The sequence below is a fragment of the Acinetobacter sp. genome, assembly GCF_036666595.1.
Classification (GTDB): domain Bacteria; phylum Pseudomonadota; class Gammaproteobacteria; order Pseudomonadales; family Moraxellaceae; genus Acinetobacter.
Window position 1 is genome coordinate 1 of record NZ_JAVWVO010000003.1, and the last position, 115343, is coordinate 115343.

General features: G+C 40.6%; 107 protein-coding genes and 1 other RNA gene (1 of these 108 running past the window's edge). 43 read left to right on the forward strand and 65 right to left on the reverse strand.

Annotation, left to right across the window (positions count from 1 at the left end):
• The first annotated feature begins 313 nt into the window (after positions 1-313).
• From RR876_RS05230 to RR876_RS05240, 3 genes are all read left to right on the forward strand, one after another.
• Positions 314-964, forward strand: coding sequence for a TetR/AcrR family transcriptional regulator (locus RR876_RS05230; RefSeq protein WP_005401081.1), 651 nt, complete (start codon positions 314-316; stop codon positions 962-964).
• A 121-nt stretch (positions 965-1085) separates the two neighbouring features.
• Complete coding sequence (gene argF / locus RR876_RS05235; protein WP_332478444.1) at positions 1086-2006, forward strand: ornithine carbamoyltransferase; 921 nt, start codon at positions 1086-1088, stop codon at positions 2004-2006.
• A 90-nt stretch (positions 2007-2096) separates the two neighbouring features.
• Positions 2097-2570, forward strand: a complete 474-nt coding sequence (locus RR876_RS05240; RefSeq protein ID WP_332478443.1) for a hypothetical protein — start codon at positions 2097-2099, stop codon at positions 2568-2570.
• 27 nt (positions 2571-2597) lie between these two features.
• On the opposite strand, the gene RR876_RS05245 is transcribed toward RR876_RS05240, so the two are convergent.
• From RR876_RS05245 to rpiA, 8 genes are all read right to left on the reverse strand, one after another.
• Positions 2598-2951, reverse strand: a complete 354-nt coding sequence (locus tag RR876_RS05245; protein WP_332478442.1) for a YnfA family protein — start codon at positions 2949-2951, stop codon at positions 2598-2600.
• 88 nt (positions 2952-3039) lie between these two features.
• Positions 3040-5316, reverse strand: coding sequence for an ATP-dependent Clp protease ATP-binding subunit ClpA (clpA, locus tag RR876_RS05250; RefSeq protein WP_005401078.1), 2277 nt, complete (start codon positions 5314-5316; stop codon positions 3040-3042).
• A gap of 9 nt (positions 5317-5325) precedes the next feature.
• Positions 5326-5742: an ATP-dependent Clp protease adapter ClpS gene (gene clpS, locus RR876_RS05255; protein WP_004981811.1), complete on the reverse strand. Its 417-nt coding sequence runs from the start codon at positions 5740-5742 to the stop codon at positions 5326-5328.
• Positions 5743-5759: 17 nt separating this feature from the next.
• Entirely contained in the window at positions 5760-6506 is a 747-nt protein-coding gene (locus RR876_RS05260) for a DUF6776 family protein (RefSeq protein ID WP_201706583.1), read from the reverse strand.
• A gap of 79 nt (positions 6507-6585) precedes the next feature.
• The gene (argC, locus tag RR876_RS05265; RefSeq protein WP_178927735.1) at positions 6586-7641 is read right to left on the reverse strand and encodes an N-acetyl-gamma-glutamyl-phosphate reductase; all 1056 of its coding nucleotides are present in this window, start codon (positions 7639-7641) and stop codon (positions 6586-6588) included.
• 107 nt (positions 7642-7748) lie between these two features.
• Complete coding sequence (locus tag RR876_RS05270) at positions 7749-8783, reverse strand: GGDEF domain-containing protein (protein ID WP_332478441.1); 1035 nt, start codon at positions 8781-8783, stop codon at positions 7749-7751.
• Positions 8784-9042: 259 nt separating this feature from the next.
• Positions 9043-9726 (reverse strand): SprT family zinc-dependent metalloprotease, encoded by a 684-nt coding sequence (locus RR876_RS05275; RefSeq protein WP_332478440.1) that lies wholly within the window; start codon positions 9724-9726, stop codon positions 9043-9045.
• Positions 9727-9854: 128 nt separating this feature from the next.
• A complete protein-coding gene (rpiA, locus tag RR876_RS05280; RefSeq protein WP_004696685.1) occupies positions 9855-10526 on the reverse strand; it encodes a ribose-5-phosphate isomerase RpiA in 672 nt (223 codons plus the stop codon).
• 107 nt (positions 10527-10633) lie between these two features.
• Between rpiA and ilvA the strand changes: the two genes are divergently transcribed.
• Entirely contained in the window at positions 10634-12172 is a 1539-nt protein-coding gene (gene ilvA, locus RR876_RS05285; protein ID WP_332478439.1) for a threonine ammonia-lyase, biosynthetic, read from the forward strand.
• A gap of 40 nt (positions 12173-12212) precedes the next feature.
• On the opposite strand, the gene RR876_RS05290 is transcribed toward ilvA, so the two are convergent.
• Positions 12213-12707, reverse strand: a complete 495-nt coding sequence (locus RR876_RS05290; protein ID WP_332478438.1) for a hypothetical protein — start codon at positions 12705-12707, stop codon at positions 12213-12215.
• Positions 12708-12857: 150 nt separating this feature from the next.
• On the opposite strand from RR876_RS05290, the gene RR876_RS05295 reads away from it, so the two are divergent.
• Both RR876_RS05295 and RR876_RS05300 read left to right on the forward strand, forming a co-directional pair.
• Positions 12858-13511, forward strand: a complete 654-nt coding sequence (locus RR876_RS05295) for a TrkA family potassium uptake protein (protein WP_058951801.1) — start codon at positions 12858-12860, stop codon at positions 13509-13511.
• Complete coding sequence (locus RR876_RS05300) at positions 13508-14857, forward strand: TrkH family potassium uptake protein (protein WP_332476724.1); 1350 nt, start codon at positions 13508-13510, stop codon at positions 14855-14857. Before RR876_RS05295 ends, RR876_RS05300 begins: the two co-directional genes overlap by 4 nt.
• Positions 14858-14918: 61 nt before the next feature.
• Here the strand turns inward: RR876_RS05300 and RR876_RS05305 are convergent, their stop codons facing one another.
• From RR876_RS05305 to RR876_RS05315, 3 genes are all read right to left on the reverse strand, one after another.
• Positions 14919-16058, reverse strand: a complete 1140-nt coding sequence (locus tag RR876_RS05305) for a phospholipase A (protein ID WP_332476726.1) — start codon at positions 16056-16058, stop codon at positions 14919-14921.
• Positions 16059-16075: 17 nt separating this feature from the next.
• Positions 16076-19015, reverse strand: coding sequence for an insulinase family protein (locus tag RR876_RS05310; RefSeq protein ID WP_332476727.1), 2940 nt, complete (start codon positions 19013-19015; stop codon positions 16076-16078).
• A 159-nt stretch (positions 19016-19174) separates the two neighbouring features.
• On the reverse strand, positions 19175-19624 hold the full coding sequence (locus tag RR876_RS05315; RefSeq protein WP_004696669.1) for a GNAT family N-acetyltransferase: 450 nt from the start codon (positions 19622-19624) through the stop codon (positions 19175-19177).
• A gap of 139 nt (positions 19625-19763) precedes the next feature.
• On the opposite strand from RR876_RS05315, the gene RR876_RS05320 reads away from it, so the two are divergent.
• From RR876_RS05320 to RR876_RS05355, 8 genes are all read left to right on the forward strand, one after another.
• Complete coding sequence (locus RR876_RS05320; RefSeq protein ID WP_332476933.1) at positions 19764-20768, forward strand: adenosine kinase; 1005 nt, start codon at positions 19764-19766, stop codon at positions 20766-20768.
• 14 nt (positions 20769-20782) lie between these two features.
• Entirely contained in the window at positions 20783-21094 is a 312-nt protein-coding gene (locus RR876_RS05325; protein ID WP_332476934.1) for a Rieske (2Fe-2S) protein, read from the forward strand.
• 18 nt (positions 21095-21112) lie between these two features.
• Positions 21113-21730 carry an OB-fold-containig protein gene (locus tag RR876_RS05330; RefSeq protein WP_010326962.1) on the forward strand — a complete coding sequence of 206 codons (618 nt, stop codon included), beginning with the start codon at positions 21113-21115 and terminating at the stop codon, positions 21728-21730.
• A gap of 702 nt (positions 21731-22432) precedes the next feature.
• Positions 22433-22624, forward strand: a complete 192-nt coding sequence (cydP, locus tag RR876_RS05335) for a cytochrome oxidase putative small subunit CydP (RefSeq protein ID WP_004696660.1) — start codon at positions 22433-22435, stop codon at positions 22622-22624.
• A complete protein-coding gene (locus tag RR876_RS05340) occupies positions 22624-24204 on the forward strand; it encodes a cytochrome ubiquinol oxidase subunit I (RefSeq protein WP_332481892.1) in 1581 nt (526 codons plus the stop codon). Before cydP ends, RR876_RS05340 begins: the two co-directional genes overlap by 1 nt.
• Positions 24201-25346: a cytochrome d ubiquinol oxidase subunit II gene (gene cydB, locus RR876_RS05345; RefSeq protein ID WP_062033169.1), complete on the forward strand. Its 1146-nt coding sequence runs from the start codon at positions 24201-24203 to the stop codon at positions 25344-25346. The genes RR876_RS05340 and cydB overlap by 4 nt, the downstream gene beginning before the upstream one ends.
• A gap of 24 nt (positions 25347-25370) precedes the next feature.
• Positions 25371-25472: a cytochrome bd-I oxidase subunit CydX gene (cydX, locus tag RR876_RS05350; protein WP_002120988.1), complete on the forward strand. Its 102-nt coding sequence runs from the start codon at positions 25371-25373 to the stop codon at positions 25470-25472.
• A 3-nt stretch (positions 25473-25475) separates the two neighbouring features.
• A complete protein-coding gene (locus RR876_RS05355; protein WP_004696655.1) occupies positions 25476-25778 on the forward strand; it encodes a cyd operon YbgE family protein in 303 nt (100 codons plus the stop codon).
• A 54-nt stretch (positions 25779-25832) separates the two neighbouring features.
• Here RR876_RS05355 and RR876_RS05360 read toward each other — a convergent pair whose 3' ends face one another.
• The gene (locus tag RR876_RS05360; protein WP_332476730.1) at positions 25833-26447 is read right to left on the reverse strand and encodes a MarC family protein; all 615 of its coding nucleotides are present in this window, start codon (positions 26445-26447) and stop codon (positions 25833-25835) included.
• Positions 26448-26459: 12 nt separating this feature from the next.
• Positions 26460-28520: a choline transporter gene (locus tag RR876_RS05365; protein ID WP_332476731.1), complete on the reverse strand. Its 2061-nt coding sequence runs from the start codon at positions 28518-28520 to the stop codon at positions 26460-26462.
• Between the two features lie 546 nt (positions 28521-29066).
• On the opposite strand from RR876_RS05365, the gene betI reads away from it, so the two are divergent.
• The 6 genes from betI (at position 29067) to RR876_RS05395 (ending at position 36965) form a co-directional block, all read left to right on the forward strand.
• A complete protein-coding gene (betI, locus tag RR876_RS05370; RefSeq protein ID WP_062033162.1) occupies positions 29067-29693 on the forward strand; it encodes a transcriptional regulator BetI in 627 nt (208 codons plus the stop codon).
• Positions 29686-31158, forward strand: a complete 1473-nt coding sequence (gene betB, locus RR876_RS05375; RefSeq protein WP_332476732.1) for a betaine-aldehyde dehydrogenase — start codon at positions 29686-29688, stop codon at positions 31156-31158. Before betI ends, betB begins: the two co-directional genes overlap by 8 nt.
• A 121-nt stretch (positions 31159-31279) precedes the next feature.
• The gene (betA, locus tag RR876_RS05380; protein ID WP_332476733.1) at positions 31280-32944 is read left to right on the forward strand and encodes a choline dehydrogenase; all 1665 of its coding nucleotides are present in this window, start codon (positions 31280-31282) and stop codon (positions 32942-32944) included.
• A gap of 496 nt (positions 32945-33440) precedes the next feature.
• Positions 33441-35075, forward strand: a complete 1635-nt coding sequence (mqo, locus tag RR876_RS05385; RefSeq protein WP_332476734.1) for a malate dehydrogenase (quinone) — start codon at positions 33441-33443, stop codon at positions 35073-35075.
• 73 nt (positions 35076-35148) lie between these two features.
• Positions 35149-36423, forward strand: coding sequence for an MFS transporter (locus RR876_RS05390; protein ID WP_332476735.1), 1275 nt, complete (start codon positions 35149-35151; stop codon positions 36421-36423).
• A gap of 56 nt (positions 36424-36479) precedes the next feature.
• On the forward strand, positions 36480-36965 hold the full coding sequence (locus RR876_RS05395) for a hypothetical protein (RefSeq protein WP_332476736.1): 486 nt from the start codon (positions 36480-36482) through the stop codon (positions 36963-36965).
• 81 nt (positions 36966-37046) lie between these two features.
• Here RR876_RS05395 and rodA read toward each other — a convergent pair whose 3' ends face one another.
• The 6 genes from rodA to RR876_RS05425 all read right to left on the reverse strand — a co-directional run bounded on the left by rodA (position 37047) and on the right by RR876_RS05425 (position 43264).
• Complete coding sequence (gene rodA, locus RR876_RS05400; RefSeq protein ID WP_332476737.1) at positions 37047-38183, reverse strand: rod shape-determining protein RodA; 1137 nt, start codon at positions 38181-38183, stop codon at positions 37047-37049.
• A gap of 113 nt (positions 38184-38296) precedes the next feature.
• On the reverse strand, positions 38297-39016 hold the full coding sequence (ispD, locus tag RR876_RS05405) for a 2-C-methyl-D-erythritol 4-phosphate cytidylyltransferase (protein ID WP_332476738.1): 720 nt from the start codon (positions 39014-39016) through the stop codon (positions 38297-38299).
• On the reverse strand, positions 38976-39371 hold the full coding sequence (locus tag RR876_RS05410) for a septum formation initiator family protein (RefSeq protein WP_004696633.1): 396 nt from the start codon (positions 39369-39371) through the stop codon (positions 38976-38978). Before RR876_RS05410 ends, ispD begins: the two co-directional genes overlap by 41 nt.
• Positions 39372-39384: 13 nt before the next feature.
• Positions 39385-40674, reverse strand: coding sequence for a phosphopyruvate hydratase (eno, locus tag RR876_RS05415; protein WP_332476739.1), 1290 nt, complete (start codon positions 40672-40674; stop codon positions 39385-39387).
• Between the two features lie 60 nt (positions 40675-40734).
• Positions 40735-41592: a 3-deoxy-8-phosphooctulonate synthase gene (gene kdsA, locus RR876_RS05420; RefSeq protein WP_005401052.1), complete on the reverse strand. Its 858-nt coding sequence runs from the start codon at positions 41590-41592 to the stop codon at positions 40735-40737.
• Positions 41593-41623: 31 nt separating this feature from the next.
• On the reverse strand, positions 41624-43264 hold the full coding sequence (locus RR876_RS05425; protein WP_004696627.1) for a CTP synthase: 1641 nt from the start codon (positions 43262-43264) through the stop codon (positions 41624-41626).
• Between the two features lie 226 nt (positions 43265-43490).
• On the opposite strand from RR876_RS05425, the gene RR876_RS05430 reads away from it, so the two are divergent.
• Complete coding sequence (locus RR876_RS05430) at positions 43491-43892, forward strand: internalin (protein ID WP_332476741.1); 402 nt, start codon at positions 43491-43493, stop codon at positions 43890-43892.
• Positions 43893-43951: 59 nt separating this feature from the next.
• On the opposite strand, the gene RR876_RS05435 is transcribed toward RR876_RS05430, so the two are convergent.
• Positions 43952-44842 (reverse strand): LysR family transcriptional regulator, encoded by an 891-nt coding sequence (locus RR876_RS05435; RefSeq protein WP_332476742.1) that lies wholly within the window; start codon positions 44840-44842, stop codon positions 43952-43954.
• A 110-nt stretch (positions 44843-44952) separates the two neighbouring features.
• Between RR876_RS05435 and dkgB the strand changes: the two genes are divergently transcribed.
• Both dkgB and RR876_RS05445 read left to right on the forward strand, forming a co-directional pair.
• On the forward strand, positions 44953-45759 hold the full coding sequence (gene dkgB, locus RR876_RS05440; RefSeq protein ID WP_332476744.1) for a 2,5-didehydrogluconate reductase DkgB: 807 nt from the start codon (positions 44953-44955) through the stop codon (positions 45757-45759).
• Between the two features lie 8 nt (positions 45760-45767).
• Positions 45768-46937, forward strand: coding sequence for an MFS transporter (locus RR876_RS05445; protein ID WP_332476745.1), 1170 nt, complete (start codon positions 45768-45770; stop codon positions 46935-46937).
• A gap of 60 nt (positions 46938-46997) precedes the next feature.
• On the opposite strand, the gene RR876_RS05450 is transcribed toward RR876_RS05445, so the two are convergent.
• The 3 genes from RR876_RS05450 to RR876_RS05460 form a co-directional block, all read right to left on the reverse strand.
• A complete protein-coding gene (locus RR876_RS05450; RefSeq protein ID WP_332476746.1) occupies positions 46998-48095 on the reverse strand; it encodes an alpha/beta fold hydrolase in 1098 nt (365 codons plus the stop codon).
• An 80-nt stretch (positions 48096-48175) separates the two neighbouring features.
• Entirely contained in the window at positions 48176-48589 is a 414-nt protein-coding gene (locus tag RR876_RS05455) for a nuclear transport factor 2 family protein (RefSeq protein ID WP_332476747.1), read from the reverse strand.
• A gap of 191 nt (positions 48590-48780) precedes the next feature.
• Positions 48781-50805 (reverse strand): NADPH-dependent 2,4-dienoyl-CoA reductase, encoded by a 2025-nt coding sequence (locus RR876_RS05460; protein ID WP_332476748.1) that lies wholly within the window; start codon positions 50803-50805, stop codon positions 48781-48783.
• A 169-nt stretch (positions 50806-50974) separates the two neighbouring features.
• Here RR876_RS05460 and RR876_RS05465 point away from each other — a divergent pair, with 169 nt between their 5' ends.
• On the forward strand, positions 50975-51514 hold the full coding sequence (locus tag RR876_RS05465; protein WP_332476935.1) for a PadR family transcriptional regulator: 540 nt from the start codon (positions 50975-50977) through the stop codon (positions 51512-51514).
• Positions 51515-51536: 22 nt separating this feature from the next.
• The gene (locus RR876_RS05470; protein WP_332476750.1) at positions 51537-52448 is read left to right on the forward strand and encodes an alpha/beta hydrolase; all 912 of its coding nucleotides are present in this window, start codon (positions 51537-51539) and stop codon (positions 52446-52448) included.
• A gap of 157 nt (positions 52449-52605) precedes the next feature.
• On the opposite strand, the gene RR876_RS05475 is transcribed toward RR876_RS05470, so the two are convergent.
• Genes RR876_RS05475 through RR876_RS05485 form a run of 3 tightly spaced genes read right to left on the reverse strand, consistent with a single transcriptional unit; the run spans position 52606 to position 54621 of the window.
• Positions 52606-53385 (reverse strand): glutathione S-transferase N-terminal domain-containing protein, encoded by a 780-nt coding sequence (locus RR876_RS05475; protein WP_004696607.1) that lies wholly within the window; start codon positions 53383-53385, stop codon positions 52606-52608.
• Between the two features lie 49 nt (positions 53386-53434).
• Positions 53435-53947, reverse strand: a complete 513-nt coding sequence (gene rraA, locus RR876_RS05480; RefSeq protein WP_058951781.1) for a ribonuclease E activity regulator RraA — start codon at positions 53945-53947, stop codon at positions 53435-53437.
• 8 nt (positions 53948-53955) lie between these two features.
• Positions 53956-54621 (reverse strand): nucleoside-diphosphate sugar epimerase, encoded by a 666-nt coding sequence (locus RR876_RS05485; RefSeq protein ID WP_094148188.1) that lies wholly within the window; start codon positions 54619-54621, stop codon positions 53956-53958.
• A 213-nt stretch (positions 54622-54834) separates the two neighbouring features.
• On the opposite strand from RR876_RS05485, the gene rpsT reads away from it, so the two are divergent.
• Positions 54835-55101 carry a 30S ribosomal protein S20 gene (gene rpsT, locus RR876_RS05490; RefSeq protein ID WP_004696602.1) on the forward strand — a complete coding sequence of 89 codons (267 nt, stop codon included), beginning with the start codon at positions 54835-54837 and terminating at the stop codon, positions 55099-55101.
• Positions 55102-55333: 232 nt separating this feature from the next.
• Here rpsT and RR876_RS05495 read toward each other — a convergent pair whose 3' ends face one another.
• Complete coding sequence (locus RR876_RS05495) at positions 55334-57958, reverse strand: M66 family metalloprotease (RefSeq protein WP_332476936.1); 2625 nt, start codon at positions 57956-57958, stop codon at positions 55334-55336.
• Positions 57959-58430: 472 nt separating this feature from the next.
• Here RR876_RS05495 and RR876_RS05500 point away from each other — a divergent pair, with 472 nt between their 5' ends.
• Positions 58431-58871, forward strand: coding sequence for a hypothetical protein (locus RR876_RS05500; protein WP_332476752.1), 441 nt, complete (start codon positions 58431-58433; stop codon positions 58869-58871).
• Between the two features lie 136 nt (positions 58872-59007).
• On the opposite strand, the gene RR876_RS05505 is transcribed toward RR876_RS05500, so the two are convergent.
• The 5 genes from RR876_RS05505 to RR876_RS05525 all read right to left on the reverse strand — a co-directional run bounded on the left by RR876_RS05505 (position 59008) and on the right by RR876_RS05525 (position 62777).
• The gene (locus tag RR876_RS05505) at positions 59008-59739 is read right to left on the reverse strand and encodes a histidine phosphatase family protein (protein ID WP_004696597.1); all 732 of its coding nucleotides are present in this window, start codon (positions 59737-59739) and stop codon (positions 59008-59010) included.
• 54 nt (positions 59740-59793) lie between these two features.
• Positions 59794-60648, reverse strand: a complete 855-nt coding sequence (locus RR876_RS05510) for a 3'(2'),5'-bisphosphate nucleotidase CysQ (RefSeq protein WP_332476753.1) — start codon at positions 60646-60648, stop codon at positions 59794-59796.
• 503 nt (positions 60649-61151) lie between these two features.
• Positions 61152-61397 (reverse strand): hypothetical protein, encoded by a 246-nt coding sequence (locus tag RR876_RS05515; protein ID WP_332476754.1) that lies wholly within the window; start codon positions 61395-61397, stop codon positions 61152-61154.
• 320 nt (positions 61398-61717) lie between these two features.
• Positions 61718-61963, reverse strand: coding sequence for a hypothetical protein (locus RR876_RS05520; protein ID WP_004696593.1), 246 nt, complete (start codon positions 61961-61963; stop codon positions 61718-61720).
• Between the two features lie 220 nt (positions 61964-62183).
• Complete coding sequence (locus tag RR876_RS05525) at positions 62184-62777, reverse strand: LysE family transporter (protein WP_332476755.1); 594 nt, start codon at positions 62775-62777, stop codon at positions 62184-62186.
• 572 nt (positions 62778-63349) lie between these two features.
• Between RR876_RS05525 and RR876_RS05530 the strand changes: the two genes are divergently transcribed.
• The 4 genes from RR876_RS05530 to RR876_RS05545 all read left to right on the forward strand — a co-directional run bounded on the left by RR876_RS05530 (position 63350) and on the right by RR876_RS05545 (position 66327).
• Entirely contained in the window at positions 63350-64024 is a 675-nt protein-coding gene (locus tag RR876_RS05530) for an HAD-IA family hydrolase (RefSeq protein WP_332476756.1), read from the forward strand.
• Entirely contained in the window at positions 64017-64460 is a 444-nt protein-coding gene (locus RR876_RS05535) for a S4 domain-containing protein (protein ID WP_004696588.1), read from the forward strand. The genes RR876_RS05530 and RR876_RS05535 overlap by 8 nt, the downstream gene beginning before the upstream one ends.
• A 114-nt stretch (positions 64461-64574) precedes the next feature.
• Complete coding sequence (gene recA, locus RR876_RS05540) at positions 64575-65618, forward strand: recombinase RecA (RefSeq protein WP_005401034.1); 1044 nt, start codon at positions 64575-64577, stop codon at positions 65616-65618.
• 106 nt (positions 65619-65724) lie between these two features.
• Positions 65725-66327 (forward strand): regulatory protein RecX, encoded by a 603-nt coding sequence (locus RR876_RS05545; RefSeq protein WP_332476757.1) that lies wholly within the window; start codon positions 65725-65727, stop codon positions 66325-66327.
• A 485-nt stretch (positions 66328-66812) separates the two neighbouring features.
• Here RR876_RS05545 and ffs read toward each other — a convergent pair.
• Positions 66813-66909: signal recognition particle sRNA small type (gene ffs / locus RR876_RS05550), an RNA gene on the reverse strand.
• A gap of 274 nt (positions 66910-67183) precedes the next feature.
• Between ffs and RR876_RS05555 the strand changes: the two genes are divergently transcribed.
• A complete protein-coding gene (locus RR876_RS05555) occupies positions 67184-68035 on the forward strand; it encodes a YbgF trimerization domain-containing protein (RefSeq protein ID WP_332476758.1) in 852 nt (283 codons plus the stop codon).
• A gap of 58 nt (positions 68036-68093) precedes the next feature.
• Here RR876_RS05555 and lpxA read toward each other — a convergent pair whose 3' ends face one another.
• The 12 genes from lpxA to rimO form a co-directional block, all read right to left on the reverse strand.
• A complete protein-coding gene (gene lpxA, locus RR876_RS05560; RefSeq protein WP_332476759.1) occupies positions 68094-68882 on the reverse strand; it encodes an acyl-ACP--UDP-N-acetylglucosamine O-acyltransferase in 789 nt (262 codons plus the stop codon).
• Entirely contained in the window at positions 68879-69364 is a 486-nt protein-coding gene (fabZ, locus tag RR876_RS05565) for a 3-hydroxyacyl-ACP dehydratase FabZ (RefSeq protein ID WP_010326983.1), read from the reverse strand. Before fabZ ends, lpxA begins: the two co-directional genes overlap by 4 nt.
• A 7-nt stretch (positions 69365-69371) precedes the next feature.
• A complete protein-coding gene (lpxD, locus tag RR876_RS05570) occupies positions 69372-70439 on the reverse strand; it encodes a UDP-3-O-(3-hydroxymyristoyl)glucosamine N-acyltransferase (RefSeq protein WP_332476760.1) in 1068 nt (355 codons plus the stop codon).
• Between the two features lie 3 nt (positions 70440-70442).
• On the reverse strand, positions 70443-70937 hold the full coding sequence (locus tag RR876_RS05575; protein ID WP_332476761.1) for an OmpH family outer membrane protein: 495 nt from the start codon (positions 70935-70937) through the stop codon (positions 70443-70445).
• 33 nt (positions 70938-70970) lie between these two features.
• Positions 70971-73484 (reverse strand): outer membrane protein assembly factor BamA, encoded by a 2514-nt coding sequence (gene bamA / locus RR876_RS05580; protein ID WP_087012351.1) that lies wholly within the window; start codon positions 73482-73484, stop codon positions 70971-70973.
• A 45-nt stretch (positions 73485-73529) separates the two neighbouring features.
• Complete coding sequence (rseP, locus tag RR876_RS05585; RefSeq protein ID WP_332476762.1) at positions 73530-74885, reverse strand: RIP metalloprotease RseP; 1356 nt, start codon at positions 74883-74885, stop codon at positions 73530-73532.
• Between the two features lie 2 nt (positions 74886-74887).
• Positions 74888-76084 carry a 1-deoxy-D-xylulose-5-phosphate reductoisomerase gene (ispC, locus tag RR876_RS05590; RefSeq protein ID WP_332476763.1) on the reverse strand — a complete coding sequence of 399 codons (1197 nt, stop codon included), beginning with the start codon at positions 76082-76084 and terminating at the stop codon, positions 74888-74890.
• Positions 76085-76909 carry a CDP-archaeol synthase gene (locus tag RR876_RS05595; RefSeq protein ID WP_004981939.1) on the reverse strand — a complete coding sequence of 275 codons (825 nt, stop codon included), beginning with the start codon at positions 76907-76909 and terminating at the stop codon, positions 76085-76087.
• 3 nt (positions 76910-76912) lie between these two features.
• Positions 76913-77665 (reverse strand): polyprenyl diphosphate synthase, encoded by a 753-nt coding sequence (uppS, locus tag RR876_RS05600; RefSeq protein ID WP_004696563.1) that lies wholly within the window; start codon positions 77663-77665, stop codon positions 76913-76915.
• 8 nt (positions 77666-77673) lie between these two features.
• On the reverse strand, positions 77674-78228 hold the full coding sequence (gene frr / locus RR876_RS05605; RefSeq protein ID WP_004981941.1) for a ribosome recycling factor: 555 nt from the start codon (positions 78226-78228) through the stop codon (positions 77674-77676).
• A gap of 79 nt (positions 78229-78307) precedes the next feature.
• A complete protein-coding gene (pyrH, locus tag RR876_RS05610) occupies positions 78308-79036 on the reverse strand; it encodes a UMP kinase (protein ID WP_004696558.1) in 729 nt (242 codons plus the stop codon).
• Between the two features lie 43 nt (positions 79037-79079).
• Positions 79080-80423 carry a 30S ribosomal protein S12 methylthiotransferase RimO gene (rimO, locus tag RR876_RS05615; RefSeq protein WP_004696556.1) on the reverse strand — a complete coding sequence of 448 codons (1344 nt, stop codon included), beginning with the start codon at positions 80421-80423 and terminating at the stop codon, positions 79080-79082.
• 351 nt (positions 80424-80774) lie between these two features.
• Between rimO and glnL the strand changes: the two genes are divergently transcribed.
• Positions 80775-81884: a nitrogen regulation protein NR(II) gene (gene glnL / locus RR876_RS05620; RefSeq protein ID WP_004696555.1), complete on the forward strand. Its 1110-nt coding sequence runs from the start codon at positions 80775-80777 to the stop codon at positions 81882-81884.
• Positions 81871-83352, forward strand: coding sequence for a nitrogen regulation protein NR(I) (gene glnG, locus RR876_RS05625; protein ID WP_126037009.1), 1482 nt, complete (start codon positions 81871-81873; stop codon positions 83350-83352). The genes glnL and glnG overlap by 14 nt, the downstream gene beginning before the upstream one ends.
• Positions 83353-83411: 59 nt before the next feature.
• Here the strand turns inward: glnG and RR876_RS05630 are convergent, their stop codons facing one another.
• Positions 83412-83738: a hypothetical protein gene (locus RR876_RS05630; protein ID WP_332476764.1), complete on the reverse strand. Its 327-nt coding sequence runs from the start codon at positions 83736-83738 to the stop codon at positions 83412-83414.
• Positions 83739-83800: 62 nt separating this feature from the next.
• On the opposite strand from RR876_RS05630, the gene RR876_RS05635 reads away from it, so the two are divergent.
• Positions 83801-84247 carry a phosphohydrolase gene (locus tag RR876_RS05635; RefSeq protein ID WP_332476765.1) on the forward strand — a complete coding sequence of 149 codons (447 nt, stop codon included), beginning with the start codon at positions 83801-83803 and terminating at the stop codon, positions 84245-84247.
• Positions 84248-84344: 97 nt separating this feature from the next.
• On the forward strand, positions 84345-85253 hold the full coding sequence (locus RR876_RS05640) for a LysR family transcriptional regulator (protein ID WP_332476766.1): 909 nt from the start codon (positions 84345-84347) through the stop codon (positions 85251-85253).
• Positions 85254-85555: 302 nt separating this feature from the next.
• Here RR876_RS05640 and map read toward each other — a convergent pair whose 3' ends face one another.
• Positions 85556-86350 carry a type I methionyl aminopeptidase gene (gene map / locus RR876_RS05645; protein ID WP_114837234.1) on the reverse strand — a complete coding sequence of 265 codons (795 nt, stop codon included), beginning with the start codon at positions 86348-86350 and terminating at the stop codon, positions 85556-85558.
• A 350-nt stretch (positions 86351-86700) separates the two neighbouring features.
• On the opposite strand from map, the gene brnQ reads away from it, so the two are divergent.
• Together brnQ and RR876_RS05655 are read left to right on the forward strand one after the other, a co-directional pair.
• Positions 86701-87987, forward strand: coding sequence for a branched-chain amino acid transport system II carrier protein (brnQ, locus tag RR876_RS05650; protein ID WP_332476767.1), 1287 nt, complete (start codon positions 86701-86703; stop codon positions 87985-87987).
• A gap of 493 nt (positions 87988-88480) precedes the next feature.
• Positions 88481-88717, forward strand: coding sequence for a hypothetical protein (locus tag RR876_RS05655; RefSeq protein ID WP_004696541.1), 237 nt, complete (start codon positions 88481-88483; stop codon positions 88715-88717).
• A 68-nt stretch (positions 88718-88785) separates the two neighbouring features.
• On the opposite strand, the gene RR876_RS05660 is transcribed toward RR876_RS05655, so the two are convergent.
• The gene (locus tag RR876_RS05660; protein ID WP_332476769.1) at positions 88786-89244 is read right to left on the reverse strand and encodes a hypothetical protein; all 459 of its coding nucleotides are present in this window, start codon (positions 89242-89244) and stop codon (positions 88786-88788) included.
• A gap of 125 nt (positions 89245-89369) precedes the next feature.
• Here RR876_RS05660 and RR876_RS05665 point away from each other — a divergent pair, with 125 nt between their 5' ends.
• The 3 genes from RR876_RS05665 to RR876_RS05675 all read left to right on the forward strand — a co-directional run bounded on the left by RR876_RS05665 (position 89370) and on the right by RR876_RS05675 (position 92510).
• On the forward strand, positions 89370-90227 hold the full coding sequence (locus RR876_RS05665; RefSeq protein WP_332476937.1) for an alpha/beta fold hydrolase: 858 nt from the start codon (positions 89370-89372) through the stop codon (positions 90225-90227).
• A 216-nt stretch (positions 90228-90443) separates the two neighbouring features.
• Positions 90444-91808: an amino acid permease gene (locus RR876_RS05670; RefSeq protein WP_279043120.1), complete on the forward strand. Its 1365-nt coding sequence runs from the start codon at positions 90444-90446 to the stop codon at positions 91806-91808.
• A 216-nt stretch (positions 91809-92024) separates the two neighbouring features.
• Positions 92025-92510: an Lrp/AsnC family transcriptional regulator gene (locus tag RR876_RS05675; RefSeq protein ID WP_151836540.1), complete on the forward strand. Its 486-nt coding sequence runs from the start codon at positions 92025-92027 to the stop codon at positions 92508-92510.
• Between the two features lie 234 nt (positions 92511-92744).
• On the opposite strand, the gene gltS is transcribed toward RR876_RS05675, so the two are convergent.
• The 14 genes from gltS to RR876_RS05745 form a co-directional block, all read right to left on the reverse strand.
• Complete coding sequence (gltS, locus tag RR876_RS05680) at positions 92745-93968, reverse strand: sodium/glutamate symporter (RefSeq protein WP_332476770.1); 1224 nt, start codon at positions 93966-93968, stop codon at positions 92745-92747.
• A 202-nt stretch (positions 93969-94170) separates the two neighbouring features.
• Positions 94171-96393, reverse strand: a complete 2223-nt coding sequence (locus RR876_RS05685; protein WP_332476771.1) for a TonB-dependent siderophore receptor — start codon at positions 96391-96393, stop codon at positions 94171-94173.
• Positions 96394-96809: 416 nt separating this feature from the next.
• The gene (locus RR876_RS05690; protein WP_332476772.1) at positions 96810-97025 is read right to left on the reverse strand and encodes a hypothetical protein; all 216 of its coding nucleotides are present in this window, start codon (positions 97023-97025) and stop codon (positions 96810-96812) included.
• An 18-nt stretch (positions 97026-97043) separates the two neighbouring features.
• A complete protein-coding gene (locus RR876_RS05695; RefSeq protein ID WP_332476773.1) occupies positions 97044-97577 on the reverse strand; it encodes a hypothetical protein in 534 nt (177 codons plus the stop codon).
• Complete coding sequence (locus RR876_RS05700) at positions 97570-98406, reverse strand: hypothetical protein (RefSeq protein WP_332476774.1); 837 nt, start codon at positions 98404-98406, stop codon at positions 97570-97572. Before RR876_RS05700 ends, RR876_RS05695 begins: the two co-directional genes overlap by 8 nt.
• A 1-nt stretch (position 98407) precedes the next feature.
• The gene (locus tag RR876_RS05705; RefSeq protein ID WP_332476775.1) at positions 98408-99265 is read right to left on the reverse strand and encodes a hypothetical protein; all 858 of its coding nucleotides are present in this window, start codon (positions 99263-99265) and stop codon (positions 98408-98410) included.
• Entirely contained in the window at positions 99252-100115 is an 864-nt protein-coding gene (locus tag RR876_RS05710; protein ID WP_332476776.1) for a hypothetical protein, read from the reverse strand. The genes RR876_RS05705 and RR876_RS05710 overlap by 14 nt, the downstream gene beginning before the upstream one ends.
• Positions 100116-100246: 131 nt before the next feature.
• A complete protein-coding gene (locus RR876_RS05715) occupies positions 100247-102886 on the reverse strand; it encodes a bifunctional aconitate hydratase 2/2-methylisocitrate dehydratase (RefSeq protein ID WP_332476777.1) in 2640 nt (879 codons plus the stop codon).
• Between the two features lie 294 nt (positions 102887-103180).
• Positions 103181-103450 (reverse strand): hypothetical protein, encoded by a 270-nt coding sequence (locus RR876_RS05720; protein ID WP_004696516.1) that lies wholly within the window; start codon positions 103448-103450, stop codon positions 103181-103183.
• 121 nt (positions 103451-103571) lie between these two features.
• On the reverse strand, positions 103572-103931 hold the full coding sequence (locus tag RR876_RS05725; protein WP_201703034.1) for a hypothetical protein: 360 nt from the start codon (positions 103929-103931) through the stop codon (positions 103572-103574).
• A gap of 107 nt (positions 103932-104038) precedes the next feature.
• Entirely contained in the window at positions 104039-104473 is a 435-nt protein-coding gene (locus RR876_RS05730) for an I78 family peptidase inhibitor (RefSeq protein WP_004696513.1), read from the reverse strand.
• Between the two features lie 145 nt (positions 104474-104618).
• Complete coding sequence (locus RR876_RS05735) at positions 104619-104822, reverse strand: hypothetical protein (RefSeq protein ID WP_010327009.1); 204 nt, start codon at positions 104820-104822, stop codon at positions 104619-104621.
• 206 nt (positions 104823-105028) lie between these two features.
• Positions 105029-109546, reverse strand: coding sequence for a translocation/assembly module TamB domain-containing protein (locus RR876_RS05740; protein ID WP_332476778.1), 4518 nt, complete (start codon positions 109544-109546; stop codon positions 105029-105031).
• Positions 109547-109571: 25 nt separating this feature from the next.
• Positions 109572-112325, reverse strand: coding sequence for a BamA/TamA family outer membrane protein (locus RR876_RS05745; protein ID WP_332476779.1), 2754 nt, complete (start codon positions 112323-112325; stop codon positions 109572-109574).
• 176 nt (positions 112326-112501) lie between these two features.
• On the opposite strand from RR876_RS05745, the gene RR876_RS05750 reads away from it, so the two are divergent.
• Both RR876_RS05750 and coq7 read left to right on the forward strand, forming a co-directional pair.
• Positions 112502-113821 carry an MFS transporter gene (locus RR876_RS05750; protein WP_332476780.1) on the forward strand — a complete coding sequence of 440 codons (1320 nt, stop codon included), beginning with the start codon at positions 112502-112504 and terminating at the stop codon, positions 113819-113821.
• Positions 113822-113825: 4 nt separating this feature from the next.
• Positions 113826-114461, forward strand: a complete 636-nt coding sequence (gene coq7, locus RR876_RS05755) for a 2-polyprenyl-3-methyl-6-methoxy-1,4-benzoquinone monooxygenase (RefSeq protein WP_058951714.1) — start codon at positions 113826-113828, stop codon at positions 114459-114461.
• A gap of 68 nt (positions 114462-114529) precedes the next feature.
• Here the strand turns inward: coq7 and RR876_RS05760 are convergent, their stop codons facing one another.
• Together RR876_RS05760 and RR876_RS05765 are read right to left on the reverse strand one after the other, a co-directional pair.
• The gene (locus tag RR876_RS05760) at positions 114530-114967 is read right to left on the reverse strand and encodes a hypothetical protein (protein WP_332476938.1); all 438 of its coding nucleotides are present in this window, start codon (positions 114965-114967) and stop codon (positions 114530-114532) included.
• 169 nt (positions 114968-115136) lie between these two features.
• On the reverse strand, positions 115137-115343 hold the end of the coding sequence (locus tag RR876_RS05765; protein WP_332476781.1) for a 2-amino-4-hydroxy-6-hydroxymethyldihydropteridine diphosphokinase. The gene runs 237 nt beyond the window's last position; 207 of the gene's 444 nt are visible here — the last part of the coding sequence; its start codon lies beyond the right edge, outside the window — the gene reads right to left on this strand; the stop codon is at positions 115137-115139.

Genomic DNA, 115343 nt, shown 5'->3' on the forward strand with positions numbered 1-115343 from the left:
TTTGTAATGGTTTTTCCACTTCTAGTGCTTGTCTAAATCTTAAGCCTGCAGATTTTTGTTCTGTCATCGTCCTTTCCACGGCATTTACTTTAATTTTCGAGTTTTGAGTATAGCCATAATGACTGAATTGGCTATGACATTTTAGAATGATCACTCTAAAACTTTAGTCCCATGGTTCACGTTTTTATTGTGTAATTTTCTTCCATGCGTTGGGCTTTAGTGGTAAACAGATAAGCCCCAAAACAACAATGTGTGCATATTTTTGCTATGATAGCAACTAGAGATCCACATTTATTAGGCTGTTTTTAGTTATATGCACGACTCAGTTCAACTAGAACCCCTTACACGTGACATACCTCACACAAAACGAGGTCATGAGCGCTGTCTTGCATTTTTATTAAGTGCAAACGAGTTGTTTTTGCAACATGGCTACGATGCGGTTTCACTTGATGATATTGTCAATCATGCGGGTGGTTCAAAAGCATCGATTTACAAATATTTTGGCAATAAAGATGGTCTTTTTACAGCAATTTGTGACTATCGTCGTGAGCTGTTTTTTAAAGATATTTGTATGCCTTTTGACTTTACTAAGGACAATTTGCGCGTTTATTTAATACAAACCATTTTAAATATTCAAACGCATCTTGTGCTTCCAGAAAATGCTTCTTTTTTAAGACTCATTATGGAACAAGTACAACGTAATCCACAGTTGGCTTTTCATATTCACAAACAAGGGCCTAAACATATTGAAGATGCCGTGGCTTGTGTTTTAACCAAAGCAGATGAAATAGGCATTATTCGATGTGAACATCCGAATTATTCTGCACAGCTTTTTTTTGGTATTGTGCGTGAATTAGAGTGGCGAGTGTTGATGAACATCTATGTTGAAGAAAATGAACAAGAAAATCTAGAATATGTTCATTATTGCGTAGATCGTTTCTTAGCAGGTCATCAAAAAGTCTAGTTTTTTTGCAATTTCCTTTGCATATAGTATATTAATCGACTCTCTTTTTTCTTTCCACCAACCAACAACTAATTGTTGTTCTGTACCTATTTTGGTTTTCAGCAATTATTGTGGAGTAACAATGGCTCTACGTCACTTTCTTACCTTACGCGATTTATCTACTTTAGAACTGAACCAAGTTGTGCAACGCGGTATCGAACTAAAGCGTAAACAGCACAACAGCGAAGTATTCCAACCGTTTGTTGGTAAAGTCATGGGTATGATTTTTGAAAAATCGAGCACCCGTACCCGTGTATCGTTCGAAGCAGGCATGAGCCAATTTGGTGGCAGTGCAATTTTCCTCTCTCCACGAGACACCCAATTGGGTCGTGGTGAACCGATTGAAGATTCAGCACGCGTAATTTCAAGCATGTTGGATATTGTGATGATCCGTACTTTTGGACATGACATTGTTGAACGTTTTGCCTCTTATTCAAAAGTTCCTGTGATTAATGCTTTAACTGATGATCACCACCCTTGCCAATTGCTTGCAGATGTTCAAACTTTTGTTGAACACCGTGGTCCCATTGCAGGCAAAACTGTAGCGTGGATTGGTGATGGCAACAATATGTGTAATTCATATATTGAAGCTGCGCATATGTGGGGCTTCAAGTTAAAAATTGCTGCGCCTAAAGGTTATGAACCCAAAGCAGAATTTTTAAGTGAATTTGCACATTGTGCAGAACTGGTTAACTCAGCTGAAGATGCAGCTGTAAATGCAGACCTCATCGTGACCGATGTATGGGCAAGCATGGGCCAAGAAGAAGAGCAAAAAATTCGTGAAGCGGCTTTTGCAGACTATAAAGTAAATGAACGTCTTATGGATCTTGCTCATCCTGACTGTTTATTTATGCATTGTTTACCTGCGCATCGTGGCGAAGAAATTTCTGAAAAGATGCTCGACCATAAAAATGCCGTGGTTTGGGATGAAGCTGAAAACCGCTTACATGCACAAAAAGCATTGGTTGAGTTTTTAATCAATGAAAACACCAAGAAAGATTAATTAATTTTTCCAACGAAAAGCACCTAAGGGTGCTTTTTTTATACCGCCAAAGCTATAATCGGAACATAATTTTTATAAGCGACACTTTCCATGCATTTCAAAAAAACTGGCCTGTGCCTTGCTACAATTCTAAGCTCTACTTTTTTTCAGGTTCAAGCCTCAGAATTTGATGACTACTTACAGTCCAAACAAATTATTGATCAAAATTTTAAAATTCAACAACCAGAAACGTTGAACGAGATCTTAACGGTATTAACTGCAGAAGACTCTCGAACCCTCCCAATTGAAATTGATAACAACACCATCATTGAACAATTTAACCTATATGCAGACCGTACCGAGCTTAAGGGTTTGATTATCACCCCTGATTTCGCGCAGTTTGAACAGGATTTGGGTGCGAAAGAAGTTCAAAAAGTAATTAAAAAGAATGTTGTACAAAACTGCAATATTTTCTTCGAGCATCAATATCAACGCCATAACCCCTACATTATCAAATTACAGCTCAGCTCTGAGAAAAATAGCTACGATTTAGAACTAAAGCAAAAAGACTGTGGTATCAAATAGCACCTTTTTAGCGATTGGTTCTCTACTTTAGCGAACCAATCCTTGCGGCTGTAAGATAATCATGGCCGCACCAATCAATACCACTGCCCCGCCCATTACATCCCAACGGGATAAATAAACTTGATCAACATAACGTAACCATAGCAATGCGGTAAAAATATAAATTCCACCATAAGCGGCATAAATACGTCCTGACGCAGCCGGATGTAATGTCAACAACCACACAAAAGCACCAAGTGCTAAAGCAGTGGGAACCCATAACCAATGAGTTTTCCCCTGATTTAAAATCAAATAAGGGAAATAACAGCCTAATATTTCCATCACAGCAGTTACCAAAAACAGTACAAATGTGCTTAAAACTTTCGTCAATTGAATATCCATGCAACCTACTTTTATTACTTCTAACTGTTAAATACTTTCTTCAATAAAAAACCCGTGCGAACACGGGTTTTAAATTATGTAACGATCTTTAAGCAGGCTCAGCCGTTTGGTCTTCAAAAACTTCAAGTTTTAAACCAACCGCTTTACCATTTTCATTCTTCACAGAGACCGCAACATTGCCACCATGTTCTGCAAGCTCACCAAATAGAATCATTTCAGCCAGTGGCTTTTTCAAATGCTCTTGGATGAGTCGTTGCATTGGGCGAGCGCCCATTAAACGATCATAACCATTTTCAGCCATCCACTCACGCGCACTCTGATCCACTTCAAGAATGACTTTTTTATCATCGAGTTGTGCTTGCAATTCAGTTAAGAACTTATCCACTACATTTTCAATTACTGTCGTAGGTAAAGCTTTAAACTGAATCACGCTGTCTAAACGGTTACGGAACTCTGGAGAAAATGCTTTCTTCATTGCATCTTGGTTATCATTGCTATTGTCTTGATCCATGAAGCCAATACTCACGCGAGAAATACTTTCCGCGCCAATATTTGTGGTCAAGACCAACACCACATTACGGAAGTCTGATTTACGACCATTGTTATCAGTCAATGAACCATGATCCATGATTTGTAGCAATAAGTTGAACACGTCTGGATGCGCTTTTTCAATCTCATCTAGCAATAATACACAGTGCGGATTTTTATGAATCGCATCGGTCAACAGACCACCTTGGTCAAAGCCGACATAACCCGGAGGCGCACCGATCAAACGTGAAACCGCATGGCGCTCCATGTACTCAGACATATCGAAACGAACCAGCTCTACACCCAGTAATTTCGCAAGCTGCTTGGTGACTTCTGTTTTACCTACCCCAGTTGGGCCTGCAAAAACAAAACTACCTACAGGTTTATCTGGTGATTTTAAACCTGCACGCGACAGTTTAATTGCTGAGCCTAAAGCTTCGATGGCTTCATCTTGACCAAAGACCACACGTTTTAAATCACGTTCAAGATTTTCAAGAACGGTCTTGTCATCTTTAGATACGGTTTTTGGTGGAATACGTGCAATTTTCGACACGATATCTTCAATATTTTCCACGGTAATCAAGGTGTCATCTTGTTCAGCTTTCAGACGACGTTGTGCCCCTGCTTCATCAATCACATCAATGGCTTTATCCGGCAAGAAACGATCATTAATGAACTTCGCAGACAGCTCAACCGCAGAAATTAAAGCTTTGTCATCATATTTAACATGATGGAAATCCTCAAACTTGCTCTTCAAACCACGTAGAATATCAATCGTTTCTGAAATAGATGGCTCATTGACATCAATTTTTTGGAAACGGCGTGACAATGCATGATCTTTTTCAAAAACTTGGCGGTATTCCTGGAACGTGGTTGAACCAATGCAGCGCAATGAACCATTAGCCAAAGCGGGTTTAATCAAGTTTGATGCATCCATCGTGCTACCCATACTTGAGCCTGCACCAATAATCATGTGGATTTCGTCAATAAACAAAACTGCTTCTGGTTTCTTTTTCAACGCGTTCAAAAGCTGTTTTAAACGTTTTTCAAAGTCACCACGGTATTTGGTTCCTGCCACCAAAGCACCAATATCCAAACTATACACTTCAGCATTTGCTAATGGTTTCGGCGCTTTACCATTGACAATAAGCCAAGCTAAACCTTCAGCAATCGATGTTTTACCGACGCCAGGATCACCCACTAATAACGGATTGTTTTTACGACGACGGCACAAAATTTGTGCTGCACGCTCAATTTCTTTTTCACGACCAATTAAAGGATCTGTTTTACCCTTTTGTGCCTCAACATTTAAGTTGGTTGTATACAGCTCTAAAGGGCCTGCGTTGCTTGAACTGGTCGATTCACCATCAAGATCTTCAATTTCTTCTTCCACTTGCACTTCGTCTTTACGTGTGCCGTGGGCCAAGTATTGTGTCAGTGTTAAACGGTTAATTTGATGGCGTTTTAAGAGGTAGACTGCAAAAGAGTCACGCTCAGAGTACATCGCCACTAAAATATCTGCGCCTTCAACCGTCCGATCACCACCGCTTGATTGCACATGGAAAATTGCACGTTGTAAGATACGGTCAAAACTTTCGGTTGGATGCGGGGCTTGATCACTGTTTTCGCCCAGCTTAGGAGTGTGCTGCTCTACATATTCTTCAAGCTCTTTGCGAAGCACAATAATATCTGCACCACAGGCTTTCAATGCATTTACGGCCGAATCATTATCGAGTAAAGCCAATAATAAATGTTCAACGGTTAGGAATTCATGTCTCTTTTGTCGAGCCATACTAACAGCCAAACGTAAGGATACTTCTAATTGACGACTGAGCATGGAACCCCCTTAATCTTTCGGCTCAATCTGACAAAGTAAAGGATGACCTTGAGACCGAGCGTAATTATTGACTTGGTTTGCTTTTGTTTCCGCGATGTCTCTCGGGTAAACGCCTGCAACACCTTTTCCTTCATAATGTACAGTTAGCATTACTTGAGTGGCTTGGTCAAGATTCAAAGCAAAGTATTGTTGTAAAATTTCAATAACAAAGTCCATTGGGGTGTAGTCATCGTTCATTAAAACGACAGCATAGAGTGGAGGACGCTTAAGTTCTGGTGGCGCGGTTTGGACAGCGACATCCCCATTTTCTTCTTCATGCGGTTCATCATTGCTCAAGCGCGGGCTGATATGCCAGTCGACATAGCCAGATTCATGAAAAGACTGCTTGATTTCATTTAAACACGTTGAACGCTTAGAGATACCCATAAACTTACAATTCACAATTATTGTGCATTTGCCTCAGCCTGAGGGATTTCAGAGACAAATGCAGATTGACTTTCTACGGCCTCACCACGTGACCAACTAAAGCGTCGTGTCACTGGTGTGCTACCTGTTAAACGGACTTCGATAAACTGCGGCGTAAAGCCTTTAGGCATTGTCCAACGCCCTGTTAAACGCTCATAGTTTTCAAAGTTAAAGTTTTTGTCTTCAAGAGGCACAACTAAAACCTCTGTACCACGAATGAGTCGGAGTTCAACGGTACCTGAAGCTGCACGTTTAGATGGACTGACTTGAACCAAGTCCAGTTGATATTCAAATGCATTTTCAGGCAAAGGTTTAATCGCAATATGCTGCACAGCCAGTGGAATACCGCCGCGTTGACGTAAAACCTCACGGTAAATCACAGCAGTGGTTTCAGATTGCGCTTGTTGATCCAAAGCTTTTTGCAATGACAAATACAGCTCATTTGAATTGGTTACAGCAACGTCACGCTCCTGAATAGCAGCATTATAGTTTTTATTTAAAGCATCCAGATTGGTCTTTTGCTTTTGTACTACTTCGACCAGTTGCTCAGCATCTGCATCAAAACCTACCACCGTTAAACCCTGACGATGTCCGACGGTATAGCCCAATACCCCACTTGCAACCATCAATATTGCAGCACCAATTGCCAAGGGCTTATTGGTCTGTAAAAACGGCTTTGCAGGTTCAGGCTGTTGTGACGTCATATTTGTGTCAGTGTTCGGCATCGTCATCTCTTATTTTGATTCAATTCAAAACACACATTTAAATCGAAATCTAAATGTGTGTGAAGTTTTAAAACGTTTTTTATGGTAATAAACCAATTCCGTCTAGGCCCGCTGTTTCAGCAAATCCAAACATTAAGTTCATGTTTTGAACGGCCTGACCTGCTGCCCCTTTAACCAAATTGTCTTGTACAGAAATGACCACCAATTTTTTCGGTTGTGGTTTATACAGTGCAATACGTAGTTGATTTGCGCCCCGCACAGAACGTGTCTCTGGTGAGCTTCCCGCAGGCATCACATCAACAAAAGCTTCATTGGCATAAAACTGTTCATATAAACTTTGCAAATCAGCAGCTTCACCCGCATCGGTTAAATCCACATAAATCGTGCTCAGCATGCCACGAATCATTGGTACCAAATGCGGAACAAACAAAATGTGGTTAAACACCTCTTTTAAGCCTGAAATATTTTCCAACGCTTCCACAATTTCAGGATGATGACGGTGACCTGCAACGCCATAAGCTTTGAAATTATCTGCATTTTCAGAATAGATCATCCCAAGGCTGGCTTTACGGCCTGCACCAGACACACCCGATTTTGCATCAATAATAATGCTTTCAGGTTTAACTAATGTGTCGTTTTGCTTAAATAACGGCGCTAAACCCAGTTGTACTGTTGTTGGATAACAACCAGGGTTACCAATGACATTGGCTTGTTTAATCTGCTCACGGTTTAATTCTGACAAACCATAAACCGAGTCTTTCAGTAGTTCAGGGCACGCATGCTGCATACCATACCATTTTTCAAACTGTTCTAAGTCTTGTAAACGAAAGTCTGCGGCAAGGTCAATCACTTTAGTATTTGCAGCCACCAACTCTTCGGCATGCTTCATGGCAACGCCATGCGGTGTCGCAAAGAACACCACATCACATTTTTTCAGTTCATCAATATTCAAATCTGAATATTTAAGTTCGGTATGTCCACGTAGGCTTGGGAACATATCATCTACACGGCGACCGTCTTCTGTACGCGATGTTAATACGCTTACTTGCACATTTGGGTGTCGTAGTAAAAGACGCAACAATTCAACGCCTGTATAACCTGTACCGCCGACAATACCAACTGAAATCACGTGTATTACCTCAAACTTAAACTGTCCATTTCGTAACTGCCTAGTATGACAGGAAGTTTCTGCTTTCTAAACTGTTTTACTTGGAATTTATGCGTTTTTAGTGCTATCGACACCTAATGAGGCACATCCAATATACTCTGTACAGGCTCAAAACCAATCTGATTTCGTCCCGAATGTTTCGCCTGATATAACAATTGATCGGCAGCATGTATGGCGTATTTTAAGTTAGGCTGATGTACCGCAGCCAGTCCGAAACTTGCTGTCACGGCAATATTTTTTGAAGATAATCGTGCATCGGCAATACCTAAACGAATACGATTGGCAATGTTATAAGCCAGCGTGGGGGCATCAATTTGTAATAAGACAATGAACTCTTCCCCGCCAAAACGCCCCACTAAGTCATGGGCACGGACGTTTTGCCCAATAATTTCACCGACTTGTTGTAAAATTTGATCACCCACCAAATGCCCATAGGTATCATTAATTTTCTTAAAATGGTCAATATCACACATGAGCAAGAAATAAGGCTGTTTAGAGAGCTGATGCAACTTCCGCTTAGCAGCTTCGTTAAAGCCACGCCGATTGAATAAATGCGTTAGCGGATCTCTTAGCCGCTCATCGTTGAGTTGATGGATAATATCTCGCACCAATGTTCCGAGCAGCACAATTGCAAACCACATACTTAAGATAATGCTCGCAGCAAGCATCATCAGCCACCAGACTGAATTTGCCAGCATGTCTGCTTCGATATTTCTTAAAAAGAGAAAAATAATGATTCCGCGAACAAAGGTATACAGCACAATAAACACGTAGGAAAAGTCGACTATTTTATTGAGCAAATCAATCCCTTGATAATGTTTAAACATTGAAAACAAAACCAAAGACTCAATCAATGCAATTGAAATGTTCAAAATCAGCATTCTGATCCACAGTTGATCATCTACATAGGAATAATAACTGAGTGAAAGTAAAGCCATCACGACCAAGGCCAGACACCAATATGGACGTGCATTGGCACTCTTTCTTAAGCCCATGGCATAAGCGCTGGCCCATGCGCCAAACAAATACATACTACCTAAAATGGGTGCCGACAAAGCCAACTGCTTACTCGACATAAAACTTTGCGCGGCCACAGAAAACGAAGGCACAATATATCCAAGCCCGAGCCACAATAAATATGAAGGAGCCCTAAAAGCAAAATGACATATTAAAAGCAAGCTTCCCATTAAAATCAGGCAAGCTGGAACGATTAATATAAAATAGTGGATATCTGTAAAGTTCACATTTGAGGTCTTTGGACTGAAATTGAGGAATGTTTACCTTAGATCATGAAGTTTAGAGCATTTTTTGACTAACGCTCAATCGGTCAGAAGAAATTACTTTTAAATTTTGCACGTGAAATTAACTTTAAGTGCTTGCCCACCAATATGGCAATGCGGTTGTTTTTAAAGTTTTTCGGTGCTGTTGAAAAGCGGCATCATATTTAGCAACTTCTGCCCAAAAACGTGCACTATGATCAAAATGTTGCGTATGTGCGAGTTCATGCACACAGACATAACGGGTAATGGCTTCAGGAAACAACACTAAAGCACTGTTAAGCATGATGTCGTGTTTGGCACTACAACTCCCCCAACGTGTTTTGGGCTGACGAATTGAACATTGTGTAAATTTTAAACCAGTTTCATGACTAATCTGTTGCAAATAAATAGGCAAGTGCTGTTTGGCATATGCAATCACAAAAGATTTTAAATAACTTTCAGGCTGACGGTCACTGATCCAAAGCTGGTGATTGTGCTCATCCAAAATATACGCATTTTTTTGTGTTTTATAGCTCACCGTTAAAGCATTTTTTCGATTAAATAACCGCAACTCTGTGGGAAGGGTTCGATCTATCTGTACCAGACTGGCTTGCTGCTTCTGCCACGTTTCAACCATCCACTGTTCAGATTGATTTAAAAAATCCTGAATTTGCCGTTTACTACAAAATTTAGGCACGGTTAAACGAATTTGAGTCGGTTCAACACGAAGTCGTAACCGAGACGCACGTGCATGATGGGTGATTTGGATTTCAGGTAGGTCTGCTAAGGTCATTAATATTATTCTTTTATTAAATCATCCTCCCCAGCCCTCCTTTTGAAAGGAGGGAGAAAAACATAAGATAAAAATGTTTTTGCTTTTAGCCCCTCTTTTTCAAAGAAGAGCTTAGGGAAGATTTAAAATTAAACCGCGGTACGTTCTTCAATACCGCTGTCTGTTGCAACAACAGCCACATCTGCTTTATTGATTGCAAAAATACCATTACACACCACACCTGGAATGTCGTTAATGGTTTTTTCAAGCTCAAGCGCATTTAAGATATTCAGGTTATAAACGTCTAAAATCACGTTACCGTTATCCGTCACCACACCTTCACGGTAAGCAGGATCACCACCGAGCGCCACAATTTTACGTGCCACAGCTGAACGAGCCATTGGAATCACTTCAATCGGAAGTGGGAAGTCACGCCCCAATTGATCGACCCACTTAGAGTCATCAACGATACAAACAAATTTTCTCGCAATTGAAGCCACGATTTTCTCGCGAGTAAGTGCAGCCCCACCACCTTTGATCATATGCATATGACGGTCAATTTCGTCTGCACCATCTACATAGGCATCTAAACCGCCTACAGAGTTCATATCAACCACTTCAATGCCTAATTTCTTTAAGCGCTCAGCCGTTGCTTCTGAACTTGCCACAGCCGCTTCAAGCTGAAGTTCTGGTAAAAGTTCAATTAAGAAATTGACGGTGCTGCCTGTACCCACCCCTAAAATGCCACCTTTAGGTAAGTGCTTTAAGGCAGCTTTTGCAGCAGCTTGCTTTTTTTCATCTTGGGTAGCATACAGACTCATAATTTGGCTCAACTATTTTTTGACATTTGTTGCTGATTTTACAGCCCAAATGTACAGGGGTTTGTTACAATGATCCTCTATTTTAAACTGTTAAATGGGAAATTAACATGCTGTCTCGTTTGGTTCGACAAATATTACAAGCAACAGTCTACGATGTTGCAATCGAAACTCCACTCGAAGCGGCACCTCGAATTAGTGAGAAACTCAATAACAACATTCGTTTTAAGCGCGAAGACTTACAACCAGTCTTTTCATTTAAGCTGCGCGGTGCCTATAACCGCATTAGCCAACTCCCTAGAGCTCAACTTGAACGTGGCGTGATTACTGCATCTGCTGGCAACCATGCCCAAGGCGTAGCACTGTCAGGTAAAAAACTCGGGATTCGTGCCATTATTGTGATGCCGAAAACCACCCCAGATATTAAAGTTCAGGCAGTCAAACGCTTAGGCGGTGAAGTAGTTCTCCATGGCGACTCTTTTGATGTTGCAAACAAATATGCGATTCAACGTGCTGCAGAAGACGGTATGAGTTTTATTCCACCCTATGACGATGAACTCGTCATGGCAGGTCAAGGCACGATTGGCAATGAAATTTTGCGCCAATGGCGCGATGTCGACTACGTTTTCGTCGCTGTTGGTGGTGGCGGTTTGATTGCTGGTGTAGCAGCCTACTTAGGCGATGTCGCGCCACATGTTAAAGTCATTCCTGTTGAATATGATGAGTCTGCATGTTTGAAAGCGGCTTTTGAAGCAAATGAACGCGTTGTACTTCCTCAAGTCGGCTTATTTGCCGACGGTACGGCTGTAGCACAGATTGGTGAAAAACCATTTGAAGTGATTCAACTACAAAAGTCAGATAACTCAGGCCCGATCGTTGAGCGTGAAGTGGTTTTAGTCAATACCGATGAAATTTGTGCTGCAATTAAAGACACCTATGATGAATGTCGTAGCATCGTTGAACCATCAGGTGCAATGGCCTTGGCAGGAATCAAAAAATATGTTGAAAAACACGAGCTGATTGGGCAAAACATCGTCTCAATTGTATGTGGTGCAAACATGAACTTTGACCGTTTACGCTATATTGCAGAACGTACTGAATTGGGTGAACGTAAAGAAGCTATTTTTGCTGTGACCATTCCAGAGAAAAAAGGTTCATTCCTAAATTTCTGTCGAGCGCTACAGGGCCGTAATATCACCGAGTTTAACTACCGTGCGAGCGATGCCAGTGCAGCGCAAGTCTTTGTCGGGATTAGCTTAAAAGGCGGGGAAAAAGAGCGTCACGATATTTTTGAAGCACTCAAAACTCAATTCGATGTTGATGACTTGTCTGATGATGAAGTGGCAAAATTGCATATTCGCTACTTGATTGGTGGCCATGCAGACCTTGAAAATGAGCGTTTATTCCGTGTTGAGTTCCCTGAACGTCCAGGCGCACTGTTAATGTTCCTCGAGCGCCTTGGCCCTACGCATAACATTACCCTATTCCACTACCGTAACCACGGTGCGGCGGAAGGCCGTGTCCTTGTTGGTTTAGAAGCAAGTGATGCGAAGCAAAACCCAGATGGTTTGATTGAAACCTTAGAAAGTATTTCGTATCCATATGAAGAAATTACCAATAACCTAGGTTATCAACGTTTCTTAAAATAAAAGATTCAATACATACATAAAACCGCCCTTCGAGGCGGTTTTATTCTATGAGCTGCATCGGCTCTTCATCACCGAACGTGTGGTTATACGTAACAATAATTCTATCGATCAGCTCATCATTATGCGGTACCAACAGCCAATAGGGGTTATCCCGCTCGATAACCAGCAAACTGAGTTCATAAGGCTCAATAAAAATTTTAATGTGGTTAAAAATAACATCAAAACTAAACTCAAAGTCATAACCATGCATGTCTGAGGTTTCCTCTTCCTCACTGTCATACATTTGATAAAAAGACGCCATATCATCATTGATTTGGTTTTTCAGCTCCTCTAAGTCTATACCCAACTGTTGCAGTCGATGGCATTCATCAATACCATTTTGTCGAAAATCATCGAGTTCTATTTTTTGAATGTTTGAATAATAGCTATTCAACCAACGTACAAAGTGCTCGAACTCATCTTGTTCTTCTGGAATTACGGTATCATTCAATTCTGGAAACGCGACCCTCAGGGATTCATACAGTGTCTTCCGCATTTATATACTCCTTCGGATGAGTGATATATTGGTATAAGGCAAAGCGCGGTTGATCGAAGAAAGCGTGTCCGTATAAAGATGACATCTTGTGAAATTTGGCACAACATTCGTTAACAATCGACGTATAAAAAAATTTGAAGGAAAGATGACATGGCACAATTTGCAGTGATTGGTTTAGGAAGCTTTGGAGCCACAGTTGCAACTCAACTCATTGAACTGGGACATGATGTCATTGGTATCGATAGCGAAAAAAAATATGTTGAAAATATTTCTGAGCAGGTGACCCACGCTGTCATTGCCGATGCAACAGACGAACATGTCCTCGATGAACTAAATATTAAAAACTGCGATGCCGTAGTGGTCGCCATTGGTGAAAATATTGAAGCCAGTATTTTGTGTGTACTGCACCTCAAAAATATTGGGGTTGAAAAAATTTGGGTCAAAGCCAAATCGAAGTCGCACCATATGATTTTAAGCCATTTAGGGATTAGTAAAATTATTCACCCTGAAGAGGACATGGGCGTACGGATTGCGCAGTCTTTATGCTACCCCATGGTCAGTCGCTATATGGCACTTGAAGATAATCACTATATTGTCAAAATTGAAATTGATGAAAAACTACAAGGGACTCGCTTCCACCAACTGATGGATCAAGCACCTGATGTGAAAACATTACTCCATAAACGCGGCAAAGACGTTTTGTACAGCATTGACCCCAATTTAATTTTACAAGTGGGTGATATTCTTGTTGTTGAAGGTTTAGTTGAAACATTACGTCGTCTTTCAGCACGGTTCAAATCATGAAAAAAATCAAAGAATGGCAAGCCCCACAAAACAGCACCATTAATTTAAGCCCGCCCAGCCTGCTGGCTTTGGGTTTTTTGAGTTTTATTATTATTGGGACCCTGTTATTAAAGTTACCCATTTCACACCACGGTGAACTGAGTTGGATTCACTCTTTGTTCACCGCCAGCTCAGCAGTCACCATTACTGGACTGTCTGTGGTAAATGTCGGTGAAACTTTTACCGTAACAGGTAAAATCATCATCATGCTGCTGATTCAAATTGGTGGCTTAGGTTTTATGACTTTCGCAATTTTAGCCGCACTGAGTCTTTCGACTAAACTGGGTTTAAAGCAACAAATCATGGCGCAAGAGACCATTGGTCAAACCAGCTTATCCAAAGTATCTTTCACCATTAAAGGGGTACTGCTGTATTCCTTATTTTTTGAGGCGATCGGCACGGTTATTTTGACCATTGCATGGTTAGAGGATTACAACTTCAATCAAGCTCTATTTTATGCGGCTTTTTATAGTGTATCCGCATTTAACAATGGTGGCTTTTCACTGTTTCCCAACAGTCTAATGAGCTTCTCAGGTCAGTATCTCATTACCTTTACCATCAGTATGCTATACATCATTGGTGGGACAGGTTTTGTGGTGTTAATGGACATTAAACGCAGCAAGCGTTGGAAAGGCTTAAGTACCAATAGCAAACTGATTTTATCCACCATTGCAGGCTTGAACCTCATCGCTTTTGTTCTTTTATGGGCAATTGAATCGAACAATCCCCTCACCTTAGCGCCTATGAGCTTAGGTGACCAAGCTTTAAATGCATGGTTTCATGCCACCGTGCCTCGTTCATCGGGCTTTAACAGCCTTGATTTGGCACAAATGAAAGATGCTTCGACCCTCGTGACCATGTTACTAATGTTCATTGGGGGGGGCTCGATGAGTACCGCAGGCGGGATTAAAGTGGGTACTTTTATTATTGTTTTACTCAGCGTGATTAGCTTCCTTCGACGCGAAGATGAAATTCGTGTGTTCAATCACTCTGTTTCTCAAAAAACCTCTTTTAAAGCGATGGCTGTCGTCTCTATTACTGCAGCACTTATTTTCTTAGGCATCTTCAGTTTATCTTTAATTGAACCCAATCATCAGTTTATGGATTTGCTATTTGAAGCCATTTCCGCAGCTTGCACTGTCGGTTTGTCACGCGGCATCACCGGTGAGCTTCAACCTGCAAGTTTATTTATTCTGATGCTCTTGATGTTCGCGGGTCGTTTAGGTCCTTTAACGCTGGCCTACCTGATTGCAACCCCGAAAAAGAGCCGTCTAAAGCACCCAACTGCCGATATTCAAATTGGTTAAAACACTAAAACTTAAACATAAAAAAACCACGTATCAAACGTGGTTTTTTTATGTTTCTAAATTAGTACCAATTCATTAAGGACACGCCCAAGCCCACATAGGTCGCTCGATGGTTATAATCAATTAAGCTTTCGCCATAACCATCAAACAACTGGAAATGGCCACGCAACTTCCCTGAAATAGGAAAAGCCCAGTCAAACTGTGCAGCACCACGTGAATCATCACCACCTTTTAAACTATGACGTAGCATGAGTGAAAAATCATGTTCATTCCAACGGTAGAATGCTGTTAAGTCACCCCGTCCGACATAATCCTTAATATCAGGGTTATTATCATCACCTGCATCTTCGTCTAGACGGTACCAAGGGCGCAGCATGAGCGCAAAGTTGTCTCTTTCTAAACCCACATTCAACATGACACGGTTCCAGCTACGTGACAGCGGATCGGAACGACCATTAGACTGGTGGTTGAAAGTTAACCCCAGTAAACGACCATTTAAACCCAACAATTCATAATTGGTACGGAAAACCAAACTGGCTTCAGGCTCATAGTTGGTTTCACGGAACGGACGTGATTCATCGCTATTATAAAGCTGCCAACGAGAAGACTGGGTATAACCCAACCAAACATCGCCATTGTCCCCAAATAGGTTTTCAACCGCTTTGGTTTTTAAAGACAGTTGGAATTTCGCTTCCATTGACTTTAGGTTCTGATCTTCATCCACCGTATTGGTCGGATTTGGACTTTGTGGATATTCATTTTTATCTGTCGTCCAAAAACCAGGCATTAAATACACAGGTTGATAGGCACGAATATTCCAAGTCCCTAGTTTACTTTCTGGTGAAAGTTCCCAACGACTATCCATTAAAGATAAGTTTGGCGATATTTTAGGGCCTTCCGAAGCAAAGACGGAGCTTACACTTTGTGCAATCTTCCCTGTGATATTTTCAGGTTCAGGCGCAATTTCCATAGCTGCACGTTGCTCAGAAACAAGATGCGGCTTTGCTACTTCAGGAATTTTGAATAATGCATCATAACAAGCCAAACGGTCTGCATTCGACGCCAATGCAACACATGCCTCGGCTGTTGCAGGAGCTGCGGGTACTTCGGAAATTTGTGCATGTGTTTTAGCGACAGCCAAAGTACTGAGCACAGTCATGCTCAGTACTAAAGTTGAACGCTCAAATGATTTGAACGCCATACGACCCTCTTATTGTTTTACTGAACTTGTTGAATACTAAAACCCAACTCAATTAAAGTATCACGCTTCGCCATAGGTGCAACCACGGCTTTCGTTGGTTTTTGTTCAAGCAAATATTGTACCGCCACACGTTGCAAGTCATCTAAACCCACAGCCAAAAGGCGGCTACGCAACTGCTTACGGAAGGCTGGTGTACGTGCATGTAAAAGTGCATAACATGCCGTAATCGCTTCACCCGCTGGTGAACCTGGTTTATCCATACCAGCAATCAAACCTAAAATTGCTTCTTCAAGCTGATGTGGCTTTTGCTCAGTATTTAGCAACCATTGCACACTAGCTTCAAAGTCATTGAAGGTTTCAGCCAAACGGGGGTCACGGTAGCTATAGAAGCGGAATGAACATGCGTTGCCGTCATAGCTTGCACCACCACCATAAGCCCCACCTTTTTCACGAATTGCACTGTGTAAGAAACCATTACGCAAGTACGCTGCCAGTACCATCAGCGGTGCAGCATCTGGATGTGACACCTCAACGGCTTGATAAGCCGATGAACAGAATTGAACATTGGCTTGAATTAACCACGCTTCATCGGCATCGGTATCAACCTGCTCAGCTGTTTTCAAACTCACAGTGTGTTCAGGAATGGTTAATTTGTCCCACACATTTTGGACTTCTTCAACCAAACGGTCTGACTGATGTTCTTCACAAACCAGTAAGAACTGTTTTGGTGCTTGTAAAAGTTTCAAATGAATCGCTTTTAATTCATTGATCAAATCATCATAAGCTGCTGCATCTTTTTCAATACGGCTGACCAGATCGCCTAACCAGTTTAATGCGCCCAAGCCCGTGTTGTGATAATCACGTTTTGCTAAAGCACTGTGGTTACGTCCCGCAATTTGCATGGCATAACTGTGGCCTGAACCTGAAAGACGTGATGCCCAACGCGTTTTACGTTGTTGCAATAACTCAACAATCCGATCTTTTTCATCAAAACGTAGTTGTTCAAACGCCAATTTCAACAAAGCAATACTGTCAAAATTACTCACCAACGATTTTGTGGTCAGCGTTAACCATGCACTGATTTGATTTTTATCATTTACTTGAGAACGTAAAGAGGCGCCCATACCTAAACCACCACTCACCGCAGTTTGCAGTTGTTGTAGTTCTAGATAGTCATATTGACCTGCACCAACTTCACCCATCAAAATGGATAGCAAGTTAAAGTAAGGTGACTGCACTACATCTTGCGGAATCTGAATCAGCACTTGGTTGTAGTAAATACCATTCGTACCCGCATGATAAAGATTCAACGGATAATCGATACGATTTGAGATAATCTCACGCAACTGCCCTTGTACAATTTGCAGTTCCGCAGGCACATCTTCCAAGCCAACTTTTGGCAGAAGGTTAAGGTCATCTGGGGTATCTTGACGGACTTTGAGTGCTTCAGTTTGTGCTTCAATTTCTGCTTTTTCTGCATCTGTTAGCTGCGTACCAATTTCGGCTAAACGTGCTTTTTCTGCTGCCGCTTCCACCGCAGATTTATTAGCATCAGGCACCAAAGTCATTTGTACACGGTGCGGATTATCAATCAAATAGGTTTTGATTAAGTTTGACAACCACATTGGATCTTTCAGTTCTTCTTTTACCGCAGCAATGGCTGAGTCCACATCCCATACAGTGACTGGGTCGCTGTGGTGAATCGCACTCCCCAAACCATTTAAAATCAGGCTTAGACCATAAGGCATGCCGTCGCCATTGATTTCACGTTGGTGCAATTCAATTTGATGTAAAATCGCATCGACCATGTTCTGATCAACAGGTTTTGAAGCGACGTCTTCTAAAACCTTAAACACACCTGCTTTAAACTCAGCTGTATGTTCAGGGTTTGAACCCTGTACGCCACAGTAGAAGGTCATTTCATAATTTGAATCATCTACCCCCATAATCGGGCCAGTAGACTGTGCATAACCACAGGTCTCAAGGTAATGACGTAACGGAGAAGCTGAATCTTCTAACAGTACACCTTCTACAAGGCGCATACCTAAGCGTAGTTTTATCTCACTGGCTTTAGGCAATAACCACGAAATGATGTGATAAGTTTTGTCTTTTAAATCTTCTGCATCTACCGCATAGGTTTCAGTCACTTCTAGCGGTGCGGTTAAACGGCGTTCTTCTTTAGAAAAGAGCGTTTCACCTTTTGAAAACTTCGCCAAAGCTAATGTTTCAAACTGCTCTTGTAGATTGTAAGCAGGCTCATTACCAAAGGTCATGAAAACTGCGTTACTTGGGTGATAATGCGACTTGTAGAAATCCACCAACTCAGGGTAAGTCAAGTCTGGAATATCTTTAGGGTCGCCACCTGAGTTGTAGTGGTAAGTGGTTTCAGGGAATAAGTGATGCGCTAACTGATGATATAACTGGTCTGAAGGCGAACTCATTGCCCCTTTCATTTCGTTGAAAACCACACCTTTATAAACAGGCTCACCGTTTTCAAGCTCAATGCGGATCCCTTCTTGGGCAAAATCCAGCGGATTCAAATTGGCTGCAAAAGCCGCATCTAAATACACTTCAAGTAAATTTTGGAAATCTTTTTTATTCTGAGTCGCAAATGGATAAGCTGTCCAATCCGCCGCAGTAAAGGCGTTCATAAAAGTATTCAGTGAACGACGAATCATTAAGAAGAACGGATCACGAACAGGAAATTTTTCCGAACCACACAGTGCTGTGTGCTCTAAAATATGCGCTTCGCCTTTTGAATCCATAGGTTGGGTGCGAAATGCAACCAAGAATACATTTTCATCATGATTGGTGGCCAAGTGATAATGCACTGCCCCAGTGACTTTATGTTTATATTCAGACACTAAAATGTCTAAAGCTTCAACATGGTGTTGACGTACCAACTGAAACGCAGGATGTACAGTTTGAGAAATGGTTTCAGTGACATCTACAGTCATGTGATCTCCTAACAATAATTAATACACTGCCTGCATTATAGCTGTAGTTGTCAAAAGATTTCACGCTGAAAACCCGAGTAATTTGCTGGAAATTTGAAAAGCATCTCACTGCTTTCCAAATTTCAGTCTTTTTGAGGGAAGTGTTCTCAGAAAGTAAAACTAGATGAGATATTTAAAATAATTATAGTTCGGGTGATTTTCCACAAAAACATAGTTTTGCTTTTGATAAAAACTGGCTGCGGATAAATCTGCGGTATTTAAACACAGCGCAGAAAAGTTTGGACGCGCACATTTTTCTAGATGCGCCAACAACTGACGACCCACACCACTCTTACGGTATTTAGGGTGCACATAAAAACGACGTACACGCCCAATCCGCGCCTCGATTTCATTTTCACCCCATTGTTGATTTAAACCACCACAGGCAATCAATTGGTCTTGATCATAGGCCAATAACAACACTTCACCCTTTTGATCAAAACGATTTTTTCCACTTTGATATTCTTCGATCAAGCGGGTCAACGGTTCATATCCTTCTTTTGCCGCAAGTTGTGCTAAAGCTTGTATTTGAGGAGGTAATTGTTCTGCCGCTTGAATTAAAATTTCCATCTAAACTTCCTTGAATATGAGCAAAGCCATTTCACTACATTTGCCGCGTAAATAAAATGAATTTTCCTCAACAAACTACAGCAATCTTGAGCATTGGTGTAAAATGTCGCTTTATTTTCAATACGTGACGAAAAAAGACATGGCAACTGTTGATCTTTTTGCAATTGGTAATGCACTAATCGACCAAGAATTTAAAGTCTCTGACGAGTTCCTTATTCAACAACATTTGCAAAAAGGCACTATGCAGTTAACTGATGGTGAAACACAAGCAGATCTTTATAAAAAATTAAAAGAAACACAAAGCTATAAAGGTCAAGCTTCAGGTGGTTCAGCAGCCAACACCACCGTTGCCTTTAGTGCCTTGGGTGGTTCAGCATTTTATGCATGCCGCGTGGGTAATGATGAGCTAGGACAAACTTACCTCAGCGGTTTGCACGAAGCAGGCATTAAAAACACTGAAAAATCAATCAGTGAAGGCGTAACAGGCACGTGTATGGTTTTAGTCAGTGAAGACTCTGAACGCACTATGCATACCTATTTAGGTATTACAGCCGAGTTAACTGAACAACAGATTGACTTTGAACCCTTAGAAACAGCGAAATGGCTCTATATCGAAGGTTATCTTTCAACCAGCGATAGCGCACGTTTAGCTGTTAAGCAGGCGCGTGAAATTGCCAAAGCTCATGGTGTTAAAATTGCATTAACCCTATCTGACCCTGCGATGGTGCAATACGCGCGTCATGGTCTAGATGAAATGATTGCGGATGGTGTGGACTTATTGTTCTGTAACCAGCAAGAAGCCATGATGTACACCGAAACTGAAACAGTTGAGGCGGCTTTAGCAAAACTCAAAACACTAAGCCAGCATGTGGTGATTACCCTTTCAGCTGAAGGTGCACTTATTTCAAATGCACAGGAAACATTTAATGTCGCGGGTCGTAAAGTACACGCTATCGATGCCAATGGCGCAGGCGATGCCTTTGCTGGTGCCTTCCTTTATGCAGTGAATGCGGGCTTAGGCTTACATACAGCTGCGCAACTTGCAATTTTGATTTCAAGTGAAGTGGTGTCACAGTTTGGCCCTCGTTTGGCTGTGGCAGATTACGCTGAATTGTTCCAACAACTGCAAAAGGAATGTGCATGATGCAAAAAATTTGCATGACAGAAGACATCCCAGAACGCGAAGCGCGTTCTTTTGAAACACCTAAAGGGGATACGATTTTTATCACCCAACGTGACGGTGCCTTCTTTGCTTACCAAAACATTTGCCCGCATTTGCAAGTTGAACTTGAATTTTTGGAAAACCAGTTTTTAGACCGCGACCAAGAATTTATTGAATGTTCGACCCATGGTGCACTGTTCATGGTTGAAACAGGTGAATGCATTTCTGGCCCATGCCAAGGTGAAGCACTTGAAAAAGTAGAAATTACCGTGCATTCTGACGGTGGGATTTATCTCACAGAAGAATAATGAAACTGGACATTCACCATGTATGAGTTGCTACATCACCCTGACTTGATGCTCTTTCATTTCAGCTTATTGACTTTAGTCATACTCAGCATGGTGGAAACCTTAGGCTACTTTTTTAAATCCCGCCCAAGTCATTTCCTCAAAAGGCTCTCGCCACAAAAACTGACTGAATCTCCTCTGCTGGACGTTAAGTTTTCTAAAGTACTGATTGTAGTTTTTCTCTTACTTAATTTTAGTGTTGCAGGTTATTTCCTTCAGTTCTGCATCTACGCCAAAGAACAGGCCTTTACTTCGGCTTACTATCTGATTTTGCCTGCGCTGATTATTGCAATTTTCTTTACCGTTTTTATGATCCACTGTTTGGATCAAGTTATTAAACCCAGACCAGATAAAAAGCAAACCAACTTACTGGGTCGTCTGGCAACCATCTCCAGCGGGAATGCACGTCCTGGTTTTTCGGCTCAAGCTCGCGTTCGCGATGAATATGGTCAACTCCACTATGTGCAAGTTGAACCTGAGTTTGGTGAACTTGAATTTCAGTCACAAATTATTCTCATTCGTCTAAAAAAGTCGCATTACATAGCAAAGAAAATTTCAAAATCCAATCAACTTTTTAGCGGCGAAAGTACGCGCTAAACAAACACCCAACCTGTTCCCATTTAAACGCTGCACGTTTATATAAGCATGTTTATCCTTTTGCTATGCCCCCTACCAAGTGATCTTAATACAGGTTCAACCGCCAACAAACGCCTCACAACGCTCTGTTTAAATCGAACCCTTGCATCATCTTCTGGCTGAATCTTTTTAAAGAGTCTTTCATTCACAATCCAGCTTTCTGCATTTTAAGAAAATTTACACAGACTAAGCTCAGGATGAGAATTCTATCTCCCACCTCTGCCCTCAACCCAAGATGACACAACAGAAAAAAGTTTTAATATTAATTCGATTTTCAATTCCTAATTTCCTTGTGATGTATACAACAGATCAAATAACCAATCCTCCATATCAGTTAAAATCCATCATTTAAAAGCCCTATCACTTTTATACTCTTAAGACGAATTACCAATAAAATATCGATGAACGTTAAATATAAGCGTTTTAGTCGGATTTAAAATAAATATATACAAGTATTTTAGTCAGGTATTTAAATATAAACATAAGCAATTTGGTCAACTTTAAAATACAAAAATATTAGTTTATTTTTCATCACATCATTATTTTAAGTACATGTATTTAAATGACTTAATAATATATTTTTTATTTAAGTTTAAAGACTATTTATCTTTTGTATGTTTTTGTTTAATAATATAAAGCAAGTTAAAAAATAGGCTTTATGAAATGAGCTTAGTCCCCAAAAATCTCAATCAAAAAGTCACCAGAGAGATTGTGGCCATTTTAATCATTAAAGTGATTATTTTAATGGTCATTAAGAACATCTGGTTTGACGCCCCGACTATTCCTAAAAATTTTGACAATCAAGTTGCTGAGCGTATTGCAGGCAATCCATCCCCAATCAAGGAGACACGTTGATGATATCTGAAAGCGTGGTCGATCTTTCGCGGTTCCAGTTCGCTATGACCGCGATGTATCACTTTATTTTTGTTCCACTTACACTGGGGCTTGCCTTTATTCTTGCCATTATGGAAACCACTTATGTGATTTCAGGTAAAGAAATTTATAAAGACATGACCAAGTTTTGGGGGAAACTCTTCGGTATTAACTTCGCTTTAGGGGTCACTACTGGCTTAACCATGGAGTTCCAGTTCGGGACTAACTGGGCATATTACTCACACTATGTGGGGGATATTTTCGGTGCTCCATTAGCCATTGAAGGATTAATGGCATTCTTCTTAGAATCGACATTCATCGGTCTGTTCTTCTTTGGATGGGATCGCTTATCCAAAGTGCAGCACTTATGTGTGACATGGCTGGTTGCACTCGGTTCTAATATGTCTGCCTTATGGATTTTGGTTGCAAATGGTTGGATGCAAAACCCTGTCGGTTCTGTATTTAACTATGAAACCATGCGCATGGAACTGGTAGATTTTGGTGCTCTCATTTTTAACCCAGTTGCACAGGTAAAGTTTGTACATACCGTGTCTGCGGGTTATGTGACAGGCGCTATTTTCGTTCTGGCTATTTCAAGCTACTACTTACTGAAAAAACGCGATATTCCGTTTGCGCGTCGTTCATTTGCCATTGCCGCAATTTTTGGTTTAGCTTCAACACTTTCAGTGATTTTACTGGGCGATGAGTCAGGTTATGAGCTCGGTGATGTTCAGAAAACTAAACTCGCGGCCATTGAAGCAGAATGGGATACTCACCCTGCACCTGCACCCTTTACTTTGTTTGGTATTCCAAATAAAGAAACCATGACTACAGATTATGCAGTGAAAATTCCATATGTGATGGGTCTTATTGCAACACGTTCTTTAGACAAAGAAGTGACCGGCATTAAAGATTTGATCGTACAACACGAAGATCGTATTCGTAACGGTATGGTGGCTTACTCACAACTGGAAAAACTACGCGCGGGTGATACTTCTCCGGAGCTAAAAGCTGCCTTTGCTGAAACCCAGAAAGACTTGGGCTATGGCTTACTGCTGAAGAAATACACACCAAATGTAGTTGATGCATCTGAAGCTCAAATCAAATCTGCTGCAAAAGACACGATTCCGCACGTGCCAAGCTTATTCTGGGCATTCCGTGCCATGGTTGTATCTGGTTTCCTTATGCTGTTGTTATTTGCTCTAGCAACCTTTGCTGTGGCAAAACGCAATGCAGAAAACAAACCATGGTTACTGAAGTTCGCGCTTTTCGCTCTGCCTCTGCCATGGATTGCTGCACAAACAGGTTGGTATGTTGCAGAAGTAGGTCGTCAGCCGTGGACGATTGGTGAAGTTTTACCTACACACTTGTCAGCATCGAGCTTAAGCACAGGTGATGTGTGGGGTTCTATCGCTGCCTTAGCTGCGTTCTATACCGTTCTTTTGATTATTGAAATGTATTTAATGATCAAATTCTCACGTCTTGGTCCAAGTTCGCTTCACACTGGTAAATACCATTTTGAAAAACTTGAAGCAGCTCGTAATGAGGAGACTCAAGCATGATCGAATATGAATTACTCAAAATCATTTGGTGGGTTTTAGTCGGCGTCTTGCTGATTGGCTTTGCCCTCACCGATGGTTTCGATATGGGCTCTATGGCGATCATGCCATTTGTGGGCAAAACAGATGAAGAACGCCGTGCGGCCATCAACACTATTGCTCCGCACTGGGACGGTAACCAAGTTTGGTTCATTACTGCTGGCGGCGCATTGTTTGCCGCATGGCCAATGGTTTATGCAACAGCATTCTCAGGCATGTATTGGGCGCTACTGTTGGTACTGTTTGCTCTATTCTTAAGACCTGTAGGTTTTGACTACCGCTCTAAACTACAAAATACCAAATGGCGTACGTCATGGGACTGGGGTTTAGCCGTAGGTGGTGCTGTACCTGCACTGGTCTTCGGTGTGGCATTTGGCAACATGTTCTTAGGCGTGCCATTTAGTTTAGATGATACCGTCCGCTCAACTTATACAGGGAGCTTCTTCGCCCTGCTTAACCCATTTGCTTTAGTCTGCGGCCTAGTTAGTTTATCAATGCTGTGTGCACACGGCGGTGCATGGCTCATGCTTCGTACCGATGGTGACTTACGCAGACGCTCAGCACAAGCAACGAAACTTATGGGCATTGCTTACCTTATCTGTTTCTTAGGCGCTGGTGCTTGGTTGTACTTTGGTGGAATCGAAGGTTATACCTTAGTCACTCCATTTGATACCAACGGTGTTGCTAACCCATTGGCAAAAGAAGTGTTGACCAATGCCAACCATGGCTGGATGAACAACTACTCGACTTACCCAATTACCATGATTGCGCCTATCGCAGGTATCTTAGGTGGTTTGATTGTGGTTCTTGCAGCAAGCAAAAATAAAGCGGGCTTTAGCTTCCTAGGTTCAAGTTTAGCGGTCGTGGGTGCAATTTTAACTGCTGGTTTTGCGCTGTTCCCATTCTTAATGCCATCAAGCATTCAACCTGTTGCAAGCTTGACCATGTGGGATGCAGTTTCAAGTAAAACAACGTTAACTGTAATGACAGTTGCTGCATGTATCTTTGTCCCACTCATTTTGTGCTATACCACCTGGTGTTACTACAAAATGTGGGGTGTTATTACCAACACACACATTAAAGAGAATTCACACAGCCTTTACTAAGGCTGTGTCTAAGGAGATCAAATTATGTGGTATTTTGCATGGATTCTCGGCATTTTGATGGCTTGCTTTGCAGGTGTACTCAGTGCTTTGTATATCGAACATCATCAAGACCTTGATGAGGAATAAACCATGACAGACGTTGCTATGGAAAACCAAACTGTAGATAAAAAGCCGAACAAATTTGCGATGCTAATTTCCTGCCTATTGGCCTTTCCACTTGCAGCGGTGTTGTTAGTGCATCCTGCTGCTATGTTGGATGACAATGGTCACTATAGTCACAGTGCACTGATGTATATCATGATTGGTATCTCAGGTGGCTTTATCCACGGCGTCGGATTCGTCCCACGCCACTGGATTTGGAAATGGCTGTTTAGCCCGTTTCTATCGTGGCCACTGATGATCTGGGGGTATTACACTTGGTTCTTCAGTTAAATAAAAAAGCCCTCATTGACTGAGGGCTTTTTTATGGTCCGTTTTTCTTGGACTCTACATTTCAGCCATGACACCAATAATGCCATTAATAATCATATCTACCGCAATGGTTCCAATCAGCAAGGCCGACAGTCGCCCGACAATATCAACATAACGGTCAATATATTTGGCATGCTTATAACGCAAATGGTCATGCGCAAATTTCATTAAAATCATCAAGCCACAGGTCAACGCCAAAGTCAGGAAAATAATCATGGCTGCACCACTGATTGGCAGCGACATACCTGTCACCACAGCAGCACTGATGGTTCCTGGTCCAATCATAAAAGGCATCGCAATGGTTCCTGCCAAATGCTCAGGCGCACCACGCATTTCACCAATGGTATCTGCCCCCTGAAACACGTAGCGATAACCAATCACCAAAAAGATCAGTCCACCAAATATTTGAAAGGCTTCAAAGCGTACATTTAAATATTTACTAAAAATCGCTTCTCCACCCCATGCAAACAGCATAAATACTATAAAAGCAATGAGACAGCCCTGAATCAAGGCCTTATTAAACACTTTAGCTTCGGAGTTCCGAATCATGCCAATCATGTAAATACTCATTAAGAACGGATTCAGCAATGAGAAAAACAAAGCAAAAGCATGTAAATATGAAGTCAACATGGTTCCTCCTAATTATCCTTGAGGGTCTGGAAATAAGGGACGATTCCCCGGACTGATTCGATTGATATGTAAGAAGGTCATGTGGCGTTCATAACGATCCAGCACATCATTAATCACTTGCTCTTTGGTGTAACCGACTAAGTCGTTGCCTTGAGAACCTTCATACAAATAAGTTTCAAGACGGTAATAGAAGCGCTTACCCAGTTTGCCGCGTTCACTAAAGGTCGGCGCGATATAACGTACTGGCCAAATTTGATAGACAAAGTTTTGTTCTTCTTCCAAATGAATCATCAAATCTAAGTGATACAGATTTGGGTCTTCTTCAAGCGCACTCTCTTGAACACTTATGTCGATACCGCGTTTTTGCATTTCTTCGGCAACGGCCATCACCGCAGGTCGGCAAATGTCATCAAGCATACGCCGAGTATCAGTTGTTCCTGGATGGTGCATGACTCGGGACAAACGTTTTTTCCAGTTGAGGATGTCGACATTGCCCACCACGGGTGCGGCATTTAAACTGCTACTGGCTTGTCGGTAGTCTTCTAACCGCAGTGATTTATACAAACCTGCCATCACCAAGAACATCACAAAACTAAACGGCAACCCCATAATAATCGTGGCATTTTGTAGTGCCGTAATCCCGTTAGCCATCAACATTGCAAGGGTCAATAAACCAATCGCTACGGCCCAGAACACGCTCAACCATCGCGGTGCATCATGATCAACATTGGTAAATTGAGTGGTGAAATTACCCAACACCAGTGCACCAGAGTCCGCCGAGGTCACATAAAAAAGTAAACCTGTGATTGTGGCTACACCTGCAATAAACGGAAACCACGGATACTGAGCCAGTAAGTCATAAAAACCATGCGCTGGGTTGGCAATGACACTTTGTGCAAGGGCTAAATTACCATCAAAAATCACACTATGTAGTGCACTATTTCCAAATATTGATAACCACGTAAGTGTGAAAAACAGAGGAATAATAAGGGTCCCACTAACAAACTCACGAATGGTTCGACCTCGTGAAATCCGTGCTAAAAACAAACCTACAAATGGCGACCAAGCCACCCACCATGCCCAAAAGAACAATGTCCAACTGTTCATCCATTCTTTGGGTTGTTGAAAGGCAAAACTTTCCAAAGTCATACTTGGAAAACGGTTAATGTAGTCCCCAATATTTTGCACAAAAGCATTCAATAGAAATTCGGTATTGCCTAAAAACAAAATAAATAGCATCAACCCGACAGAGACATAAATATTGATCTCGGAGAGAACGCGCAGTCCTTTATTCACCCCTGAAGTCACTGAAATAATGGTCATTACCACCGCGACCACAATTAATGCGGTTTGCATCCAGAGGTTTTCAGGTAAATCGAACAACACATGTAAGCCGTAGTTCAGCTGTACCACCCCAATCCCGCAGGTCGTAGCAATACCAAAAATAGTCCCGATAACTGCTGCGGTATCAACACTATGACCAATCGGCCCATGAATCTTATTTCCAAAGATCGGATATAGAGCAGAGCGAATGGTCAGGGGTAGATTATAGCGATAACTGAAATACCCCAATGCCATGCCAATCAAAGCATACATACACCATCCAGTTAGTCCATAGTGAAACAGCGTCCACACCATGCCTTGACGTGCAGCTTCTAGGGTCTGCCCCTCACCCACAGGTGGATGCATATAGTGGGATAAAGGTTCCGCCACCGAGAAGAACATCAAATCGATGCCGATCCCAGCTGAGAACAACATTGCAGACCAACTTAAAAGACTAAATTCAGGTTTGGAATGTTTGGGGCCTAATTTGATGTTGCCATAGCGAGAACAGGCAATGAAAATGACAAATACCATATACAAGGTCGCTGCGAGTAAGTAATACCAACTAAAAGTTGAACTTACCCATGCCAAGACCGTATTTAAGGTCCGATTAGCAAAATCATTAAACAAAATGGTAGTAAGAGAAAAAATTAAAATAATGAGAGCTGAAATATAAAAGACCACACCATTTAAACGGTCTTTAGGCGCTAATGTTTGATCATCAACTGCTCTTGGATTATCTGTTGCCATACAATCCTCAAGAAAGTAAATAAAAAAAGACAAAAGCCAATTTTTAAACTTCTCGTGGTCGAGAGCTTAAAAATCGACTAACGAAAACGACAGTATTTTTATCAGGAATAAAAACGCTATCTTCTTTAAACCTGAAGGTTTAAGTCATTTATGAGGTGCATTTGCTACACAGTTTTAAAATGTGAGCCACCCTTATTCATCGATATTTCGATAGGAATCTTACACATATCTCCCTTCAACATGACTATAAGAGCTTTCTCAAGTCGAAAAAAGTATAAAACCGTAAGCTCATAGCTCATCAGCTCACTTTTCTGAAAGATGTCCTGAGATTAAACCCTTATGACACATCCTTTTGATAAATAAAAAGTTATATCGAATATTCAAAGCAATTTAGCAATATTTTGCTTTGAATTTAACCATAAGTGTACTTTTTATTGATTGAACGTTCAATCAATAAAAAGTATCATAAAAAAATGCTATGATGCTTTCCATGTAAGTTATTGAATCTAACGCCTTTAAATTTAAGGCAAATTGTTCTGGATTGTCATGAATAAACGTAGAGTAAAACCTGAGCATGAGCGCCGTGAAGAAATCATTAATGCTGCCTATGCAGTCATTTATGAAGTGGGCTTATCCAACACCACCATTGCTCAAATTGCGAAAAAAGCACAGCTTTCTACGGGCATTGTGAGTCATTATTTTGGTGATAAACAAGGCCTCATTCACAGTTGCATGCGTCAAATGCTCAATGTCTTAGCTGAAACCACGGCGAGCTATAAAGCAAAGGTGGCGCAGCCCAGTCCAGAACATTCGCTCAAAGCCATTATTGATGCCAACTTTGACATCAGTCAGGTCAACAACACTGCTATGCGGGTTTGGCTAGATTTTTGGTCTGCCAGTATGCACCTACCCGACTTAGGTCGACTGCAACGAATTAATGACCAACGGCTTTATTCAAATTTGAAGTTTCATTTCTTGCAGCTCATGCCAAAAGCCCAAGCAAGCCAAGCGGCTAAAGGTCTAGCAGCACTGATTGATGGCTTATGGTTACGTGGAAGTTTAAGTGGTCATCAAGCATTTGATCGTGATTTGGCACGTTCTATTGCATACGACTATGTCGATATGCAACTTCGCTTAATTCAACAGATACGGCAGGAACAACAAAATGAATGATGTACAGCTTCACTCACTTTATATTCACGGACAATATTTCAATGCTACCAGTGGTCAAAGCTTTGACAGTATCAACCCTGCTACGGGTCAGGTCATTGCCACCATTCAACAAGCATCCAAATCTGATGTCGATGCAGCCGTGCAAAGTGCTGTACAAGGGCAACGTGAATGGGCTGCTAAAACTGCGGTCGAACGTGCCCGTATTTTACGTCGTGCCGTCGATATTTTACGCACTCGTAATGACGAGTTAGCGCGCCTTGAAACACTCGATACAGGTAAAGCATTCAGCGAAACCTCTACTGTCGATATTGTCACTGGTGCAGACGTTTTAGAGTACTACGCAGGACTAGCAACTGCTATTCAAGGTGAGCAAGTGCCGCTACGTGAAAGTAGTTTTTTCTACACACGCCGTGAACCCTTAGGTGTGGTGGCAGGCATTGGTGCTTGGAATTACCCCATCCAAATAGCACTTTGGAAATCAGCTCCTGCCCTCGCTGCGGGGAATGCCATGATTTTTAAACCCAGCGAAGTGACCCCTCTTACCGCCTTAAAGTTGGCAGAGATCTATACTGAAGCAGGCGTACCCGCTGGGGTTTTCAACGTGGTACAAGGTTTTGGTGCTGACGTCGGTCAATGGTTGACTGAACACCCCGACATTCAAAAAATTTCGTTCACAGGTGGTGTGACAACAGGTAAAAAGGTCATGGCCAGTGCTGCGGCTTCTAGCCTCAAAGAAGTCACTATGGAGCTCGGTGGCAAATCACCTCTCATTATTTGTGCCGATGCCAACCTTGACCGCGCAGCCGATATTGCGGTAATGGCGAACTTCTTTAGCTCAGGTCAAGTATGTACCAATGGCACCCGTGTGTTTGTACCACAAACCCTCAAGGCTGCATTTGAACAGGCTGTGATTGCACGGGTAAAACGTATACGCATAGGTGACCCGATGCAGGCTGAAACCAACTTTGGACCTTTAGTCAGCTTTCCGCATATGGAAAAAGTCTTGTCTTATATTGAGTCAGGCAAACAACAAGGTGCGACCTTATTGATTGGTGGACAACGTGCCACTGAAGCAGCACTTGCTCAAGGTGCATATGTATTACCGACCGTGTTCACCGACTGTCATGACGACATGCACATTGTGCAAGATGAAATCTTTGGTCCAGTTATGAGCATTTTAAGCTATGACAGTATTGAAGAAGCTGTTCAACGTGCCAACTACACCAATTATGGGTTAGCTGCGGGTGTGGTCACACAAGATATTTCCCAAGCACATCGCATCATTCATCAGCTTGAGGCAGGGATTTGCTGGATCAATACTTGGGGCGAATCCCCTGCTGAAATGCCTGTAGGTGGTTATAAACAGTCAGGGGTCGGACGTGAAAATGGCATCACCACACTTGAACACTATACCCGCATCAAATCGGTTCAAGTCGAACTGGGTGAATACCAAAGTATTTTTTAAAGTCTGAATTTTAGCTATCTAAATCCTTACTTCCTTTTTTATTTATTCTTTTTTTCATCCTCAACTCAACATGTGGCCACGTTCTCATGCAACGTGGCCCTGCCATAGAAAAAGGATCATTATGCATTCTCAACACTACGATTATATTATTATTGGCGCAGGTTCAGCAGGTAATGTACTGGCTGCTCGCTTAACCGAAGACCCCGATGTTTCGGTACTGTTACTCGAAGCAGGTGGGCCGGATTATCGTCTCGACTTTCGCACCCAAATGCCTGCGGCCTTGGCTTATCCCTTACAAGGGCGTCGTTATAACTGGGCATATTTAACCGACCCAGAACCCCACATGAACAACCGTCGTATGGAATGTGGTCGCGGTAAAGGCTTAGGCGGTTCGTCCCTCATTAATGGCATGTGTTATATCCGTGGCAATGCCATGGATTTAGAACAATGGGCAACCCTTAAAGGTCTTGAAGACTGGAGCTATGCGGACTGTCTGCCTTACTACAAAAAGGCTGAAACCCGTGATATTGGTGGCAATGACTATCATGGCGATGCTGGCCCTGTTTCTGTCGCCACGCCTAAAGCAGACAATAATGTTTTATTCCACGCCATGGTTGAAGCGGGTGTGCAAGCAGGCTATCCACGCACTGATGACTTAAATGGTTATCAACAAGAAGGTTTCGGCCCAATGGATCGAACCGTGACCCCCAAAGGTCGACGCTCAAGCACTGCACGTGGCTATTTAGATATGGCCAAAGGTCGAGCGAATCTAACCATTATTACCCATGCCATGACCAATCAAATTTTGTTTCGTGGCAAACAAGCGATTGGTGTTGAATATATTCAAGGTGCTAATCAAAACAACTTGCTTCAGGTCTATGCCGATAAGGAAGTTCTACTCTGTGCAGGAGCGATTGCATCACCGCAAATTTTGCAACGTTCGGGTGTTGGTTCAAGTACTTTACTTCAGTCTCTCGATATTCCAATCGTGCATGACTTACCCGGTGTCGGTGAAAACCTGCAAGACCATTTAGAAATGTACTTACAATATAAGTGTAAGCAACCTGTTTCTCTCTACCCTGCTTTAAAATGGCAAAATCAACCTGCAATTGGTGCAGAGTGGTTGTTTAACGGAACAGGGATTGGAGCAAGCAACCAGTTTGAAGCAGGTGGCTTTATTCGATCATCCAAAGAGTTTGCTTGGCCAAATATTCAATACCACTTCTTGCCTGTTGCAATTAACTATAATGGCAGCAATGCCGTCAAAGAGCATGGCTTCCAAGCTCATGTCGGTTCGATGCGCTCGCCTTCACGCGGTCGAGTACATGTGACATCTAAAAACCCTTTCGACCATCCAAGTATTTTATTTAACTACATGTCGACAGAACAAGACTGGCAGGAATTTCGTGACGCGATTCGAATCACCCGCGAAATCATGCAACAAGCTGCGCTTGATCCTTACCGTGGCGAAGAAATCAGTCCCGGAAAAGATGTGAGTAGCGATGCTGAATTAGACGAATTTGTACGTAATCACGCTGAAACGGCTTATCATCCATCCTGTAGTTGTAAAATGGGTGAAGATGATATGGCGGTCGTCGATGGACAAGGTCGCGTGCATGGCCTGCAAAGTTTACGTGTGGTGGATGCATCGATTATGCCGCTGATTATCACGGGTAACTTAAATGCAACCACCATTATGATGGCTGAAAAAATCGCGGATCAAATCCGTGGCCGCCCAGCCCTACCTCGCTCTCATGCACCTTTTTATCAAGCTGAAACTGAATAATTTTTAATAGCTCAGCACCTGACTTTAATTATCTTTAAAATAATAAGGTCAGGTGATTATTTATTTTTTCTTAAACAATAGTGCTGCGTTTTGTATAGACAGTGCTATTTCTATTAGCATCCAATTTATACATTTTAGCTTTTAAAAAATTGAATGCCTGTATATATATTCGACATCAATATCTTAATTATCAAATCTTAACAAAAATAAATACCAACAAAAACAATGATTAATATTACACATCACTCATATTTATAGTTTAACCCAACCCATTTACAATAAAAATTACTAAGTCAATACATATTTAGTCTAAAATATTCATAAATCAGAACTGTGTGATAGGCTCAAAAGTTATATTTTTTGTGCGCTTTTCAGCTTTTAAGTATTACTTCAACTATACCAAGCTGATCATTTATAAGCAGCTCTATCATTCTTCTTATTTTTATTCTATTCGCTATAAAGCGATCCAAAACCTGCTCCCCAAGGTAATAATCGCATGAACAAATTTTTAAAATACCTTTTGGTATTGATCGTACTGCTTATTATTGCAGTCGTAATTTTCTTATTTAGACCCATCACGTCTAAAAAAATTCAAACCACCAGCAATGAGCCTGTTGTTGACGCAGTCTTAGTTGGCGGTGGAATCATGAGTGCAACTTTAGGCACATATCTAAGCGAGCTTGAGCCAAACTGGCAAATTCACATGTATGAACGCCTAGACAATGTTGCGCAAGAAAGCTCAAACGGCTTCAACAATGCCGGCACAGGCCACTCTGGCTTTATGGAAATGAACTATACCTCTGAAAAAGATGGAAAAATGGACATTTCTAAAGCTGTGAACGTTGCGGAACAATTTGAAGTTGCAAAACAGTTCTGGTCTTATCAGGTGAAAGAAGGCGTTTTGGGTCAGCCAAATAGCTTTATCAACCCTGTACCGCACATTGCCTTCGTTTGGGGCGATAACGTGAATTTCCTAGAAAAACGTTATGCTGCAATGGTTAAAAACCCAATGTTCTATGGCATGAAATTCTCTGAGAATCCTGCTGAAATTAAACAATGGGCGCCTTTAGTGATGAATGGCCGTGATGCTGCACAGAAAGTAGCTGCAACACGCATGGATGTAGGTTCAGATGTAAACTATGGTTCGATCACCACTCAATTGGTCGATCACCTTAAAAAACAATCTAACTTCAAACTACAAACATCAACTGAAGTGACTGGCATTAGCCAAAACGATGATAAAACTTGGACGGTTGCATTTAAAAACCTTACTACAGGTAAAACAGATCACGTGAAAACGCGCTTTGTCTTTATTGGTGCAGGCGGTGCAGCGGTTAAGCTTTTACAAATGACAGGCTTACCAGAAGCGAAGCAATATGCTGGCTTCCCTGTAGGTGGCGTGTTCTTAATGACCGACAACCCGAAAGTCACTGAAGGTCATACTGCAAAAGTTTATGGTCGTGCTGAATTAGGCGCGCCTCCAATGTCTGTTCCACATATTGATACACGTTATATCGACGGTAAAAAATATGTATTATTTGGCCCATTTGCGACTTATTCAAACAAGTTCTTAAAACAAGGTTCTCAGCTTGATTTATTGAAATCAACCACGAAGAACAACGTTTTACCAATGACTGCTGTGGGTATGGAAAATCTTGATTTGGTAAAATACTTAGTTAGCCAAGTAATGATGACCGATGCCGACCGCTTTAATGAATTGAAAAAATACTACCCTGATGCAAAACCAGAAGACTGGCGCATGAATCAAGGTGGTCAACGTGTTCAAATCATTAAGAAAGAACCAGGTAAACCTGCAAGCTTGCAATTTGGTACCGAGATTTTTGCGTCACAAGACGGTGCTGTGACTGCCCTATTAGGTGCTTCACCAGGTGCTTCGACCTCTCCTTATATTATGTTGAGCTTGCTTGAAAAAGCATTCCCACAACAAGTAGAAGGTAAATGGAATCCGAAATTACATGAAATTGTAAAATCGTACCAACAAGAACTCAGCACCAATCCTGTTCTTCTTGATCAAGTTCGCCAATACACCAGCACAACTTTGGGTTTGAAATATACACCTATGGCTAAGGCTGCAAATGACGAAACTGTTGCGGTAGCAAAAGCACAGTAATCTGCTTTAAACCCTAAAAAGGATGGACTTTGCGCCATCCTTTTTTTAATTCATATTTGAAACTATTCTTTTTATGTCGCTTTTCCATTCCGACGCTTTTTCCGCTTTTCGTTCACGTGATTTTTCACTTCTGAGTGTCAATCAGTTGTGCTTAATTCTAGCCATCATGATTCAAGAAGTCGTCATTGCCTATAGCGTCTACCAACTCACTCAGAATCCACTCAGCCTTGGCATGATTGCCTTAATTGAGTTACTTCCCTTTATTTGCCTCTCCCTGATTAGTGGCGACTGGGCTGACCGCTATGACCGACAAAAAATTGTGCAGTGGAGTTTTAGCTGTAGCACTCTAATTCCATTATTATTTATTGTTCTTTTTTCTCAGTACCAACAACAGCACATTCAACAAAATACTCTTTTATGCGGCATTTATAGCCTCATCTTTTGCTTAGGCATACTTAGAGGCATTTACAGCCCATCTTTTAATTCATTACGCCCTTTTCTAACCCCCGAGTCAGCCTATAGCAATGCAGCCACATGGACTGCGCTCATTTGGCAAATAGGCGGCATTTTAGCGCCTTTATGCGCAGGGCTTTTACTCGGCCAACTTGGGCTTGAAAAAACCCTCTTGATTGTTTTTTTCTTGTGTTGCATGGGTAGCATCTGCTTATTCGGATTAAGTCCTCGCGACTTCCCTAGCCCACATAAACAGCATTTAAGTAAAAGTTTGAAAGAAGCCTATTTGTTTATTTTTAAACATCCACTGATGTTTTGGAGTATGTTGTTGGATCTCAGCGCCATGCTTTTTTGTAGTGTCATTATCTTACTGCCTATTTTTGCACACGATATCCTGCATCTAGGCGTTGAAGGCCTAGGTATACTCAGAGCGGCCCCAGCCATTGGCGCCTGTATCATGATGTTGGTGCTTACCTGTTATTCTCCGATGCAAAATGCATGGAGAAACATGCTCTATAGTAGTTTTGCAATTGCTTTATGCACTTTGGCCTTTGCACTATCCCCCCATATTTGGCTCTCAGTCTTCTTTCTTGTTTTGATTGGCGCCGTTGATAGCATTAGCATGGTGATTCGACAAACTTTATTGCAGCAACTCCCCCCAAAAGCACTATTAGGACGTGTAGCAGCTTTAAATGGCATCTTAGTGACTTCAGGCAATCAACTCGGTGCCCTACACATGAGCCTGATGACGCGCTATTTTTCGGTAGTGCCAGCAGTACTTATTGGCGGGACGCTGTGTTTAATGATCTGTGGTCTAAGTTCTACTCGTACGCGACATTTATTCAAGCCATCTCCAACACTAAAAAAACATGCCACAGTGGCAAAAAGTGAATAGCATGTTAAGCTTCAAATCCTCTTTTAATATGATGTGAGTTTTCAATAGAGCAAATTATGAAACAGATTCTCCCCTTTTCACACACACTCTATGCCAAACTCTATTCTTTCGTACTATCCGTGTTATTGGCTTATTGCCTATTCAATGCAATCTATAGTGTGATTATTGGTGGAAAAAGCGCATACCTTTTCAGTGGTCTGATTTTAATATTTCAAACAATTACTGTTTTTAAAGCATCTGTAAATAAAAAGATCTATAACTATATGGGATTGATTGGACTCATTCTAATTCTGATTTATCTCAATCGTTGGACGTTTCTTTCTCAACCCGAAAGTATTGCCATTCTTCCCTCAGTCATACTCACCCTACTTAGCTTAGGCTATTTTTCACAGCAACACTTGCGTTTAAACCTATTGAAGACGGCTTTAATTTTTTGGCTTTTAGTACTAGCCTATACGCAATACCATGACTTGAACACTCTACAAAACTATTATGATAGCCTGCATACAGGCGAAACATGGCAGCAATATGGTGCTTTATAAAGATCAAAAAAACGTTAGAGTTTTCTTCTTATTTTAAGCACAAAAAAGCCAGCAATATCGCTGGCTTAATTCTTTTAGACTTTAGCGATGAGTATGAATTGACATCACAATGCCCATGCTCGCTAGCATAGTAATCACCGCGGTTCCACCATAACTCATCAGTGGCAATGGATCACCTGTTACAGGTAAAATCCCACTGACCATCCCCGAGTTTAACAATACAAAGAAGAAGAACGTTAAGCCCACAGCACCCGCGTATAAACGCCCAAAATTATGGAAGCTGTTCATACCAATAATCAAACAACGAATGATAATGGCTGCAAACAAACTAAACAGCAAGAACACCCCAATAAAGCCAAACTCTTCCGCATACGTCGACATAATGAAGTCGGTATGGTGCTCAGGCAAATACCCCAAATGTGACTGTGTGCCTTCTGTGAAACCCTTCCCCATTAAGCCACCTGAACCAATAGCAATTTTGGATTGGATAATATTCCAACCCGCGCCTAATGCATCTGACTCTGGATCAAATAAAGTGAGCACTCGCTTTTTTTGGTACTCTTGCAAAAAGAACATCCAAAGTAAGGGAGCCACAACAGCCAATGCACCACAGGCTAAAGCAATGAGCCGCCAAGAGATACCGCTGAGGAAAATGACACACACACCAGGGATCAAGAGACCTAGGTTTAAGTCAGGCTGTAAAGCTGCCAATAAAAACGGCAACATCATGATACCCAACGAAATCACAATATGCATAAACTTAGGCGGGAATGCGCGGCCTGCAAAGTACCACGCCATCATCAAAGGCATGGCAAACTTCATAAACTCAGAAGGCTGCATACTCCCAATACCCGGTAGACTAATCCAACGTCTGGCTCCCATGCGGGTTTCACCCACCACCAAGACCAGGACCATCATAATTACAGCGAAAATGAAAAAGTAAGGACTAATGGCCTGATAGACTTTGGGTGGAATTTGTGCACAGATAATCATCACAATGAAGCCAACAGCAAAGCTCGTGGCTTGGCGAAACACCATGCCCATATCTTGCGCTGAAGCACTATAAATGACCAACAATCCCAACACGGCATTTAAAATCAGAAAGCATAAAAGCCATGGATCTAAATGTAATTTAGCCCAGCGAGATGAGTCATGTTTAATGCTTCTACCGTCACGTAAAGACTGACGTAAAAAACGATACTGCTGTGATGGTATCATTTGCGTAAATTGAATGAGCTAAAGACAGGGCAAATTATAAGTTCAAAGTGTTTTAGATAACATCATTCAAACCCATATTTCTGTAGTTTTAGCTCAATAAATCCAAATAATTTTTATTGTGCCGCCAAAATCAGGCGCGCAAGCTCAAGGTCATCTGGATAGGTAATTTTAATATTATCGGAGCGCCCTTGTACAACTTGAACCTTTTCACCAACAAACTCTAAAGCACTGGCTTCATCAGTAATTAAGGCTTGTGCCTCTAGTGCATCTTCAATTGATTTTTTCAGTACCCCCAATTTAGCAATCTGTGGGGTTTGCGCCTGCCAAAGCTGTGAACGATCAACGGTTTCTTGAATATCTTGCGCCGAGGCCACACGCTTTAAAGTATCTCTAACAGGAATAGCTAAAATCGCCCCTGTATTAGATTGAATAGCAGTATCAACCAATTTTAATAAACAATCTAGCGTTACACATGGACGTGCTGCATCATGCACAAAGACCCAATCGTCAGCATCAGCGATTATGGAAAGATAATTGAGCGCATTGAGCACTGAGTTTACACGCTCAGCACCACCTTCACAAAAATGTGCTTTTTCCATGTTGGTAAAAGGCAAACTTTGAGCAACATCATCATCCGAACCAATCGCCAAAACATAGCCCTGTAAAGGCAATTGGTTAAGACGTAAAACCGTATGTTCAAGTACAGTCTTTTGTCCAATCATTTGATATTGTTTTAATTCAGTTTTAGAAAAGCGACTACCCGAGCCAGCAGCAGGAATAATAGCCCACAATTTATGGGGTGGCTGGAGGGGTTTCAGGCTCATCGTCTTCATTGGTTCGCAAATCAATTTGGGCGTTAGGATTAATATAAACAGGCTTATATTGAGTACTGATGGTACTCATTTGAATAAACGTTTCTCGGGGTTTAATTAAACCTAAGTCTAAACGCGCATGCTCTTCAATGGCTTCAATACCATTCTTCAAATCATACACTTCTGCCGCCAAGACACGATTACGTTCTTTTAAGTCGTTATTAATTTCAGTTTGTTGTTGGATTTTTTGTGTGAGTTGTAAATGGTCTTGATAACCACCCTCACCAAACCAGTATAAATACTGAAACCCTGCGATCAAAATGATCGCAAGGCCTAGTAGTACTTTACTCATCAACGAGTCGAATACATTGAACATTGACATCAGTCGCTTAGTTTAAACCTTTAAACTCAGCTTTACCGCGGTAAGCAGCATTTGTCAATTCTTCAATACGAAGCAATTGGTTGTATTTCGCTACGCGGTCAGAACGACACAGTGAACCTGTCTTGATTTGACCAGCAGCAGTACCGACAGCAAGATCCGCAATCGTTGAATCTTCAGTTTCGCCAGAACGGTGTGAAATCACTGTAGAGTAACCATTTGCTTTAGCAAGATAGATTGCATCTAGAGTTTCAGTCAGCGTGCCGATTTGGTTGTACTTGATTAAAATAGAGTTACCTACTTTCTCATTAATACCGCGTTGTAAAATCTTAGGATTAGTTACGAATAAATCGTCGCCAACCAATTGGATTTTGTCACCAAGGATAGACGTCAAGTAAGACCAACCTTCCCAATCCGACTCATCTAAACCATCTTCAATTGAGATAATTGGATATTGGTTTACAAGTCCCGCTAAATAGTCAGAGAACTGGTTGCTTGTGAATGCTTTATTGCCTTCACCTGCAAGGATGTATTGACCATTTTTGTAGAATTCTGAAGATGCACAGTCAAGCGCAAGCATAATGTCAGAACCAGCTTTGTAACCCGTTTGACCAATCGCTTCAAGAATAACAGTGATCGCTTCTTCGTTTGAACGTAAGTTCGGTGCAAAACCACCTTCATCACCTACAGCAGTATTTAAACCTTTTTTGTTTAAAACTGATTTTAGAGAATGGAAGATTTCAGCACCCGCACGTAATGCTTCAGAGAATGAAGTAAAACCTACAGGTTCAATCATAAACTCTTGAATATCAACATTGTTGTCTGCATGCGAACCACCATTGATGATATTCATCATTGGTACAGGCATAGTCAAAATAGTTTGACCACGTAAGTCTGCGATGTATTGGAAAAGAGGAATTTTCTTTTCATCAGCAGCAGCACGTGCAGCAGCGAGCGAAACAGCTAAAGTTGCATTTGCACCCAATTTTTCTTTGTTTTCAGTACCATCAAGTTCGATCATCGTGTTATCGATGTCTTTTTGTTCAAATACTGATTTGCCCACTAAAGCATCACGGATAATCGTGTTTACGTTGTTAACCGCAGTTTTAACACCTTTACCTAAATAGCGTGCTTTGTCGCCATCACGAAGTTCTAAAGCTTCACGAGAACCAGTTGAAGCACCAGATGGTGCACATGCACGACCAACTACGCCAGATGCTAAGATTACGTCTGCTTCGATGGTTGGGTTACCACGAGAGTCCAAAATTTCACGTGCACGAATGTCAACGATTTGGCTCATGAACAATTCCTCAGTTGATTAATAACGAGATGCTTTAGATGGCATCAATGAGTTTATAATTTAGTGTGTATCTAACTTTTTGAAACCTTTAACCAAGGTGTCCAATTCTTTGAGCTGTGCCAAGAAAGGCTCAAGCTGAGACATACGCAGTGCGCATGGCCCATCACACTTGGCTTTTTCTGGGTCTGGATGCGCTTCTAAGAATAAACCTGCTAGACCTGTTGCCATTCCCGCGCGAGCAAGTGTCGTGATTTGTGCACGGCGACCGCCCGCAGAATCCGCACGACCACCCGGAGTTTGAAGCGCATGGGTCACATCAAAGAACACAGGGACATTCATTTCTTTCATGATGTCGAAGCCCAACATGTCTACAACCAAATTGTTGTAACCAAATGCCGAACCACGCTCACAAATAATGAGCTTGTCATTCCCTGCCTCTAAACACTTATGCAAAATATGGCGCATTTCATGCGGTGCAAGGAATTGTGCTTTTTTGATGTTAATGATGGCATCAGTTTTTGCCATCGCTTCAACCAAATCAGTCTGACGACTTAGGAAAGCGGGAAGTTGGATAATATCCGCAACTTCCGCTACAGGTGCAGCTTGGTAAGGTTCATGTACATCAGTAATGATGGGTACATTAAAATGTTTTTTAATGTCAGCTAACCACTCAATCCCTTTTTCTAGGCCTGGCCCTCGAAACGAGTTCAAGCTTGAACGGTTGGCCTTATCAAAACTGGCTTTAAATACGTAAGGAATCTCCAAACGCTTGCAGATATCGACATAAGTCTCTGCAATTTCAAAAGCCAAATCTTTAGACTCAAGTACGTTCATGCCGCCGAATAGTACAAATGGCAAGTGGTTTGCCATTTGTATATCGCCTAAACGTACAATTTCTTGTGGTTTTAATTGTGACATTTAAACTTCCTAGTTTATTGCTTAACCCAAATTACTTCGCTTTTTTGTACTGTGCTTTCGCAGCATCAATAAAACTAGCAAATAATGGGTGTCCATCACGTGGTGAACTTGTAAATTCCGGATGGAATTGTACAGCAATAAACCAAGGATGTTGAGGAATTTCAACTGTTTCTACTAAGTGCTGTACAGGTGAATAACCCGAAATTTTCATGCCTGCTTCTTCAAGCGCCGGAATAAAACGGTTATTCATCTCATAGCGGTGACGGTGACGTTCAATAATATCTGCTGAACCATACACTTCACGTGTTTTAGTCCCTTCAACCAATTCTGATTTTTGAGCACCAAGACGCATCGTACCACCAAGATCAGAGTCAACATTACGCTGTTGAACTTCACCACGTTCATCTAACCATTCAGTGATGAGACCAATCAATGGAGACTTAGTCGAACGGTTGAATTCAGTCGAACTCGCGTCACTAATACCCACGACATTACGTGCATATTCGATCACAGCCAACTGCATACCTAAACAAATACCCAAGAATGGAACACCGTTTTCACGTGCGAATTTAATCGCTTGCATTTTCCCTTCAGTACCACGTTCACCAAAACCGCCCGGTACCAAGATTGCATCCATATCTTTCAATACTTCATTGACATCTTGGCTTTCAAGTTCTTCAGCATTGACATAGTCAATTTGAACTTTAACGCGATTCTGAATACCCGCATGTAAAAGTGCTTCATTTACAGACTTATACGCATCTGGAAGTTCAACATACTTACCAACCATTGCAACACGTACCGTGTATTCAGGGTTAAGTAACGCTTCTACAACATTGTCCCAATCTGTTAAATCAGCTTCTGGCAAGTCATTGAAACCAAAACGTTCACAGATCAAGTCATCAACATTTTGTTCATAGAACGTACGCGGAATTTGGTAAATGCTGCGTGCATCTTTACACACCACAACTGCACGTGCTTCAACGTTTGTGAACAAGGCAATTTTACGGGTCGTGTCTGCATCAACATCATATTCAGTACGACAAATTAAAATGTCTGGCTGAATACCAATCGACAACAACTCTTTTACCGAGTGCTGAGTTGGTTTAGTTTTCAACTCTGCCGCAGATTTGATATATGGAAGCAAAGTTAAGTGCATAAGCATAGTGCGCTTATGACCTAGTTCAACCATAAGTTGACGTACAGATTCCATGAATGGGAGAGATTCGATGTCACCTACTGTGCCGCCAATTTCAACAATCGCAACGTCATAACCTTCGCCTGCACGAAGTACACGTTCTTTGATGTTGTCTGTAATATGTGGAATAACTTGAACAGTTCCACCAAGGTAGTCACCACGGCGTTCTTTATTTAAAACGTCTTGGTATACGCGACCAGAAGTAAAGTTATTTAACTTGGTCATTTTCGCACGACGCAAGAAACGTTCGTAATAACCCAAGTCTAAATCGGTTTCTGCACCATCCTCTGTGACAAAAACTTCACCATGTTGGAACGGGCTCATAGTCCCTGGATCGACATTAATGTATGGATCCATTTTTACCATGGTTACTTTTAATCCACGGGCTTCTAAAAGCGCAGCAACTGAAGCAGCTGAAATACCTTTACCTAGTGATGAAACTACACCACCAGTCACGAAAATAAAATGGGTCATTGGGTTTCTCGTACAATCGAGCCTAATTCGGCCTGCAATGTTGCGCAATTTTACTTTACCTTGTACCAATAAAGCAAAGTCAATCCGCATCAATTCATAGAACAATAAACAATTGGATATTCTATCAGCATTTGGCAGATAAAATTAAGCTAAGTTCATAGGATTTTCATCTTGCATTTTGCTGTTATAATGGCGCGATCCGTCAAACACTCGATTTTATGTAATTATGAATAAAAAACTTTTAATTTGTGGTGCCATTGCAGCAGGCTTAATATTAACAGCATGTGTAAAGAAAGAAGCGCCTAAAGAAGATGAACAAGAACAAGTTGAAGTCGTCACTACAGAGCAACAACAAACTGTTGAACTTCAACCTTTAGCAGCATCTGAGCCTGAGATTCCAGCGCAAGTTGAAGTGATTCGCGAAGAAACGCCGAATACAACTACTGAAATCCGTCGTGAAACGCCAGCACCTGCTCCAGCAGCTCAGCCTGCACCTAAAGCAGAAGCACCAAAAGCTGAAGAAAAACCAACGCAAGCACGTCCAAGTAATACAAACCCAAATACGCAAACTGAAGATGATGCCGTTGCAGCAGCCATTGCAGCAGCGACACCAGCTTTAGAAAACTAATCATCGCTATTTAGGTGATTAAAAAAAACCCGATATCAATCGGGTTTTTTATTGCTGGCTTATAAATAAGCTTTTAATTTTTCGGCAAGAAAGTCAATAAATAAGCGAATACGCTTTGGCACATAGTTTTGTTGATAGTAGACCGCATGTATTTTCTGCTCTTTAATCTGAATTTGATCTTCCAACAAAGCAATAAACCGCCCATCTTGAATATCTTGCTCGACCATAAAGCGTGACAAACTGGCAATCCCTGCCCCCTGCAATGCCAACTGACGAACCGTTTCACCATTTGAACATTTAATTTTGGGCTGAATGGTTAAAGGCTCATCCTCCAACTGAATAGGCCACGTATTTAAATGTGCAGGCTGACTAAAGCCAAGCAAAGTATGTGAGTTTAATTCTGCTGCATTTTTAGGTAGACCATGTTTTTGCGCATAAATAGGACTTGCCACAACATATAAACGGCTTTTACACAGCAGCTTGGCATGTAAGCTTGAATCCGCTAACTCACCAAACCGTATCGCGACATCGGTTTTATGTTCAAGTAAGTCTATAACCTGATCGTGATTGGTAATTTCTATATCAATTTTTGGGTAGCGCTGCATAAACTCTTCAATCAACGGCACTATCACATGCAGCACAAAAGGCGTTGCTGAATCAATCCGAATTAAACCAGATGACTCAGCATCATTATTTTGCAGACTTTCTTCAGCTTCGGTCAGATCGAGTAAAATTTTACGTGCCTTTGCCAAAAACTGCTGCCCTTCATAGGTCAACTTGAGCTTCCGTGTCGTTCGCTCCAGCAAAGTCACATTCAACTTCGACTCTAAACGTTGCAAGGCACGGCTGACACCCGATGTGGTTTGATCCAACTGCTGCGCAGCTTTGACGATAGAGCCACTATCAACAATGCTCACAAAAGCCGTTAATTCTTCTATGGTTGATTTCATGCGTAATTATTGATTAATAGTCAATAATATTTTGCAAATTACCCAGTTTTTAAGCAAGTCTTTTTTCTACAAAATAGCCTCATTCCATGAAACAAGTTATCGAGTAAAAAATGAATATCGTTCCTCAATTCGGCCTAGGCACTTTCCGTTTAACAGGTGACACTGTCATTGAGTCTGTGAAAACTGCACTAGAAGTCGGTTATCGTGCGGTCGATACTGCTCAAATCTATGGTAATGAAGCTGAAGTTGGTCAAGCCATTGAACTCAGTGGTATCAATCGTCAAGATCTTTTTCTCACCACAAAAATCTGGACGGAAAATTACTCAGCAGAAAAATTGATTCCAAGCTTAAAAGAAAGTTTGCATAAACTAAAAACCGATGCAGTGAATCTAACCTTGATCCACTGGCCTGCCCCAAGTACAGGTGTAAACATTACAGAACTCATGCAGAACTTATTGGAAGCGAAACAACAAGGTTTGACCGAACACATTGGTGTTTCTAACTTCAATATTGAGCTGACTCAACAGGCGATTGAGAGTATTGGGCTAGAAAACATCGCAACCAACCAAATTGAACTCAGTCCTTACTTACAAAACCATCAACTGGTTGATTTCCTCCAAACGCAAAACATTGATGTCACTTCATATATGACACTAGCTTACGGTAAGGTTTTGAATGATCCTGTTTTAATGCACATCGCGCAGCAACATCAAGTATCGACTGCACAAATTAGCTTGGCTTGGGCATTACAACGTGGTTTTGCAGTCATACCTTCTTCAACCAAACGTGAACACTTGATGTCCAACTTACAGGCTCAAGAGATTCAACTGTCGACTGAAGAAATGATGGCAATTACGCAATTAGACCGAAATCAACGTGAAGTTAATCCTGAGGGATTAGCACCGATTTGGGATTGAGCATCGCTATGAAAATTAATTTTCCACTTTTGGCGCTTGCGGTGGGTGCTTTTGCCATTGGAACCACCGAGTTTTCACCCATGGGCTTTTTGCCTGAAATTGCCAATGATTTGTCCGTTTCAATTCCACAAGCCGGACTGCTGATTAGTGCCTATGCAGTAGGCGTCATGATTGGAGCTCCGCTCATGACCTTATGGCTGGCACGCTTTCCTAAGAAAATAGCTTTAATCCTATTGATGGCTATTTTCACGATTGGGAATGTGTTGGCAACCGTTGCACCTGATTATATTAGTCTCATGGGGGCACGTTTAATTACCAGTTTAAACCATGGTGCATTCTTTGGCTTAGGTTCGGTGGTAGCAGCCAGTGTTGTGCCTAAAGACAAACAAGCCAGTGCAGTCGCCATGATGTTTATGGGCCTCACCATTGCCAATATTGGCGGTGTGCCACTTGCAACGTGGCTCAGTCAAAATACCAGTTGGCGCATGGCTTTTGCTGCAATTTCAATCTTAGGCATTATGACCATGTTGGCACTATGGAAAGCACTCCCGCAAGATCACGATGTGGTTAAACCGAATGTAGCAAAAGAATTGCGCGTTTTAACACGTGCGCCTGTTGTCCTTGCTTTATTAACCACAGTCATGAGCGCGGGCGCCATGTTTGCGCTATATACCTACATTGCTCCGAGCCTACACGTATTTATGCAGGCATCACCGCAAACCATCACCTTAATGTTGGTTTTAATCGGGATTGGTTTCTCCATTGGTAATCATTTGGGTGGAAAGTTTGCCGATCTATCCCTAGAGAAAACCCTGATAGGCTTCCTTGTACTTTTGATGGTGATGATGCTTGTTTTCCCAGTATTAGCGCAAACAACCGTTGGGGCAGCGATTGGCTTAGTGATTTGGGGTGCGGCGGCATTTGCAGTAGTACCGCCACTGCAAATGCGCGTCATGTCGGTCGCAGCAGATGCGCCTGGGCTTGCCTCTTCAGTTAACATTGGCGCGTTTAACTTAGGCAATGCCTTAGGTGCCTTTGCAGGTGCAACGGTACTGAGTATGCAACTCAGCTATGCAGCGGTTTCATATGCAGGTGCCGCACTCAGCTTTATGGCCTTGATCTTGGTCTTACTGCAAATGAAGTTCGGTCTTAGCAAGAAAGCCTGTGAAGTCGTTTAAGCCTTTACACTGCTGAACCAATCAGAAAAAGACCTACACAGCTGCAGGTCTTTTTTATACTTAGTTTTTTTGTTGTTCCAGTTTCAAAAAATCCGCAATCAGCTTGGTTGCCCAAGACTCTGTATTAAGTGCCCCTTCATAGAAGCCACAATGGCTGCCTTTTTTGGTGGTCACAACGGCAATATTCGGCATTTGACGGATCATGTCTTTATACGGTTCAAAATTTTTAATGTGACAGACAGGATCATCCTCTGCATTTAAAATCAGCAATGGAATGGTGACATTTTCAAATACGTAGATCGGGTTTGTGGCTTGGTTATAACTGTCATAGTCCACATAACCCGCCATTTCATAATAACTCGACTCAAACTCAGCCAAGGTTTTGGTCATTAAGACTTGCGATACAGATGCTGTTTGTTGCCATGTTTGCTGGTAGGGAAAAATAAATTTCTTAAACAGCTTCTTAGTCATGACTTTACTGTAAAAGGGATGCACATTTACAAAACCCAACTCAGTGTTATAGCCCGGACACAGGGCAAAAGCCGCCTTAAAAGGTGTTTGACTCCCTTCTTCGCCTAAGTAACGTACCAAAAGCCCCGTTCCTGCAGAAGAGCCTACCGCATACAACATTGAACTTGGAAATGTGCTTTGAATAAAGGCAATTTGTTCACGTAAATCATCGGTTGAACCAAAAAGATTCATTTTGGGTACAGGCATTGGAAGGTCTGCATGTCCACGGCGTAAGCACAGTGCAACACGCCAACCCGTATAGCGATTTAAGTCACGCACCACCTCACGCATACTTTCAGGAGAGCCTGTAATCGTATGCATAACCACAACCGTTGGCGTCGCTTCAGGCAAGTCATAACCAAACCACATAATGCCAGTGACCCCACCGTCTTGCATCTCTAACTGATCAAAATGATCGTATTCCAATTGAATCCGACGCTTACGAATCACATCAAAATACAAAAGATGGGCATGCGTGTTGGATAACCACGGCGTTGGTCGGTACTTTTCTTGAAGCTGTGTAAGCGCCCCAACAGTCTCTTGAATTTGCCCTTGTGGGTTAATATAGAGCTTCGGTTGTTCCGCACCAGTCACTCGATCCCACGCCGTTTGGCTTAATTGGTTTAGCAAACTGAACACAGCATTCATATCAGTACCTTCTTTTTCCTATCTTTCTTGGTGATGCATCAATTTTCGTGCCTAACTATAAATAACAAGTCACACGTTTATCATCCAGCTTGAGGTGCAAAAGCTGCCATTCGCTGTCCCATTTGTACAGCTAAGGCCTCTAGCCCCGATTTAGGACGGATCATCACCTCAAAATCTACAATTTGACCTTGCTCATTAAAACGAATCATGTCAATCCCTTTGAGCTTTTTTTCGCCGACATTGGCAGAAAACTCAAGGACGATACTTAAACCATCTTCTGTAAAAAATTCACGGTGGTAAGTAAAGTTTTCAAAAACCTGAATCACATTACTTAAAATAAAAAAAACCACCTGCTTACCCAGATAAGGATTAAATGCCACAGGTGAACGGAACACGACATCTTCTGCTAAAAGCTCATTTAAGATGCTCATATCACGAGTCGTGACCATATCATGCCAGCGTACCAATGCTTGTTTTGTTGTTGCTAAACTCATTCTTATGTCCTTATGAAAGTGAATCCACTCAAATCTGCAATAAAGGCACCTTCTCTTACACCACATATGTTTCATGGAAAAGGCAACACGAGGGAAAAGATAATATTTTGAAAAATATCTCTCCCAAGCCCTCTCCGTATAGGAGAGGGAGCTTTATTACAAATTTTAAGCTGATAAATTATTGTTATCGATTAAATGGTCGCAGCCAGTTCAGCGCCTTGACGAATCGCACGCTTCGCATCCAACTCACCTGCTTCTTTCGCACCACCAATCAAATGCACATTTTTACCATCGGCTTTTAACTGGTCGTACATTGCAGTATAAGACTCTTGTCCTGCACAGATAATCACGTGATCAACCTCTAAAACCGTTGGCTGATCATTCACTGTAATGTGGAGGCCTTGATCATCAATTTTGTCGTAGCTTGCACCTGCAATCATTTTTACATCGCGATGTTTTAGTCCCGTACGGTGAATCCAACCCGTGGTTTTACCTAAGCTTGCACCGACTGCCTTCGCTTTACGCTGTAGGAGGTAAATTTCACGATCTGACTGCTCCAAGACTGGCTGTTTTAAGCCGCCGACATGTGCATAGCTGGTGTCGATGCCCCACTCATCATAGAATTTTTGTGGGTTTAAACTACCGCTTTCACCTTCATGGCTTAAGTATTCTGCTGTATCGAAACCAATACCACCCGCACCAATAATCGCGACTTTTTTACCGACGGGCTTACGCTCACGTAGAACTTCGATATAGCTCAACACTTTCGGGTGATCAATCCCTTCAATAGTCAGCTCACGTGGAGTCACACCTGTTGCAACCACAATGTCATCATAGTTTTCAGCGGTCAGTTCTTCATAGGTTGCTGTATGATTCAGCACCAATTTGATATTCGGTTGTAATTCAATTTTACGTTTGAAATAACGCAGTGTTTCGTAAAACTCTTCTTTACCTGGAATAGTTTTCGCAATATTAAACTGACCACCAATCTGACTTGCTGCATCAAAAACAGTCACTTGATGTCCACGGTCAGCGGCATAAGTCGCAAAACTCAAACCTGCAGGCCCAGCTCCAATCACCGCAATATTTTTCTTAACTGCACTTTCTTTAAAAATCAGTTCAGTTTCATAGCATGCACGCGGGTTGACTAAACACGTCGCAATTTGCATGGAGAAAATTTGATCTAAACAGGCTTGGTTACAACCAATACAAGTATTGATTTCATCACTACGACCTTGTTCTGCTTTGAGTACAAACTCAGCGTCTGCAAGCATTGGGCGTGCCATCGACACCATATCCGCATCCCCCTGAGCCAAAACATGTTCAGCCATTTCAGGGGTATTAATACGGTTAGATGTCACTAAAGGAATTTGAACCGAACCTTTTAGCTTCTTGGTCACCCATGTAAATGCCGCACGTGGCACTTTGGTTGCAATCGTTGGAATACGCGCTTCATGCCAACCAATACCTGTGTTGATAATGGTTGCACCCGCCCTTTCAATTTCTTTGGCAAGCTGAATCACTTCTTCTAAAGTCGAACCACCTTCAACCAAATCCAACATTGAAAGACGATAAATAATAATAAAGTTTTCACCGACTTCTGCACGAGTGCGTTTTACGATTTCAATCGGAAAACGAATACGATTTTCATAGCTTCCGCCCCATTCATCATCACGATGATTGGTACGTGCCGCGATGAACTCATTAATTAAGTAGCCTTCTGAACCCATGATTTCAACACCATCATAGCCAGCAACTTGTGACAATTTTGCACAATTCACAAAGTCCGCAATAGTCTGATTCACTTCAGCAGAAGTAAGAGCATGGGGTTTTACAGGGTTAATCGGTGCTTGAATTGCAGAAGGTGCAACGTTTTCAGCCTGATAAGAATAACGACCTGTATGTAAAATCTGTAATGCGATTTTACCACCCGCATCATGTACGGCTTGTGTGATGACTTTATGCTTTTCCGCTTCTTCTAAAGTATCTAACTTAGAACCACCGTGAAAAGTCACACCATGATCATTCGGTGAAATACCCCCTGTGACAATGAGTCCTACACCGCCAGCGGCACGCTCTGCATAAAATGCCGCCATGCGATCATAACCACCTTCAACTTCTTCAAGTCCAACGTGCATAGATCCCATTAATACGCGGTTTTTTAATGTGGTAAAGCCTAAATCTAAAGGCGCAAGTAAATGCGGATAATTAGACATGTGTACTCCTTGGCGTGCTTTCGCTGGCTGGTATTTTAAATACAAGGTTAGATCAAATTATTTAATGCAACAAGTTGCATAATGTTTATCTTTATAATCGAGATTTGTTTTTTATGCAACATGTTGCATAATGACTCTACGTCCATTTTATTTGCGAAATATTACCGAAATGTCATTAGCTCATGTTTTATTGACCAGTTTGATTGAAAAACCAAGCACAGGTATTGAGTTAGCGCGTCGTTTTGACCGTTCAATGGGCTTCTTTTGGAATGCGACACATCAACAGATATATAGAGAACTCAGCGCTATGCAGAGCAAAGGCTGGATTTCAACAATAGAAGATGATGGTGCAACCTCGCGTAAAAAAACCTATCAAGCAGAACAGCTTGGACGTACAGAACTTGCCGACTGGCTGGTAAAGCAGAGCCCACCTGCTCAGCTACGCGAAGAACTAATGGTGAGACTGCGTGTTGAGGCTCAGCTTGGCGGCAATACAGTTTTGCCTGAACTTGAACGACATCTCATCCTACACAAAGAAAAACTACAAATTTACCAAAGCATTTTTGCCAAAGACTTTGGTCATACTGAAGAAAATGATCGTACCTTATATATTCATAAAATGATTTTACAGCTTGGAATTAACTTAGAATGTGGTTGGATCGAATGGCTAGAGACCATGATTCCAGCACTTAAAAACTTCGAAAAATAATAAACCACGCAAAGGATTGACCATGCCACATTATTTAATGCCAGATGGCGAAAAACTCTATGTTCGAGAATTTGGACAAGGCGCACCAGTACTGGTCTTATCTGGCTTAGGGATGCAAAGTTGGCAATGGCTACCTTTTTTATATCAGCACCGTAAAAAGTACCGTTTTTACATTCCTGACTGGCGGGGTTTTGGTGGTTCAGCGCAGTGCAAAATTCCCACACTGGATGCGATTTCCAGCCACTGGCAAGATTTAAACTGCTTTCTAAATCAATATTCTGATACAGCATTCCATGTGATTGCCTATTCTATGGGCGCCACGACAGCCATGCATGGCATGCAGTATGGTCGCTTTCAAAACCATATCCGCAGCTATTTACACATCGACCAAACCCCCAAGATTAGCGTCGATGCAGACTGGCCACATGGTTTATTTGCTGAAAAGCATGCCGATTTCAAAGCTATCCTACAAAACATTGCAGACCTATTGGTGCAAAATGCACAGTACCGTTTGGTCTCAGACTTAACAGCATCCATGCGTACAGAACTGGTTAAGCAATGGTTGGCTTTTATTCAACTGCAAGCCACACCATCTCGAACTGCGGCTTTATTTCAAAAAGCATTTCAACAACCACACTTACAAAAATTCATGCTTCCAATCCAGCGTTTAGACTATATGGCTTGGTATATTCAAAATTATCTTGACCATCAAGAAGACTATCGCAGTGCCCTCCGTCAGATTGACCGACCAGCTACATTTTTTATTGGTGAAGAATCAAAACTTTATCCTGCTCAAGGACAAAAGCTGATTGCCTCAAGCGTACCGCATGCCAAAACGGTGATCTTTAAAAAATCTGGGCATACGCCTTTATTGAGTGAACCGCGCAAATTCTCCCAAGAAATTACACGTTTCCTCAACGCTACGGATGTTTAAATGTGTGTCGTATTATCAGCCAAATGATGAATATTTTTATAACAGCTGAAGATAAATACACTCAATCATTCCATTGTAATGACAAAAAATCAGATCAACCCGATAAAACACCCATGCTTAGGAATTAAAAAAGGCATCTTTAAGAGATGCCTTTTTCTTATGCTGCATAGGTCTGCTTGAGATAAGCAACAATATCCGCCGACTCAAACAAAGCTGTTTCAGTGTTCGGATCAACCAAATATGGCACTTGAATATCACGCCCCATCACCTGCATGACTTGCTCACGCTTTCCACCTGCCAAAGGTACATATTTGCCCGGCTTTAAACGCAGTACTGCTGGGCCTTGATCTTGCCAACGTTCTTTAGGCACATTATGAAACTTAAAAGGGAGCTCCAACTCGGTCAGCAAACCACGGACAATCCGAGTATAAGGACTGGCTTCAAAACCCCAAAGTTGTAACAGCTGTTCTGGCGCTACGCGATCTTTAATACTCTTGTTGATCCACACCCCACTCGCACCATTTACCAATGTCCCGACATAAGCAACATAAGGTGTTTTGGGATAATGTGCATACTTTTTCGGTGTTTTACCACTGCGACCATATTGTTCAAACAAGTAGTGAATAATATCTTCAGACTCGTATAGCTTAGTGTCTGTATTTTCATCGAGTAAAAAAGGAAATTGGGTTTTCCCACCCAACTGTTTCACCAAAGGACGATATTTAGTTCCACCCTTAGGACATGGATACACTTCATAATCTAAGTTCAACAAAGTCAGTACTTCACGTACACGACGACAATATGGCGAGCCTTCAAACTCATAAAGCTTTAAAGGTTGCTCAGGTTGTTTAGGATGCGGCGTTCCTGTTACACCACGCCCACCTTGCGCAAGCCCCGAAAAAAGAGCCTGAATCACTTTAATTTGATGCTTCACCATATTACACGTCCATATCTTTTGTTTATGTTGTTATGAGTCTGGTTGGTGCTTATTCATCGACCAGTTTTTCTTTTGCAATGACAATGCCGTTATTATCCGCATAGAGATAATGACCTGATTGAATGGTGACACCACCAAAATGCAGGCTGATATCAACTTCTCCTACACCCTTACGATTACTTTTTTGTGGAATGGCGGCTAAAGCATGCACACCTAAATCTAGTTCAGCAATCGCATCTACATCACGGACACAGCCATAAATCACCACACCATTCCAGTGATTTTTGACTGCTGACTCTGCAATTAAGTCTCCCATCAAGGCACAGCGCATCGAAGCGCCACCATCCACAACCAATACTTTACCCGTACCATCTGTTGCTAACAGCTCTTTCACCCGAGAGTTATCTTCAAAGCATTTAACCGTAACCACCTGACCACCAAAGGTTTTACGCGCACCATAGCTCTTAAAGAACTTACCATCCATTGATGGGCTGACCACTTGTAAATCAAGTTCAGGATGATCATCCAATAAATCGCATGTCACAAATGCTGTCGTCACCACACTTCCCCTCATTTTGTCTTTTGTATGCGTAAATTATCATATATTTCAAATTTCTCGGTCTGCGTTTGGGCAGCCTCGACCATAGTATGAGCCACTTGTTCTGCTGTCACTGGCTTATATTTAAAATGCTTTGGTATAAAATGCGATAGTTTGGTATAAGCCTTTTGGAATATATCTTCCAACATGCGACCTTCATTACGTTGTCCGATAAGTAAGGATGGCTGCAAAATACTAACCTTATATAAATCGAGTCCACGAATAGTCTCTTCAAGCTCACCTTTGACGCGATTATAGAAAATTTTTGAATTGGCTTGCGCACCCAAGGCACTGATCAACACATAATGCGTTTTGGTCAAAACAAACAATTCAGCAAAGTGTGCATTCACCACATAGTCGATGGCATAAAACTGCTCTTTTGAGCCAGCTTTCTTTAAAGTCGTCCCCAAACAACTAAAAGCATGACTGTAGCCCTGAACATCCTCATGGTTGAGTAATAAAAAATCATCCAGCTCCAGTTGCTGAACTTTGTCATAGTGATCGAGCTGCACATTATGCTTTCTGACCACAGCCAAAATTTTGCTACAACTTGGCAGTTGTTGTAATTGTTGAATCAGGTTTAAGCCCACCAAACCCGTTGCTCCAATCACAATGGCTTGTTCTATATTTTGTGTCATTTTTATACAAACTCCCATGCAGATGGCTAATCTTACCTTTTCTTTAGAATTTTTATGTATCTTAAATATAGTCAAAGCATGTCAAGACTTGACTTCACTGCGTATATTAATCAAAATATGCCACTTGTTTACGGGCTGGTGATTGTTCTTCTGATGTGGTTTTCAGTTTGAATTTCAGCCCGCCCAGACCAATCTATTTCAAGGAGTGCACGAGTGGCAAACTCTGCTCAAGCTAAAAAACGTGCTCGTCAAAACGTTAAAGCACGCAAACACAACGCAAGCTTACGTTCTATGGTTCGTACTTACATCAAACGTACAGTAGCTGCTATCGCTGCTGGTGATTACGCAGTTGCTTCTGAAGCATACAAAACTGCTGTACCAGTAATCGACCGTATGGCTGATAAAGGCATCATCCATAAGAACAAAGCTGCTCGTCATAAGAGCCGTTTAAATGCACAAGTTAAAGCTTTAGCTAACTAATTTATGCATTAAAAAAAGCCCTTTTTAAAGGGCTTTTTTTGTATCTATTTTTTGAATTTTCTAACACCTATACCTTTTCCAATACATCTGCTACCTAAAAATACAGCTTAAAACCCAAATAAAATCTAGCAAGTGCTCTCTAGCACCCAAGAGAATATCTACTTACAAAAAAAGCCCCCCTTTAGAGAGCTCTTTTCATTTCATGTTAACCATTTGCCATATGAGCAGTGGTTTAATTCAATGATTGAGTTTTCAGGTTTTCCACTAAAATACCAATGTTTTTTGATGTTGCCCCAGCTAAAATCATACTTGTATTTTGATTCAGCATTGTCCATCTTTGATTATTATTTCCAGAGCAACTATATCGAATTGCAATTTGACGGTTATTTACCAAATTACCCGAGTTTAGATCTAAGCACTGTCCTGATTGTTTAATAGCAAACGTCGTGGCATCCATTGACCACACTTGTGCTGCATTATTCGCCACACAGTCAGTCAAGGTGACTTTAGCACTTCCTCCATTACCCGTTAGACACTGCCCCATAGCCGCTTTGCTATGGATACGTCCTAAACTGTCATAAACCCACTGCTCAGTATCATCAGCAGTACAAGCCGATGGGCCACTAATGTAAACATCCATTTTTTGATTAGATGCCAGCTCTGTTTTCAAGCAATTCTTGTTATTTTTCAACAATCCACTTTGTGCAAGTGGGTCATCTTCTTGCAAACCTAGCTGCTTGATAAAAGCATTGAGTGCATCAATCGCAGCAGGTACATGTTTGGCCAAATCATCATAATAAACATTTACCCAACGATTTAAACGCATCCACCTAGTTTCTTGCTCTTCATAACGCTCAAGTACCTGCTGTGCAGCTAAACTCATCTCATTTTTATACGATTTATAAGACTGATAAAGCATTGAACCATTTGATGACAAAACAATAAGATTGTTCGCCGCTTGATTCAGTAGCTCTTGCTCAAGTAAAGGCAACTCTACATCGCGTAAAGCTTTATAACCCTGTGCTTTACCAATCTTAACGGCAGGTGTAATAGCCGTAGCATATTGGGGAATCACTGTAGTCGATAATAATTTGGCAGCTGCATTGGCCTGCTTACAATATAAATCAACTTTTTGAGGGTGATCTGCAAGCGCTAAATTGACATGTAATTTATTGGCATTACTACCTAATCGTGTCGGAGCCAGTGCAATATTGGTTACTGTATTTGGATACTGTACATTTAACCAACATGCATCCTGATTTACCGCCGTATTTGCAGCAGGTAAATCATAGACATTGCCCCAGTTTGAACGTGCAGCAGGATAGAGTAACCCAACCTTTGCAACAGGGTCATAGCCACCCAAAATGGTCACTACAGGCTCACCAAACACACGTGGGCGTAAATAGTTTTGCTTTGGTTGATACCAAACAGGTGCAGCAGAATCTGGCATAGTAGGCTGAACCACTTCCATCTGCCTTGTTACTTCATTCCATTTTTTATAGCCCGTAGGTGAAGTCTTATCCCACACATAGCGGTTAAAATGTGGTTGAATTTTTAAATAAGTGCTATAGCCCGTATAGTGGGTATAACGTGAAACTGAGCTTGATGCATAACCACCAGACATGGCATCTCGGCTATGTGGATATAAAGCTAAGAAATTTGCAATTCCTGTAGAAGCAGCCCATAAATCCTTATTATTCCAAATCAAATTACCCCGCATCATATTGCGATACGGAATGTAACCCCAACCACTATCTGCATGATGTGAAGTCCAAAACTGGTTATCACCCTCCTGCCCAGGATAGTGCCCCAGTCCATAGTGGTGTCCAATTTCATGACTAAACTCGTTTCCAACCGAATCATACAACGTCAGCATGCCGTTACCACCACTTAAACCATGATTACTTTCGCCATTGGCATATTTTCCACGGCTATGGTGTGCAACTACGGTTTGGGTTAATTGTGGTTGATTTTGACTTGCCATCGAAGCACTGGTAATCCCCCAGTTTGCTAGATTAATGCCTACGCTAAATGTCGACTTACCTACGTTTTCACGCATGTCACCGTCATAAACCCCGCCTTGGCTGGCACTTACAGTATCGTAAATGGTCCCGTCTGCAATCATGACGCGATCCAACTGAATATCATCATATTTTGCAACGGTCATTTCAGCAGCTGGAATCGTTTGAAAGTAATCTGAACCTGCCCGAACAGGATCATTCAGCATATAGTGACCATTGGAAACAGGGGGAGCCGTTAACATGCCGATACGAATATTATTTAAGACCAACTCTCCCGGAGAGGCAAAATCAATTTTATCTTCCGCGATTTGCCCCTGACGACCATGAGAATCTTTAAGCTGAATACGCAAACCTGGACGTATTTCATCCCAATTGAGTTGAGCACTCCACGCCCGCTTACTATATTGCACACGCGCACGCTCATCGGTATTGGTTTGATCAGACTGAGGAATCTGAGTTGGATCGTTAAATGTAACTGTGCGGAGAAACTGATTATTCATGTAAATATCAGCACTCAGACCATCAATTTTCCCCATGCTATCAGTTGGCGTAACTAACAATAGCGCTTCTTTTTCCATCGTCAGACGCGGCATTTTTTTACTTTCATTACCATTTGGATCAACCACATGACTCTGACCAAATTGCAGCATTGCTTCGAAGTTACCAGTTAAGTCATTTCGTATTACACGCGTATTGGAGCTTGCATCATAATCAAAATAACCCAATGTATTTACATCAGCCACATCCTGTGTAGGCTCAGCATAGGTTTTCACTACAGGCGTTGTAGAGTTTTCGGTTCCACTCTCACCACCACCTCCACCACACGCAGCTAACATCAGTGTCACAACACAAAGACTTAGCTTACAATACAAGAACTCATTCACACTTTTCACATCTTCCCCCAAAATAGTCACAAATAAAATTAAAAAATCATTAATAGTTTATATAAATCAAAAGCTTAATTATTTAACACTATTTTCTATTCATATTCAATTTACATAATTTGTCACTTCAGGACATATTTTTTTATCGGTCTTGAAACTAATATCCGAAAAATAATAGTTCTGTGACAAGTCTTGAATTTATGAAAAATAATGATGAGTTATACATTTGAATTTGCACCAATATAGTGCCAATATTTGTCAGTCAATTTTTTAAAAATAGATATTTCAATTAATTTTCTTTGTAAGCACGTAGCTTATTTTAATTTTTAGATGCCAAATGATTAAAATTAAAACCCCATAAATAAATTATGGTATTCTATTTTCCTATAATGAAACCATATAGAATGTTCTACTGGGGAATAACATGATTAATAAATTTCTTCCAACACTTGAAAAATTCCAACCGACAGAACAACAATATATTGAGTATTTTCATGCCAAAGGTGAAAAAGACATACTCGCCAAAGTCATCTCAAATATGCGCGGAACCGCAGAAATTCAGGCCTCTCAGGGCGTTGATGCGTGGTTAGGCTATGGCGTCTATTTACCTGCAATTGAACGTATTTTTGCACTACACCAAGGAGAAACGGAAGCTGAGTTTTATGACCGTACTCAATATCCAGCCGATGTTGTCAACGCTTATACCCTTTCAAATCATGAGATTGCCACGCTCATTGCTGCAGATAAATACAATCGCATTCATCAACACAGCGTAACGGTGAATACCTCATTATGGCCTTTAAATGATGAAGGCCTGAGTATCGACTTGCTCGACTTTCCCAATCGACTCAAAGCAAAAATTTAAACTGATGCGGTATAGTATTTAATAAGGTTGACGAATGATCGATCTATAAATCTCGTATATTCTTTTTCTCGTTCAAACGACCGTCTAAATGAATGAACGAGATTTATAGCTGATTTTTTATTAATAAACAAAGCACTTACAGATTTTGAAATTCATGAATATTCAGTTCATTCATTTCCCCGCGCCAAATCCATTTCAATTTGGATTCCAAAAACACATCCCCCTCAAACCACACGAAAAGACCTTCCATCATTTTCGGCCAGTCTTCTTTGGTCACAATCGTGCGCCCTGAAATAACCGCCAAAATCGCAGCTAAAATCGTGTCATGACTGACCGCAAGGCTCAAACCATAAGGATTGTTCGGATGCGTGTTATATATGAGTTCCAATACATCTACGACGCCGTGAATCGGATGCTTCATACCGGGTAAAGCATTATTAACAAAGCTATTAATAAACCCTAGAGCGCCTTGACGCTGAAAATAAGGCCCAGCTTGCTTAATATCCAAAACAAAACTGCCTGGCTCAACCAATAAACCTTGTTCGATAATTTCAATGCGGTGGGTATTCGGCTCAAGGGTTTGTCCATCTGCCCCTTGAATCATTAATGCAGCGGTATCAATACAACGTTGAATTGGGCTAGAAATACAGTGTTGTATCACTCGATCCGTATTATCGATCAGATAGGAACCCCACGCCTCCGCCAAATCGCGTCCTTGATGCGTCAACTGTAAATCATAGCCTGCAAGCCCCTGACCCGTAACAACTTCACGAATGGAATGACGTGTAAACAACGTCACTGGCGTTTTTGCATCTGGCAATAAATCGATTGCCTTCAACATACTAGGCGGGAGTAACTCTAAGGCCATAATCACTAGCAACTCAATAATTCAAAAAACACTATAGCACGCTCAGTTTTTAGCTCAAGCCGACGAAGGCATTAGTTCAAGTGCTTGTAATGCCAGTTTTTTCATATCGTTATTTCGATATGCAATAAAACCGCCATTCAGCAAACTCAATCTTTGGTTATATACAAATGGTCGTCCCTGAAAATCAACCAAACCTCCACCGATCCGCTCCAATAAACACTGTCCAGCACTGGTATCCCACTCACTCGTTGGGTGAAAGCGCGGGTAAATATCGACTCGGTCTTCTAACACCATACAGAACTTATATGCACTCCCTGCGCGATACTCTTGAATAGGCGTAAGTTTTTCCAGCTGCTCTAAATACACTTGGTACTGCGGTTTGCTCTGACTACTTTGACTTAAGCCGACTTGAACAGCACTGTGGTTTTCAACAGGAACATATTCAGACCATATTTCTTTTTCAATATTGTATTTTAAAGGCTGACCTTGTAGTGGACAGAAGTAAATTTGCTGTTCACAAGGAATAGCCAGCACAGCAAAAGTTGTATGCGCACCCTCGATAAGACTGAGATTAATGGTGAATTCAGGACGTTGATGCAAAAATTCTTTGGTACCATCTAAAGGATCAAGCATCCAAAAAGACTGCCACTGCTGTCTATGCGCATGCTGCCCTTCTTCAGAAAGAACAGGCAAATGAGGGAAGGTATTGTTTAAAGCATCGGTAATAAATTGATTGACGCGATAGTCCGCTTGCGTGACGGGTGAATGATCGGATTTTCGTTCAACTGTAAAATCACCACCTGCAACATAAGCGTGATACTCCTCTCGCAAAATCTCACATGCCTGAGTCACAATCGGTACAAGTTGCAATATCAGCGCATCTTGAGGTGCAGTTGTAGGCTTAAACATGAGATCGCCTTTTTATTCATCAAGTTATAGATAGAGAAGTTCATCTGTTGAAATAGCAGCATGCTGATCGCCTCATATTCAACGGCCTACTGTATCTTCAGAGCGAGAACATGCGAACACTTTTTAAAACGCTACCTTAAAACCATTATACGCCTAAGACCCTCAGTAAATGTCATTCGATTCCAATTCTTCTTTTGACTTTGGGTTGAGTAGTCCAATTAACCTTACTTTTCCTTTACTTACATATTGAATATTGATGCTAGAGAAAGTCAAAAACTGACCCTTTCTAATTTGTACTTACTCTTAATTTTTTTTAGCTTTATACATCCAAGTGGTTTCTTTATGAAAAATCATAGTGCAAAAAAAATCCCACGCATGGGAGCGTGGGATATAAAACAAGAAAAGCTACAGCGCTTTAATTTCGAGTGTAGTATAAACCTGTATTTCAAATACATCAATTAAAAAATGCGGCATTCCTCCAGTTTTTTTAAATTACTTTACAGCTACTCATTTTTATCTGAACACTTCACTTCTAATTGATACTCATCCTGCGTCACTTTGATCTTAATCTTTTGATACTTTCTTTTATTCGGATCCATAGCCGAACTAGCCACTTCATGCAAAAAATTTCGATCATTCATAAGCTCGCTATATGCTTTATAACCAATCAAAATTTTTTCAGGCTTTTTATTTTTGGAAATTAATTCTTTTAGAATATTGTCTAGTTCATTTGCAGTAACAATTGACATATCGAAGCAACTCAAAATAAAAAAGATTATCCATGAACAATATGATCAAAAGATGTCAAAAATCATCTTTATCACTATTTTCATTTCAATAGAAAAATAAAAGCCCGATCAGCATGAAAACAAATCGGGCTCTTTGTCTGCAATCACTCAGACCAAAAAGTTATTATAATAAAAAACCTGTTTACCTCTCTCCAAATAAACAGGCTTAACTGCACAAACATCATCTAATCATTATATTTTCATTTCTTTATGTCGCACACTCTACAGCTCAAATATTTCAAACAAATGAAACCTTATGGTTTTTTTACACAATTCAATACTTAATCATCATTACGTAAAAAGGTTAACTCATATTCATCATGCGTAATTTTAATCTTGGTATTACGATAAGTCCGCTTATTGGGATCTAAAGATGAACTCATTACATTTTCTGCAAATTTTTTATTCGACATAAACTTTGCATAAAGCATATAACCAATACGGATTTTTTTAATGGCCTTTTTCTTACCTTTTGCTTCATATTTATCTAAGGTTTCATCTAAAAAATCTAAATTTAATTCACTCATCCATTCCTCTCTATTTTGTTCTCATTTGCCACATCTTTTTTAACCGATTTTCATTTAAATAACCAGCAAAACCACTTTATTGTTTATTTTCATTTTTGCAGAAAATTTACGTTTATCGCATTTGTATGTTGAAGTGATTTAAATTTAGATTCAAACATAAAAAACCACCCTCAGGTGGTTTTAATGGTATCGATGTAAAATGAACATTTGATGAAACAGACTAGATAGACATGAGAGCCGAATAGCTAAGCGGTACTGAAAAGCTAACCAAAACCAATGATGCAGTCCGTTGTAAATTTTTTTGATTCAACCATGAAATTTTATTGGCCACCAAGACAGAGCCAATAAAAACCCAAAACAATGCAATCGGGGCAATTAAACATAAAAATAGCCCCATATGCACCGTATAAGCTTGCAAACTTGACCACGCTACAGCTGGGAAAACGGCTGATGCAAATAATAGCGCTTTAGGATTTAACATGGTCGCACAAAAAAGCGCCTTCGCTGTAATCGATGGCTGATTTAGGTCAGCAGCAACAGTAGAGGTTTTCCATAATTTAAAGGCCAAGTAAATAATATAAGCCGCACTAAAAAGCTTCAAGATGGGTGGCAGAATAGGCAGAGATTCAGCAATCGAGTCAATTAAAACTCCCCATGCACTAATGGCAATAAAATAACCCACCACTTCTGCTGGAATCAATTTCAGGGATTTTTTAACACCCGTTTCAATGCCTGATGAGGCTAAAAGGGTATTTGTTGGTCCGGGTGTTAAAAGGATGGTAATGACCAAACTTACAAAAAGCCATGAAAACATTCACTATCCTTTTCCTTATAAAGTTGGCCAAATACTTCAATATTTCGTTTTATTTGTCGATCTTTTAAATGTAAGAAAAAATTTAATACAAAAAAGAACACCTTATAAAACAAATTCTTAATATTCTCTTTATCTAACATTAAGTAATAAACACAACTTGCTAAAAATCATCTGGACATAGCAAAAATTCACTACTAAATCTCAATTTAGTATAAGTTTTATACAAATTCAAAAAACTCATTCTCTACAGCCCTTACATTCAAATGATAGCTCTAAGCGTTCTCATCAGATGTTTACAAAAACTCCTCCCTCTCCATAAGGTGAATCATTCCTTATGCTGAAATTTCAATATTGCTGTGGATCAATGTGTAGTTAACACATCTTATATACTCTTACTTAAAAAATTAAGATCCCGTATTCTTCAATTTTTGACAATGGGCTATGCAAATCCGTCATCTTATGCATCTATACGCTATAATTACGCCATATTTGCATAAAGCAAAACTGCTAGATCGGTTGCTAACTGTTTTCTATAGCCATTGCTGAACTTTGAAATATTGGAGATTTTTTGAGTGGAAAAGCCAATTATCATTTTTGATATGGACGGTACATTACTGGATCTTGCCTATGATGATTTTATTTGGAATCATCAGCTTCCTATCCGTTATGCTGAACAACACCAGTGCTCTTTAGAACAAAGTACTCAGGCCCTGTTTCAGTTTTATCAAACCCATAATCACACACTCAATTGGTATTCTACGCACTTTTGGACAGCTAAAGTCGGCGTAGACACGCTCGCTTTGCAGCAGGAATTTAAGCATAAAGTTGGCCTGCGTGAAGGTAGCCTTGAACTTCTCGACTATTTAAAAAGCAACGGCTACCCTTGCTGGCTTGCCACTAATGCGGACTGTGAGGGACTCAAGTTCAAACTCGAACACACGAAACTGGCCTCATATTTTGATGTCATTATTAGCAGTGAAACTCTCGGCCACGCCAAGGAATTTACTGAGTTCTGGCAACGTCTCCATGAACGCCATCCTTTTGCAGCCACACAGTGTTACTTTATCGATGACACTGAAAAAGTACTAAAGGGTGCTGAAAGTTATGGTATTCAAAACCTATTTACCATTGCTCAACCCTCATCACTAGGTCAAAGCAAGACATCCAGCCCTTATCCTATCTTAAATCAGCTCACCGATTTAATTCCTTATTTAGAGCAAGCTGAGGTCACGGCCAAATATGCGTAAATCCACTTTAGCGGAAGATGCTGTCGGCATGCGCATTGACAAATGGCTATGGGCAGCACGTTTTTTTAAAACGCGCTCCATTGCCAAAAATGCAATTGAGGGGGGCAAAGTTCACCACAATGGCGAACGTGTCAAAGTGTCGAGAGAAGTTCGGGTTGGAATGGAACTCACCATACAACAAGGCATTGATAAGAAAACCGTGGTGATCAAAGAACTTTCTGACGTGCGTGGCCCCGCTCCTGTTGCACAAAAATTATATGAAGAAACTGAAGTCAGTATTACACGACGGGAATTGATTGCAAGCCAAAGAAAGTTGCATAATCTAGCTCGACCTGATCATCGTCCAAGTAAAAAAGACCGACGTGATATCAGTAAGTTTAGACAAGAAAATGATCAACAATTTGACCAGTATTGGTCTTATAATGATGATGAATGACATGCGTCATATTGTGTCGCACACGATCTGACTTTTATAGAAGATACAGACTAAATCTGTCACTATACTGAGCATATTCAGTAAATATCCGTGACATCGTTTTGAGGTTGTAAGATGGATGATAATAAAAGCAAGGCGCTCAATGCTGCGCTAAGCCAAATTGAAAAACAGTTTGGTAAAAACACAGTAATGCGTCTTGGCGATAACACCGTACAAGCTGTTGAAGCGGTATCAACGGGTTCTTTGACACTTGATATTGCTCTAGGCATTGGCGGCTTACCGAAAGGTCGTATCGTTGAGATTTATGGTCCTGAATCTTCAGGTAAAACAACCATGACTTTACAAGCGATTGCCGAATGTCAAAAAGCAGGTGGTACATGTGCATTTATCGATGCAGAACACGCTTTAGACCCACAGTATGCGCGTAAACTTGGCGTTGATATTGACAATCTCTTGGTTTCTCAACCTGACCATGGTGAGCAAGCACTTGAAATTGCAGACATGCTGGTTCGCTCTGGTGCCATTGACCTCATCGTTGTCGACTCTGTTGCAGCATTGACACCACGTGCTGAAATTGAAGGTGAAATGGGCGACTCACACATGGGTCTCCAAGCACGTTTAATGAGCCAAGCATTACGTAAAATTACAGGCAATGCAAAACGCTCAAACTGTATGGTGATTTTCATTAACCAAATTCGTATGAAAATTGGTGTAATGTTTGGTAGCCCTGAAACCACGACTGGTGGTAATGCGTTGAAATTCTATGCGTCTGTGCGTTTAGACATTCGTCGCGTAGGTCAGGTCAAAGAAGGCGATGAAATCGTTGGTTCTGAAACCAAAGTGAAAGTTGTCAAAAACAAAATGGCACCTCCATTCCGTGAAGCGCTCTTCCAAATTTTATATGGTAAAGGCGTCAACCACTTGGGCGAACTCGTAGACTTAGCTGTTCAACAAGAAATCGTACAAAAAGCAGGTGCTTGGTATTCATACCAAGGTGACAAAATCGGTCAAGGTAAAAACAATGTGATCCGTCACCTTGAAGAAAACCCTCAGTTGGCTGAAACCATTGAGAAAATCATTCGAGAAAAACTACTGACGACCGCAAACGCTGCGCCAGTAGAAGAGAATGAAGAAGAGCCAGACTTTTTAGATGCTTAATTAAAAGTATCTAAAAAGATTAAATGTTCTTACACGACATTTAGGCTTACACTAAGAAACGCCCTACGGGGCGTTTTGTTTATTCAGATCTATTTCATAGCCGATTATGCCTAATTCAAAATTCCCCAAACTTCTTGACTATGATGCTCTCAAACAACAATTTGGTGAGGATGAATCCCCTCCTACTCAATACGGCCACACGCAGGTAACACAAGAAACTGATGATGTTTTAGATTTTGATGAAGAGAATCAGCCCAAACCCACAGGTTTAACAGGTTCTCGTCTACGTTCTTATGCCTTTGCTGTATTAACACGTAAGGAATATTCAAAAGCAGAATTGATTGAGAAACTGGCTACATGGGCGATGCACCGTGAAGAAGTGATTACACTGGTTGAAGAGCTTTCAGCACAAAACTATCAGAGTGATCAACGCGTAGCTGAGATCACTTTATCGAGCCAAAAGCGTAAAGGCAAAGGCCCTAATCGCATTAAACTGGCGCTAAAAACCAAAAAAATTGACACTGGTTTAATTTTAGAAGAACTGAAAGAAACGGATTGGGTCGAACAAGCCTATCAACTCAAAGTTAGAAAGTATGGAACTGAGGTCGCAAAAGATCCAAAACTAAAAGCCAAACAAATCCGTTTTTTAATGTATCGTGGCTTTGAAATGGATGCAATTATGAAAGCGATTAGCAGGGTTGATGGCTAATCACCATTCCTCTTGACCAAGCTATGCCCAAATCACCTTTATAAATATTGATCTTATATTCACATCCAACATTAACTACATGTAATCGATAATGAGTTAGAAAATGATGTAAGCCTTAAGTAACTACGAATCAGATAACATTCAGAAAAGCTTAAATATATAAAGTATAAGATGAAAAAATAATGCAATGATTTCTAATACTTAAAATAATTTTCGATAAATTAAATAATCAGGATTTAACGTGATATTAAAATACATCACACACAAAAGAAAAAATACACATGGTAGAGAGCAAAAAGAGGTGAGGAATAGAGTAAATGAATTTTAAAATAAAAGTTAAAGAGAATAGAAAATATTACAAACGCAATAATATCGATTGAAAAGATACTCTTTAAATGCTTGGTATTTTAAATTTGGTCTACATACAATGTATTTGTATGCTGCACATTGATTATTATATTTTTAATATATGAATTTGGTGGCAACCCTACCAGCAGGCCTTCGGCACATCATATTTCTACTACCGTTGCTACCTTCCGGTCCTGGCGGGGTTCGTAGAATACAATTGCGAAGTAACCGGCAGGGCTACCATTGCAAGAACAGAGTATAGAGATTTTTCCTTAAGTTGCAAGCCTATAAACGACTTTTCAATAAGCATTTCATTCAATTGACTATTTATAAAACAAACTCAAGAAAAATCGCTCAATTATTGGTAACGACTAGGCTACATTCATTTACCTAAATATACGACAACAATGTAAAAGCTTATTGCAATTCATAACGTTGCCGTTTTTAATGGGGTAAATGAATTTCGTTTGATGTTTTCCCCATCAAAGCCTTATAACACGGATATTTTATGATGCTAAAGAAGCATAGCCTATGTGCCCTCACCCTACTTTGCACAACGCCTGTTTTCGCCAATATTCCAATTGAATCTCGCGGCTTAAGCCAAGCAACGAACAATAGTGTCAATCCAACCAGCGTCGCAGTAGACACAGGTGCGAGTGCAACAGCAACCAATATTAATTGGCAAATCATGCAAAAGAACCAACAATTAGAAAGTGATTTGCGTAGCTTACGCGGTAAACTTGAAGAGCAAGACAACGAGATCGCTCAACTCAAACATGAGTTGGAAAATCGTTACGCTGACCTAGATCAACGCTTAGAGTTGCTTCAACAAAAAGTAGATCCTGAAGCGAGCAATACAACGGAGGATAACCAACAGGATACTCCTCCCAGTAACACCACAATCACCAACACCAAAAACAACAGCAACAGCAACACAGCCGCAGTAAATAAAGCACCTGTAGTGGTCAGTACGCAAAACACATCAGAGCCATCTGAGCTAGAAAAAGCCGCGTATACTGTCGCATTGGATGTCTATAAGCAAGGTGGTGCGAAGAAAGCGATTGCACCCATGCAAAATTTTATTAAAAACAACCCCAACAGTGTTTACATCAGCAATGCATATTTCTGGTTAGCGGAATTTAATTTAGCCATTGAACCCACCAACTATGCAGAAGCGAAAAAGAACTACGGGATTGTGGCAAACCAATATCCTAACTCTTCGCGTGCCCCTCGCGCCGTCTATCAACTCTACAATATTGCCAAAGAAGTGGATAAAAATACGGCTCAGGCCAACCAATACAAAGCCAAACTCCTCAAGCAATATCCTAAGTCTGAAGAGGCCTCTTTCTTTAAAAAATAATTTTCCTACAGATATAAAAAAAGACACGCGAAGTGTCTTTTTTATATTTGAAATAAGCTTAACGCACAATGCCGCGCTCTGATTGCTCTAATGAATCGATGAGCAATTGTGCTTCAGCAACTTCAGGCAAAATTTCTGCACGGATACGTTCTAAAGCCTGCTCTGTCGTTAAGCCTTCTTTATAAATCAATTTAAATGCAGTACGTAAACCTTGAATCACATTTTTAGACCAACCTTTACGACGCATGCCTTCAACATTCATCGCAAAAGCATGTGCAGGATTACCAGAAACCATCACATAAGCAGGGACATCTTTCACAATCAATGATGCACCACCAATCATGCTATAAGAATCAATCTTACAGAATTGGTGTATACCCGAGTTACCACCGACAATCACATAGTCCCCTATGTGAACATGGCCAGCAACACCGACATTGTTTGCAAAAATATTATGGTCACCAACCACGCAGTCGTGCGCAATATGCGTATTCACCATCAATAAATTATGGCTACCAATCTTGGTTATGCCGTGATCCTGAACCGTGCCACGGTGTAAACTACAATGCTCACGAATTTTATTATGGTCACCAATTTCTAACCAGGTTTCTTCACCTGCATATTTTAGATCTTGGCAGACCTCACCCACGCTTGCGAATTGGAAAATTTCATTTTGCTCTCCAATACGCGTATAACCACCGACCACTACATGCGAATGTAACTGCGTACCTGCACCAATAGTGACATTTGGACCAATAATACAATACGGTCCAATCTTTGCATCTGCTGCAATCACGGCAGATGCATCAATGATTGCTGTTGGGTGAATAAATTCGTTATTGCTCATGATTGCTCTATTTTCTGATGCGAAACCATAATTTCCGCAGATGCTGCTACTACACCGTCAACAGTGGCAATACAATTATATTTGTAAATACCACGTTTCTGCATGACCAATTCTGATTTTAACACCAATTGGTCGCCTGCAACGACTTGCTTTTTAAAGCGAACTTTCTCTGCACCTGCAAATAAGAACAAAGAACCTTCACTCGGTTTCTCATTATTCATGATGAAACCAAGAATACCTGAAACTTGCGCTAATGCTTCGACAATCAAAACACCAGGCATAATTGGATAATTAGGGAAATGGCCTTGAAGGAACTCTTCATTAATAGACACATTTTTATACGCCACAATTCCATTTTCAGTCACATCAACAACACGATCGACCAATAAAAAAGGATAGCGGTGTGGTAAGTACTCACGAATAGTTTGAATCGTCATTGGCAATTCAGGTTTCGTGAAACTAGTAGAATTCGACTCAGTCATCATATTTCTATTTACGCAATTTAATTGTTGATTCAAGGGACTCGATTTGAGCCTGCATATGATCAAGTTTTTTTACCAATTGGGTCAATGGCACATCTGCTAATTGTCTTAAACGAACAACGGTGCGTTTCCACTTTTGATTTTCAAACAGTCCAATTCCTGAAGAATACGTTCCAGCCACAGAAATATTATTTGTGACCATTGACATTCCAGTTAAAGTAACATTATCAACAATATTTAGGTGCCCTGCAATTGCAGACCCACCACCTACGATGCAATTTTTGCCAATAGTTGTACTACCCGCAATTGCGGTATTGGCAGCAAAAGCTGAATTGGCACCAATCTTAGCGTTATGGGCGATTTGCACAAGGTTATCAATAATGACACCATCTTCCAAAATTGTGTCATCCAATGCACCGCGATCAATACTACAATTTGAACCAATCCGTACATCATTTCCAATGATGACCGAACCCAATTGAGCAATTCGATGCCATTTCCCTTGATAAGGGGCAAAACCAAAACCTTCGCTACCAATCACAGTATTGGCATGAATACGAACACGATCACCAATTTTGCATGACATCAAATTTACATGCGATTCAATTAAACCGCTGCGGCCAATTTCAACCCCATCATGTATGCTGACATGTGAATGGATAATCGTGTCATCGCCAACAACACAATTTTCACCAATGACCACATAATGACCAATATAAGCAGTATCTGAGATGATTGCAGAAGGATGTATCTGCGCGGTGCTTTCAATGCCCTGCTCAGTGTGTTTCACCTCAAAAGCATGGGTTAAAATGGCAAAGGCTAAATAAGGATTGGCAACAACAATAAAGTTTTGATGTTCAACCAAGTGATCCTTCAGATCAACTGTAACAATAAATGCTCCAGCTTTGGACTGCTGTGCTTGCTCTAAGTATTTTTCACCATTTACAAATGCAAGATGTCTAGATTCTGCCGAATCTAGACTTGCTAATCCATTAAGGATTAAATCAGCTTGACCTACACACTCACCTTGGACTAAACGAGCAAGATCTTCTAAGCGGTACTGTTGAGGATTCATTGATTACTTAATTGCGTTAACCTTTTGAATCATTTTATCAGTTAAATCATACTTAGCGTCATAGGCAAGTGCTGAGTTTTTATTCAAAACAACATCTAATTGATTTTCTTTACGCAATTGTTCAGCAACCTGCTTCACACGACCATCAAATACAGTACGTACTTGCTGAATAGAGCTTTGCACACTGCTTTGCATGGTTTGCTGCAAAGTATTGAACTCGTTCATTTTGGTTTGATACTGAGTCACCATTTTTTGCTTATCCGCAGCGCTCAGCTTATCACCTGCTTGTAAACGCTGTTGTAAGTCTTGAAGCTCTTTACTGAGTTGATCAAGCTTGGTGCTTTGCGGTTGAATTTTTTGTTGAAAACTCGAATTTTGTTGTTTTAAATAGGTGCTATTTTCAACAACACGCTCAAGATCCACCACACCATAGCCAGCAGCATTCACCACTGTAGAAGTTAATGCTGTAAGTGTTAAAGCTGTAAGAAGTTTTTTCATATTTATATCTTTCATGTAGAGAAAAGGTCGACCTTAGAAGGTACGACCGATTTCAAATTGAATGTTCTTTGTCTCGTCGCCTTCTTTATCATTCAATGGATATGCATAGCTGAGAGACAATGGACCAATCATCGTAATCCAAGTAAAGCCTACACCCACGCTATAGCGCATGTTATCAAGCTCGAAACCGAAGTTGTCTTTACAGTATTGCTTTGCATCCACACCTGCATCAGTTTTACTTCCAGTCATATATAACTGACCAGATGGAACATCACACTGCGTATCAAATACTTGCGCGCCTTCAGCAAAGATAACTGGGCGAACCTGACGCGTCCAATCCCCTTTAAATGGCAAAGGCAAAGCCAATTCTGTACCAAATTGGATCAGTGCGTTACCACCTACTTCCTCATAGTCATTATCTTTAGATCTTGATTCACTATAAGTTACGCCTGGGTATTTCGGACCTAAGGTACTATTATCATAACCACGTACCGAACCAAAACCACCTGCATAGAAGTTTTTATAGAATGGTAAATCATTACCATAACCTAACTTACCATAGCCACGTAATACAAAGTCTTTCGCAAGCGGGAAGTACGCCTGAGCATCATAAGTCAGCTTTTGATATTCAACATCACTGCCTGGTAAAGCAATTTCACCATTAATACGATGCGACATACCCGATGTTGGGAACACTGGACGGTTTAAGGTGTTATATGACCAACCTAAGTTTAAGTTATAGGTTAAGAAGTCACCGGTAAACTCAGAACCATAAGGAGCAGATGTCTGACCATCTGGGCAAACATAAACGCCTTCCGAATCAGGAACTAAATCCACCATACAATAAGTCGATGTACTTTTTGTCTTACCGCCATGCGCCAGTAAGTAATCACGCACATAAGTCGATACATACGGACCTGTGGTTACTTCAGTTTGGTCGATGTTTAAACCCGCACTGATGCTTTGGTTTTCATCAATTGGATAACCAAAATTGATACCACCACCAAGACTATCCGTCACATAATTATTGACGTTATAGTCTTCATCCAACTTGGTTTTACGGTAGTACATGTTATAACCACGACGTACACCATCAATCGTAAAGTACGGATCCGTCACACTTAGGTTGTAATAGTCTTGCGTTTCTGAGCGGGATAAATCAATTGCAACCGAGTTACCTGTACCCATGAAATTGGTTTGACTTAAACCAGCTTGGAAGGTTACACCACCACTTTGTGAGAAACCAACTGCCAAGGTACTGGTACCCGAGTGCTGCTCTTCAACATTAATGTTTAAATCAACTTGGTCGGCTGTGTTCGGAACACGCGCCGGTTTGATATCTACAGTTTTAAAGAAACCTGTACGCTCTAAACGAACTTTCGATAAATCAATTTTCTCATTACTTGCTAGCGCACCTTCCATTTGGCGCATTTCACGACGTAATACTTCATCCGCAGTTTTCGTGTTGCCGGTAAAGTTAATACGACGCACAGTTACTTGCTGACCTGGATTCACATAATAATTTAAATCCACCAGATGAGTTTCTTTATCAATCTGAGGCACGACGTTTACTTCTGCATAGTAATAACCCGCATTACCGTATTTACGTAGAAGTAACTGCTTAACCGCATTCACTTTTTCTTGTGAATAGATATCGCCATCTTTATATATTTGTAAAGCTTTCAGTTCTGCTGGGGTGTATAAAGCATCGCCCAAAAATTTGGTTTCGCCAAATTTAAACTGTTCGCCTTCATCCACTGAAACTTCAACAAAAATATTTTTTTTATCTTCACTTAAATTTAAGCTTGAGTGATTGATATTAAAATTGATATAGCCTTTGTTTAAATAAAGTGCACGTAAAGACTCTAAGCTTGCAGCCATCTTTTCACGTGCATAACGGTCATTACGTGAAATAATGGATGTCCAACCACTCTCTTTTACCGCAAATGCTTGCTCAATTTCACTTTCTTTGAATACTGTATTACCAATAATATTGATATCTACAACTTTTGCAGCCTTACCTTCAACAAACTCAATAGTAAGGTCTACACGATTGTTCGGCTTCGCTGTTGTGACAACTTTGACATCAGCATCATAACGACCTTGCTGCATATACTGTTGTTCAAGCTCAGACTCAACCGTTTGTAGCGCTGATTTTTTCAGCACTTCACCTTCGGTAATCCCCATCTTCTTCAAGCCTTCTTCCAAGGCCTCTTTAGGAATGAGTTTATTACCTTTAAATTCAACTTTAGAAATCAGTGGGCGTTCGACAACTTTGAAAACCAGCGTATCACCCTGCTTTTCTGTTTTAATGTCATCAAACAAACCTGTTGCATATAAACTACGAATGGCATTGGCAAGTGCTGCATCGCTCACACGATCCCCACTATTCAACGGAATCATTCCATAGACATTTGCTGGCGTTAAACGAACAAGTCCATCAACCTTAATATCACGTACTATATAATCTTCTGCTGCATATACTTGTTGTACTGTTGCCATAGCACTAATGAGCGCCAAAGGCATAAATAAATGTGTGTGCTGCATGCCAGTTTTTTCCGATGTAAAATTTAATTCCGTATCTACGTTTTTTTACAAACGCATAAAATCATTGAATAGTGCCAAAAGCATCATACTTCCGAGCAATACCATACCAATTTTTAAACCAACCAATTGTATTTGTTCAGAAACAGGTTTACCACGTATTAGTTCTATAAAATAATAGACCAAATGTCCACCATCAAGCATAGGAATAGGCAATAAATTTAATATCCCTAAACTTACACTCATCAATGCCATAAATGAGATAAAAGTTTGCCAACCCATTTCCGCACTTTGTCCTGCGACTTTGGCAATCGTGATCGGTCCTGATAGGTTGTCTAGACCAATCAAACCGCGCACCATTTTCACAATCGAGTTCAAAATCATACTCGACAGTTGACCGGTTTTATCCACCGCCATCATGAAGGCTTCAGCAGAATTATATTGTATCGTTTGTTTATATTCTGTAGGAATACTGATTTTCCCAGGGTCACTTTGTACACCTAAGACACCAGAAACCTTGCCCATATTGTCACGCTTACCTTGCGGCATCACTTCAAGTTGTACTAATTGATTTTGACGAAGCACATCAATTTTTAACAATTTCTCAGGTGAGGCTTGAACCACTTGAACCACATCAAACCAATCATTCATCTTGATGCCATCAATCGCGACAATTTTGTCACCTTGCTGCATACCCTGACGAATGGCCGCACCATCTTCGCTCAACTTAGTCACGACCGCAGGAATTTTAGGTCGATAAGGCGTAAAACCCAGAACATCAAGCGGAGACTGTGTTTGATCTTTCAAAAATTTTTGAATAGGTAAACTAAACGTTTTAACTTGTCCCGCACGTTCGGCCTGAATTTGGATTGATCCCGTTTCACCCACACGATCGACCAAGGCAAAATTCAATTTTTCCCAAGTGGGTGTCGTTAAGCCATCAACAGCGGTAATTTTATCGCCCACTTGCATTTGAACTTGTGCCGCAGGGGTATTAGGTAGCACTTTACCCACACGTGTATTCAACTGCTCTTGTGCAGGCAAAAACAAAATCCAAAACAGAAAAATGGCAAATACCAAGTTAATCAATGGGCCAGCGGCAACAATTGCGATACGCTTCCAAGGTGACTGACGATTAAATGCTTTGGGTGCATCCTCTTCAGCAACATCACCTTCACGCTCATCCAGCATTTTGACATAACCACCCAAGGGCAATGCCGAAAGCTGATATTGAATACCTGACCTTTTAGAGGTCCACTTTAAAACCGTTGGTCCAAAACCAATGGAATAAACTAAAACTTTTACGCCCAATTTACGCGCAACAAAATAGTGCCCAAACTCATGTATTGCAATAAGTGGGCATAAAAGCAAAATTGCCGCAACAATCATAAACAAGGCGCTCATGCTTAAATTCCTATATTCACCACATATTGCTGAGCAACATGACGTGCGTTTTGATCGGCTTCTAAAATAACATCAAGTTGTGTTGCTGCTTGATGTGGGATGGTATTCAAAGTGTGTTCAACAATAGCAGGAATATCCATAAACCCCACCTGTTGATTTAAAAATGCAGCAACCGCAATTTCATTGGCTGCATTTAAAATCGCAGGGGCTGTACCCCCAGTTTTCATCGCTTGACGTGCCAAGCTTAATGCGGGGAATCGATGCGTATCAGGCGCTTGAAAATCCAACTGATGATTTTTAAATAAATCTAAAGCTGGAACATGGGTTTGAATACGCTCAGGCCATGCCAACGCATGTGCAATCGGCGTACACATATCAGGATTTCCCATTTGCGCCAATGTTGAACCATCCACATATTGCACCATGGAATGAATAATACTCTGCGGATGCACAACTACTGTAACAAAATGTTCTTCGATTGAAAAAAGATGACAAGCTTCAATTAGCTCTAACCCTTTGTTCATGAGGGTTGCTGAATCAACCGAGATTTTCTGTCCCATTGACCAATTAGGATGTTTACACGCCTGCGCAGGCGTTACATTTTGTAATTCATCAAAACTATGTTTTAGAAATGGCCCGCCGGATGCTGTCAGAAGAATACCAGAGACTCCGAGTTTCGGCTGTCCGTGACGCTCAGCTTGTAAATAGGTCTGCGGCAAGCATTGAAAGATTGCATTATGCTCAGAGTCCACAGGAAGTAAAAGAGCCTGATTATCATGAGCAGCCTGCATCATGATGTCACCCGACATCACTAGCGCTTCTTTATTTGCCAAAAGAACACGCTTTCCTGCTTTTACCGCTGCCAGCGTCGGCATTAAACCAGCCGCGCCAACAATCGCCGCCATTACCACATCTACTTCTGGATGCTCAGCAACTGCGATGAGGCCTGCCTCATCCGCCAAAACTTCAATGTTTTGCAAATTGGCTGCGACTAGAAGCTGGCGCAGTTCATCTACTTTAGCTTGAGGTACAACTGCAATTTTAGGTTGAAATTGCTGACAAATATCAACAAGTTCTTGCATCCGACTATGTGCCGTAACAGCAAACACAGAATAGCGTTGAGCATGTTGTTGCAATATTTTTAAGGTGCTCTGCCCAATTGAACCCGTCACACCCAAAATACAAACAGATTGAGACATTTACAAATCTACGCCAATAAGTTTTAACACATATACACCCGCAGCAAAGATAGGTGCAGCAGCCAGTAGCGAGTCAATACGATCCAGCACCCCACCATGCCCCGGCAAAATACGACCTGAGTCTTTAATTCCAGCACGACGTTTAATCATAGACTCAAACAAATCACCGAGTACCGAGCTAAAGACAGTCACTACAGATAAAATAAGAAATAATAAATGCTGCGCGTAAGTTAAGTCTAAATACAAGATTTCAACAGCAACCACGATGATCATGGCCGTAATCACACCACCATAGAGACCTTCCAACGATTTATTTGGACTCACTTCAGGTGCAAGTTTACGCTTACCCAGTTTACGCCCAACAAAATATGCCCCGCTGTCAGCACCCCAAACCAATAAAAACAGGTACATTAACCACCATGGAGACATCTTCCAGAGTGCAAAAATAGCGGTCACAGCTGAAGAGATCAGAACAATACCAACCACCTTAAGGGTTGAATTATACCAAGCATCATAATTCGGATAGGATTTAACCCAATATAGACTTAGCAACCAACATAAGATAGAGGCAGCCCAAAGTAGAAGTGCAATATCGTTAAAGTATAAAGCAAGTGTAGCAAGGCCAGCACTTAATAAACCAAAACCCCACGCTAGAGGTTTATTAACATTTTTTGTTGTACGGGGCATGAGCTTAAACCACTCATAGCCTGCAACCCCTGCCGCAATAATCATCAGCACAAACATTGGATAGTGTGACTGGGTTGCAAACATACAACTCAGTACAACGGCCACCAAAACCAATGCGGTTATAATCCGCTCTAACATTTATTAGTTCTCAATTTTATCTTGTAGAATTTGTTCCGTCGTTTTCCCGAAACGACGTTCACGCCCACCAAATACAGCCAAGGCGTCATCAAACTCTTCTACACTGAACTCTGGCCAAAGAGTTGGAGTGAAGTAAAGCTCTGCATAAGCTGCTTGCCACAACATAAAGTTCGATAAACGAAAATCCCCACCTGTACGAATCAATAGATCCACAGCGGGTAAATCACTCAAACTTACGTATTGGCCAAAAATATGTTCATCAATTTGCTCAGGATCTAACGCTTGAGATTGAACAGCAAGTGCAATCTGCTTAGCCGCATGCGCCATATCCCACATCCCACCGTAACTAATTGCGATGGTCAAAGTCATCTTGTCGAAATTAGCAGTGTCTTGTTCAGCATGCAACATTAAGTCACGCAATTGCGGAGATAATTTAGAACGATCACCAATAAAACGTAAGGACATTTGATATTGATGCATACGAGGCAGCTGTTCATGAATCGTGTCTTCCAACAGCTTCATGAGCAAATCAACTTCAGCTTGAGGGCGCTTCCAATTTTCACTCGAAAAAGCAAAAACGGTTAATGCTTGAATATTTCTTTTTCGACAATGCTCAACAATCGGGTCCAGGACATTTTTTCCTTCACGGTGACCATCGCCCTTTTGCATTGCATTTTTTTTGGCAAAACGATTGTTGCCATCCATGATGATGGCAACATGTTTTGGAAGAGTAAGCTTATCTTCTGAATCGGTCATTATACAAATTAGACCTTCAACAACTCAGCTTCTTTATTCGCAAGACGTTTGTCGATTTCAGCAACAAACTTATCTGTGATTTTTTGAATATCATCAGATGCACGACGTTCATCATCTTCAGAAATTTCTTTTTCTTTCAACAATGCTTTGATGTCGCCCAGTACATCACGGCGAATATTACGTACTGCAACTTTTGCATTTTCAGCTTCGTTACGCGCCACTTTTTGCATGTCACGGCGTGTTTCTTCCGTCAATGCAGCCATTGGAACACGGATCGCATCAGCCGTAATCGGGTTTAAACCCAAATCTGATTCACGGATGGCTTTATCAATTGCCGCAACCATGGTGCGCTCAAATGGCTGAATCAACAATGTACGCGAGTCTTCAACACCCACGTTTGCCACTTGGTTTAATGGCACATCTGAGCCATAGTAAGGAACCATTACCCCGTTTAAGATAGATGGATGCGCACGTCCTGTACGAACCTTGGCAAAACCGTGTTCTAACGAGTCAAGTGACTTATTCATACGGTCTTCTGCGTCTTTTTTAAGATCGTTAATCATGTGATCTTCCTTACTTAATTCGAAAAGATATAAATTCTAAAATAGCGTGTAGTATAAAGAGCTTTCGAGGTCACGTACATTAGTTCGTTACGTGAGTACCCTCTTTTTCACCCATAACCACTGAAAGCAATGAACCTGCTTTATTCATGTCAAAGACTTGAAGCGGCACATTGTGGTCACGACACAAGCAAATCGCTGTTAAATCCATCACACCCAATTTCTCATCTAACACTTGGTCAAAAGTTAAGGTGTCATATTTAACGGCATCATCGTATTTGCTTGGGTCTTTGTTGTAGACACCATCAACTTTCGTTGCTTTTAGGATAAGGTTGGCTTCAATCTCGATACCACGTAAGCATGCTGCTGTATCTGTGGTAAAGAACGGGTTACCTGTACCTGCGACAAACACACAAACTTCACCTTGTGTTAGATGACGAATGGCATCACGGCTTGAGTATGATTCAACCACAGCACCAATTGGCAATGCTGACATCAAACGAGTTTTGATATTACGGCGTACCAAAGCATCACGTAATGCCAAACCATTCATCACGGTTGCAAGCATACCCATTTGGTCACCGGTTACACGACCAACCAAACCATCTTTTTGTAATTGACTACCGCGATATAAATTACCACCACCCACAACGATCCCGACTTGCACACCCAAACCTACTAAGTGCGCAATAGCCAAAGACATTTGATCAAGTACTTGAGCGTCAATACCCATATCTTTATTTCCAGCCAATGCTTCGCCAGAAAGTTTCAGTAAGATGCGTTCAAAACGTGGTTTTTTAGAATCCAACATCGCAATAACTCCAATATCTAAATTTTAAAATTTTATTTGTGTCTTAATTTGATTTAATCGAAATCAATTGTGCATACAGATCATATTCATCTGCATCGGTAATTTCGACTTCCAACAAATCGCCTGATTTAATCTGGCTTTTATCAATATCTTCCACAAAGACATTGCCATCAATTTCAGGAGCATCTGCGTATGAACGTGCAATCGCAACTGGGAATTCTTCATCCAGCTCATCGACCAGCACCGTCATTTTCTGACCAACACGCTTTTGAAGTTTTGCAGCAGAAATCGCCTGTTGCACTTCCATAAAACGTTCATAACGCTGTTGCTTAATCTCTTCAGGCACATGATCTGGCAAATCGTTTGCTGTTGCACCTTCAACAGGTGAATAGGTAAAGCAGCCTACGCGATCAAGTTGTGCTTCTTTTAACCACTCAAGTAAGATTTCAAAATCTTCTTCAGTTTCGCCCGGAAAACCCACAACGAAGGTTGAACGAATCACCAAGTCAGGACATTTTTCACGCCACAGCTTTAAACGCTCAAGTGTATTTTCACTATGCGCAGGTCGTTTCATCAGTTTTAAAACTTTTGGACTTGCATGTTGGAATGGAATATCCAAATAAGGCAAAATTTTGCCTTGTGCCATCAAGTCAATCACTGCATCCACATGTGGATATGGATATACATAGTGCAAACGCACCCAAATACCCAGTTGACCTAAGGCCTCACACATGTCATAGAACTTCGTCTTAACAGGTTGACCATTCCAAAAGTCTAATTTGTATTTGGTATCGAGGCCGTAAGCAGAAGTATCTTGGGAGATAACGAGTACTTCTTTTACACCGGCACGTTTAAGCGCAGCCGCTTCTTCTAAAACAGAACCGACTGGGCGAGACACTAAGTCACCACGCATACTTGGAATAATGCAGAAGGTACAACGATGGTTGCACCCTTCTGAGATTTTTAAGTACGCATAATGCTTCGGCGTTAAACGAATCCCTTGTTCTGGAACAAGGTCAATAAATGGGTTGTGTTTTGGTGGCTCAGGCACGTATTGGTGCACGGCTTCCATCACTTCTTGATATGCAGCCGCCCCTGTCACTTTTAAGACATTTGGGTGCATTTGGCGAATTTTGTCTTCGTCTTTACCTAGGCAGCCCGTAACGATTACACGACCGTTCGCACTCATGGCTTCGCCAATGGCATCTAAAGACTCTTGCACTGCAGATTCAATAAAACCACAGGTATTTACAACAACTAAATCCGCACCATCATAATCTGATGCTACATCATAACCTTCAGTCTTCAACTGAGTTAAAATTCGTTCGGAATCAACCAATGCCTTAGGACAACCTAAAGAAACAAAACCGACTTTGGGGGATTTCATGAATCTGCGCTCCACTAGAATGCGCGTATTGTATGTCTTTTCTGTTTATAAAAACAGATCGATTCCACACTCTTTGTTTAATGCACCAAAATAAAACCAACACTGTAGTAGAATTAACATAACGCACCATTTTAAGTCGCTTTCGGTTTACTTGATTTTTAGAATCCGCTATATCTTTAGCTAATCGTTCAATTACAGCGCATTCCGCAAAAAAAGTGTGCTCATTTCACTACACAAAATCAAAGTTGGCGTGCATTTTGCTTCATTTGCATCAATTCAGTCCGCTATTTGGAACGATTAATGCTTTATCAAGATGCCATTGCGCTATTTTAATACAGGATACATTCGCTAATGGATCACCCTATTTCTATCGACTATCGCCTTTTAGTGGACAATTTGACCACTGCGATTCTATTGGTCGACAGTAAATTAAATATTTTTTACTTAAATTCCTCTTGCGAAGCATTATTTGATATCAGTCTTTTACGTGCCTCTGGCCAACCTGCGCTTAATTTACTCCATGCACCCAATGATGAGTTCAATACAGAAGAAGCACTTCTCAATACTTTAAACTCGGGACAACACTACACCCGTCGTGAAGCCATTATAAAGGTCAACTTTAAAGATATTCATGTTGACTATACCGTGTCACAGCTAAATTCAAATAAACCCTATCATCCTTTGCTTTTAATTGAGATCAATCCGATTGATCGGATGCTCAAAATTTCTAAGGAAGAAAATTTTTTACAACAACATCAGGTCGCACGCCAACTCATTCGCGGTGTTGCACATGAAATTAAAAATCCGTTGGGCGGGATTCGCGGCGCTACACAACTGTTAGCGCGTAGCCTCAATGATCCGCAATATAGCGAGTTCACCGACATTATTATTAGTGAAGTTGATCGCTTACGTAATTTAGCAGACACCATGCTTGGTTCTCGTCAGCTCCCAAGCTATGAATTGGTCAATGTACATGAGCCTTTAGAGCGTGTTCGCTCACTCATAACCAACCAAACCAAAAAGAAAATTAAGATCACCCGTGATTATGATTTGTCATTACCTGAAGTGATGGCTGATCGTGATCAACTGATACAAGTCATGTTGAACATTAGCGTCAATGCAGTGCAAGCTATGACTGAAAATAAAGAGTTCTTTGTCGACCATCAACCTGAACTAATGTTACGTACCCGTATTCAACGTTTAGTGACCATCAATGGTGTACTGCAACGCTCCGTAGTACGGATTGATATCGAAGACAATGGTCCAGGCGTTCCAGAAGAAATTTTAGAATCCGTATTTTACCCACTGGTCACGGGTCGTGCTAAAGGCACAGGACTGGGTTTAAGTATTGCGCAAAATATTATGCATCAACATAACGGAATGATTGAATGCCAATCTGTTCCCGGAAAAACTACTTTTAGCTTATATATACCTTGGGAGTTAAACCATGTCGCGAAATAAAATATGGGTAATTGATGACGATCGCGCCATGCGCTGGGTGCTGGAAAAAACGTTCAAAGAAGAAGGTTTTGACGTCACAAGTTTTGAAGAAGCTCAATCCGCCCTAGACCAGCTCAGTTTAGATGCACCCGATGTGATTTTGACTGATATTCGCATGCCCGGCATCGATGGATTAACTTTTTTAGCGAAAGTCAAAGCCAACTACCCTGACCTACCTGTCATTATTATGACGGCCCACTCCGACTTAGAGTCTGCTGTTTCAAGTTATCAAACAGGTGCATTTGAGTATTTACCTAAACCTTTTGACATTGATGAAGCCTTAGCTTTAGTAAATCGTGCGATTTTGCACATTACCAAAATGCAGCAGCAAGAATCGGCAAAAACGGTACCACCGATTCAATCAACCGAAATCATTGGCGAGTCTCCTGCTATGCAGGAAGTTTTCCGTGCGATTGGTCGTTTGTCTCAATCGCACATTACAGTGTTAATTAATGGTGAATCTGGTACAGGTAAAGAGTTGGTTGCACATGCGCTACACCGCCACTCACCACGGAGCAGCAAACCTTTTATTGCGCTCAACATGGCCGCGATTCCAAAAGACCTGATTGAAACAGAGCTTTTTGGTCATGAGAAAGGTGCCTTTACAGGGGCAAATACGCAGCGCCAAGGTCGCTTTGAACAAGCCAATGGCGGAACACTGTTTTTAGATGAAATTGGCGATATGCCGTTTGAAACACAAACACGTTTACTGCGTGTGCTGGCTGATGGCGAGTTCTATCGCGTCGGCGGGCATATCCCGGTAAAAGTGGATGTACGCATTGTCGCAGCAACGCACCAAGACTTAGAAAAATTGGTACATGATGGTCGCTTCCGTGAAGACTTATATCACCGTCTGAACGTGATTCGTATTCACATCCCAAAACTGGCGCATCGTAGCGAAGACATCCCGATGTTGGCGCAGCACTTCTTAGCACGCGCAGGCAAAGAATTAGGTGTAAGCCCTAAAATCCTTCGCCCTGAAACGCAAGAATATATGCAACAGTTACCTTGGCAAGGAAACGTACGTCAACTCGAGAATACCTGCCGCTGGTTAACAGTCATGATTACAGGGCGTGAAGTTTATCCTGAAGACCTTCCGTCAGAACTGAAGCAAATTCCAATTACCCGTTCAGGTGAAGATGCACAGGCCGCGCATAACTTAGATCGCATTGCGGTGCATCATTGGGACGAGTTATTGGGTCAATGGGCTGTGCAAAAGCTGAAAAACGGCGAGATGAAAATTCTCGATATCGCCACCCCAATGTTCGAACGCACATTGATCATTGCTGCGCTGCAACAAACCCGTGGCCGTAAACGGCATGCGGCTGAGTTGCTCGGTTGGGGGCGCAACACCCTTACGCGTAAACTCAAAGAACTGGGTATGGATACCGCAGACGATGAAAGTGAAGAAGAAGTTTTAGAAAACTAAAGCAGATTCTACGTGATAGCCAACTCAAATTAAAAGCGCCGCAATGGCGCTTTTATTTATTAAGCCTTAAAGCCTAAATAGCGTGAATAGCCTTCAACACCAAGTGGTGCTTTTAACATGATAAAATTTTGGTAACTGGCTTGAGTTAACTCCTCAAACATAATGACTTGATCATCATGTGCATGGAGATCATCAACACTGCGCTGCATGGTCGCTTCAAATTCATCTGTGATATATTCAAAGCCAATATCCATCGCAATAAATAAGGTATGTTCACAAGGCTGAACGTATTGTTCCTGTGACCAATCAATTACCTGTTGTTGGCAGTGCGGACACGCTACAGGATCTGTCGCTTCGCAGTCTAGTGGGATCAATTGATAAGTCATAATTTAGTTTTTAAACAAAGATGCTGCGAAGTTTAGCATAGGATAAAGTACCTAGAATAATCATGTCGACTTTAGAAAAAGCCATTGCACTGGCTGCAACCCACCATGCAGGGCAACTCGATAAGGGCGGACAACCTTACATCTTGCATCCACTGCGTCTCATGTTGCAATTTTCCAATCCCACCCTACAAATCATTGCTATGTTGCATGACATTTTGGAAGACACCTCAACGACTGCTGAAGACTTAGAAGCGCTTGGCTTTAGTGCCGAGATCATTCAAGCCATACAAGCACTGACCAAACAAACAGGTGAATCACGTTTGGAAGCGGCCAAGCGCACTGCATTAAACCCTCTTGCAACCCAAGTAAAATATGTCGATGTACTCGACAATATGAACCTTACGCGCATCAACAACCCAACAGCACGTGACTTTGCACGGTTTGAAGAATATAAAGTAGTGCTTGAAATACTTAAACAAGCTAAAAAATCAGTGAAACCCTTTGAATAACTGAGTATTTTCAATTGAATCTCTACAATTTCAAAATTGACAAACTGCAACGATCACTTTTTAATTAAGCCTATCGTTGCACAAATGGACATCGTGAATGTTAAGCGATTTAGATGATTTTTATTGTTTTGCTCAAGTGGTTGAACATGGTGGTTTTAGCGCAGCCGAACGCGCAACAGATATTCCCAAATCCAAACTCAGTCGACGCGTGTACAACCTCGAAGAGCGCTTAGGTGTACGCCTAATTCAACGCAGCTCTCGCCATTTCGCAGTGACCGATATTGGCATGAACATTTACCGTCATGCGCAAGTGATGATGAATGCTGCACAAGCCGCACACGATTTGGTCGATCATCTCAGTTTACAACCGCGTGGTGTCATTAAACTCAGCTTGCCTGTATCGATTGCGCAAAACGAAATTGCGCGTATTTTACCGAGTTTCTTAAAAACCTATCCCGAAATTAAAGTACAAATGATGGTGACCAATCGCCGTGTGGATATTATTAACGAAGGTTTTGATATCGCACTGCGGGTTCGCTCCAATCTAGACGATGATCCAAGTTTGGTAATTCGTAAATTTGAAAATATCGAGCAGCATTTATTTGCCAGCCAAGCCTACTTGAATGAATTTGGTGAACTAAAACAACCTGAAGATTTAAGCCAACATCATATACTGAGTATGGTTGATGAGCATTTAGATCAACATATCATCGTGCATAATGATGCGCAGCAACAAAAGAAAATACGCGTCAATCCTGTAGTGATGGGCTCTGATTTGAGTATGTTGGCTCAACTGGTCCGCAAAAACTGCGGCATTGCCTTACTTCCAGACAGCATTGTACAAGATATGGTGAAAAGTGGTGAACTGGTTCGTGTACTGCCCGACTGGAAAGCACCACACGGTATTTTTCATGCGGTGTATCCTTCACGTCGTGGTTTATTGCCTGCTGTCCGTGTGTTTATTGATTATTTAATTGAACATCTTAGCTCAAATAAAGCACTTTAAACCCCACACATGCTCAATCACATTGAGTAAATCTATCAGACAAAAAAAAGAGCTTAACCGAGGTGGATAAGCTCATAAACTTTCAAAATAAGAAACTACAGCGAGTATCTTAGAATCAATTTTAGTGACAAAATGAAGTCTAGACCAATAGCTTACACGTATAAGTTTTAATCAAAAAATATATAAAATGCGACAAATAAAGGGTTTCAGAAATATCAGTTATTGCTTTTAAGACTTAATTTAGCTTTTAGGTCTCAAAGCTAGACCAAAGTCTAAAATTTAACCACAGACAAAACATCAACTTAAATTTCTGGATAAGTGCCCGTGCCTTCAGGCCAAGGTGATAGTAATTCAAAACCTGTTTCAGTCACGAGTACCATATGCTCCCACTGCGCAGTTAAAGACTTATCTGCAGTTACGACTGTCCAACCATCCTTAAGTTCTTTGACATGCGCTTTGCCCATATTAATCATCGGCTCAATCGTAAACACCATGCCCGCTTTAAGCTGCATCCCCTTACCTGGTTGACCATAGTGCAATACGCTTGGCTGTTCGTGATAAACCTTGCCGATACCATGACCACAATACTCGCGTACCACACTATAACCTTCACGGTGCGCAACTGTTTGAATGGCATAACCAATATCACCAAGCGTTGCACCTTGCTTCACAGCATGAATGCCTGCAACCATCGCCTCATAAGTCGTATCAACTAGCTTTTTAGCTTCTGGTTTCACTGTACCCACGTAGTACATACGACTGGTATCACCAAAGTAGCCATCTTTAATAATCGCCACATCAATATTAATAATATCGCCATCTTTGAGTACAACATTCGGCGATGGAATACCGTGACAGACCACTTCATTTGGAGAAATACAGGTGGTTTTGGTATAGCCATGATAACCAATATTGGCAGGCGTCACTTTTAAGGTATTTACAATGAAGTCATGACAAATATCATCTAGATATTCAGTCGTGACACCCGGCTTTACATGCTCACCAATCATCGCTAAAACTTCGGCAGCCAAACGACCAGATATACGAAGTTTTTCTACATCTTGTTCAGTTTTTATGCTCACATTTAAGCCACGCATTGAAATATCCTCAATTATGAAGTCGCAAGTATAGACCTTTTCTCAATATTTTTGTTCAAACTTAAATCTTAAGGTAGCCTCCAACAGCCAGCCTTTAAAAAATTTGTGTAATTTTAAAGCATTTGCACTACAACTTTTAATTTAGAAAAAACAGTAACTCAAGCTTTTCATATTTATAATTTTTATATTTTAAAATGGATAATCAATTACATATATCAACCTATTTTTTACAAGTTGATATATTCACTTTTCATCTTATAAAAAAATTTAATACTACCCATGAAATAAATTAGCCAAAAAAACACATATGCACTAAAATCGTCCCCTTTGTTCAACTCGATCTCCCTTTTATGACAAGTCTGCGTACTCGGGATATTGTTGCTTTGGGTTTTATGACTTTCGCACTCTTCATTGGTGCGGGCAACATTATCTTTCCACCGATTGTGGCTCAACAAGCGGGTGAGCATGTTTGGCTAGCAGCTTTTGGTTTCTTAATCACTGCTGTAGGCTTACCTGTAATCACCATTATTGCGCTGTCACGTGTCGAAGGTTCGATTCAAATTTTAAGTTCACCTTTGGGTAAAATAGCCAGCCTCATTTTAACCATTACGTGTTACCTAACTGTCGGGCCACTCTTTGCGACACCACGTACTGCAACCGTTTCTTATGAAATTGGTTTTTCATCTTATCTTGGAACATCAAGCAGCAGCTTGCTTATCTACAGTGCAATCTACTTTAGTGTAGTCACCCTCATTTCACTGTATCCAAACAAGATTTTAGACACGGTTGGCTATGTACTCTCGCCACTAAAGATTTTATCTTTGGCCATCCTTGGCATTGCGGCGATGATGATTCCAACTGGTTTTGTTCCGCCAGCCATCAATAATTATGTCGACAGCCCTGTTTCTGAAGGTTTTGTAAATGGTTACTTGACCATGGACACTTTAGGTGCTTTGGTTTTTGGTATTGTAATTATTCAAGCAATTCGTTCACGCGGTGTCAGCAACCCTAAACTGATTACACGTTATGCGGTTATTGCAAGTATCATTTCTGGTATTGGTTTAACTGTAGTTTACCTCAGCTTATTTAAACTTGGCCTTGGAAGCCATGAAGTCGCAGCAAATGCGAGCAATGGCGCAGTGATCCTGCATGCATATGTTCAACATGCATTTGGTGACTTAGGTTCTATCTTCCTTTCTGCCATGATTTTTATTGCGTGTATGGTCACTGCGATTGGCCTGACCTGTGCTTGTGCTGAATATTTCAGTTCGATCACTAAAATTGGCTATAAAGTTTGGGTTTTCATTCTGATTGGTTTCTCTTTCATTATTTCAAACTTAGGTTTAACCAAACTCATCGCCTTTTCTGTGCCTGTTTTAAGTGCAATTTATCCACCTGCAATTGTGGTGATTATGCTGAGCTTTGGCTGGAAATTCTTTAATCATCCTCGCCGAGTGATTGCACCTGTTACAGCAGTGTCTTTGGTCTTTGGTCTTCTAGACGGTTTAAAAGTTGCAAACTTTGAACTGCCTTATGCGCTGACTCACTTACCTCTTTCAGAACAAAACCTTGCATGGCTTATCCCATCATTGGTGGTTTTTGTAATTGCCGTTGTAATCGACAAAGTGAAAAAGTAAGCAAAAACTGATGTTGTTAAAGTCTGGTTTTACCCAAACCTGATTTTAAGCATGATCAATATTTGTCACATTTTATCCAAATGGACACATATTGTTTCATTTCTTTCTACATCAGTTTTTGTACATACTGACACATTTCATATACACCGCTAAAGTCGTATATCAACACCTTCATATCTCTTATAAATTTAATATTAGAAAATAAAAAATTCTTTAAAGCCTGTCCTAGCAAGCCATTCATGGCATCAATATTGCTTTATACATACTATGTATAAGCTTACATGCATCATTTATTTGTCATCTTATACAGTAACGAAATACTATTTATTCACTAAAAAAATGCTACATACATATTTTCTAATGGGTATAGCATAATTTCTCTGAAAAATAGTTGTTTTTGCTCTTGATCAACGCAAGTTTTAGCAGTACAACATTAAGAACTAATCCGACTAAACACATTGGTTTTTAGTCAAAAACTCAAGGAGGGATGGAGATGTTATCATTACATTTCAACAAGCAAGTCTTCATTAACGCTCTGAAGGCAAACAAGAATATGGTGACGTATTTAAGTACCACCATTGCCCTGATGGTCATTATGATCATGCATGGCTTAATTCAAGGTAACCTTAAAGCTGAATATTTTGCTTACGCTATCGTCGTATCATTTGCCTTTTATTTATGGGCAGTCGTCGATCAAAAATTCCGAAAGGCCACACAGTCAATTGACTAGCAAACAGGTGGATGATTAGTCATCCACCTTTGTAAAAGTATAAAAATTAAAAAAGCTATAAGAACAACTTAAAATAAACCTAAAAACATTCCCCACAACAAGCCCAACGTCGCCACAATTTCCCCCACAACCAATGCCATCATTGCCATCAGCATGATTGATTTGGGTAAAGTCCATTTGCCTAAAACATGCGGACTACGAAATTGGTTATTGGTGTCTTGCAATACCCCATGCACGATATAGCTCAGTATAGAGAAGCTAAAAAAGAATAAATTGATTCCCACAAACAGCATATTCACAGGTTCAGGCCAGACAGAAATTTCGGCCATTACCGCAATGATTAAACTTGCAGGTGCATATAACAAACTGCTGCGGTGTGCGATATCAACATAATAGTGCGCGCGAAACTGTGGTGAATGGCGAATTTGCGCATATTTCCATACCCCTGTCAGCATCCCAACAAACAGAAAAATCCCACTAAATAAAAGTGCAAATTTTACCGACATATCTAATTCAACAAACTGCATGTGTTTTCCCTTTTTATTTTCACTCTATTTTATACAGATCTACTTGACTTCAAAGTCATAGATTAGACAAGTTTCTTTTTGGAACTTAGGTAGAGTAGAAACAAATTAAAATGCTTAAACCGATTATGCAAAATTACGAAACTTTAGTCTTCACCTGCTCTGACCATTATTCACTCAGTGGGCGCTTTTATGCAGCCCAAGGTATACAACAAGCCCTGCCTGTTTTAATCTGCCCTGCAACAGGTATTACCCAACAGTTTTACCATCATTTTGCATCATGGCTTGCAGAACAAGGCTATGCCGTTTTGGTTTTTGACTTTCGCGGCATTGGTGAGTCTCTGCATGAACCACTTAAAAAATCGAAAGCCAGCATCGTACAATGGGGGCAATTAGACATTCCAGCGGCGATGGAGGTGCTATTGAATAAGACCCAAGCAACACAAGTGATCTTGCTCGGTCATAGTGCAGGCGGGCAACTTTTAGGCATTAACCCAAACTATGAAAAAGTCGCAAAAGTCGTTGCCGTTGCAGGCTCAACCGGACACGTAAAAGACTTGAAAGGTCGTACCAAACTCCTCGCTCCTGTGATGTTTAAACTGATCTTTCCTATTGCACGTTATACCTTAGGTTATGGACCGACCAATGCCATTGGCATGGGCGAAAACCTACCTAAAGATGTGGCACGCGATTGGGCACAGTTTTGCAGCAAACCTGGTTATGTAATTAATGCCTTAGGCAAAACAGTACAAGATGACTTCCACCGTGATATTCGCTGTCCAATCACAGCCATTTGGGCATCGGATGATGAAATTGCTACGCAAGTGAATGTCAAAGGCTTACTCAGCCTTTACCCAAATGCACAAACAGATCAAATTGAACTCAAACCACAGGCTTATGGCCACAAAGCCATTGGTCATATGGCGATGTTTAAGCGTTCCCATCAAAACTTATGGCCTGAAATTGCAGCCCAGCTTTCATCTTAAGGCGACACATATCAAGCAAAGCCTATCGCCAGTTCAAGCAGCACTAGCTTGACTGGCTTTATTTTCACCGCAAAATTGCAGCTTTCAAATAAAAACCAACACTATTGATAAATTTAATTTCATTAATCGATAAATAAATATTATATTTCCACCACGAATTTTTATTAAGTCATAGTTCATGTGATGTCTATCGCATGTGCTAGAGATGGATGAATCATGTCTGCACAACAGCAACCCCAGCTTAAGCATGGGCTGAGCAACCGCCATATTCAGCTGATTGCTTTAGGCGGCTCTATTGGTACAGGTCTATTTTTAGGCATTTCGCAAACCATTAAACTGGCTGGCCCTTCAGTTATTTTAGGCTACGCTCTAGCGGGCTTAATTGCATTTTTCATGATGCGGCAGCTGGGTGAAATGGTGGTAGAAGAACCAGTGAGTGGCTCTTTTAGCTATTTTGCCTATAAGTTTTGGAGCCCTTTTGCGGGCTTTATGTCGGGTTGGAACTATTGGGTGCTCAATGTCTTGGTCTGCATGGCGGAACTCAGTGCCATCGGCCTCTATGTCCAGTATTGGTGGCCTGAAATTCCCACATGGATTTCAGCGCTTGGTTTCTTTGTACTGATCAATGCCATCAACCTGCTGCATGTCAAAGTCTTTGGTGAAACAGAATTTTTATTCTCCATGATTAAAATTCTCGCGATCATTGGTATGATTGGATATGGCGCTTGGTTACTGGCAAGTGGTCACGGTGGTGCACATGCTTCTATTTCAAACCTCTGGGCTCTAGGCGGTTTCTTTCCCAACGGGATTTCAGGCTTAATCATGGCGATGGCCATCATTATGTTTTCCTTTGGCGGGATTGAGCTCGTTGGTATTGCTGCTGCGGAAACTAAAAATCCGACCACGACCATTCCTAAAGCAGTCAATCAAATTGTCTATCGTGTGTTGCTGTTTTATGTGCTTACGATCATCGTTCTGCTCTCGTTGTTTCCATGGAATCAAATCGCAGAAGGCGGTAGTCCTTTTGTTTTGATTTTTGACTCCTTAGGTAGTCAAGGCGTTGCAACTGTGCTGAATTTTGTGGTCTTAACCGCAGCTATATCGGTGTATAACGGCACCAGTTATGGCACGAGTCGTATGCTGCTAGGTCTGGCAGAACAAGGCAATGCTCCACAATTTTTAAAGAAAATTAACCAGCGTGGCATCCCTTATGCAGCCATTTTATGCTCTGCATTGGTGACCTTACTGTGTGTCGTATTGAATTATATCTTCCCAGAAAAAGCCTTTAAACTACTGATGAGTCTTGTGGTTTCAGCCATTGTAATTAACTGGATGATGTTGGCGTTGACCCATTTAAAATTCAAGCAACGTATGCTGGCATTGCAAAAATCAACTTTGTTTCCAACTTTGATTTACCCTATCAGCAACTATATCTGTATTGTATTTATGCTTGGTATTTTAGTGGTGATGTGGCTTACACCTGATATGCGAATTGCAGTGATGCTGATTCCACTTTGGATTGGCTGCCTAACTCTAACTTACTGGTTTAAACAAAGATCAAAAACACAAAAAGTACAATAAATAAGTAAGCAAACAACGCCGTTAAAAGGCACCCTTCCCTTTAAGGGCGCTGTTTGCAAATCAAAGCCAATTTCCCAAATGACTTTGATTCAATCACTTTATTGTAGTCATGACCGATGCAGAGTGTTTCTCTTTTATTTGCTTATTTTGAGCATTTATTGAGAAATATTTTCACATAAAATAGTTTATAAAGAAAATTATACGCAGGAATACGTTATGAATGACGCTAACTACGTTTTAGATAAAATTGACCGCCGTATTTTGTCTGAACTTCGCCAAGATGGCCGTCTGACCGTTACCCAGTTGGCTGAGAAAGTTGGGCTGTCTTCTTCTCCTTGCTGGACACGTGTAAAACGCCTAGAAAATCTCAATATCATTGAAGGCTATACAGCAAAGATTAATTCAAAAGCCATTGGTATTAATGAGCTGTTTTTTATTGAAATTACGCTTGAACGCCATGATGATGAAATCTTAGAACAATTTAGTGAAGCACTGGCTTACATGCCGGAAGTGGTTGAAGCACATTTAGTGACTGGCGATTACGACTATTTACTCAAAGTTGCAGTGAAAAATGCAGAACACTATGAACGCTTTTTGCGTAAAAACTTATACTCAATGAAAGGTGTACGTCATACACGCTCCATTTTTGCCTTACGTCCTTTGAAACTCGAAAATAAATCCGACCTAATTATGATTGAGTGATTGCTGCAAATATTGTGTAAATGTGGTTTAATACACTCAGTATGAGATGAGCCTCTTACAGTATGTGCCTTAGATGTGCATACGACTAGCCCCTAACCATGGGGCTTTTTAATGTCTGTAGATTTTATATTTCTAATATTTTAGATAATGCACATCATTCAAATATAAAACCGTAGCCAATAAAAAAAGCACTCCAAGGTGCTTTTTTTATTAAGGGTATCATCTCTAAAAATATTAACCCAAGATGCCAATCGAAAACTGAATCACAAAGGCATTCACAATATCGACAAAGAATGCACCCGTCAGCGGAATGATCAAAAAGGCTTTATGAGATGGCCCGTAAGTATTGGTTACCGCTTGAATATTGGCAATTGCTGTAGGTGTCGCACCTAAATTGACGCCACATTGGCCTGCACAAAGTACCGCTGCATCGTAGTTCTTACCCATCACGCGGAAAGTTACAAAATACAAATAAAGTACTAAAAATAGTGCCTGAACAATCAAGATAATCACGAGAGGACCAGCCAAATCTGCCAACAACCAGAGCTGCAAAGACATCAATGCCATGGCCAAAAACAGTGCCAGTGAAGCATTGCCAAATACATCGATGCAACGGTCAAAGACCTGAACTTTCAAACCATGCTCTAAAATATTACGTAAAACCACACCACACATTAGCGCCCAAACAAAACTTGGTAGCTCAAACCACTGCCCTTTAGCCACCGCTGTCATGAAGTATGCAAAACTGATACAAATGGCAAACATCCCCATGGTTTTGACCGCATCATCTGCCGTAATCAGACGTGTCTTTTCAGGAAATTCAAATGGGGCCGTTTGCGCTGAAGGCGGTGCTTCATTACGCCCTGTTGCTGCTGGAATTTCTTCAGCCAACTGGTAGCGACGTATCAGAAATTTAGCTACAGGCCCGCCCATCATTCCACCAATGACCAAACCAAATGTTGCACTTGCCATACCCAGTACAATCGCGCCCTGCACACCGTGTTCTTGTTCAAATATCGTGCCCCATGCACCTGCTGTCCCATGACCACCTGTGAGTGTGACCGAACCTGTAATTAAGCCAATCAGTGGGTCTAGACCTAAAACTTTTGCAAGACTAATACCAACCACATTTTGCAGCAGGACAAATACAATAACGCAGACCAAAAATACAAGCAGCGACTTCCCGCCTTCTTTGAGTTTAACCAAGCTTGCACTTAACCCCACAGAGGTGAAGAACATCAGCATAAAAATTTGCTGAATATTGGTATCAAAGTTGACCGTTATGTTTGAACTTTTAAACAAGATATAAGTGATAACAGCTGCAACCATCCCACCGGCAACAGGTTCGGGAATGTTATATTTTTTTAAAATACTGACTTTATTCACACATACATAACCGACCAATAGCACAGCAACTGCTGCAACAATAGTCATAAATGCATCGAATTGATAATTCATGAGATATCCAATGATGCTTATTGCATTAATTCTAAAACAGATAAGTCAGTGATGAACAGATTAAAGTTTCTCAATGTACAATTTCTATGCTTTAGATTACATGATGTTTTAAAACTGAGCTCAGTATTTTAAGAATACATCATCTTAAAAACAAAAAGACCCAGCTGGGTCTTTTTGTTTTTACAGCAGCGTAACTTTAAAATTAGAATTTATAATTAAAGCTTAATGTTGCATTTCTTGGCTCACCCCATGACATAGAATTTGCGCCAATACCTTCATAATATTTTTCATCAAAAATATTATTTATATTTATTTGCGTACTAAAGTTTTGATCAAACTTATAACCTAGCATTGCATTGGCAAGATATAAATCATCTCGTTCAATACGTGTTTTCCCTGCAACTGCATAAATTTTACTGTAATAGTTTAAACCTGCACCCGCATACCATGCTTCATTTTTATATTTAACAAATAAGTCAGACGTAGTTCGTGAGTTTGTTGTGTTGACATCATATCCTTTGGCATCTTTAGCACTAAAGTTAGCCACCCCAAAGCTAAGCCCCCAGTTATCATTGATTTCACCATCAATATTTAACTCGACCCCTTTACTTTCCACACCACTAGCGCCGAAGTATGCGTTTTCAGCCGTACCATCAACTTTAATATTTTCACCCTTTGCATTTAGTAGAAGTTGTGCCAGATTGTCTTGCTGAATACGAAATACAGCAAGACCTGCATTCAATCGACCATCTACAAACTCACCCTTTATGCCAGTTTCGTAGCTTTTGCCTTCAATTGGATCTAAATAGTCACCAGACTGATCTTTATTTGTTTGCGGTTTGAAAATACTGGTATAGCTTGCATACCATGAATAGTTCGGTGCAAAATCAAAAATAAGGCCTGCATAAGGGGTTAATTGATTTTCAAATTTACGATCCGTTGTGCGCGTTTCTGACTTATATTCCCAATTTGAAACACGTAAACCTGCAACTGCTTTTAATGGATCTAAAATGTGGAATTTACCTGAAATATATCCAGCGGTTTGCGTGGTTGAATTCAATGGATTGGTTTTATCCATTTCTAGTGAGCCAATCAAACGCGTATTCATGTGATTAAAATCAATTACATCTTGCCCTAACAAATCGATTAAATTTTGCTTAGTTAACGCAGGGTTATTTGGAACAAAGGTCTGCCCATAAGTATTTTTCTTGAGCTGGGCTTTATTCCAAGAGCCACCTAAAACTATTTCCTGATTTCGCCCTGCAAGGGTAAATGGTGCAGTAATATAAACATCGACATTATTTTCATCATTCCTCTTTTGGTCGCGATATACCGAAGCATTTTCAATTGGAATCGTATTCGTTGCTTTAGTCACTTGCCCTGCGGTATAGAAAATAAAACTATCGGTATCATCTCGACGGTATGAGTACGCAACATTTAAATCAACATCATTAAATAAGTTTTGCTTTAGGTTCGCAAAAAGTCCTGTGGACTTTACATCCCAAAATGTCCAATCCGAACTCACAATCGATGATCGGTCAAAATTGGTTTTTGTGCCATCGGTATAAAATGCGGGTAAGCCACCCCAGCGTACTCCATCTCGGTTTAATTCTTGATAAGAGGCAGCCAAAGATAGTGAGGTTTTATCGCTAAGATCATAGTCAATTGCACCGTAGGCAACATTGCGCTCTTTTTCATAAAAATCCATAAATGATTTTTCATCAGAATGTTTTGCAAAAACGCGCCCACGAAGTGAACCATCACTGTTTAAAGGTGCTGACAAATCTGCCGAGCTTGAGTAACTATCCCACGAACCTACCGATGCTTCGACCTTTCCAGTAAACTCTTTTGCGTTTGCACGTTTACGAATCAAATTCAGAGCCATAGCAGGACTACCTGCTCCTGTCATTAAACCATTGGCACCCTTTACGACTTCGACACGGTCATAAATACTGAGGTCTGGATCACCAGCGCCTAAAGTTAAGTTGCTTGGCATACCATCAACTAAGTAATAGTCAATTTGAAAACCACGGGCGAATGCACTCTGTCGTTCATCCGTACGTGTAGTCGACACACCTGTGATGTTATTGAGTAAATCTTGGAAGGACTCAATATTGCGATCATCCAAATATTCACGGGTATAGACTTTGACTGTTTGTGGGGTTTCACGCAGGGATAAATTTAACTTGGTTGCTGTATTTGTGCTGCTGGTCGTATAGCTACCAGTATTTTCAGTAACTGCTGTTTTATCTTGGGCTGTAAGGGTAATGGTCGCCAACTGTGCATTTGGCTGAGAGGTTGCATTCGCCTCATCCACTTCCACGGTGTTTGCGTGTGTTATAGACAGCATGGCAGTTGAAGACAGGAAAATGATTTGCATCGCCAAATAGAGTGGCTTTTGCGTAGACAACGGACGTTTAAACATATCAGGATATTCACAGCTAATGAGAAAAAATAAGACAATGAATTGATAATTTTAAAGTGCGCACGTGCCTACTATGCTTCAGTAAAACAATCACCTTTGTAGCATCACAAGTACTAAGATTCGTAAAATCCTTTTCGAACATCTCAGTGGTTTGAGTCATTACATATCAATCCATTTCGAAAAATTATAAACAAAAAGTAATACAAGTGATACTAATTATCATTAGCAAGTACATCTTTAATTTAGATTTAAGATATTTGTATTGTAGATATACGTTCCTTTTCACAGAAAAACCGGGTGAAAAACAAACAATCGATATTTATAATGCTCTAATTTTTTATAATTATAAATATGACAACAAAAAAATAGGCCAAGTGTATTTTGGTCTATTTTTAACTCATGGTCTTGTCGAGGACTTACTCGATGTCATAGACCCAGTTTTTGGCTTGTTGGTCTGTCGTAGTTTCACACACATAGTAGTCTTGATCCCACGAGTCTTGATGGAAAATCTCCATTTTTCGATAGGTCACTTTTTTAGAGTTTTCAACACAGATAAAGCTATCGCCTTGTTCTTTAACCTGAGTTCCGTTGAGGAAACCACCAATACAGAGGAATCGGGATTGTTTGGGCATTTGATCAAAACCTTTATTCTATTTATGTATCTTCAATATCTCTTCAATAATAGTTATAGCTCCATTTGGAATATGTTGTTTCCAAGAGTTATCTTTTCCTTTGATTAATTCACGAATTTTTGTTGATGACATCTTATCAACTAGTAAATTTTTATAAAGAATATCAACTTGATACCCAGAATTTTTTAATTTATCAAGTTTATGTTCATTCCATGCTTCAACAATATTCGATACACAAATAATATTCTTAGGTAATGTTATTGTTTCAATCTGATCAATATCAAAAGGTAAAAAACTAAATCTATTTCTGCTAATCCCTTTCTCCACTAAAGAGTATTCAATAATTTTACAACGCTGATCATAAGTAAAAATATTATTCCCTGGATCATCTCTATATGTTTTATCATGAAAATCTGTCTTAGATAAATTATCGATATTCGGTTTGGTAATACCTATATACAGAAAATCATATTTCTCAAAAGCTTTTAAAAAATATTGTAAATGCTCTAAGTGAAATGGTTGAAACCTACCATGAATACAAGCTTCATTCATAATTAAACCAATCTCCTGAAATATGTTGTGAGACATTACCTATATATTTGCAATCTTTTATATCATGAAGATCAGAAAATATTAATAATGGACCATTAAACTCACTAGAAAATAATATTTTCTTATCTACATCATTTAAATTACTTCGTATTGTATCTAAATTTCTTACAATTGAACAATCACTTTCATAATTAAAAAATATATTTTCTATATTGCTTTTAAAAATATTAAATTTAATTCCATATATTTTATTTAATAAATTTAGTTCATTATACAACCCATATCCAGATATATCTGTCATATATTCAATATCATCAATATATTTTAATACAAAATTATTACTCTTTTTCATAATTTCAGTATTAAGTGATGAAGATGCACCAAGTGGTTTTGATAGAAAAATATTCTTCTCTAAAAAACATGGGGCTTCTACTTCTTTATTTTTCTTAGAAATTAACGTCCAAGATATAAAAAATTCATTACCTACTATTGTATGAGCATTTATTAACTTAACATTTTTTTCTAAAAGATAATCTTTGATAAAATCAATAATATATTTACGTTCAATAATATCAAATTCGTAAGGCAAAGATAAATTCATAGTGGCACATTCAGCTTGAACACCTGAACAGAGCAAATCATTATTAGCATGCTGAAATGAAATATCTATGAAATCTTTTGAATTAATTAAATCGTTATTAAAAATAAGGTCTGTTGTTGCAATATAATCACTAAATTTCCCGTTATTTGACAAAATATATGAAAAATCTGAATCAAAATACTCTAATGATTCATTATAAGTTATCTTTTTAGAACACCCAAAATCCATATTATTTATCGCCTAACTCATTCCACAAATTATCAAAATATTTTTCAAAACCATGATATAGAGACACTGAATATCCTCTAGAATTTTTTGAATCACATAAGTGTACTTGAGATAACTCTTCACCTTTATGTTTAGGATCATTAAATAAAGAATAACTTACAACTGAAAAATTCCCATTAATCAATGTTAAGCGAAATATTGGCATTAAGGAAATTTCACCAACATTATATTTTCTAATTTCTATTTTTAACCCTTCTTCTTTAAGTGTTTCTAATAATTCTCTCGAGTTTCTAACATTTTTCTTGTAGTCATCTTTTGATATATTCGCCTGTTGAGCTAATTTTTCTAATGCAATACTATTCTCATCACATAAAATAAATTTTGGTATTTTTCCAGCACTATTGACTCTTCTTATACAATCCTTAAATGCTTCCTTATTTTCTGTAAGCTTACTTGCACCTGTCCCAATAAATTTAAAGTCATCTTTTGTGAGTTTTAAAATTGTTAAATAATCTAATCCATTTTTTATTTTTTCATCTGCCCCATAAACCCCAGCAGCATTAAGTTGATAAATAGCAAACCATATAAATAATAAAAAAGAACAATTAGTATAAAATAACCAAAAAATTGCTTCTGCCTGATACTGAATAATATTTACAAATATTAGAATGATTATTGCAACAAAAAATATATTTTTATTAAGAAAAATGGAATTAAATAAATAACTTAAACTGCTACCATATTTTTTCTCTATTTTTTTCTTGAAATATAAAACCCCACCAACTATAGGTATCCATATTAAATTAGCTAATAGTGAACCCGTAGTGCCAAGATTTGTTAGTTCATTAAATATTTGCATAATATTTTACAATCTCTATAGACCAAGAATCAAAAGCATCTAACTGCAAATTTAATTCCTTAATTGACTCAAATTTCAATTCTTTAAAAAGCTTTTGTTCTTTAATAGAAATATTTCTATTTTTTAAACCTACTTCGTATACTAACCCTAAATGTTGTCTACCTATTTCTGTAGATTTATCATGTAGCAAACCAATTTGCTTCACATATACTTCTGTAGCAATATTAACTTCTTCTAAAAGCTCCCTTATAACAAATGGAGAAAAAGAATTAGGATCTAAAGCATCAAATAAACTGAAAAATTCTTCATATGCAATATGACCTCCGAAATTTACACATTTTTTTTCAGAGTTTAACCTTTTTTCTGGTTGATACTTTGTTTTATAAAAGCTTGCTATTGTATTTTCATATCGTAAAACGAAGCAAGAAACTAATTGAATCAGCTCAGTATTTAGCTCTGCTAATTTTCTTTCCAAAGGTATAATATTTTCTTTAAAATCTTCACTTGTGAAATTAGTCGGTGTAAATATTTCCGAATTTATATATTTGCTTAAATATTTGTTTTCAAATACAGCAATAATCTCTTCTAAAGGATTTACTTTTCCAATAGCGCTCGTAAGTACTTCATTATATTCATTTGTTTTACAAAGCCACTCTCTTAAGCCATATTTTCTATTGCCAGCATGAAAAAAAATACTATTTTCACCATATAAATCAATGTGATTTTTTATTTTAGATTGAAGCTCTTTTACATCTTGTTTTTCAAAATAAAAAGCTAACTCATACACACTTAAAGGCTTCCCTTGTATATGCAATATATCTATTATTTTCTTTTTTAAAATTTCACTCATTATATAGACAAAAATAAAGGCTGATTAATCAGCCTTTATTTTATACTACTTTTTGCCTAATTTACAAAGTAAATCATAGATTTACTCTGTCGATAGGGAAAAACCTTTCGGCTTTTCTTAGTCCTAGCTCATTAAGTCAACTGAGCAGCAGCAATTTTCTTCGTATCAACATTCGCAGCAGCGTCAGTATAGTCGCCCATTTTGTCGAAGCTTAAGTATTGGTAGATGTCAGCAGACATGCTATCAATTTGAGCTGCATACTGTTGGTATTCTTCTGGAGTTGGTAGTTTACCAAGTACAGCAGCAACAGATGCAAGTTCAGCAGATGCTAAGTAAACGTTCGCACCTTGACCTAAACGGTTAGGGAAGTTACGAGTAGAAGTCGATACACAAGTAGTGTTCGGTGCTACACGTGCTTGGTTACCCATACATAATGAACAACCTGGCATTTCAGTACGTGCGCCAGCTTTACCATAAGTATTGTAGAAACCTTCTTCCATCAATTGACGTTCGTCCATACGCGTAGGTGGAGCAATCCACAAACGAGTTGAAAGTACGCCACCAGGAACTTTCTCTAACAACTTACCAGTTGCGCGGAAGTGACCGATGTTTGTCATACATGAACCAACAAATACTTCGTCAATTTTCACGCCTTGAACGTCAGAAAGCAATTTCGCATCATCTGGGTCATTCGGGCAGCAAAGAACTGGTTCAGTAATTGTCGCAAGGTCAATTTCATACACTTTCGTGTATTCAGCATCAGCATCAGCTTTAAGAAGTGATGGGTTCGCTAACCATTTTTCCATGTTCTCTACACGACGAGCCATAGTACGCGCATCGCCATAACCTTCAGAAATCATCCACTTCAACATTGTGATGTTTGATTTCAGGTATTCAGCAACTTTCTCTTCAGAAAGCGTGATAGAACAACCAGCAGCAGAACGTTCAGCAGATGCATCAGAAAGTTCGAATGCTTGCTCAACAGTAAGGTCTGTTTCCATTTCTGTTAAGTCGATCTCAAGGATACGACCAGAGAAGATGTTTTTCTTGCCTTTCTTCTCTACAGTTAAGTCACCTTGCTGAATCGCAACGTAAGGAATTGCATGTACAAGGTCACGTAGTGTGATACCAGGTTGCATTTTACCTTTGAACTTAACAAGTACAGATTCAGGCATGTCTAATGGCATAACACCAGTCGCAGCAGCAAATGCTACAAGACCAGAACCTGCTGGGAAAGAAATACCAATTGGGAAACGAGTATGTGAGTCACCACCAGTACCAACTGTATCTGGAAGAAGCATACGGTTTAACCAAGAGTGAATAATACCGTCACCTGGACGTAAAGATACACCGCCACGGTTCATGATGAAATCAGGAAGCGAGTGTTGCATTTGAACGTCAACTGGTTTTGGATACGCAGCGGTATGACAGAAAGATTGCATAACAAGGTCAGCAGAGAAACCTAGGCAAGCCAAGTCTTTCAATTCGTCACGTGTCATTGGACCTGTGGTATCTTGCGAACCAACAGTCGTCATCTTAGGTTCACAGTAAGTGCCTGGAAGTACGCCTTGACCTTCAGGAAGACCACATGCGCGACCAACCATTTTCTGTGCTTGAGTGAAACCTTTGCCAGTAGCAGCAGGTTGAACTGGAGTACGGAATAAAGTAGATGGAGCAAGACCTAAAGCTTCACGTGCTTTAGTCGTCAAACCACGACCAACGATTAAGTTGATACGACCACCCGCACGTACTTCGTCTAGAAGAACTGGAGTTTTAAGTTCAGCTTCAGCAATTACTGCGCCGTCTTTAGTTGCAGTAACTTTTGCAGCAGCATGATCAATGTTAAGAACGATTTCATCGCCCATGTTCATGTTTGCAACATCAATCTCGATTGGCAACGCGCCAGCATCTTCCATTGTGTTGAAGAAAATCGGAGCGATTTTAGAACCTAAGCAGTAACCACCGTCTTTTTTGTTCGGGATGTGCGCAATGTCGTCACCGAAGAACCAAAGTACAGAGTTAGTTGCTGATTTACGGCTTGAACCAGTACCAACAACGTCACCTACGTAAGCAACTTGGTTGCCTTTCGCGATTAAGTCTTTGATTTGGTTGAGTGGACCAACTTCACCAGGAACTTCTGGGTTAATACCATCACGTACGTTTTTCAACATTGCGTTTGCGTGCAATGGAATGTCTGGACGGCTCCATGCGTCTTGCGCAGGTGACAAGTCGTCAGTGTTGGTTTCGCCAGTGACTTTGAAAACAGTCAGTTTGATTTCAGTCGGAACGTCTTTACGAGTCGTGAACCATTCAGCGTCAGCCCAAGATTGCATAACCGCTTGTGCATTCGCGTTACCCGCTTTTGCTTTATCAGCTACGTCATGGAACGCATCAAATACTAGAAGCGTTTTCTTAAGTGCTTCAGCTGCTAATTCAGCAAGTGCAGCATCGTCAAGAAGAGCAACTAAAGGAGCAACGTTATAACCACCAAGCATAGTGCCTAGTAAGTAAACCGCACGTTCTTTAGAAACTAATGGTGAAGTTGCTTCACCATTTGCCAAAGCAGCTAAGAAAGCAGCTTTAACGTATGCAGCTTGGTCAACACCCGCTGGAACACGGTTTTCTAGTAAATCAACTAAAAATGCTTCTTCGCCAGCTGGTGGGTTTTTTAATAATTCAACTAATGCAGCTGTTTGAGCATCGTCAAGTGGCTTCGGTGGGACTCCGAGTGCGGCACGTTCTGCAACGTGTTGGCGGTAAGCTTCTAGCACGGTGTTATTCCTCTTTTTTAAAAAATTATTTACGTATTCCTGCTTTAACTAAAGCTACGTAAATAATATGGACTGCTTAATTTTACTAAAATTCCAGTTAAAAGTTAATGCGCTACAAGTGTTTCTTTGTGATGCCCATTATTTTCTAACTAAATGATGTTCATGTCGATTGCACATAAAAACGGCAATATAGTCAGATCGTTTGGACTTTTTCCACATTAACTTTGAACTGCCATTTAAAAACAAAAAAGGCAACCTATGTTGCCTCTTTTTACGCAATATAAATATTCAACCTTAGTGTACTGTTGTGGCTTGAATATATTGTTTGAAACTTTCACGACAGCCTTCAAATTTCATCTGAATTTCATCCTCATGCAAATTTTGATGAGCAGAGCTTGCAAAAGAAATTTGTACTGAAATACGTGTAGGTTCATGGTCAAGCGCGTGTTTGAAGTATACATGGTCACCTAAACTGAGGACATAATGGCCGCCGCCAATTACGGCCACACCATTTTCATCTTCCAAGAGTAAATCTGCGTGATTTAAATAGCCAACAACTTCCATTTTTCTGCTCCTCTCGTTTTTTATTCTATGTTTATTATTCTTTATTTTTATATGCTTTGCTATATATATGATTTAGAGTTTTGTCACAAAAAGTTCCATGCAAAAAATAAAAAACCGTTCCTTAGAACGGTTTGTAATCTGGCATTTCAGTATGCGGTGTTGCAATACATTTTTCAGTATATTTCACACGAACTTTTTCACGCGCACCTTCAATATCGGACTTAATTTCAGCCTCAGGTAAAGCATAAACATCTTCAATAATTTCTAACGCAAATGCCTTGGTCATTTCGTCTTCAACTTTATTGGCATGCTCAATCGCTTTATCTTTTTCAATGGCATTTTGACGGTCTAACATAATTGAACGTGCTGCATTACCAATACTTTTACAATAGCCATGCCATTGCTCTTCTGGTGTTAACGGTTTTTTCTCAGCACAACCCACCAGTGCAATCACAGCAGCCAAAGCGAATAACTTTTTCATTACAACTCTCCTATTCGCCCTATCATAATCAAACTTTTTCAAATGAAGAACCATTACCCACTTTAAATAGAATAAAAGCCCAAATTTGGGCTTTTATTCTTAGAAAATTAACCGCAGCTTGCTTGAACTACTTTATTGGTTTTCGGATCAACTGTTACTGTCACACGTTCTTCACGATAATCCATAGTCACAGGCTGCCCCGGTTGTACTAAGCGTACCATCTTCGCACTGGTTTTTTGCTTAATCTGCGCTTCAGTTAAATTTGACTGACCAATCAAAGCTGTCGCTTGCTCGGCAACACATTTGCTTTGACTAGCACGGAAAAGCGCCCATTCTTCAACAACTTGGCCATTCGGTAAATGGCAATAGCCTACTTCACCATTGGCCTCTTTTCGAATCTCTAATTTACCACCCTGTTCAACACAGTATGTACTGGCAGGATTAGCCATACCTAAAGTTGGCTTTTCAGTTTCATTCTTTTGCGCAGTACTACAACCCGAAATAGCAGCAACCATTAATCCAAGCATTAAGATTTTTTTCATAAAAAATATTTCTTTAAATAAAAGATCAACATAGCAAATATGTTTAAAAAAAACTGTGCGAGTTTTGCAAAATTTAAGATTGCATAAAAAAGCCCATCACTTGACGGACTTTTGTATGCTGAAAGGCTATATTTTCAGGTCATTTTTAATTGACTGAGTGAATATCAAGCTCTTCATTTTTCGCTAAAACTACAGATGCTAGAATTGGAGTACCTAAAATGAACGGCATAGCAAAGATCCAAAAGACCACGGTATAGTGCGGATCAAAGAAAAACTGAATAGCAAGCGCCACTAAAATTAAAACTGAAAATAAAATCGCTGCAAAGCGTATTACAAAATTGATCGGCATAGGGATCATCACTCTAAATTTAGCAAGTCCATTTACTATACACCTACTTTCATTATGGTTTAATTGATTTTAAGTATCTAGTGTCTGTTATTCATAGGTTTTCTTCATCTATCAAATAAAGAGTTTTATCAAATGGCGAATTAAGCTTTTTTAACACCTAAAAATAAAGCCTACAATAGTAGGCTTTATTTAGCAGAAGACTCGCTTTAGAACTTCCAGTTATAGAAGACGTCGATGGCACGCTCTAATGACTGACTCGCCTCTAAGTACATACGTTTGTTCATTTGATAACGCAGAGTCAGTTTATTAACTGGTGTAAAGACACCCACGCCATAGCGGATATATAAGTCAGGTGTAATATAACCAGTCAGACTGACTTGTGTGTCATCCCCTGTGCCTTGCGCATCCAACGCTAAACCACTTAACCCAAAAGTACGTCCAATTTGGTTAGTAAAGGCGCGTGTCCCACCTAAACCTAAACTAATCCCTGCGGCAGCAATGGTGTTGTTGACATCTGACTTGAAGCCTTCAGTTTGACTTAAACCACTTGTACCTTCGTTAATGCGGCCTGTAATTAACGCGTTCAAAGCTTCTTGCTCGGAAAGCCCTGCATCGTTATAGACCTGAATATTTGGTGATGTTGCCGTACCCGTCACACGGAAACCCACCGTGCTGCCTTGTACATTTTTATTTGCATCGACATCCAGTGTAGGGTTGCTCAACACACCATTAAAACGCGCTATGGCACGGTTTAAATCCAAACTCTGTCCATAAGCTTCAATTTTAACTTTCTGACTTACCCCAATTGCACCATTGGCACGCATTGCGGTTTCAGCACCGCGCTGCGATAGATATAAACGTCCTAACAATGGAATACGGCTATTAAACCCTTGGAAGACAACTTGATTACCTAGTCCGACCATCAGATCGGCACGAATATCCCAAGGTTTTGCGCTATTTAAAATCGCCAATTGGTTTTGACCTTCTCTGACCACACGTACATCAGACGATACATTCACCACAGGTACAGACGCTTCAGGCATGGAAATAAGCGCACGAGGAACTTGAATTTCACCATTTAAGGTTAATTTCTTACTCAACGGTAAAACATCCAGTGTGATTTTTGGTGTCACTAGCGCGGTAATTAATGGCGCTTGGCGAATCAGTAAATTTTCTCCATTCAACTGAAGCTGAATGCGTGGATCATTTTTCCAATCTACCGTCCCTGTAAGTGTGCCCACCCCACGACCACTGTTAAAAGCACCATTGATGGTGGCTTGGTCTTGGCGTATAGCCGAATACAGCTGAATATTGGTCAAATTGACTGGCAGTGAAATCATACTAATCGAACCGTCTTTCAGACGGACATCGCCTGTAAGTAGTGGTGCTTTTAGCGTTCCATTAATCTTACCTGCATACGAAATTGTTCCGCCCATCGAACGTACATCTGCAATGAAAGGTTTAAAGACTTTGAGTTGCACCTGATCAAATGCAATTTCACCGCGCATAGGCATGCTGTCCCGATACGGATCAATAACCACATTGGCATAGCCCACACCAATTTCAGGTGTTTTGACATCCAAACGGATTTGTAAACCTTCCGCGATGCTTTTGGCAACCAAAGCCACTTGTTCATATTTTAAGGTTGAACCCATATCTTGTGGGTCATCCGCCGCCAAGCCAATCACACCATCTCGGGTGACTAAACGCGCATCAATTTTGGGTTTAGACCCTTGTGCCCAAACCGCTTTAGCATGTCCATTTAATTTACCTGTAATTGCTAATCCTTCAGGCATAAAGGCAGCAAAGTCGTTTAGGTCAAGGTTTTGAGTCAAGAATGAAATATTGCCACGTGTTTTACTCACACGAATCGGCTGGTCAAAACACAACTGACTTTGTTGACTCATCCAACAATGCGCACCAATCAACAAATCTGCTTTAGCACTGTTATAGACAACTGCTGCACTTTGGCGCTGTACCAAACGTGCACGTAAAGAGTCAAAATCACCTTTTTGGATCTGACCTAACCAATCATTTTGCGCATTAAAACCACCTGCCAATTGCACATAAAATTTCGACTTTTCATTTTGTGCAGAAACTTTTAATAAATGAGCTTTGCGAATACCAGCCAGTGAAATTTCACCTTGTTGAATTTCACGATTACCACTTCTTAAGCTTTCCATTTTTGCAGTCAATAATGACGGCGTTGTTTCCGATGTCGGTAACTGCCCGACAATGCGTAATTTACGCATATCAATCAGATCTTTAAAGCCAAAATTATCCACTGCTAAGTTTGCCGTCGCCCTTAAGCGTGGTTGAGATTGGATATTTAAATAGCCGTAGGCACGACCACGCAAACCCGCATAAATTTCATACAGCGCAGGCGCATTAATATTTAGTCTTAGGTTTTGTGCATTACCCGTCGCTTGTACTTGGTTTTTGGCATAAGCCAACAGTAGATTATTCGCTTCAAACTGTTGCGGTAAAAAACCCTTTTCGCTGGAGTTGAGCACCAAAGCTAAATTACCTGTGCCACGGACTGGTTTATTGTTCAGCGTACCTGCGAGGTTTAAGCTCTCAATGTTAATGCGTTTTAAAGCATCCGACCATGTACCTTTAGTTTTCACTACACCAGACAATTCGCCTTTAACACTAGATGCAAAATATTGTGGTTTAAAACGAATGAATGCTGCATTCACATCCCAAGTGATACCGTGAATAAAATGCACCAAACCACTGGCATTAATTTGACCTGCCACACCATTGTGTTTCAACTCAGTTACTTTAATAAATTCAGGCGTTCCTGAAAGTTTTAGGTTTAACCTGCCCTGACTGGCTTCAAACTGGCTGGCTTTTAAAGCGCCATCATAGTTCACTGCATAGCCTTTGAAAGCACCACCAGCTTTTTCATCATTAAACAGGAGTGCCGCTGTTGACTTACCCGTTAAGTGAACCGTTTCATTATTGCCCACCATTTTTCCAGTCAGATCAATGCCCTGTAGCTGAATGATTTGCTGATTCGGTTTGGCATAGCCACTTGCTTGTAGCTTTCCGTTCAATAGATTAACCGGTGAAGCTTCTGCCACCATTTGCGGGTTAAAATCTTTCGCGTTTAAAACGGCTTTCCACTTCAGTTGACGTTTCTCATCAGGCAGCTCAACCACCGCATTACCACTTAAGCTTCCCTTGCCTGCCACATAACTAAAACTCGGCACATTTAAATTATTATTTTTAAAATTTAACTGTGCGAGGTAATTACCCGCAGGTAACGTTGCTTTTTCGTGTTTACTCACAACCGTAGCAACATGAATATCTTGCTGACCTTCAACCAACGCCAGTTTTACATCCCCTGAAGCACTACTTAACCAACCGATATAAGGCACGGCGCGGTCAATATTTTTCCAAGAGACATCCATCAACATTGGCTGGACTTTGTTATTTTTCTCTGGGTTTTGGTCTAGTGCGAGATGCCATGCTTCATAACGATCAAAGTCTAGATCTGCGGTTAAGTGTAAACCCTTTTCAAGTGTGCCTTTAGATGCAATTTTTGCATCCAAACTTGGTGGTAGAAAGTCAGAAACCACTTGTGGCAGTATATCGTCTTTAGGATTGATTTTATCTAAACGACCTTGTACATCCCATGTGACATGGTCTTTCCAACTCACCACACCACCTAGATTGACCGAACCTTTCATTAACCGAGCATTTAAGTTATCAATATCAAGTTGATGAACCAAATCGGTATGCATCAAAGCGGTATATTGACCTTTAGGAATGTCTTTACCACTTAGATCTGTGTTTAAGTCGATATTTAAACGCTGAATATCACCTGAAAATTTAGCAACTCCTTTTTCAGCATATAGTTTGTAATCAGTCAGAAGCGGTAAGTTGTAATGATTAAATTTGAGCTGACCTTGCATCGGCACATGTTCACGTACAGGATGCAAAATGACCCAACCCGTCAACAGGTCAGGCGTCCGTGTTGCAATACCCGCTTGAATGGTATCGAGTGTTCCCGTTGCATGTACCGCAATATCATGCACATTTAAACTATCACGCAGTGCTGGTAAGTTTGCAATTGCAGTCGCTTCAAGGGGATATTTCCCTGAGAATTTCATTTTCCCAGTTGCTTTACGAACTGCTAAATAGCCCATGTCCATACTAGAGTCTTCAAACTCAAGCTCCGTCCCCGACCAGAGGGCATTACTTAAATGCACATCATAAAAGTTAACTTCGGCATCGGATGCGGTACGGATATTTAAATGATCAACATCTGCGGTATCTAAACGTAAAACAAAAGGTAATTTAATTTCGCTGAACTTAAATGGTTCATCACTCGGTTCACCTTTGGTAATGATGCGCAAATTGCGTACATCGGCTTTACGTAGATGAATCTCTTTATCTAAGATAGCGCGCCAACCCAAACTTACATCAGCACGGTCAATTTTGACATCGACAGGCTTTAAGGTGACCACCACATTTTTAAGGATAATACCTTTCCACAGATTACCACCTTCATACTCATATTGGATAATCTGCTGGCGTTGTAAAACTTGGTCAAGTAAGAACTTACTGCCTTTATCGGTAGAGAACATGACCGCAAGCGATATCACCAACAAGATGAGCGTCAACAACAGCGTCAAAATGACACTTCTAAAAATACGTCGCTGCTTGATGAGCGGCGCAGGTGGTGTTGGTTCTTGCTGCTGTTCTACTTCAGCCATAGTCTTCCCAAAAAAGTGTTAAATATTATAATAATGAGCCAATAAAGAAATGCACACGTATCGGATGACTATCATCAGAAATACCTGAAGCGACATCAATCCGGATCGGGCCTATCGGTGATGCCCAGCGCACACCAAGACCGACACTGTATTCGGTGTCATTGCTAAAATCGGTATCATAAGCATTACCAAAGTCGCTGAATACTGCTGCACGCCAGCCTTCTTTAAACTGGTAATTGTATTCCATGGAGCCGACAGCTAAGGCCTGACCACCCACTTTAAAACCATCGACCACAGGTGACAAACTCTTATAGTCAAAACCACGAATGCCTTGGTCTCCACCCGTGAAATAACGTAAGTTATAAGGTACTTTGTTAAAGTCTGAGGTAAAGATATAACCGAGATCACCACGTCCGACAAATTGGTGGTTGTCATTTTCCCCCAAGGAATAGATAAAGCGCCAACCCGCATTTACGATGGCCATATCGGCATCTGAAAGTAGGCTTTCGCTTCCCAGTTCAATTTTATAAGTTTGTTTAATTCCCTTACTTGGGTTTACACGCTTATCACTATCGATTCTAGAAATTTCATAGCCCAATAAAAGCGATTCTTGCTCAGGGTCATTATTTGCAATAAATGCATCCGGCAAATCATCTACATTCGCAGAACCCTTTTGCGTCAATCGATCTAAACGGTAACGTACCCCATAGGTATGTTGCCAATTTCCCATTGGATTTTTAATGACACGGTCAGCCCCTGCAACAGCAGATTCAGTAAGCAAGTTTACGCCTTGTCCGATGTCATCTCGTTCTTCACGCTCATAACCACCTACGAGACTGATATAATCATTTAGTGGATGCTTATAGGGAATATTATAGCGACCATCAATAGCCTGTCGAATTTCTGAAAGTTCTAAGTTGGCATCAAAAGAGTGACCACGCTGGTTCACAATCGCACGGCGGTACTGTGTACGTAAACGAGCACCTGAGTCACTACCGTAACCTGCACCGACTTCCACACTATTTAACTGGTCTGCGTTCAAAGTGACTTTAACAGGAATCACTTTTGTTTCCCGAGCTTCAAGTTTTAAGCGCTCTTCTTCACTTTCTTTGGTTTCTTGTGCGGTGCGAAGCGCTGCTTGAGCCTTATTCTGCTCGGGATCATTAACCCCTGCGAACTGTGCTTCACTCACAACAGACTGTGTCACTTCACGGCTTGAAACAACTTCCTGTTTATCTTGAACCAAAGCATCTTGACGCGAAAGTTGTTGTTCATCGACCAACTGCTGTAAATCAGGTGGTAACTCACGAATTCTTTCAACAGGATCAGGTCGAACGGCATCTACCAAGCTGTAGTTAAAGTAACGTGAGTTAGTTAAATTATTGGCCAAACCATTAACACGCCAAAAGGTATAGTCCGCCCCAGGCTCCCAAGTCACTAAACTTTGCAAAACATCTAAATCAATAGGCAGTGGTTTGCTTGGGTCACTCATCACAAACTCAACATTGCCGAGTTTATAGCGCTCACCTGTTTCATAACGTAAGTTAATGTCTGCCGTATTTTGCGGCTGTTCAACTTTCACATCATGTAAGCGCCAGTAACTATCAAAGAAACCGTTATTGCTGGCCGCTTCATTAATTCGTGATTTGGTCGACTCGTATAAACCGTGGTGCAATACATCACCGACGTCTTGTTCAGGTAAGACTTTAATCACTTGGAACTGCGGCAAGTACTGACCTGCACCACTAAATTCGATGTTTTGTTCTTCAATCCGCACAGGGGTATTCGGTACCACCTGAATGCGCACACGGTTGCTGCTGGTTTTTTCAAACTTAAACTCAGCATTATAAAAACCGACAGCTTGTGCGGCTTGGTTTGAAAGTGAACGCAATTGTGGCAATGCCGAAGGAAAGTCTTCAAAAGACTCTTCGGTAAAGCTAGAAATTTTGCCTTTGATATTTTCTTTTAAATTAACCAAAGCGGCCTGATACGCTTTATTGGATATTTCACCTTCATATTTCGCATTGATGATTTCGACATCCGCACTGATCCGCGGCACTTTTGCAGTATCCAGTTCTCTTGGTGGTCGAATTTTATAAAGCATGCGCTTAAAGAAATTAGGTTCTTTTGCAATTTGCTCTTCAGCACTCATGCCAAAATCTAAGGTATTTCCTTGCGTGTTGGCTTCTACAGAAATTTTACTGTCTGCTTGAATGCTTTGCATCAGTTGATCAACATTGACTGGAGCTTGATTAATTTCTGCCATTTCCTGCTGAGTGGCATCACTCACCACCAACTCGGTCGTTTGACCGCTACGGTAAGCTTGGGCTTCTGCTTTCGCTTGCTCAGCCACCTGATAAATATCATTGGCCATGCCTTGATCAACTTGCACAGTTGGCAAGTCCTCAAGATCTTCAAACTCAATCGGTGCAAATTCAGGTAAATTTTTTAAAGCCGCCTGTTGCTGTTGCAACATTTGCATACTGTCTGGAACGCTAGGCTGAACTACAGAATTTTCAACTTTTTTTAATTCGTCAGCGCTGCTCATACCTTGACGAATCGCTTCTTTTTTAATGTCTTCAGTGAATTGCGTAGAAATTTGTGGCTCGATTTGTGCGTTACTTAGTTCAATCGCAACGGGCGTTTCAGCCAAAGTGGCTTGTGACAAAAGCGTTAAAAAGATACTCAGACACAAATATTTATTGTTATGATGCCATGGTATGAAAGAATTCATACTCAATGAAAGAGTCGACTTTTTAAATTGTGTTTTGGCAAGCATAGAAAACTCTAAATTTATTTAATCGTTATGGATTTGCTCTAATGAATTGTCACAAAAGAACTGAAATCTATTGATTATTTTACCCAATTTCAGGTTTTAAATATCTTACATGATTTTATTGAACGTTTGAGCAATTAGTCACATTTCTTAATAAAACTTAATGCAGTGCAAAAAGCATGAAAAACAATGAACATCTATTAAGTACCCGTCGTTTTCTTCCCATGTTTATTACCCAATTTTTTGGTGCTTTAAACGACAATGTCTATAAACAGGCTTTGCTTTTAGTCATTACTTATGGATGGATTAATCAACAAGCCGCGGATGTCAGTACCTTAAATAATTTAGCCGCGCTGTTATTTATTTTGCCTTACTTCATTTTTTCTGCAACCGCAGGACAAATTGCCGATAAGTTTGAGCGCTCACAACTTATTCGAGGCATCAAAGTTCTAGAAATTGTGATTATGCTCATTGGTTCCGCGGGTTTCTTATTGGGCAATTTATGGCTACTGCTCTTGGCTCTATTTATGATGGGCACACACTCCACCTTCTTTGGCCCCATTAAATACGCCATTTTACCTGAGATTCTAAAACCGAATGAACTCATGTCGGGCAATGCGCTATTTCAGTCGGGTACCTCCATTGCTATTTTAATCGGGATGATTTTGGGTGGCGCAGTCATTTCGGCTTCTCAAGGCAATCTTATTTGGATCAGCCTGACTGTCGTCATCATTGCCATTTTGGGTTATCTCTCCAGCCGATTTATCTTAAAACAACAAGTCAGCTCACCCGACTTAAAAATTGACTGGAATTTCTTTAGAACCAGTTTTCAAACACTCAAATATGCCAAAAGCTTCCCCCTCATCTTTATGATTTTACTGGGGAATTCATGGTATTGGTTTTACGGTGCAACTTATCTCACCCAAATTCCACAGTTGACTCAACAAAACCTACATGCATCAGAAAATGTCGTCAGTCTTTTACTCACCTTCTTTTCTGTCGGGATTGGAGTCGGTTCACTGCTGTGTCGTAGAATTGGTGGCTCTGAAGTGAATATTAAAATGGTGCCTATCGGTGCGATTGGACTCACCCTATTTGCCTTTTACTTGGCTTTGAGTCTAGCTTTTGTACCTGAGCGTACAGGCGTGATGATGAATATCGCGGATATGTTTAACCACGGTGCAATTTACTACCATGTCATGCTTGCGGTGACCTTACTCGGCATCAGTGGCGGTTTTTATATTGTGCCGCTATACGCCATGATGCAAGCCTATTCACCGCGTTCACACCGTGCACGTGTTGTTGCCGCAAACAACATATTAAATGCGGTGTTTATGGTGTCTTCTGCTATATTTTCGATTATCATTTTAAGTGTTTTGAAGATTGATATTAAAATACTTTTTAGCATTACTGCTGTATTGAGTGCGGGCTTTACGCTGTGGTTGTTATATCGGCTCAAACCCATGCTAAAAACTGTACAACCTGAGTTAGAGGACTAAAGTTATGCGTCATTACACTGGCATCGATAAATTTATCAATTCTTTTGATCAAGCCCTGCGTAGCTTAGTTCCAGGCACAACGTCTGCTCAACGTGAAAACCCAGGCAAGGCGGTCGAAACCCAACTCGCAGTGAGTGAAGCGCGTCATGTTGCAGGTTTAATGCGGGTCAACCATAGTGGCGAAGTGTGTGCGCAAGCGCTTTATCATGGGCAAGCTTTAACGGCAAAACTGCCAAATGTACGCCGCGAAATGGAACAAGCAGCGATTGAAGAACAAGACCATCTTGCATGGTGTGAAGACCGCTTAAAAGAGCTGGATAGCCATACCAGTCTACTCAATCCTATTTGGTACAGCTTATCCTTTGGTATGGGCGCAATCGCAGGCATTGCAGGTGATAAATATAGCTTAGGTTTTGTTGCAGAAACTGAACGTCAAGTCAGTCTACATTTACAACATCACATCAGCCAACTCCCTGCTCAAGATGACCGTTCACGCAATATCCTTGTGCAAATGAATGAAGATGAATTACATCACCGTGATACAGCACTGAATGCTGGCGGTGTCGATTTGCCAATTCCTGTCAAAATCACCATGACGGCTATTTCAAAACTCATGACCAAGACCAGTTATTTTATTTAAGCAAATATGCCTTACTCTTATAAAAAAGCAGTGGTTATGCCACTGCTTTTTTATTGACTCTAATTTGCTTATTCCGCTGATATCGGCAGTAATAAGGTATTAACCGCTTGCTTTAAATTCGCCGTATATTTTGATGATAGTGATGGATTGGATGGATAGCTTTTCCCATTGTATTTCAGCACGACTTGCCCTAAACCACGCGTATAAACCGACAAATCACGCCAACCTTGGGTTTGGGTACTTAAAGCATAAATCGGTGTAGATGACACAGTCATTTTGCTATGCGGTTGGAAACTTCCATTTTCAAGACCTTTAAAGACCAACAATGTACAGCCACCTGAACCACACCACTCCATCCCACTTAATAGCACCACGGCATCATCGATACCGTCTTGGTTTAAATCATACAGACTACTTTGATAATCCGATTGATCTTGCGTATAGGCCTGTACAGCTAGTTTTAGCCCTTGTTTTTCAGCAGTTTGAGAGATACTCGTTGTATCCATAGCAGTTGTAGTCGTCGCTGTCATCTTAGACGGTGTTGAATGACAGCCCGCTAGAAGCACTGCTAAAGAAAGAGCGCTAAAAATTTGTATTTTCATGAAAATAGCTCGCTGTGAATTGTGTTTTATGAGCATGTTAAGCCAGTTCAAGTGCCAATCACACTTCGATATGTTACTTAGCTTCCAAACAGCTCACCGTTGGAAATACATGCGCTTGATGTTGAAATGCAGCATCATTCCACACATCGAACATTGGAATTTTAACGTCTAGAGCCAAAGGCAATTTTTTGGGATTGAACTGCATATATTCTAAGTCTCTCCCCCATGCAATCAAATCGACATCTAGTGAAATCTGATGCGATGGACGAATACGCCCAGA

Bases quoted from the DNA above. Each gene is read 5' to 3' on its own strand.
- RR876_RS05730 (WP_004696513.1), bottom strand. From the start codon at position 104,473: ATGAAAAAAATCTTAATGCTTGGATTAATGGTTGCTGCTATTTCGGGT.
- RR876_RS05275 (WP_332478440.1), bottom strand. From the start codon at position 9,726: ATGACCTTAGCAGACCTACCTGAAATCCAAATCACCCATCATGCACGT.
- RR876_RS05290 (WP_332478438.1), bottom strand. From the start codon at position 12,707: ATGCGGAAGACACTGTATGAATCCCTGAGGGTCGCGTTTCCAGAATTG.
- RR876_RS05525 (WP_332476755.1), bottom strand. From the start codon at position 62,777: ATGTTTTCATGGCTTTTTGTAAGTTTGGTCATTACCATCCTTTTAACA.
- RR876_RS05340 (WP_332481892.1), top strand. From the start codon at position 22,624: ATGATATCTGAAAGCGTGGTCGATCTTTCGCGGTTCCAGTTCGCTATG.
- RR876_RS05240 (WP_332478443.1), top strand. From the start codon at position 2,097: ATGCATTTCAAAAAAACTGGCCTGTGCCTTGCTACAATTCTAAGCTCT.
- RR876_RS05595 (WP_004981939.1), bottom strand. From the start codon at position 76,909: ATGTTAGAGCGGATTATAACCGCATTGGTTTTGGTGGCCGTTGTACTG.
- gltS (WP_332476770.1), bottom strand. From the start codon at position 93,968: ATGAATTATCAATTCGATGCATTTATGACTATTGTTGCAGCAGTTGCT.
- RR876_RS05535 (WP_004696588.1), top strand. From the start codon at position 64,017: ATGCGTAAATCCACTTTAGCGGAAGATGCTGTCGGCATGCGCATTGAC.
- RR876_RS05575 (WP_332476761.1), bottom strand. From the start codon at position 70,937: ATGAAAAAACTTCTTACAGCTTTAACACTTACAGCATTAACTTCTACA.
- RR876_RS05675 (WP_151836540.1), top strand. From the start codon at position 92,025: ATGAATGACGCTAACTACGTTTTAGATAAAATTGACCGCCGTATTTTG.
- betA (WP_332476733.1), top strand. From the start codon at position 31,280: ATGCATTCTCAACACTACGATTATATTATTATTGGCGCAGGTTCAGCA.
- recA (WP_005401034.1), top strand. From the start codon at position 64,575: ATGGATGATAATAAAAGCAAGGCGCTCAATGCTGCGCTAAGCCAAATT.
- RR876_RS05460 (WP_332476748.1), bottom strand. From the start codon at position 50,805: ATGTCTAATTATCCGCATTTACTTGCGCCTTTAGATTTAGGCTTTACC.
- mqo (WP_332476734.1), top strand. From the start codon at position 33,441: ATGAACAAATTTTTAAAATACCTTTTGGTATTGATCGTACTGCTTATT.
- rseP (WP_332476762.1), bottom strand. From the start codon at position 74,885: ATGAGCGCCTTGTTTATGATTGTTGCGGCAATTTTGCTTTTATGCCCA.
- RR876_RS05670 (WP_279043120.1), top strand. From the start codon at position 90,444: ATGTCTGCACAACAGCAACCCCAGCTTAAGCATGGGCTGAGCAACCGC.
- betI (WP_062033162.1), top strand. From the start codon at position 29,067: ATGAATAAACGTAGAGTAAAACCTGAGCATGAGCGCCGTGAAGAAATC.
- cydB (WP_062033169.1), top strand. From the start codon at position 24,201: ATGATCGAATATGAATTACTCAAAATCATTTGGTGGGTTTTAGTCGGC.
- clpS (WP_004981811.1), bottom strand. From the start codon at position 5,742: ATGGGTATCTCTAAGCGTTCAACGTGTTTAAATGAAATCAAGCAGTCT.
- RR876_RS05300 (WP_332476724.1), top strand. From the start codon at position 13,508: ATGAAAAAAATCAAAGAATGGCAAGCCCCACAAAACAGCACCATTAAT.
- RR876_RS05665 (WP_332476937.1), top strand. From the start codon at position 89,370: ATGCAAAATTACGAAACTTTAGTCTTCACCTGCTCTGACCATTATTCA.
- bamA (WP_087012351.1), bottom strand. From the start codon at position 73,484: ATGCAGCACACACATTTATTTATGCCTTTGGCGCTCATTAGTGCTATG.
- RR876_RS05720 (WP_004696516.1), bottom strand. From the start codon at position 103,450: ATGGAAGTTGTTGGCTATTTAAATCACGCAGATTTACTCTTGGAAGAT.
- RR876_RS05725 (WP_201703034.1), bottom strand. From the start codon at position 103,931: ATGAAAAAGTTATTCGCTTTGGCTGCTGTGATTGCACTGGTGGGTTGT.
- RR876_RS05475 (WP_004696607.1), bottom strand. From the start codon at position 53,385: ATGGTGAAGCATCAAATTAAAGTGATTCAGGCTCTTTTTTCGGGGCTT.
- uppS (WP_004696563.1), bottom strand. From the start codon at position 77,665: ATGACCGATTCAGAAGATAAGCTTACTCTTCCAAAACATGTTGCCATC.
- RR876_RS05330 (WP_010326962.1), top strand. From the start codon at position 21,113: ATGTATGAGTTGCTACATCACCCTGACTTGATGCTCTTTCATTTCAGC.
- ispD (WP_332476738.1), bottom strand. From the start codon at position 39,016: ATGAAGACGATGAGCCTGAAACCCCTCCAGCCACCCCATAAATTGTGG.
- RR876_RS05365 (WP_332476731.1), bottom strand. From the start codon at position 28,520: ATGGCAACAGATAATCCAAGAGCAGTTGATGATCAAACATTAGCGCCT.
- cydP (WP_004696660.1), top strand. From the start codon at position 22,433: ATGAGCTTAGTCCCCAAAAATCTCAATCAAAAAGTCACCAGAGAGATT.
- betB (WP_332476732.1), top strand. From the start codon at position 29,686: ATGAATGATGTACAGCTTCACTCACTTTATATTCACGGACAATATTTC.
- RR876_RS05690 (WP_332476772.1), bottom strand. From the start codon at position 97,025: ATGCCCAAACAATCCCGATTCCTCTGTATTGGTGGTTTCCTCAACGGA.
- RR876_RS05510 (WP_332476753.1), bottom strand. From the start codon at position 60,648: ATGTTTAAGCCTACAACTGCACCTCAAGATGCGCTGATATTGCAACTT.
- RR876_RS05305 (WP_332476726.1), bottom strand. From the start codon at position 16,058: ATGGCGTTCAAATCATTTGAGCGTTCAACTTTAGTACTGAGCATGACT.
- RR876_RS05245 (WP_332478442.1), bottom strand. From the start codon at position 2,951: ATGGATATTCAATTGACGAAAGTTTTAAGCACATTTGTACTGTTTTTG.
- RR876_RS05355 (WP_004696655.1), top strand. From the start codon at position 25,476: ATGACAGACGTTGCTATGGAAAACCAAACTGTAGATAAAAAGCCGAAC.
- RR876_RS05320 (WP_332476933.1), top strand. From the start codon at position 19,764: ATGGCAACTGTTGATCTTTTTGCAATTGGTAATGCACTAATCGACCAA.
- RR876_RS05760 (WP_332476938.1), bottom strand. From the start codon at position 114,967: ATGGATACAACGAGTATCTCTCAAACTGCTGAAAAACAAGGGCTAAAA.
- RR876_RS05745 (WP_332476779.1), bottom strand. From the start codon at position 112,325: ATGCTTGCCAAAACACAATTTAAAAAGTCGACTCTTTCATTGAGTATG.
- cydX (WP_002120988.1), top strand. From the start codon at position 25,371: ATGTGGTATTTTGCATGGATTCTCGGCATTTTGATGGCTTGCTTTGCA.
- argF (WP_332478444.1), top strand. From the start codon at position 1,086: ATGGCTCTACGTCACTTTCTTACCTTACGCGATTTATCTACTTTAGAA.
- rodA (WP_332476737.1), bottom strand. From the start codon at position 38,183: ATGATACCATCACAGCAGTATCGTTTTTTACGTCAGTCTTTACGTGAC.
- lpxD (WP_332476760.1), bottom strand. From the start codon at position 70,439: ATGAATCCTCAACAGTACCGCTTAGAAGATCTTGCTCGTTTAGTCCAA.
- brnQ (WP_332476767.1), top strand. From the start codon at position 86,701: ATGACAAGTCTGCGTACTCGGGATATTGTTGCTTTGGGTTTTATGACT.
- RR876_RS05640 (WP_332476766.1), top strand. From the start codon at position 84,345: ATGTTAAGCGATTTAGATGATTTTTATTGTTTTGCTCAAGTGGTTGAA.
- map (WP_114837234.1), bottom strand. From the start codon at position 86,350: ATGCGTGGCTTAAATGTGAGCATAAAAACTGAACAAGATGTAGAAAAA.
- clpA (WP_005401078.1), bottom strand. From the start codon at position 5,316: ATGCTCAGTCGTCAATTAGAAGTATCCTTACGTTTGGCTGTTAGTATG.
- glnL (WP_004696555.1), top strand. From the start codon at position 80,775: ATGGATCACCCTATTTCTATCGACTATCGCCTTTTAGTGGACAATTTG.
- RR876_RS05230 (WP_005401081.1), top strand. From the start codon at position 314: ATGCACGACTCAGTTCAACTAGAACCCCTTACACGTGACATACCTCAC.
- RR876_RS05705 (WP_332476775.1), bottom strand. From the start codon at position 99,265: ATGCAAATATTTAATGAACTAACAAATCTTGGCACTACGGGTTCACTA.
- RR876_RS05515 (WP_332476754.1), bottom strand. From the start codon at position 61,397: ATGTCAATTGTTACTGCAAATGAACTAGACAATATTCTAAAAGAATTA.
- RR876_RS05435 (WP_332476742.1), bottom strand. From the start codon at position 44,842: ATGAAATCAACCATAGAAGAATTAACGGCTTTTGTGAGCATTGTTGAT.
- RR876_RS05555 (WP_332476758.1), top strand. From the start codon at position 67,184: ATGATGCTAAAGAAGCATAGCCTATGTGCCCTCACCCTACTTTGCACA.
- RR876_RS05445 (WP_332476745.1), top strand. From the start codon at position 45,768: ATGAAAATTAATTTTCCACTTTTGGCGCTTGCGGTGGGTGCTTTTGCC.
- RR876_RS05390 (WP_332476735.1), top strand. From the start codon at position 35,149: ATGTCGCTTTTCCATTCCGACGCTTTTTCCGCTTTTCGTTCACGTGAT.
- RR876_RS05630 (WP_332476764.1), bottom strand. From the start codon at position 83,738: ATGACTTATCAATTGATCCCACTAGACTGCGAAGCGACAGATCCTGTA.
- RR876_RS05425 (WP_004696627.1), bottom strand. From the start codon at position 43,264: ATGACCCATTTTATTTTCGTGACTGGTGGTGTAGTTTCATCACTAGGT.
- RR876_RS05295 (WP_058951801.1), top strand. From the start codon at position 12,858: ATGGCACAATTTGCAGTGATTGGTTTAGGAAGCTTTGGAGCCACAGTT.
- RR876_RS05470 (WP_332476750.1), top strand. From the start codon at position 51,537: ATGCCACATTATTTAATGCCAGATGGCGAAAAACTCTATGTTCGAGAA.
- dkgB (WP_332476744.1), top strand. From the start codon at position 44,953: ATGAATATCGTTCCTCAATTCGGCCTAGGCACTTTCCGTTTAACAGGT.
- RR876_RS05655 (WP_004696541.1), top strand. From the start codon at position 88,481: ATGTTATCATTACATTTCAACAAGCAAGTCTTCATTAACGCTCTGAAG.
- RR876_RS05495 (WP_332476936.1), bottom strand. From the start codon at position 57,958: ATGTTAGCTGCGTGTGGTGGAGGTGGTGGTGAGAGTGGAACCGAAAAC.
- RR876_RS05685 (WP_332476771.1), bottom strand. From the start codon at position 96,393: ATGTTTAAACGTCCGTTGTCTACGCAAAAGCCACTCTATTTGGCGATG.
- coq7 (WP_058951714.1), top strand. From the start codon at position 113,826: ATGCGTCATTACACTGGCATCGATAAATTTATCAATTCTTTTGATCAA.
- RR876_RS05750 (WP_332476780.1), top strand. From the start codon at position 112,502: ATGAAAAACAATGAACATCTATTAAGTACCCGTCGTTTTCTTCCCATG.
- RR876_RS05310 (WP_332476727.1), bottom strand. From the start codon at position 19,015: ATGACTGTAGATGTCACTGAAACCATTTCTCAAACTGTACATCCTGCG.
- glnG (WP_126037009.1), top strand. From the start codon at position 81,871: ATGTCGCGAAATAAAATATGGGTAATTGATGACGATCGCGCCATGCGC.
- eno (WP_332476739.1), bottom strand. From the start codon at position 40,674: ATGAGCCAAATCGTTGACATTCGTGCACGTGAAATTTTGGACTCTCGT.
- rpiA (WP_004696685.1), bottom strand. From the start codon at position 10,526: ATGAGTCTGTATGCTACCCAAGATGAAAAAAAGCAAGCTGCTGCAAAA.
- RR876_RS05430 (WP_332476741.1), top strand. From the start codon at position 43,491: ATGAATAAAAAACTTTTAATTTGTGGTGCCATTGCAGCAGGCTTAATA.
- RR876_RS05660 (WP_332476769.1), bottom strand. From the start codon at position 89,244: ATGCAGTTTGTTGAATTAGATATGTCGGTAAAATTTGCACTTTTATTT.
- RR876_RS05260 (WP_201706583.1), bottom strand. From the start codon at position 6,506: ATGCCGAACACTGACACAAATATGACGTCACAACAGCCTGAACCTGCA.
- frr (WP_004981941.1), bottom strand. From the start codon at position 78,228: ATGATTAACGATCTTAAAAAAGACGCAGAAGACCGTATGAATAAGTCA.
- RR876_RS05635 (WP_332476765.1), top strand. From the start codon at position 83,801: ATGTCGACTTTAGAAAAAGCCATTGCACTGGCTGCAACCCACCATGCA.
- RR876_RS05520 (WP_004696593.1), bottom strand. From the start codon at position 61,963: ATGAGTGAATTAAATTTAGATTTTTTAGATGAAACCTTAGATAAATAT.
- RR876_RS05740 (WP_332476778.1), bottom strand. From the start codon at position 109,546: ATGGCTGAAGTAGAACAGCAGCAAGAACCAACACCACCTGCGCCGCTC.
- RR876_RS05410 (WP_004696633.1), bottom strand. From the start codon at position 39,371: ATGTTCAATGTATTCGACTCGTTGATGAGTAAAGTACTACTAGGCCTT.
- RR876_RS05545 (WP_332476757.1), top strand. From the start codon at position 65,725: ATGCCTAATTCAAAATTCCCCAAACTTCTTGACTATGATGCTCTCAAA.
- lpxA (WP_332476759.1), bottom strand. From the start codon at position 68,882: ATGAGCAATAACGAATTTATTCACCCAACAGCAATCATTGATGCATCT.
- ispC (WP_332476763.1), bottom strand. From the start codon at position 76,084: ATGTCTCAATCTGTTTGTATTTTGGGTGTGACGGGTTCAATTGGGCAG.
- kdsA (WP_005401052.1), bottom strand. From the start codon at position 41,592: ATGTCACAATTAAAACCACAAGAAATTGTACGTTTAGGCGATATACAA.
- RR876_RS05500 (WP_332476752.1), top strand. From the start codon at position 58,431: ATGATTAATAAATTTCTTCCAACACTTGAAAAATTCCAACCGACAGAA.
- RR876_RS05465 (WP_332476935.1), top strand. From the start codon at position 50,975: ATGTCATTAGCTCATGTTTTATTGACCAGTTTGATTGAAAAACCAAGC.
- RR876_RS05485 (WP_094148188.1), bottom strand. From the start codon at position 54,621: ATGACACAAAATATAGAACAAGCCATTGTGATTGGAGCAACGGGTTTG.
- RR876_RS05695 (WP_332476773.1), bottom strand. From the start codon at position 97,577: ATGAATGAAGCTTGTATTCATGGTAGGTTTCAACCATTTCACTTAGAG.
- RR876_RS05505 (WP_004696597.1), bottom strand. From the start codon at position 59,739: ATGGCCTTAGAGTTACTCCCGCCTAGTATGTTGAAGGCAATCGATTTA.
- RR876_RS05325 (WP_332476934.1), top strand. From the start codon at position 20,783: ATGACAGAAGACATCCCAGAACGCGAAGCGCGTTCTTTTGAAACACCT.
- RR876_RS05395 (WP_332476736.1), top strand. From the start codon at position 36,480: ATGAAACAGATTCTCCCCTTTTCACACACACTCTATGCCAAACTCTAT.
- RR876_RS05700 (WP_332476774.1), bottom strand. From the start codon at position 98,406: ATGGATTTTGGGTGTTCTAAAAAGATAACTTATAATGAATCATTAGAG.
- pyrH (WP_004696558.1), bottom strand. From the start codon at position 79,036: ATGTTGGATTCTAAAAAACCACGTTTTGAACGCATCTTACTGAAACTT.
- RR876_RS05455 (WP_332476747.1), bottom strand. From the start codon at position 48,589: ATGAGTTTAGCAACAACAAAACAAGCATTGGTACGCTGGCATGATATG.
- RR876_RS05710 (WP_332476776.1), bottom strand. From the start codon at position 100,115: ATGAGTGAAATTTTAAAAAAGAAAATAATAGATATATTGCATATACAA.
- fabZ (WP_010326983.1), bottom strand. From the start codon at position 69,364: ATGACTGAGTCGAATTCTACTAGTTTCACGAAACCTGAATTGCCAATG.
- RR876_RS05315 (WP_004696669.1), bottom strand. From the start codon at position 19,624: ATGGAAATTTTAATTCAAGCGGCAGAACAATTACCTCCTCAAATACAA.
- ilvA (WP_332478439.1), top strand. From the start codon at position 10,634: ATGCTGTCTCGTTTGGTTCGACAAATATTACAAGCAACAGTCTACGAT.
- RR876_RS05360 (WP_332476730.1), bottom strand. From the start codon at position 26,447: ATGTTGACTTCATATTTACATGCTTTTGCTTTGTTTTTCTCATTGCTG.
- rimO (WP_004696556.1), bottom strand. From the start codon at position 80,423: ATGAAATCCCCCAAAGTCGGTTTTGTTTCTTTAGGTTGTCCTAAGGCA.
- RR876_RS05450 (WP_332476746.1), bottom strand. From the start codon at position 48,095: ATGAATGCTGTGTTCAGTTTGCTAAACCAATTAAGCCAAACGGCGTGG.
- RR876_RS05735 (WP_010327009.1), bottom strand. From the start codon at position 104,822: ATGCCGATCAATTTTGTAATACGCTTTGCAGCGATTTTATTTTCAGTT.